The following is a 90,922-nucleotide window of genomic DNA, read 5'->3' as shown; positions in this document are numbered from 1 at the left end:
GTGGAGCGGATGATGCGCGACGCGAAGATCACCCAGATCTACGAGGGCACCAACCAGGTCCAGCGCATCGTGATGGCCCGCAACCTGCCGTAACGACGCTCTGGCACGCCCCGACGGTCGGACCGGTCAGCCGACCGGCCGTCGGGGCCGACGCATCGTCCCGATGCTAAGTTCCGGAGAATGAGCGAGAAGGAAGAGCAGGACCTGCCCATGAACGACGGGCCCTCGAAGCCGGCGATGCGCGAGGCGCTGGTGGCCGCGGCCTTCGAGCTCTTCCTGGAGCGCGGCTTCGAGCAGACGACGGTCGACGACATCGTCTCGCTCGCGGGCGTCGGCCGACGCTCCTTCTTCCGCTACTTCCCGGCCAAGGAGGACGTGGTCTTCCCCGACCACGAGCGCAGCCTCGCCGAGATGACGGAGTTCCTGGAGTCCGGCACCGGCGAGGAGGACCCGGTCAAGCACGCCTGCGACGCCGCCCGCCTGGTCCTGCGGATGTACGCCGAGCAGCCCTCCTTCTCCGTGCAGCGCTACCGCCTCACCCGCAAGGTGCCGGGTCTGCGGGCGTACGAGCTGTCGGTGGTCTGGCGCTACGAGCACACCCTCGCCGCCTATCTGCGCGGCCGCTTCGCCGACCGCCCGGACGGCCCGCTGCGCGCCGACGTGATCGCCGCCGCCGTGGTCGCCGCGCACAACCACGCCCTGCGCACCTGGCTGCGCTCGGGCGGTGAGAGCGACTGGGTGGTCGAGGTGGACGCGGCGATGTCCTTCGTCACCGCCACCTGGAGCGACCGCCCCGACTCCGTCCAGAACGGCGAGGGCCCGGCCGACGACGTGGTGGTCCTGGTCGCCAGCCGCCGCGCCCCGTTGTGGCGGATGGTTCAGGGCATCGAGAGCGCCCTCGGCGACGCCCACCGGGTCTGAACCACCGCACGGGTTCGCTCCTCGCCGACCGGCGGCCACGTCCGGGGGCAACTCACCCGCGGCGAGCCCGACTTCGGCATGGGTCGACCCGGGTCTCGGTGGCGGACCGGGGTGGTTCACCAACAGTTCCCATGCGATCGACCCCTGTACCGTCCCGTTCCGGCCGGCCTGAACGGGCCTCCGCGGTGCTGGACCTGGAAGGGCGGCGAACGGCCGGATCGAGGGCGGTTCGGACGAGGGACCTGCCGGTTTCCACTCTCATCACCGTGGCAGTGGCGCAGGAGGCGATGCCGACCCGTGCGGACCGCCCCGGCGGCAGGACAGCCCGCGTCCCGGCGGGTGAGTATGGGAGACGGGTGAGTATGGGAGAGGAGGCCGGACGGGCTCACCCGTCGGCCCGCATGAGGTGGTTGCGGTGTCCGCTCCGTCCCTCGGTGGAGAGGTGGTTCGGGTGGCACAGACGCCCCTGCTGGCAGTGCGCGGCATCTCCAAACGGTTCGGTGCCGTGCAGGCGCTGAGCGGTGTCACCCTCCGGATCGACGCGGGAGAGGTTGTCGCGCTGGTCGGGGACAACGGGGCCGGCAAGTCCACCCTGGTCGAGGTGATCGCCGGAGTCCTCGCACCCGACAGCGGGGTCATCGAATGGAACGGCCGGCCGGTCGCCCTCCGCAGGCCGATGGACGCGCAGAGCCTCGGCATCGCCACCGTCCACCAGGATCTGGCACTCTGCGACAACCTCGACACGGTCGGCAACATCTTCCTCGGCCAGGAGATCCGCCGGTTCGGCGTCCTCGACGAGGTCGAGATGGAGAAGCGTGCCCGCAGACTGCTGAACTCCCTGGCCATCAGGCTTCCCAGCCTGCGCATCCCCGTGGGCTCGCTCTCGGGCGGCCAGCGCCAGAGCATCGCCATCGCACGCGCGCTGATCGGCAGGCCCAAGGTGGTGATCCTCGACGAGCCCACCGCCGCCCTCGGCGTCGGGCAGACCGCCCTGGTGCTGGAACTGGTCGAGCGCCTGCGCAACCAGCACCTCGGCGTGCTGCTGGTCAGCCACGACCTGGAGAACGTCCGCACGACCGCCGACCGGATCGCGGTGCTGCGCCTCGGACGCAACAGCGGCCTCTTCGACACCAAGTACGCCACCCAGGAGCAGATCGTCTCGGCCATCACCGGGGACCACACCATGGCCGTGTCCCTGGCGCAGTCCCTGCTGCCGCACGGGCTGCCCGAGCAGAACGCCCTCGACGTCGCCTACCGCTACCTGCCGGCGAAGGAGGGCGTCGGCGGGGACTGGTTCGACGTCATCCAGCTGGCCGGCAGCCGCGTCGCCCTGGTCGTGGGCGACATCGTCGGCCACGGCCTGCACGCGGCGGCCACCATGGGGCGCCTGAGGACGGCAGTGCACAACTTCTCCATGCTGGACCTGCCCCCCGACGAGCTCCTCGCGCACCTCGACGAGTTGGTCAGCCGGATCGACCGGGACCAGGCGGCCACCGGCGACGGCGCCGAGATCACCGGCGCGACCTGCCTGTACGCCGTCTACGACCCGGTGTCGCGGAACTGCGAGCTGGCACGCGCCGGCCACCTCCCGCCCGCCCTCGTCCGGCCCGACGCCACCGTGGACTTCCTCGACCTGCCCGCAGGACCTCCGCTGGGGGTGGGAGGCCTGCCCTTCGAGACGGCACAGGTCAGGCTGCCCGAGGGCAGTCGGCTGGTGCTCTACACGGACGGGCTCGTCGAAGACCGCCGCCATGACATCGACCACGGACTCGAACTGCTGCGCGGCGCGCTGGAGGGCTCCCGTGACCTGACGCCGGAGGACACCTGTGACGCCGTGCTGGACGCGCTGCCGCCCGCGTACTCGACCGACGACATCGCCCTTCTCGTGGCCCGCACCCGGGCGCTGCCGCAGGACCGGCTGGCCGAGTGGGACGTACCCACGGACCCGGCCGCCGTCGCCGGTGTACGGGCCGCGGCCAGCCGCCAGCTGGCCGAGTGGGGGCTGGACGACCTGGTGTTCACCACGGAGCTGATCCTCAGTGAGCTGGTCACCAACGCCATCCGCTACGGCGGGGGACCCATCGGCGTTCGCCTGCTGCGGGACCGCAAGCTGATGTGCGAGGTCTCGGACACCAGTAGCACTTCCCCTCACCTGCGCTACGCGGCCACCACCGACGAGGGCGGACGAGGCCTGTTCCTCGTCGCCCAGCTCGCCGAGCGGTGGGGCACCCGGTACACACCCACCCACAAGATCATTTGGGCGGAGCAGCCGCTCCCGTGACGGACCCCCGCGCCCGCCATCATGCCGTCAACAAGGCGGCGAATTCAGGACGTTTCGGTGCCCGGGGCCCGCATCCTTCACATGCCCCGAAGAGTGAGCATGCCGTCCGGACCGAGATCGATTCGCACGCCGAATCCGCGGCTGACCCGGTCGAGGACATCCCGTAGCCACTGTGCGTCCTCGGCGGAGGCATGCTCAAGCCGTATCTGTCTGGCTTGTACGGGCGCCATGCGGGCACTGACCAGCCTTCCGGTGCCCGGCTCCACCGAGACGAAGTACAGCAGCCGCAGGTCGTCCCGGTAGTGCTCCTGGCCGGCGATGCCCTCGTAGTCGTCGATGAAGTCGCCGCAGCCGTAGAGAACGAGCTTCCCCCGGTAGACCTCGATGGGGCGGGGATGGTGCGAGGAGTGTCCGTACACGACATCGACACCGCCGTCGATCAGGGCGTGCGCGAAGCGGGTCTGATCCCGGGAGACCTGGTAGCCCCAGTTGGACCCCCAGTGGACGGAGGCGACGACGACGTCGTCCGGTCGCCTCACCTGCCGGACTCGATCGACGACGTCGGCCGCGTCGACGCCCGAAGCCTCGGACACGAAGTCGACGCCGGCTCGATCCTCAGCCGCGGCCCACCTCCACGGAATCCCGCTGGACGCCGTGCCGAACGCGAAGACCAGAACCCGCCGGCCGCCGTCCACCGTGACGATCGCGGGTTCTCGTGCCGCGCCCGCGTCCCGTCCCGCTCCCACCGCCGTCAGCTCCGCACTCGCCAAGGTGTCGAGCGTCTCCGCGAGTCCGAGGAGGCCGAAGTCCATCACGTGGTTGTTGGCCAGTACGCAGACGTCGGGCCGGGCGGCGGCCAGACAGGGAAGGTTGGCCGGGTGCATGCGGTAGTGCACGTCCTTCCCCGCCGCGAAGTCGTCGCTGCGAGTGATGCTCGTCTCCAGGTTCAGCACCCGTACCTCGGGTGCGGCCTGGTCGAGCAGTTGCAGGGCCTCCCCCCAGGGCCAAGTGAAGTCGACCGGACGAGGAATCGGACCGTTCACAGCCTCCGCGAACTCGACGTAGGCCCGCGCATCCGGGACGTACGGCTCCCGCAGCGTCGGATCGCCGGGGTGCGGCAGGATCTGGTCGACCCCGCGGCCGAGCATCACATCACCGCAGAGGAACAACCTGACCGGGTCAGTGCTCATGGTTCCACGCTAGGCGCCGCAGCGTGGATCTGGTCCGCGATGCCCTCGGCTTTCGGTCTGCCCCACGTAGGCCTGGCGGTCAGCGGCTCGTACCGTCCACGGACGCGGCCGTGCGAGTTCCTCGCCCCGCCCGGTCATACCGCGTCCTGGCGCCCTGGACCCGCACTGCGTGTACGACCACGCGCAACGAAAAATGCGGGTCAGGATTGCTCCTGACCCGCATTCCCTCGCCAACGTTGCTGGCGAAGAGTTGTGTCCGAGGGGGGACTTGAACCCCCACGCCCGATAAAGGGCACTAGCACCTCAAGCTAGCGCGTCTGCCATTCCGCCACCCGGACCGGGTGTCGCCCTCGCGGCTTTCGATCTCTCGTCCGTCGCGCTGACAGATGTAACTGTAGCAAAGATCGGCTTGGGCTCCCAAAACGGCTCCGGGCGGGGGAACGGCGCTGGTGGCGGGGCAAGGGGTGCTCTGTGGCGGCGGCGTGACCAGGGGGTTTCGGGGCGGTGCGGAGGGGTGGATCGGGATGGAGGGCTGGGAGAGGATGGGCGGACGTGCTCGTACGGCCCGGGTGCAGGTCCTGGGGGTGGCGCGCTGGTGCGTCGGTGCGGGCCCAAGACGAGGAGTGACCGTGAGCGAGCGGAGCGAGTCGGCGGCGCCGAAGGTGACGGCTGAGTCGGAGGTCGCCGAGATCTGTCGCGATCTGATCCGGATCGACACCAGCAACTACGGGGACGGGTCCGGGCCGGGCGAGCGCAGGGCGGCCGAGTACGTGGCCGAGCAGCTCGCCGAGTTCGGGATCGAGCCGCAGATCTTCGAGTCGGCCAAGGGGCGGGCCTCGACCGTGGTCCGGATCGAGGGCGAGGACCGGTCCCGCCCGGGCCTGCTGATCCACGGCCACACCGACGTGGTGCCGGCCAACGCCGCGGACTGGACGTACGACCCCTTCGGCGGCGAGATCGCGGACGGCTGCGTCTGGGGCCGCGGCGCGGTCGACATGAAGGACATGGACGCGATGACCCTCGCGGTCATCCGCGACCGGCTGCGCACCGGCCGCAAGCCCCCGCGCGACATCGTGCTCGCCTTCCTCGCCGACGAGGAGGCGGGCGGCACCTACGGCGCGCGCTTCCTGGTGGACAAGCACCCGGAGCTGTTCGAGGGCGTGACCGAGGGCATCGGCGAGGTCGGCGGCTTCTCCTTCACGGTCAACGACCAGGTGCGGCTCTACCTGGTGGAGACCGCCGAGAAGGGCATGCACTGGATGCGCCTGACGGTCGAGGGCCGGGCCGGGCACGGCTCGATGGAGAACGACGACAACGCCATCACCGAGCTGTGCGAGGCGGTCGCCCGGCTCGGACGGCACAAGTTCCCGCTGCGGATCACCAAGACCGTCCGCGCCTTCCTGGACGAGCTGTCCGACGCCCTCGGGGTCGAGCTGGACCCGGAGAACATGGACGAGACGCTGCGCGTCCTCGGCGGTATCGCCAAGATGATCGGCACCACGCTGCGCAACACCGCCCAGCCGACCATGCTCGGTGCCGGCTACAAGGTGAACGTGATCCCGGGTCAGGCCACCGCCCACGTGGACGGGCGCTTCCTGCCCGGCTACGAGGAGGAGTTCCTCGCCGAGCTGGACAGCGTGCTCGGCCCGCGCGTGAAGCGGGAGAGCCTGCACTCGGACCGGGCGATCGAGACGAGCTTCGACGGCTCGCTGGTCGACGCGATGCAGACCGCGCTGCGCGCGGAGGACCCGATCGCCCGCGCCGTGCCGTACTGCCTGTCGGGCGGTACGGACGCCAAGTCCTTCCAGGACCTGGGCATCCGCTGCTTCGGTTTCGCGCCGCTGCAGCTGCCGCCGGAGCTGGACTTCGCCGGGATGTTCCACGGCGTGGACGAGCGGGTGCCGGTGGACGGGCTGAAGTTCGGCGTCCGGGTGCTGGACCGCTTCATCGACGCCTGCTGATCAGGCGACTGGGTCGACCCGCTCCCGGAGTGCCGGGGGCGGGCCGACCGCATTGTCCGAGCGCATGATTGTGGGACGGGCTGAGGGAGATCAACAGAAACGATTCTCCTATGTAATTTCCGCGCCGCTTGTCTGTACGAAGCATCACCGTTGCGAGTGAATGGCAAATCTGTTCCGTACCCCGTTTGCCGCAGCGTCGTTCATTCCTGTGCAGCCCGCCGAACGGGTCGCGTTGTCCATACAGGAGGAATGATGAAGGTCAAGAAGATCGCCGCTGTCGCCGCCGCCACCGGCGGCCTGGTGCTCGCCGCCGCCGGTGTCGCGTCCGCTCACGGCGGTGCCGGTGCCGAGGGTATGGCCGCGGGCTCCCCGGGCATCGTCTCGGGCAACCAGGTCCAGATTCCGGTCCACGTCCCGGTGAACCTGTGCGGCAACACCGTCAGCGTGATCGGCGTGCTGAACCCGGCGTTCGGCAACCACTGCGCCAACTTCTGAGTCAACTCCGGGCCGCTGGGGCCCGTTGAGCCGATTCACCCCGGCCCTCGGGCGGCGGACGCGCCGCACCGGGGGCCTTCGCACGCCCGGCCGGACGGCGCGGCAAGGCGCTGCGGGCCGTACTCGCTCGATCGGGTGAAGCCGGTTCGTTTGGCTCAACCTCGCCGTCGGTCTCTCGTTAACTCCTGTGCAGTCGAATACCTTGCGTGATTTTTTGATATACGGAAATTCCGACTCTCACAAGGTTCACGTCAAGGTTGCCACGCCGTCTCGAAACGTCAGGGGAAAACATGAGGAATGTAGCCAAGAAGGGGATTCTCACTGCCGTGGCCACCGGCAGTGTGCTGGCCTCCGCCGCCGGCTACGCCTACGCGGGCGCGGAGGCACAGGGAGGTGCGGCGGGCTCGCCGGGCGTCGCCTCGGGGAACTCGGTGCAGGTGCCGATCGAGGTGCCGATCAACGTGTGCGGCAACACCGTCGACGTGATCGGCGCGTTGAACCCGTCGTACGGGAACCACTGCGCCAATGTCAGCGCTGGTCGCCCCGCGGCCCCGCAGCCCGGCGGCAGCAGCGGTAGCGGCAGCAGCAGTAGCAGCAGCGACAGCTCCAGCACCGGCGCCAGTAAGGGCTCCTCCGCCTCGGGCGCCTCCGCCAGCGGTGTCGCGACCAACTCGCCCGGTGTGATCTCCGGCAACAGCGTCCAGGCCCCGGTGCACGTCCCGGTCAACGCCTGCGGCAACTCGGTCAACGCGGCCGGCGTCGGCAACCCCGCCTTCGGCAACTCCTGCGGCAACGTGGCCCAGCCCGCCCCGAAGCCGACCGACGACTGCCCCGAGGACCACACCCCCTCCACCCCGCCGTCCACCGGCGACACCGGCCCTGGGCGCAACGGCGGCCCGGTGGCCAGCAGCACTCCGGCCGCCGCCCCGGTGAGCAACAACGCCAGCACCCAGGCCGTCCCGGCCGCGGTTCGGACCAGCACTCCGGCCGCCCCCGTAGCGCAGAGCACCGCCGCGGACAGCCAGCTGGCCTCCACCGGCGCCGGCGGCGTCGAGGTGCTCGGCGCCGCCGGGCTCGCGCTGCTGATCGGCGGCGGCGTGCTCTACCGCCGCGCTCGCGCCGGCGCCCGCTGAGCCCCCGACCGGCTCAGCGGTACCGGTAGTCGAAACGACGCGCCCGGGGCTGCCCGATGAACGGGCGGCACCGGGCGCGTGAAAGCTCGGCGCGGATGATCCGCGGCTGCGCAGGGCGGGAGGCCCCGCCCGTCACCAGTTCCGGACCTGCCGGATGATCCGCCGCTTCAGCCGGACCGTCCGGCTGCCGTCGGGGAACAACCTCAGCCGGTCGAGCTCCCAGTGCCCGTACTCGGCGTGCTCGGTGAGCAGTTGGCGCGCCGCGTTGCGCGTGGTGCCGCGTGGCATACGCAGCGACTGGTACTCGTACTCCGGCTGCCGGACCGGCTTCGGTGGGGTCAAAACGCTCCTCCTGGGGATCACCTGCACGCAAGCCTACGGCCTGCCACGGACACTCGGCCCGGGTATTTCCGGCCGACCTCCCGTGTGGAAGCGGAGGTTCGACGGCCCGCGACCCGGGTGTCGGCTGACAGTGCATCAGTTCTGCTGCTCCTGTGGAGTGGATACCCCGAACCCGGCGCGCGAAGCGGCACCCGGACGGCCCCGGCGGACCGGTCGCGCGCCCTCCGCGCCCGACTCGCGCCGGTCCTGCGGGGGGGCAGAACGGGACAGATCGGACATCAGGGGGGAAGTTGCGGTGAAATCGCGGGTGTAGGTGACAACCGCTGTGCGTAGCGACACCGCGGGGAGATAGCGTCTGCACCATGTCTGATGCCGCGCAGCCCACCATTGCCGAGGTACGCGCCGCCGCTGAGGCGGTCAAGGCCGCCATCGACCGTCATCTGGAAGCGGTGTCAAGCCCCAACGCAGCTGATGATCCCGCCGTGTCCGCCGCTTACGAGCAGCTCGCCACGGCGGCCATCGCCTACGACCAACTCCTGTACGAGGTCTACGACGAGGTCACCCCCTTCGAGATCCCCGGGGACGAGGGACCGGGTGGCTACCACGGCCCGGAACAGCCCGAGGCGATCAGCGTGCTGATCCGCCGCGACTACCACGTGGTCGACCCCAAGCGGCTGCGCGCCCAGGCCGAGCGGCTCGACGAGACGCTGACCCCGGGCGGAGCGGGCGGGGTGAACTCCGCGATCGGCGTGCTGTTCGGCGAGTACGAGCCCGACGAGATCGCCGCCCGCAGCGAGGAGTTCGGCCTGGAGGAGGCGGACTCGACGCTCTGGGTCGCGGCGGCCGAGCCGACCGAGCCGGGGGAGTGGCTGCCGGAGCCCTTCGAACACGCCGACCCGCAGCTGCTGATCTGCCGGTTCGACGTGAGCGAGGTCTACGACGACGAGGACCTCGACGACTGACGTGATCCGGTACGGACGAAGGGCGGGCCCGGAAGCACCGGACCCACCCTTCGTCCGTCGGTCGATCAGTACGCCGACGCCGCGTTCTCCGCGAGGATCGCCCGCAGCCGGGTGGTGCGCGGCTGCGCCGGGCGCTCGGCGACGGCCTGGACGAGCGCCGGGCCCGCCGCGTGCACGACCGAGAGGTGCCGCTCGCCGCGTCCGAAGGCGGTGTAGACCCACTGCCGGGTGAGCGCCGGTCCGGCGTCCTCCGGGAGCACCACCACGGCCCCGGGCCAACGGCGGCCGAGCGCCTGGTGGACCGTCAGCGCCCAGCCGTGCCGCAGCCGGCCGGCCTCCGCGGGCGGGACGGTCCGGCGCGAGCCGTCCGGGTACTCCAGGTGCAGACCGGTGGCGTCGCCGTCCAGCACCCGGGCCGGGCGGGTGATCCCGGGCGCGGGGGACTCCACCACCCGGTCGCCCGGGTCGAAGCCGCCGAAGCGGCCGGGGCCGGGGTTCAGCCGGGCCTTGGCGGCGGCGTTCAGCGCACGCGTACCGGCCGGCCCGCCGTGGCCGGGGGTGAGCAGCACCACCTGCTCGGCGGGGATGCCGAGGGCGCGCGGAATGGAGTCGGTGAGCAGTTGGACGGCGCGGTGGACGGCCTCGCCTCCGTCCTTGGCGGTCAGGATGACCACCTCCTTGTCCGGCGCCTCGACCGGCTGCAGCTCGCCGACGCCGACACCGGAGACCAGCTCGCCGATCGGGCCGAAGTCCGGGGTGCGGGAGGCCACCGCCGGACAGACCTTGGCGGCCAGCAGGTCGGCGAAGAACCGGCCGGGGCCGGCCGACCAGAGCTGGCCCGGGTCGCCGCTGAGCACCAGCCGGGTGCCGTCGGCGAGCGACTCCAGCAGGGTGGCGGCCAGTTCGACGTCCAGCAGCGGCGCATCCAGGACGACCAGGAGGTCCAGGGCGAGCGAGCCGTCGGGGGAGCGGCCGGGGCCGGCCGTACCGGACAGCAGCTCGGAGAGGGTGGCCACCGGGGCCTCCGCCCCGGCGAGCGCGGCGAAGGACTCCCGGCCCTGGTCGGTCCAGGTGGCGGCCCAGGCCCGCAGCCCGAGCCTCCGGGCGGCGGTGAGCAGCGCGGCGGGCTCGGCCCTGGCGGCCTCGCCGCCGGTGTGCAGCACCAGCGCGCTGTCGGCGACGGCCTGGACGAGGGCGGTCGCGGAGGAGGACGGCGCGGCCTCGGCCGCCGCCGCCCAGGCGGTGGGGCCGGGGGCTGCGGGCGCCGCCACGTCCTCGGCTTCGGTGGACTCCGCGGTGTCCGAGTCCGAGTCCGAGTCCGCGTCGACGGCGGCTTCCTCCCCGGCCTCCGCCTCCTCAGCCTCCGCCGCCGGCTCGACGTCCTCACCCGGTACGAAAGCGGCCATCAGCTGCAGCAGCCCCTCGGCGAGGCTGTCCTCCGCCATCGCCAGCCGCTCCAGCGTGAGCAGCGTCCGGGTCGGCGGCTCGTCGTCCTCGCCGCCCGCCGCCTGCGCCTCGGGCCCGCTCAACTCCTCCTGGAAGGGCAGCACCCGCCCGTCCGCGACGGCGGCCTGGATCGCGGCGGCCGGGTCCGGCATCCGGAGCCGGTCGAGCCCGGTCGTCACCTCGGCCAGCTCCAGCGCCGAGTGCCCGCGCAGCGCCGCCTGCTCCAGCAACCACGGCACCAGCGCCTGGGCGCGGCGCGGGTCGCCCGGCTCGGCCTCGGGACCGAGCAGCTCGCGGGCGAAGCGGTCCGCGTGCTCGGGGCGGACGCCGGGCAGGCCGAGCACCGCCCACGGGTCCTCGCGCAGCCGCGCGGCGGCCTCGTCACCGAACTCGGCCACGGCGGCGGCCGCCAGCTCGGCCGGGGCACCGCCCGCGGTCAGCACCGCGGCGGCCTCCTGGAGCGCGTCGCCGCGCGGCCCGTCGAGCTCCACGGCTGCCGGAGGGGTGGGAGCCGCCGGAGCGCCCGCGCCCGTAGGCGCGGACGCCTCCACCGGCTTCGAAGCCTCGGGAGCCCCCGAACCCCCGGAGGACCGCGGCCCCGCGGCCTGCGGCCCGATCCTGCGAATCCGCTCCGCCAGCTCGGCGATCTTCGCCGCCTTGTCGGCCGGCGAGGCCGAGGTCTCCTCCGGAGCGCCGTTCCCCGTGTCACTCATCGTCGTCCGCTCCAAAGGTCACTCCACTGCACGTTCTGCTCAACAACCCGGCCGGCGGTCACAGCTCGGTCCACCCCTGGTCCGGGTAGCGGTGCACCGGCGACGAGATGTCGTCCAGCGCGCCGCGGATCTCACCCGGAAGCGTAAGCGCCTCCACTGACAGCGCCGCCTGCAGCTGTGCCACCGTCCGCGCCCCGACCAGCGCACTCGCCACCCCGGGCCGGTCCCGGACCCAGGCCAGCGCGACCGCCAGCGGGCTGCTGGCCAGCCCGTCGGCGGCGGTGGCGACGGCGTCCACGATCCGCCGCGAGCGCTCCCCGAGGTACGGCTGGACGAACCCGGACAGGTGCGCCGAGGCGCCGCGCGAGTCCTGCGGGACGCCGTGCCGGTACTTGCCGGTGAGCACCCCGCGCCCGAGCGGCGAGCCGGCGAGGACGCCGACCCCGGCGTCCAGCGCGGCGGGCAGCGCCTCCCGCTCCATGCCGCGCTGCAGCAGCGAGTACTCCAGCTGCGCCCCGGCCAGCGGCACCCGCCCGTGGTGGGCGCGCTGCCAGGTGGCGGCCTTGGCGAGCTGCCAGCCGCTGAAGTCGCAGACCCCGACGTAGCGGGCGCGGCCGGAGCAGACGGCGATGTCGAGGGCGCTGAGGGTCTCCTCGACCGGGGTCATCGGGTCGAAGGAGTGCACCTGCCACAGGTCCACGTAGTCGGTGCCGAGCCGGCGCAGCGAGGCGTCCAGGGCGGCAAGGAGGTGGCCGCGGGATCCGTCGAAGCGGCGGGTGGACTCGGGGACGCTGCCCGCCTTGGTGGCGATGACGAGTTCGGAGCGTGGGACCAGACTGTCGGTGAGGCGGGAGATCAGGTACTCGGCCCCGCCGTCCGCGTACACGTCGGCGGTGTCGACGAGATTGCCGCCGGCGTCGACGAACTCCTTGAGCTGCTCGGCGGCCTCGTGCTCGTCGGTGTCGCGGCCCCAGGTCATGGTGCCGAGACCGAGGCGGGAGACCTGCAGGCCGGTACGGCCGAGGTGACGCTTTTCCATCGGACGGGCCCTCCACTGGCCGATTGCCCCGGTCGCCCCGGAAGCCCTGAAAACGCGCAGGTGGGGAGAGGACTTCCCACGTCGGCTGAGCGTAGCGGCCGGTGTGCGGGCACGGGTGTAGACCCGCAGAACGATCAGTGACTCGCCAACTCGCCTCCGGGCCCTCCTGACCCGGTGCCGACGGTCGGCGCTCCGTCGCTCCTCCGTCGCTCTCTCACTTCGCCCTTCCGGCGCCGGCAGGCCCTTCGACCCGGGCCGGGGTCGTGTGACCCAGGCCACCGCTACCGGCCAGTAGCATGACCCGCGCGTGCGCGGTTACGCCCGCCGGCAAGCCCGCCCGCCCGACTGGCCACCAAGCCCACCGACTGGAAGGTTCGGCACATGCGACTCGGCATCAACCTCGGCTACTGGGGACTCGGCATGGACGCCGACAACATCGAGGTGGCCCAGGAGGCGGACCGGCTCGGCTACTCGGTCTGCTGGGCCGCGGAGGCGTACGGCTCGGACGCCGCGACGGTGCTGAGCTTCGTCGCCGCGAAGACCGAGCGGATCGACGTCGGCTCGGCCATCTTCCAGATCCCGGCCCGCACTCCGGCGATGACCGCGATGACCGCCGCGACCCTGGACACCCTCTCAGGCGGCCGCTTCCGCCTCGGCCTGGGAGTCTCCGGCCCGCAGGTCTCCGAGGGCTGGTACGGCGTCAAGTTCGACAAGCCGCTCGCCCGCACCCGCGAGTACGTGGAGATCATCCGCAAGGCGATGTCCCGCGAGCGCCTGGTGCACGGGGGTGCGCACTGGACGCTGCCGCTGCCCGGCGGCCCGGGCAAGCCGATCAAGCTCACCGTGCACCCGGTGCGCGAGCACATCCCGCTGTACGTCGCCGCGATCGGCCCGAAGAACCTGGAGCAGACCGGCGAGATCGCCGACGGCTGGCTCGGCATCTTCTTCGCCCCCGAGCACGCCGCGCTCTCCCTGGACCCGCTGAAGGCCGGGCGCGCCAAGGCCGGCAAGTCCCTGGACGGTTTCGACCTCTGCCCGACCGTCACCATCGCGGTCGGCGAGGACATCAAGGCCGGCGTCGACTCCCAGCGCTCCTACGCCGCGCTCTACATCGGCGGCATGGGCAGCAAGGAGAAGAACTTCTACAACCAGCTCGCCCGACGGATGGGTTACGAGCGGGAGGCCGACGAGATCCAGGAGAAGTACCTGGCCAAGGACTACGCGGGCGCCGCGGCCGCCGTCCCGCACGACCTGATCGACGCCACCTCGCTGGTCGGCGACACCGCCCGGATCGCCGACCGGATGCAGGCCTACGCCGACGCGGGCGTCACCACGCTCACCCTGGCCCCGTCCGGCTTCACCCTGGACGAGCGGATCCAGGCGCTGCGCACCGGCGTCGAGGCGCTGGAGCGGGCCGGCCTCGCCTGAGCGACTCCCAGGGGTTCGGGCGGCACTACAGCCAGTCGTGCGTCAACCTCTCGGCCATGGGCGGTCGAGCTTGCGGGTAGCGCCCGACTGGCTGGTGGGTGGGCCCTCGTGTCCAGCCACCGCTACGCGGCGACAGTGGCGGATGACTGCCGCCCCGCATCCCGTGCAGCAGCGGCCCGTCGGGCGATGGCCGGTGTGCAGCCGCACCCCACGGCGGCGCCCGGAGGCCGTAGGCTAAGCCCCATGCCCACCCTGCTGCTCGTCCGTCACGGCCGCTCGACCGCGAACACCGCCGGAATCCTGGCCGGTTGGACCCCCGGCGTGGACCTGGACGAGACCGGGCGCGGGCAGGCCGCCGCGCTGGCCGGGCGTCTGGCCGGGATCCCGCTGGCGCAGGCGGTCAGCAGCCCGCTGGAGCGCTGTCGGCAGACCCTGGAGCCGCTGCTCGCGGCCCGGCCCGAGCTGGCCCCGCCGGCCGAGGACGAGCGGCTGGGGGAGTGCCACTACGGCGAGTGGACCGGCCGTCCGCTGGCCGAGTTGGCCAAGGAGCCGCTCTGGCGCACCGTGCAGGACCACGCGGCCGCCGCCGCCTTCCCCGGTGGTGAGTCACTGCGCGAGCTGAGCCACCGCACGGTGAGCGCGGTCCGCGAGTGGAACGCGAAGATCGCCGCCGAGCACGGTGAGGACGCGGTCTGGATCGCCTGCTCGCACGGGGACGTGATCAAGGCGGTGGTGGCCGACGCGCTCGGGCTGCACCTGGACCACTTCCAGCGGATCAGCGTCGAGCCCTGCTCCGTCACCGCGATCCGCTACACCCCGCAGCGGCCCTTCGTGCTGAGAATGGGCGACACCGGCGACCTCTCCTCGCTGGCCCCCAAGCCCCACGCCGCCCCGGCCACCCCGGCCGGTGACGCGGTGGTCGGCGGCACGGCCTGAGCGGCACCCGCCCGAACGCCTGAACAGCGCCCTCACCGGCGGCGGCACCACCCGAACCCACGGGTGCCACCCCGCCGCCGGCCTCCTGCTCGGGTCCCCGGCCGGCGCCCGGAGGTCGTAGGGTGACTGATGAGTGCCTCACAGCCCAACGAGCCCGCCCAGTCCGACAACCCAGCGATCCCCCACGGCGGATCCGCACCGACCGACACGATCCGGAGCGAGAGCGTGCCCCGTCAGGTCTTCTTCTACGACCAGCCCGAACGGTTCGTGGCCGGTACCGTCGGCCAGCCCGGCGCCCGGGCGTTCTACCTGCAGGCCAGCGCCCGGGGCCGGATCACCAGTGTGCTGCTGGAGAAGACCCAGGTCGCCGCACTCGCCGAGCGGATCGAGGAGGTCCTCGACGAGGCCCTGCGGCGCAGCGGCGGAGACGCCTCCATCCCGGCCACCGCACCCAAGGACCTGCTCGACACCGCCCCGCTGGACCTGCCGCTGGAGCAGGAGTTCCGGGTCGGCACCATGGCGCTGGCCTGGGACAGCGTGGACGGCTGCCTGGTGGTCGAGGCGCAGGAGCTGGTCGAGGAGGAGGAAGAGGAGGGCGAGGAGGCCGTCTTCCGGGACGACGAGAGCGGCCCGGACATGCTGCGGGTGCGGCTGTCCGGCGCGATGGCGCGGGTGTTCGCCAAGCGTGCGCTGGACCTGGTCGCGGCCGGCCGCAGGCCCTGTCCGTTCTGCAACCTGCCGCTGGACCCGGAGGGCCACCTGTGCCCGCGCGCGAACGGCTACCGGCGCTGAACACCGAGACCCCGCCGCAGGCCGACCCGGCGGCGGCCGCCGCCCTCGCCGCCGACGTGCCCACCGCCCTGGCCCTGCTGCGCCAGGGCGAACTGACCGTGCACGGCCGGCTCACCGAAGCCTCCAACGCCGCGCTGTACTGCACGGTCGAGCACGGCTCGCTGAGCGCGCAGGCGGTCTACAAGCCGGTGGTCGGCGAGCGCCCGCTCTGGGACTTCCCGGACGGCACGCTGGCTGGCCGCGAGGTCGCCGCCTACGAGCTGTCCACCGCGACCGGCTGGGCGCTGATCCCGCCCACCGTGCTGCGCGGGGGGCCGCACGGGCCCGGCATGGTGCAGCTGTGGGTCGAGCCGGACCCGCAGGCCGAGCCGCTGCTGGCGCTGCAGGACCCGGACGGCCCGGAGGACGGCTGGCTGCCGATCGTGCGGGCCGAGGTCGAGGACGGCCGGCCGGCGCTGCTGGTGCACCACGACGACCGGCAGCTGCGCCGGCTGTCCGTGCTGGACGCGGTGCTCAACAACGCCGACCGCAAGGGCGGCCACCTGATCCCCGCCGCCGACGGCCGGGTGTACGGCATCGACCACGGCGTCACGTTCAACACCGAGGGCAAGCTGCGCACCCTGCTCTGGGGCTGGGCCGGAGACCCACTGCCCGCCGAGGCGCTGGAGGTGCTGGTCCGGCTGGCCGCGCAGTTGGACGGCGAGCTGGCCGAGCGCCTCGCTCCGCACCTGACCACCGCCGAACTGGACGCCACCCGCGCCCGGGTGGCCGCGCTGCGCAGCTCCGGCACCCACCCGCTGCCCTCCCGGGACTGGCCCGCGATCCCCTGGCCGCCGGTGTAGGAGCCGCCCCCGCGGGTGTGGCAGCCCGCCCTACCCGCCGGTGGTCTGGACCTGTCGCCGGAAGAGGTCGCAGAGCCGGAGATTCTGGCCCGTACCGTACGGCGGCACGACCGTGGCTTCCTGCCTCAGTGGCCTGCACCGACGTTCCCGCCGGTTAGCCTTCCCGGCAAATGCCGGGAAGTAGTCAAAATCGGTCAAGCATGGCTCGGAAGCGCTCAAGCCACAACAGGAAGCGAATCCAGTCGATCTTTGTTACTGGTTAGGCTTTCAAATGTTCTCAAGGTTAAAGTCGATCCCATGCATGCCTGGCCCGCCTCCGAGGTTCCCGCCCTGCCTGGTCAGGGGCTTCCCCTTCGTATCTTCGACACCGCAGCGGGCAAGGTCCGGGAGGTCGTGCCGCAGGACGGCACCGCCCGGATCTACGTCTGCGGCATCACTCCCTACGACGCGACCCACATGGGCCACGCCGCCACCTACAACGCGTTCGACCTGGTGCAGCGCGTCTGGAAGGACGCCGGCCACGACGTCCTCTACATCCAGAACGTGACCGACGTGGACGACCCGCTGCTCCAGCGCGCGGTCGAGACCGGCCAGGACTGGGTGGCCCTGGCCGAGCGCGAGACGGCCCTGTTCCGCGAGGACATGACCGCCCTGCGGCTGCTCCCGCCAGCCCACTACATCGGCGCCGTCGAGTCGATCCCGTGGATCGTCCCGATCGTCCAGAAGCTGCTGGCCTCCGGCGCCGCCTACAAGGTGGACGAGGACATCTACTTCTCGGTCGACTCCGACCCGCACTTCGGCGAGGTCTCCGGCCTCACCCGGGAGGCCATGCGCCCGGTGTTCGCCGAGCGCGGCGGCGACCCGGAGCGCCCCGGCAAGCGCAACCCGCTGGACGCCCTGCTCTGGCTGGCCGCCCGCCCGGGCGAGCCCGCCTGGGACACCGAGCTCGGCCACGGCCGCCCCGGCTGGCACATCGAGTGCGTGGCGATCGCGCTGCAGTACCTGGGCATGACCTTCGACATCCAGGGCGGCGGGAGCGACCTGTCCTTCCCGCACCACGAGATGGGCGCCGCGCACGCCCAGGTCGCCACCGGCTCCCACCCGTACGCCAAGGCGTACGTGCACGCCGGCATGGTCGCCCTGGACGGCCAGAAGATGTCCAAGTCCCGCGGCAACCTGGTCTTCGTCTCCGCCCTGCGCCGCGAGGGCGTCGACCCGGCGGCCATCCGCCTGGCGCTGCTCTCGCACCACTACCGCGCGGACTGGGAGTGGACCAAGGGCACCCTGGACGAGGCCGTGGAGCGCCTCGCCCGCTGGCGGGCCGCGGTCTCCCGCCCGGACGGCCCGTCGGCCGAGCAGCTGCTCGCCGAGGTCCGCACGGCGCTCGCGAACGACCTGGACGCGCCCGCCGCGCTGGCCGCGGTGGACCGCTGGGCCGCGCAGCAGGAGGGCGAGGGCGGCACCGACACCGGCGCGCCCGGCCTGGTCACCCGCACCGTGGACGCCCTGCTCGGCGTCGCGCTCTGAGTACCGCGAAGGGGCGTCAGGACCAGGTGTCCTGACGCCCCTTCGGCGTGCCCGTGCTTCCCCTGACGCCCCTTCGGCGTGCCGGTGCTCCGGCGGCCCCGAGGAGGGCTACTCCTCCTCGGGCCCGTCCTGGCTCTCCCGGGTCGCGCCCGGCGCCTCCGGCTCGGGCGGCCGCTCGGCCGTCGCGTGCCCGGACACCGGCTTCTCGCCGGTCGGACCGACGTTCTCCCGGCGGCGCAGATAGCGCTCGAACTCGCGCGCGATGGCGTCCCCGGAGGCCTCCGGCAGCTCCGCGGTGTCCTGCGCCTCCTCCAGCTGCTGGACGTACTCGGCCACCTCGCTGTCCTCGGCGGCCAGCTGGTCCACGCCCAGCTGCCAGGCCCGGGCGTCCTCGCCGAGCTCGCCCGGCGGGATGCGCAGGTCCAGCAGGTCCTCCAGTTTGTTGATCAGCGCCAGGGTGGCCTTGGGGTTGGGCGGCTGCGCGACGTAGTGCGGCACCGCCGCCCAGAGCGTCACGGCGGGCACCCCGGCATGGGTGCAGGCCTCCTGGAGCACCCCGACGATCCCGGTCGGGCCCTCGTACCGGCTCTCCTCCAGGTCCAGCCGGCGGGCCAGCTCGGGGTCGGAGGTGACCCCACTGACCGGAACCGGGCGGCTGTGCGGGGTGTCGCCGAGCAGCGCGCCCAGGATCACCACCAGCTCGACGCCCAGCTCGTGCGCGAAGCCGAGCAGCTCGTTGCAGAACGAGCGCCAGCGCATGCTCGGCTCGATGCCGCGGACCAGCACCACGTCCCGGGTCACCGGCTCGGTCACCCGGATCACCGACAGCCGGGTGGTCGGCCAGGTGATCCGTCGGATGCCGCCGTCCAGCCAGATGGTGGGCCGGTTGACCTGGAAGTCGTAGTAGTCCTCCGCGTCCAGGGCGGCGAACACCTTGCCGCCCCAGGTGTCGTCCAGATGCGCCAGAGCCGCGGAGGCGGCGTCGCCCGCGTCGTTCCACCCCTCGAAGGCGCAGACCATCACCGGGTCGATCAACTCGGGAACATCTTCCAGCTCGATCACCCAGCGTCTCCCTCCGGTCGGCGGTCGGACCGGCACCGCTCCGGCTGGCCTGCCGGGGCGCCGACGGCCGGCTGCCGCCTGTCGAACCTCTCGTCTCCCATGGAACGCGTTGCTCCATGGTCCCTACCTGCCCAGCCTACGGGCTTTGATGCGCATGGCGGCCGGGCACCGGGACAGTCTGGGGGAGCGGACGGCCGCGATCCAGCGGATATCCGGGCGCCGCCGACTGACGCTGCGCCAGTCGGCCCGGTGTGGACGGACGGTGCCAGACCTGCGACGCAGCGCGACGGAGTGCCCGCCGGCCGCGGCGGCGCGATGATGAGAGGTAGGGGGCCGGGCGGAAGAGGGCGGACCGATGAACCGATGGCTGGGGATCGGCGCGGGCGCGGCGGCGCTGGCCGGGGCCGCGCTGATGGCGGCGGACCGGGCCGGGCGCCGGCTGCCGGTGGAGCACATCGCCGAGGGCGGTCTGGAGCTCGCCCAGGCGCCCGGCGCGGTCTGGGACGTGCTGACCGACATCGAACTCTTCGCGGCCTGGCGCCCCGGCCTCACCCACGTCGAGCGACTGCCCGCCGGGGCCGGCGGCCGCCCGCGCTGGCGCGAGTACGACCGGCACGGGCACACCACCTACGAGGTGGTGGCCAGTGAGGCCCCGCACCGCCTGGTGACCGGCATCGCCGACCCGGACCTGCCGTACGGCGGCACCTGGACGTACGTGCTGACCCCGGCCGGGCCCGGCTGCTCGCTGACCGTCACCGAGCGCGGCGAGGTCCGCAAGCCGCTGTGCCGGGCCGTCCGGCACTACCTGACCGGCGAGGACGCCACCGTCCACCGCTACCTGGGCGCCCTGGCCCACCGGATGGCCGCATAGGGCACGCCCTGGGGCGAGGGCCTGTCCGGCGGATCTTGCCGGGCCCGCGGTCTGATCGACAAATCCACTGGACAGGGCCTACGAGACGTCCACCCAGCCGCTCCGGTACGCCGCCCAGTGTTCGGGCGTCGAGGCGAAGTCCACGTACAGCGCGACGCCGAAGTCGGCCCGCTGCGGGTCCTGGCGGTCCAGGCCCAGCCGGACACCCCGGACCGCCGCCGGGACGGTCTCCGCGGCACCCCGGTGGCCCCACTTGTCGTCCCAGAAGAACGGCAGGCCCATCAGCAGGTCGACGTTCGAGGGGGTGGCCTTCAGTGCGAGTTCGGTCTGCAGCGCGACGTAGCCGCCGAACAGCGGCTCGGTCGGCATCGAGGTGTCGTAGGTCATCACCGCGATCTGGTCGACCCGGCGGGCGGTCTCCCGGAAGTAGGCCTGGTCCCACCACTTGCCGTGGTCGGTGAGCAGGATGCCGGCGGTGTGCAGGCCGGGGATCGGGTCGATCTGCGGGGCCGCCACCGAGAGCTTGGCGCCGCGCGCCGCCGTCACCGGGCGGACCTGGTCGAGCAGGGCCAGCCAGCCGGGCGTACCGGGGCGGATCGGCTCCATGTCGAAGTGCACGCCGTCGAAGCCCTCGTCCAGCACCTGGCCGGCCGAGGCGGTGATCCGGTCCCGGATGGGTGCGTCGTCCAGGTCCAGGGCGTCCTTCTCCGGCTTGACCTCGTCGCCCAGCCAGCCCTGTAGCCGGACGCCCGGCAGCACCTGGTGCGCGGTCCCGGTGAACCAGCGGGCCTTGGGGTGGACGGACGGCGGCAGTGAGCCGTCGTGCTCCAGCGGGCCGGTGTGGACGTAGAGGTCGCGCACTCCGGTTCCGGCCAGCTGCCGGGCCAGTGCCTCGACGTCCGCCTCGGTCTTGCGGCCGTCCACCCAGGCGTGGCCGAGCCAGACGGCGTCCCGGCCGCGGGTGCGGGCCTCGGCGGACGGTTCACCCGAGTAGTGCAGTCGGATCGAGACGAGGACCGTGCCCAGCGCGGCGACCGGTATCGCCACCACCAGCGCCAGCGCCAGCAGGGCCCGGCGCCACCGGGACCAGCGTCTCCACCGGTCGCGCAGTGCCCGCAGTGGGGCCGCCAGGGCCCGGCCGATGTGTCGTGCGGTGGTGCGGAACCTGGTCACGCGCTTGATCCCCCCTCGAGCCGAGCGCTCAGGATACGGAATGGGCCCGCAGGTGGGGCCGACGGCCGGATACGCTGGCCGGGTGCGGGCCCGACCAAGCGGGCTCGTAAAGCCGACAGCCGTCGCACCAGGGAGAAGCCCCATGGCCACTGCAGCCGAACCGTCCATCACTCAGCAGAGCCGCGCGAACGCGCTGCGTGAAGCGCTCGCCACCCGGGTGGTGGTCGCCGACGGTGCGATGGGCACCATGCTCCAGGCACAGGACCCCACGCTGGAGGACTTCCAGAACCTCGAAGGCTGCAACGAGGTCCTCAACATCACCCGGCCCGACATCGTCCGCTCCGTCCACGAGGCCTACTTCGGGGTGGGCGTGGACTGCGTCGAGACCAACACCTTCGGCGCCAACTTCGCCGCGCTGGGCGAGTACGAGATCTCCGACCGCATCTTCGAGCTGTCCGAGGCCGGTGCCCGGATCGCCCGCGAGGTGGCCGACGCCCACGCCGCCGACGGCCGCACCCGCTGGGTGCTCGGCTCGATCGGCCCCGGCACCAAGCTGCCGACCCTCGGCCACGCCCCGTACGAGACGCTGCGCGACGGCTTCCAGCAGAACGCGGCCGGCCTGATCGCCGGCGGCGCCGACGCGCTGCTGGTGGAGACCAGCCAGGACCTGCTGCAGACCAAGGCGGCGGTCCTCGGGTCCAAGCGCGCCCTGGCCGAGGCCGGACTGGACCTGCCGGTGCTGGTGCAGGTGACCGTGGAGACCACCGGCACCATGCTGCTGGGCTCCGAGATCGGCGCCGCGCTGACCGCGCTGGAGCCGCTCGGCGTCGACTACATCGGGCTGAACTGCGCCACCGGCCCGGCCGAGATGAGCGAGCACCTGCGCTACCTGGCCAAGAACGCCCGGATCGGCCTGTCCTGCATGCCGAACGCGGGTCTGCCGGTGCTCGGCAAGGACGGCGCCCACTACCCGCTCTCCCCGGCCGAGCTGGCCGAGGCGCACGACGTCTTCACCCGCGAGTACGGCCTCTCGCTGGTCGGCGGCTGCTGCGGCACCACCCCCGAGCACCTGCGCCAGGTGGTCGAGCGGGTCCAGGGCCGCCCGGTCGCCCCGCGCGATCCGCGGCCGGAGCCTTCGGCCGCCTCGCTCTACCAGGCGGTGCCGTTCCGGCAGGACACCTCGTACCTGGCGATCGGGGAGCGCACCAACGCCAACGGCTCGAAGAAGTTCCGCGAGTCGATGCTGGCCGGTGACTGGCAGGCCTGCGTGGAGATCGCCCGCGACCAGATCCGGGACGGCTCCCATCTGCTGGACCTGTGCGTGGACTACGTCGGCCGCGACGGCGTCGCCGACATGAAGGAGATCGCCGGCCGGCTGGCCACCGCCTCCACCCTGCCGATCGTGCTGGACTCCACCGAGCCGCCCGTGCTGCGGGCCGGCCTGGAGGCGCTCGGCGGCCGCGCGGTGCTCAACTCGGTGAACTACGAGGACGGCAACGCCCCCGACTCGCGCTTCGGCAGGATCGCCTCGCTGGCCCGGGAGCACGGCGCCGGCCTGATCGCGCTGACCATCGACGAGGAGGGCCAGGCCCGCACCGCCGACAAGAAGGTCGAGATCGCCGAGCGGCTGATCGCCGAACTCACCGCCGACTACGGCATCGACGAGGGCTCGATCCTGGTCGACTGCCTCACCTTCACCCTGGCCACCGGCCAGGAGGAGTCCCGCCGGGACGGCATCGAGACCATCGAGGCGATCCGCGAACTCAAGCGCCGCCACCCGAAGGTGCAGACCACCCTCGGCCTGTCCAACATCTCCTTCGGCCTCAACCCGGCCGCCCGCGTGGTGCTCAACTCGGTCTTCCTGCACGAGTGCGTGGAGGCAGGCCTGGACTCGGCGATCGTGCACGCCTCCAAGATCCTGCCGATCTCCCGGATCCCCGAGGACCAGCGCGAGGCCGCCCTCGACCTGGTCTACGACCGCCGCCGGGACGGCTACGACCCGCTGCAGCGACTGCTGGAGCTGTTCGAGGGCGTCTCCGCCGCCTCGGTCAAGGCCTCCAAGGCCGAGGAGCTGGCCGCGCTCCCGCTGGAGGAGCGGCTGCAGCGCCGGATCATCGACGGCGAGCGGGCCGGCCTGGAGGCCGACCTCGACGAGGCGCTGGCCGAGCGCCCCGCGCTGGAGATCATCAACGACACCCTGCTGGCCGGCATGAAGGTGGTCGGCGAGCTCTTCGGCTCCGGCCAGATGCAGCTGCCGTTCGTGCTCCAGTCCGCCGAGGTGATGAAGACCGCGGTGGCCCACCTGGAGCCGCACATGGAGAAGTCCGACAGCGAGGGCAAGGGCACCATCGTGCTGGCCACCGTCAAGGGCGACGTCCACGACATCGGCAAGAACCTGGTCGACATCATCCTGTCGAACAACGGCTACAACGTGATCAACCTGGGCATCAAGCAGCCGGTCTCGGCGATCCTGGACGCCGCGCAGGAGCACAACGCGGACGTGATCGGCATGTCCGGCCTGCTGGTGAAGTCCACCGTGATCATGAAGGAGAACCTGGAGGAGCTGAACCAGCGCAAGCTGGCCTCGTCCTACCCGGTGATCCTCGGCGGCGCCGCCCTCACCCGCGCCTACGTCGAGCAGGACCTGCACGAGGTCTACGAGGGCGAGGTCCGCTACGCCCGGGACGCCTTCGAGGGCCTGCGGCTGATGGACGCGCTGATCGCGGTCAAGCGCGGTGTGCCCGGCGCGACCCTGCCGGAGCTCAAGCAGCGCCGGCACGCCCGGGTCGAGGTGGAGGAGCCGGAGCCCGAGGTCAACCTCGGCCAGATCCGCTCCGACGTCACCGTCGACAACACCGTGCCCGCCCCGCCGTTCTGGGGCGACCGGATCGTCAAGGGCATCCCGTTCGCCGACTACGCCTCCTGGCTGGACGAGGACGCGCTGTTCAAGGGCCAGTGGGGGCTGAAGGCCTCGCGCAACGGCGACGGCCCGTCCTACGAGGAGCTGGTGGAGACCGAGGGCCGACCGCGGCTGCGGGCCTGGCTGGACCGGCTGCAGACCGAGGGCTGGCTGGAGGCGGCCGTGGTCTACGGCTACTACCCGGCCAACTCCAAGGGCGACGACCTGATCGTCTTCCACGAGGACGGCACCGAGCGGACCCGCTTCACCTTCCCCCGCCAGCGCCGCGGCCGCCGGCTCTGCCTGGCGGACTTCTTCCGCCCGGAGGAGTCCGGCGTGCGGGACGTGGTCGGCCTGCAGGTGGTCACCATGGGCAACCGGATCTCGGAGGCGGCCAACGAGCTGTTCGCCGGGAACTCCTACCGCGACTACCTGGAGCTGCACGGCCTGTCGGTGCAGCTGGCCGAGGCGCTGGCCGAGTTCTGGCACGCCCGGGTCCGCTACGAGCTGGGCTTCTCCGGCGAGGACCCGCAGGACGTCAAGGACATGTTCGCGCTCAAGTACCGTGGCGCCCGCTTCTCGCTCGGCTACGGCGCCTGCCCCGAACTGGAGGACCGCGCCAAGATCGCCGAGCTGCTGAAGCCCGAGCGGATCGGCGTGGTGCTCTCCGAGGAGTTCCAGCTGCACCCGGAGCAGTCCACCGACGCGATCGTCATCCACCACCCGGAGGCGAAGTACTTCAACGCGCGGTAATCCAGACGTCCCTCTCCGTTCGCTCTTTTCCGGCGAACCGGGCGTATCCTTGATGATCCTGAACGGGCCGGTCCGCTCACCAGCGGGCCGGCCTGTGCCATCCCCGAGGGACGCCAGGGACGCTCCGCGGGGTACCCGACGGAAGGACCCACCCATGACCGCCAGCTCCACCGCCGCCCTGGCGCTCGACCACGGGGACGACCGCGGCCTGCAGGCGGTGCTGCTGGACATGGACGGCACGCTGGTGGACACCGAGGACTTCTGGTGGCAGGCCGAGGTCACGCTCTTCGCCGAGCTGGGCCACCAGCTGGACGAGCGGGACCGCGCCCATGTGGTCGGCGGCCCGATGACCCGGGTGATGGACTACCTGGTCGCCCGGACCGCGGTGGACATCGCCCCGGCCGACCTGGGGGTGCTGGTCAACCAGCGCTTCGTCGACCTGCTGGCCGGCGGCGTGCCGCTGATGCCGGGCGCCGAACGGTTGCTCAACACCCTTGCCGCGCATGGCATCCCGGCCGCCCTGGTGTCCGCCTCGCACCGGCACGTGATCGACATCGTGCTGCGCTCGCTGGGCGCCGAGCGCTTCGCCTTCACCATCGGTGGGGACGAGGTGCCGCGCACCAAGCCGTTCCCGGACCCGTACCTGGAGGCGGCCCGCCGGCTGGGCGCGGAGCCGGCCCGCTGCGTGGTCATCGAGGACACCCCGACCGGGGTGCGGGCGGGCGAGGCGGCCGGCTGCCCGGTGATCGCGGTGCCCTCGGTGGCGCCGGTCGAGTCGGGCCCGGGGCGGCTGGTGCTGCCCTCGCTGGAGCAGGTGGACCTCGATCTGCTGCGCTCGCTGGTCGCCTCGAGGGTGTGAACGGGCTCGGGGGCGAGCCCAGTCGGATGTGATTGTCATCTCATTGCGGCCGACGACTACTCGCGGGTAAGGGTCTTGACGGGTACGCCGGCGGCGGTCGCCCGGGGAGAAAACGGGCATTGACTGACAACTCGTCGAGCGCGCCGTGGTGCCCCGAACCACCGTGTCCCAAACGTCATCTGCGCGGGTATCGGTCGTGCGTGTTCGATATGGCACGCTACTCGGGTTCGTGCCACCGAGAAGGACGCTCCCGTGAAGACTTCAGCTGAACGCCTGGTAGTACTCGGCTGTGCCGGTCTGGTCGCCGTGACGGTGGCCGGCTGCGGATCGGTCACCGACGCCGTCAAGGGGGACAGCGGCGGCAAGTCGATCACCATGGGCACCCGGGGCCTCACCAGTGTGCTGGACCCGGCCGGCGCCTACGACTCCGGCGCGTGGCTGCTGCTGCACAACACCTACCAGTCGCTGCTCGCCTTCCCCGCCGCCGCCAGCACCCCGGCCCCGGACGCCGCGCAGTCCTGCGAGTTCACCAACGGCGACGCCACCCAGTACCACTGCGTGCTCCGCCCCGGTCAGAAGTTCTCCAACGGCCATCCGCTCACCGCCGCCGATGTCGTGTACTCGATCGAGCGCACCAAGAAGATCAAGGACCCGAACGGTCCGTCCGGCCTGCTGGACACGATCAAGTCGGTTGAGGCCAAGGGCGACAACGAGGTGGTCTTCCAGCTGTCCACGGCCGACGCGACCCTGCCGGCCAAGCTGGCGACCCCGGCCGGCGCCATCGTGGACCACCAGGTCTACCCCGCCGACAAGCTGCTCGACAACGACAAGATCGTCGGTTCCGGCCCGTACAAGTTCGACTCGATCGAGACCATGACCCCCGAAGGCGGCGGCGCCAAGGTCCTCGCCAAGGTCGTCCTGACCCCCAACGACAAGTACACCGGTGACGCCAAGCTGCAGAACAGCAAGTTCACCGTGCGGTACTTCGACAAGCCCAGCGACCTGAAGGACGCGCTGGACAAGGGTGGCGTCGACCTCACCGACAACAGCCTGGACCCCAACACCGCGGCTCAGCTCCTCGCCGACCAGCAGGGCGGCAAGACCGACCTCAACGTCGTCGAGGGCGAGAGCTCCGACACCACCTCCATCGCCTTCAACACCAAGGACGCGACCACCGGCAACGTCGCCGTCCGTCAGGCCGCGGCCCAGCTGATCGACCGGAAGGCGCTCGCCCGCGACGTCTTCGCGCGTACCGTCCAGCCGCTGTACTCGATGGTCCCGACCGGCGTCACCGGCCACAACACCGCCTTCTACGACAAGTACGGCGACCAGGACGTCAGCAAGGCCAAGGCGTACCTCACCGCCGCCAAGGTTCCCCTTCCGGTCAAGTTCACCCTCACCTCGGGTCGCTCGCGCACCGGCAACGCCGAGATCGACACGCTGAAGAAGCAACTGGAGGCCGGCGGCCTCTTCCAGGTGACGGCCCAGGTGGAGTCCGACCCGGCCGCCTACCAGAAGGGCTTCAACGAGGGCAAGTACCAGGCGTACCTCATCGGCTGGTCCGCGGACTACCCGGACCCGGACAACTTCATCGGGCCGCTGGTCACCGACGGCAGCATCTTCCACACCGGCTGGGACGACCAGCGGATCAGCCAGAAGCTGCTTCCGGAGGGGCTCAAGCAGGCCGACCGCAGTGCCGCGGCCGCGACCTACAACCAGGTCCAGACCATCCTCGTCGACAACGTGCCGATGGTCCCGCTGTTCCAGAACAAGGCCTTCTACGTCGCGAAGTCGTACGTCACCGGCGTCGAGTCGACCGTCGACGCCACCGGCGTGTTCCGCTTCTGGGACATCGGGCGCACCAGCAAGTAGTGCGCCCCGCACGGCGGCCCGTTCGTTTCCCCCGCCTCGACGGGGGAAACGAACGGGCCGCCGTCGCGTTTCCGCTTCGGACTACAGCGTGCCCGGCCGCACGAGCCCGCTCTCGTAGGCGTACACCGCCGCCTGCACCCGGTCGCGCAGCTGAAGCTTGGTCAGCACATGGCCGACGTGGGTCTTCACCGTCGTCTCGCTGACGAACAGCTCCGCCGCGATCTCCGCGTTCGACAGCCCGCGCGCCACCAGCTTCAACACCTCCAACTCCCGCTCGGTCAGCGCGCTCAGCGCCTGCGGCGGCGCCTCGTCGCCCGACGGCAGCTTGGTGGCGTACATGTCCAGCAGCCGGCGGGTGATGCTCGGCGCCAGCATCGCGGCGCCGTCCGCGACCACCCGGATCGCCTGCACCAGCTCCTCCGCCGGGACGTCCTTCAGCAGGAAGCCGCTGGCGCCCGCGCGCAGCGCCTCCACCACGTACTCGTCCAGGTCGAAGGTGGTCAGCACCAGCACCTTGGCCGGGCCGTCCCGACCCGGACCGGCGATCCGGCGGGTCGCCTCGACGCCGTCCATCCGCGGCATCCGGATGTCCATCAGCACCACGTCGGGCTGCAGCGCCCGCACCTGGTCCAGCGCCTGCTGACCGTCGCCGGCCTCCCCGACCACCACCAGGTCGGACTCGGCCTCCAGGATCATCCGGAAACCGGTGCGCAGCAGCGGCTGGTCGTCGACCAGCAGCACTCGGATCGTCACTAGGACTCCTTGCTCATCGGATCCCCCGTGGGATCGTTCTCATCCGACGTACGTGCCAGCGGCAGCGGGTACGGCGGCGGGGTGCCGCCGAACTCCGGGCAGCTGGCCTGGTGGTCGCACCAGTCGCAGAGGCGGTTGCGGGTGGCCGGGAAGTCCCCGGTGGCCACCGCGTGGCTGATCCGCTCCCACAGCGCCTGCAGCTTGCGCTCCACCGCGAGCAGGTCGGCCTGGTCCGGGTCGTAGCTGACCACGTCCCCGCCCCCGCCGAGGTAGACCAGCTGGAGACGCTTGGGGATCACACCCTTCCAGCGCCACACCACCAGTGCGTAGAACTTCATCTGGAACATCGCCTTGCCCTCGAAGTCCCGCGAGGGCGCCCGGCCGGTCTTGTAGTCCACCAGCCGGACCTCACCGGTCGGGGCGACGTCCACCCGGTCGATGTAGCCGCGCAGCAGCAGCCCCGACTCCAGGGCCGTCTCCACGTAGAGCTCGCGCTCCACCGGGTGCAGCCGGGTCGGGTCCTCCAGCCGGAACCACTGGCCGACCAGCTTCTCGGCGTCCGCCAGCCAGCGGGTGAGCGCCGCGCCGTCCGGGTCCTCCGGGAACAGCGAGCCCAGCTCCGGGCGCTCGCCCAGCAGCCGCTCCCACTGCGGGCGCAGCAGGCCCAGCGCCCGCTCCGGCGTCCGCTCGGCCGCCGGGCTGTCGAACAGCCGCTCAAGCACCGCGTGCACCAGCGTGCCCCGGGTCGCCGCCGCGCTCGGCGGCTCCGGCAGCCGGTCGATCACCCGCAGCCGGTACAGCAGGGGACAGGTGAGGAAGTCCCCCGCGCGGGACGGGGACAGCCCGGTCGGGGGCGCCGCCGGGCGCGCCGGGGCTTCGGCGGCACTGCTGGTGTCGGTCTGCTGCATGCCCACGACCCTATTGCCCTTTGCTGTCATCCCGCTGCCACCGTGCTGCCACACCCGCCGACACGGTGTCCGCCGGGGTCGCTCCGGTGCCGGTCCAGTGGGTATGAAGGCTGACAGAGGGGCGCGCGGCGCCGGAGGGCCGAGATCACGTAGCGTGGGCGCACCGGGGGCACGACGGTGGGATTACCGAAGGGAACACGGTGAGCGACAGCAGGGGGCAGCAGACTTCCGACCAGCCACCGCAGGACGGCGGACGCCCGGGCGGGCAGCCGCCGGAGCGCGGCGGCGGTCTCCTGATGGGGCGCCCCTTCGGCGTGCCCGTCTACGTCACCCCCTCCTGGTTCGTCATCGCCGCTCTGATCACCTGGGTGTTCGGCGGCCAGCTCGGCGACGTCCTGCCCGAGCTCGGCAGCGGCGTCCGCTACCTGCTCGCCTTCTTCTTCGCGGTCGCGTTCTACGCCTCCGTGCTGGTGCACGAGCTGGCCCACACCCTGGTCGCGCTGCGCTACCGGCTCGGGGTGCGGCGGATCCAGCTGCAGTTCTTCGGTGGCGTCTCCGAGATCGAGAACGAGGCCGAGACGCCCTGGCGGGAGTTCTGGCTGGCGTTCGTCGGCCCGCTTCTCTCGCTGGTCCTCGGCGGGGTCTTCTACCTCGTGCTGCGCGCCGTCGAGCTGTCCACCGTGCCCGGGGTGCTGCTCACCGGCCTGATGGTCTCCAATCTGGTGGTCGCGGCCTTCAACCTGCTGCCCGGGCTGCCGCTGGACGGCGGCCGGATGCTACGCGCCGTGGTCTGGGCGGTCAGCGGCAGGCCGATGACCGGCACGGTGGCCGCCGCCTGGGTCGGCCGGGTGCTGGCGATCGTCGTGCTGGTCGGCCTGCCGCTGGTCAGCGCCTCCGGCGGGGCCGAGCGCACCACCACCGACACCCTGGTGGACGCGGTGCTGGCCGCCGTGCTGGCCGCGATCATCTGGAACGGCGCCACCGGCAGCCTGCGCAACGCCCGGCTCAAGGAGGTGCTGCCCGAGCTGCGGCTGCGCGACTTCGCCCGCCGGGCCGTCGAGGTCAGCGCCGACACCCCGCTCGGTGAGGCGATGCGCCGCGCCCGGGAGGCCCAGGCCGGCGCGGTGGTCGTGGTGGACGGCCGGGGCGAGCCGATCGCCATCGTCCGCGAGTCCGCGGTACGGGCCGTACCCGAGCACCGCCGCCCGTGGGTGGCCGTCGGCCCGCTCGCCCGTGACCTCGAACCCGGACTGCGGCTGGACGCCGACCTGCGCGGCGAGGCGCTGCTTCGGGCCGTCCAGGCCACCCCGGCGGGGGAGTACCTGGTGGTCGAGGCGGACGGCCGGGTGTACGGCGTTGCCGCGCTCACGGACATCGAGCAGCGCCTGACCGCGGCCGTCACCGGCCGCTGACTCGTACCCTGCTCGGGGCCCGGTGAGGCGGGACGGTCCGCTTCCCTTAGGATTGGGCGCATGTCCGAACCGACCGGTGCCGCCCGCCGACGCGGGCCCTTCCAGGTCGGGGACCAGGTCCAGCTGACCGACCCCAAGGGTCGCCACTACACGTTCACGCTCCAGGCCGGGAACCAGTTCCACACCCACAAGGGTGCGTTCCCCCACGACGAGCTGATCGGCGCCTCCGAGGGCACGGTCGTGCGCACCACGGGGAACGTCCCGTACCTCGCGCTGCGCCCCCTGCTCCCCGACTACGTCCTGTCCATGCCGCGCGGCGCCGCCGTGATCTACCCCAAGGACGCGGGGCAGATCCTGGCGATGGCCGACATCTTCGCCGGCGCCCGCGTCGTCGAGGCCGGCGTCGGCTCCGGCGCGCTCAGCATGTACCTGCTGCGCGCCGTCGGCGAGCAGGGCATGCTGGCCTCCTACGAGCGCCGCCAGGACTTCGCGGACATCGCCCAGGGCAATGTCGAGCGCTACTTCGGCGGCCCGCACCCGGCGTGGAAGCTGACCGTCGGCGACCTCCAGGACAACCTGGTCGAGACCGACGTCGACCGCATCATCCTGGACATGCTGGCCCCCTGGGAGTGCCTGGACGTCGCCTCCAAGGCGCTCGTCCCCGGCGGCCTCATCTGCTGCTACGTGGCCACCACCACGCAGATGTCGCGGACCGTCGAGGCGCTGCGCGAGCACGGCACCTTCACCGAGCCGCAGGCCTGGGAGACCATGGTCCGCACCTGGCACCTGGAGGGCCTGGCCGTCCGCCCGGACCACCGGATGATCGGCCACACCGGATTCCTGCTCACCGCCCGCCGCCTCGCGGACGGCGTCGAGCCGCCGCTGCGCCGCCGCCGCCCGGCCAAGGGCGCGTACGGCGAGGACTACGACAACGGGGCGCCCGAGCCGAGCCTGCAGGAGCGCGCCGCGGCCCGCAAGGCCGCCCGTGACGCCGAGTCCGAGCAGCCCGACCTGGGCTGAGTCCGTACCTGAGAGAAGGGGCGGTGCGAGCGTCCGGCTCGCGCCGCCCCTTCCTTGTCCGGCCGGCGCGCCCTTCGACTCCCCGGCCGACAGTCCGTGGGCACCGTGTGGGACGATGCTCGCTCACGCAGACCAGCTCCTGGAGCTCTGGAGGGGACGCCTGGTGGAGACCGCGGTCGGGACGACGGCGACGGCTGGACAGCAGACACCGCGGGGCCGCACCCGGCCCGGTCGCGCGCGCACCGCCCCCTGGCACTGGGCCCTCGCCCTGGCAAGCTGCGGCGCGGTGGTGGCCGCAGCCCTCGCCGCCTCCCCGGCGACCGGCGCCCCGGTGCCCGCCCGCGGCGGTACGCCCAAGGCCCTCGCCGCGAGTGCCGTCCCCGACCCGGCCAAGGCCCAACTGCCGCTGGACTGCGGCCCGTTCCCGGTCAAGACGGTGCTCAGCGTGCCTGCGGAGCTCGGTGACGGCCGGCCGGGCACGGTCGTCGCCGCGCACTGCGCCACCGAGACCGGCACCCCGCCGGACTCCGTCTACCTGCTCGGCTTCGGTGCCGGCGAGCGCCCGGTGGTGGTCGCCACCCTGCTGACCGAGCGCGAGAACCTCACCCTGAGCCGGCTCGCGGTGCGCTCCGACGGCGCCATCACCGGCCACGCGCAGGGGTATTCGAGCGATGACGTGCCGCGCTTCCGGCCAGACATCTCACTCGCCCTCACCTGGACGCGCAAGGGCGGCGGCTGGGAACGCTCCCAGACCGCCGCCCCGGTCAGCCAGATCTGACGCCCGGCCTGTACAGGGCCCTACGACCTCACTCCGCGTCCGGGCCGTACACCTCGACCCGGTCGGCGACCCGGCGCACGTGGATGCAGTCGCCGGGGCACTCCTTCGCCGAGTCCACCACGTCCTGAAGGAGCGTCAGCGGCACCGGGGCGGTCTCCCCGGGCTGCTGGCGCAACTCCTCGTCCGGGCCCTTCACGTACGCCAGTCCGTCGATGTCCAGCTCGAAGACCTCGGGCGCGTACTGGGCGCAGATGCCGTCGCCGGTGCACAGATCCTGGTCGATCCACACCTCCAGCTCCTCGGTCGCCGCCGTCTGCTCGGTCACCGACATGGTCCCCTGCCGTTTCTGTCCCGGGTCGCCCCTATTCCTGGAGCAATCCCGCCATTCGTACAACGATCGGACCCCGCACTGCGGTCGCGATCGGATATCACTTCGCTCGACGATACATCTGGCCCGCTTTGAGAGGTGCGCGCTGGGTATCCCCTTAGCAGAGGGGAAGCACGCTGGGGCGAAGATCGGACACGCCCGTTCCATCTTTCTTGATCTAGGGGTTTACGGACCCCTGGTCCCAGGTAGGGTCTGGAAGCGTCCAGCTCCCCGGAGGAGGTGAGGACCGTGGCAGCCCACGATGACGACTACAACCGCAGCACCGGCAGGCCCGCTCGTGGTTCCGACGAGGCCGCTCAGGTCTCGTACCTTGAGCAGGAAATCGCCGTCCTGCGCCGCAAGCTCGCCGACTCGCCGCGCAATTCGAGAATCCTCGAAGAGCGGATCGTCGAGCTCCAGACCAACCTGGCCGGCGTGACCGCCCAGAACGAACGGCTCGCCTCCACCCTGCGCGAGGCCCGCGACCAGATCGTGGCCCTCAAAGAGGAAGTGGACCGGCTGGCACAGCCCCCGGCCGGCTTCGGCACCTTCCTCGAGGCGAACGAGGACGACACCGCCGACATCTTCACCGGCGGGCGCAAGCTCCGCGTCAACGTCAGCCCCAACGTCGCCCTGGACGAGCTGCGGCGCGGCCAGGAAGTGATGCTCAACGAGGCCCTCAACATCGTGGACGCGATGGCCTTCGAGCGCATCGGCGAGATCGTCACCCTCAAGGAGATCCTGGAGGACGGCGAGCGGGCCCTGGTCCTCGGCCACACCGACGAGGAGCGCGTGGTGCGCCTCGCGGAACCGCTGCGCGGGGCCACCGTTCGGGCGGGGGACGCCCTGCTGCTGGAGCCGCGATCCGGCTACGTGTACGAGGTCGTGCCGAAGGCCGAGGTCGAGGAGCTGGTCCTCGAGGAGGTCCCGGACATCGACTACTGCCAGATCGGCGGCCTGAGCAACCAGATCGAGCTGATCCGTGACGCGGTCGAGCTGCCCTACCTGCACGCCGACCTCTTCAAGGAGTACGAGCTGCGCCCGCCCAAGGGCGTGCTGCTCTACGGCCCGCCCGGCTGCGGCAAGACGCTGATCGCCAAGGCGGTCGCCAACTCGCTGGCCAAGAAGGTCGCCGAGGTGACCGGCCGCCCCCAGGGGAAGAGCTACTTCCTCAACATCAAGGGCCCCGAGCTGCTCAACAAGTACGTGGGCGAGACCGAGCGGCAGATCCGCCTGGTCTTCCAGCGGGCCCGGGAGAAGGCGGGCGAGGGCACGCCCGTCATCGTCTTCTTCGACGAGATGGAGTCGCTGTTCCGCACCCGCGGTTCGGGTGTCAGCTCGGACGTGGAGAACACCATCGTCCCGCAGCTGCTCGCCGAGATCGACGGCGTGGAGGGGCTCGAGAACGTCATCGTCATCGGCGCCTCGAACCGCGAGGACATGATCGACCCGGCGATCCTGCGGCCCGGCCGCCTGGACGTCAAGATCAAGATCGAGCGCCCGGACGCCGAGGCCGCGAAGGACATCTTCTCCAAGTACCTCAAGGACTCGCTGCCGTTCCACCCGGACGACCTCAAGGAGCACGACGGCTCCGTCGAGGCCACGGTGGCGGCGATGATCCAGTCGGTCGTGGAGCGGATGTACTCCGAGACCGAGGACAACCGCTTCCTGGAGGTCACCTACGCGAACGGTGACAAGGAGGTCCTCTACTTCAAGGACTTCAACTCCGGCGCGATGATCCAGAACATCGTCGACCGCGCGAAGAAGATGGCCATCAAGGACTTCCTCGACCACGGTCAGCGGGGTCTGCGCGTCTCCCACCTGCTCGCCGCCTGCGTGGACGAGTTTAAGGAGAACGAGGACCTGCCCAACACCACCAACCCGGACGACTGGGCCCGCATCTCCGGCAAGAAGGGCGAGCGGATCGTCTTCATCCGCACGCTGGTCACCGGCAAGCAGGGCGCCGAGTCCGGCCGCTCCATCGACACTGTCGCCAACACGGGGCAGTACCTGTAAACACGCGGTTACCCGGGCCGACAGCGGTCCCCGGAGCTGTACGCACACCGTCCGGCTGTGGCGCCTCGCGGCCCCGCAGCCGGACGGCGCGTCTCGGGGCCCGCCGGTCGGCGCCGGGTTCTAGGCTCGACCCACCGTCCGCGGGCAGATCGCCGGCGTCGGTGTTGTTCAGCGGTACGTCAGCGTGTTCCGTCCGTCGGGGGCGGTGCACCGGGCAAGGAGGGCCGCATGACCGTACGGCGCGTGATGGGCATCGAGACCGAGTACGGGATCTCCGTGCCCGGGCACCCCAACGCCAACGCCATGCTCACCTCGTCCCAGATCGTCAACGCGTACGCGGCGGCGATGCACCGGGCACGGCGGGCCCGCTGGGACTTCGAGGAGGAGAACCCGCTGCGCGACGCGCGGGGCTTCGACCTCGCGCGCGAGGTGGCGGACGCCAGCCAGCTGACCGACGAGGACATCGGCCTCGCCAACGTGATCCTCACCAACGGGGCCCGTTTCTACGTGGACCACGCGCACCCCGAGTACAGCTCGCCCGAGGTGACCAACCCACGCGACGGCGTGCTGTGGGACAAGGCCGGCGAGCGGATCATGGCCGCCGCCGCGCAGCGCGCGCTGGAACTGCCCAACGGCCAGAACATCCACCTGTACAAGAACAACACCGACAACAAGGGCGCCTCCTACGGCACCCACGAGAACTACCTGATGAAGCGGGCGACGCCGTTCGCCGACATCGTCCGTCACCTCACCCCGTTCTTCGTCTCCCGCCAGGTGGTCACCGGCGCCGGCCGGGTCGGCATCGGCCAGGACGGCTCGGCGAACGGCTTCCAGATCAGTCAGCGGGCGGACTACTTCGAGGTCGAGGTCGGCCTGGAGACCACCCTCAAGCGGCCGATCATCAACACCCGGGACGAACCGCACGCCGACGCCGAGAAGTACCGCAGGCTGCACGTGATCATCGGGGACGCCAACCTCTCCGAGATCTCCACCTACCTCAAGCTGGGCACCACCTCGCTGGTCCTGTCGATGATCGAGGACTCCTTCATCGCCTCCGACCTCGCCGTCGACCAGCCGGTGCGCACCCTGCACCGGGTCTCCCACGACCCGACCCTCAAACACCTGATCACCCTGCGCAACGGGCGCAAGCTCACCGCCGTCCAGCTCCAGCTGGAGTACTTCGAGCTGGCCCGCAAGTACGTCGAGGACCGCTTCGGCACCGACGCCGACGAGCAGACCGTGGACGTGCTGACGCGCTGGGAGGACGTCCTCGGGCGGCTGGAGCGCGACCCGATGTCGCTGTCCAGGCAGCTGGACTGGATCGCCAAGCGGGAGATCCTGGAGGGCTACCGCAGCCGGGACACCCTGGAATGGGACAACCCGCGGCTGCACCTGGTCGACCTCCAGTACAGCGACGTACGGCCCGAGAAGGGCCTCTACAACCGCCTGGTGGCCCGCGGCCGGTTCGATCGGCTGGTCTCCGAGGAGGAGGTCGAGCGGGCCGTCTCCAAGCCCCCGGAGGACACCAGGGCGTATTTCCGCGGCCGTTGCCTGGAACAGTACGCGGACCACGTCGCGGCGGCCTCCTGGGACTCGGTCATCTTCGACCTGCCGGGCCGGGACTCGCTGCAGCGGGTGCCCACGCTGGAGCCGCTGCGCGGCACCCGCAACCACGTCAAGGAGCTGCTGGACCGCTGCCGCACGGCGGAGGACCTGCTCCGGGTCCTGTCCGGCGGGTAACTTTTTGATCACCACGGGTGAACGTCCGCCGAATGGGAATCATCCGGGGTGGCAGCGGGTGTTGGACAGGAAGCGCCACCGGCAAACCGGGAGCGGTAGTCGCGCGTTGTGTATAGGGTCGGTGCCAACCGGCAACGACCGACCGACCAAACCGTGCCAGACGATTCGAGCGGGGTGAGGGAAATGGCGAGCAAGGACACCGGCGGCGGCCAGCAGCGGGCAAACCGTTCCTCCGAGGAGGTCGAGGAGCAGGTCGCGGAAACCGAGAATTCCGACGACCTCAAGGAGCGCCAGGAAAAGCTGAGCGACGACGTCGACGCGGTGCTGGACGAAATCGACGAGGTTCTCGAGTCGAATGCCGAGGATTTCGTCCGGGGATTCGTTCAGAAGGGTGGGCAGTAGTCCGCCCCCGGTATTCGGGAATTCACGGTCGCGACCGTCCGTGGCGGTCGGGCGGTATCGGCCGCCCGGCCGCCCGGCATCGGCCCCTCCACGCGTGGACAGTGATCGTCGGCGGGTAGGGTGCGGGCATCGCGCGCTTCAAGCTACCTGGAAGGAATCGTGTGGAAGCCAACACTCGTGGCACCGGGCGTCTACCGGCTGCCTTCCTGACCCCGGGGTCGTCATCGTTCCTCGACTTCCTCGCCGAGCACCGGCCGGAGCTGATCCCCGGCCGCAACGGGCTCCCCGAGGGCGCCGTGGTCGAGGCCCCGCACGGGACCACGATCGTGGCCGCGGTCTTCGACGGCGGCGTGGTGATCGCCGGTGACCGCCGGGCGACCATGGGCAACGTCATCGCCCAGCGCGACATAGAGAAGGTGTTCCCGGCCGACGAGTACAGCGCGGTCGGCATCGCCGGCACCGCCGGTCTCGCGGTCGAGATGGTCCGGCTGTTCCAGCTGGAGCTGGAGCACTACGAGAAGATCGAGGGCACCACGCTCTCCCTGGAAGGCAAGGCCAACCGGCTCACCAGCATGATCCGGGGCAACCTGGGCATGGCGATGCAGGGCCTCGCGGTCGTGCCGATGTTCGCCGGCTACGACCTGGACCTCGGCCGCGGCCGGATCTTCAACTACGACGTCACCGGCGGGCGCTCCGAGGAGCGCGGCTTCGCCGCCACCGGCTCGGGCTCGGTCTTCGCCCGCGGCTCGATGAAGAAGCTCTACCGCGACGACCTGACGGCCGACCAGGCCGCCACCCTGGTCGTCCAGGCGCTCTACGACGCGGCGGACGACGACTCCGCCACCGGCGGTCCGGACCTGGCGCGGAAGATCTTCCCGATCGTCTCGCTGATCACCGAGGACGGCTTCCGCCGGCTCACCGAGGCGGAGGTCAGCGAAATCGCCGTCGCCGTCACCGGCGAGCGCCTGGCCCGCCCCAACGGTCCGCAGGCCCCGCTGATCTAGCCACCACCTCACAGGAAAGGGACGACCGCCGGTGTCGACACCGTTCTACGTCTCGCCCCAGCAGGCCATGGCGGACCGCGCGGAGTACGCCCGCAAGGGCATCGCGCGCGGCCGCAGCGTGGTCGTGCTCACCTACGCCGACGGCATCGTCTTCGTCGCGGAGAACACCTCCAGGGCCCTCCACAAGGTCTCCGAGATCTACGACAAGATCGCCTTCGCGGCGGTCGGCCGCTACAACGAGTTCGAGAACCTGCGCATCGGCGGCGTCCGCTACGCCGACCTGCGCGGCTACTCCTACGACCGGGCCGACGTCACCGCCCGCGGGCTGGCCAACGTGTACGCCCAGACCCTGGGCACCATCTTCTCCTCGGTCGGCGAGAAGCCGTACGAGGTCGAGCTGATCGTGGCCGAGGTCGGCCGCACCAGCGACAACGACCAGATCTACCGGCTCACGCCGGACGGCTCGGTCGTGGACGAGAAGAACTACGTGGTGGTCGGCGGCAACGCCGACTCGATCGGCAACTACCTGGGCCAGCGCCACCGCACCGGCCTGAGCCTCACCGAAGCGGTGAAGGTGGCCGTGGACTCGCTCGCCCGCGACCCCAATGGTGGCAGCCCACGCACCCTCACCCCGGAACAGCTGGAGGTCGCGGTCCTCGACCGCCAGCGGTTCCAGCAGCGCAAGTTCAAGCGGATCCTGGGCAACCAGCTCGTCCGGCTGCTCGACGGGGACCAGTCCGCCGAGGCGGACGACGAGGAGAACCCGGCGGACACCACGCCGTCGGACGAGTAGTACGGCGGAGTCCCGTACGGCGGCGGCCGCCCGCCGTCGTACGGGACTCCGATGCCCCTGCGGTGGCCTACGAGACCTCGCGGAGGTTGAGAGACCTCCGGACCAGAATGGAGTGCTCGTGACTCCTTCCCAACGGCTAGAGCCGTGGAGCTTCAAGCCGGCCTGACGGCTGGCTCCGGACAAGCCCTGCCCGCTGCCTGACGGCAGGTGATCAGGCTACTACGCTGTGTCGCTCCGCGATGCCAGTTTCAGGATTCGATTCGACCACTGGCTGAGGTCGGTGGTTTCCCTCGAAAGAAGGTGCTCATGGACCGCCGGATTTTCGGGCTGGAGAACGAGTACGGCGTGACCTGCACGTTCCGCGGGCAGCGACGGCTGTCGCCGGACGAGGTGGCGCGGTACCTGTTCCGCCGGGTCGTCTCCTGGGGCCGCAGCAGCAACGTCTTCCTGCGCAACGGCGCCCGGCTCTACCTCGACGTCGGCTCCCACCCCGAGTACGCCACCCCCGAGTGTGACGACGTCGTCGAACTGGTGACGCACGACAAGGCGGGCGAGCGCATCCTTGAAGGACTCCTGGTGGACGCCGAGCGACGGCTGCACGAGGAGGGCATCGCGGGGGACGTCTACCTCTTCAAGAACAACACCGACTCGGCCGGCAACTCCTACGGCTGCCACGAGAACTACCTGGTGGCCCGGCACGGCGAGTTCTCCCGGCTGGCCGACGTGCTGATCCCGTTCCTGGTCACCCGCCAGCTGATCTGCGGCGCGGGCAAGGTGCTGCAGACCCCGCGCGGCGCGGTGTACTGCGTCAGCCAGCGGGCCGAGCACATCTGGGAGGGCGTCAGCTCGGCGACCACCCGCTCCCGTCCGATCATCAACACCCGGGACGAGCCGCACGCGGACGCCGAGCGCTACCGCCGGCTGCACGTGATCGTCGGCGACTCCAACATGTCCGAGACCACCACGCTGCTCAAGGTCGGCTCCACCGACCTGGTGCTGCGGCTGATCGAGGCCGGCGTGGTGATGCGCGACCTCACCCTGGAGAACCCGATCCGGGCGATCCGCGAGGTCAGTCACGACCTCACCGGCACCCACCAGGTGCGCCTGGCCAACGGCCGCGAGGCCAGCGCGCTGGACATCCAGGAGGAGTACTACTCCAAGGCCCTGGAGTTCGCCGACCGCAAGGGCATCAACACCGGCACCGTCGCCCGGGTGCTCGACCTGTGGGGCCGCACCCTGGAGGCCGTGCGCACCGAGCGGCTGGACGGGGTGGCCACCGAGATCGACTGGATCATGAAGTACAAACTCATCGAGCGCTACCGCGAGAAGCACCAGATGAGCATGTCCAACCCGCGGGTGGCCCAGATCGACCTGGCGTACCACGACATCCACCGCCGCCGCGGCCTGTTCTACCTGCTCCAGGGCAAGGGCCAGGCGCAGCGGGTGACCAACGACCTCAAGACCTTCGAGGCCAAGTCCATCCCGCCGCAGACCACCCGGGCCCGGCTGCGCGGGGACTTCATCCGCCGGGCGCAGGAACAGCGCCGGGACTTCACGGTGGACTGGGTGCACCTGAAGCTGAACGACCAGGCGCAGCGCACGGTGCTGTGCAAGGACCCGTTCCGTTCGGTGGACGAGCGGGTGGAGAAGCTGATCGCGGGGATGTAGTGCCCCTGCCCCAGTTCGATCGAAGCTGTGTGATCAAGGTGTCGGCCGGCCCCGGTGGTGTCTACCGGGGCCGGACGCATGCCGGGCATACGCTGTCCGTCGAGTCAGGAGAGCCGACTTCGACCGACAGTTAGGACCACCGTGCGCCGCACCGCCGGTTTGCTTCTCACCCTGCCGTTGCTGCTCGCGGTCGCCTGCAGCAGCTCGACCAAGGCGCCCGGCCCGGCGACGCCGTCCACCGCGACCGCCGCTCCGACGGTGCCCGCGCCGGTCTCCGAGGCCTCGCCGATGCCCACTCTTTCGGGTGGCGGTTTCGGCAGCAAGGCCACCATCACCATCCCCGAGGGGCAGCGGCCCAGCGGCCAGTTCGTGGTGAACACCGTGGTCGAGGGCGACCGGTCGACGGTCAACAAGGGTGACTGGGTGACCGTCAACTACTCGGCGAAGGACTGGACCACCGGCAAGGACCTGCCCAGCTCGTACGACCCGAGCGGCAAGCCGCAGCTCTACCAGGCCGGCAGCGGGCAGCTGGTGCCGGCGCTGGACCAGAGCGTGATCGGCAAGAAGGTGGGAACCCGGCTGCTGGTGGTGGCCCCGCCGGCGGCGGCCTTCGCGGACAAGGGCTCCGGCCAGCTGGGTGTGGGCCCGGGGGACACCGTGGTGTTCCTGCTGGACATCATGGACAGCCTGCCGCCGGACTCCACCCTGAGCGGGAACATGACCGAGCCCGCCGCGACGCTGCCGCAGGTCAAGGACAACGGCAAGGCGCCGGTGACGATCACCGTCCCGGCCGGGCAGGCCGCGCCCACCGACCTGCAGCAGGCGGTGCTGATCAAGGGCGAGGGCAAGCAGGTCAAGAGCGGGCAGACCCTGGTGGTGCAGTACACCGGGGTGCTGTGGAGCAACGGGCAGCAGTTCGACTCCTCCTGGACGCACGGCGGCGCGCAGGCGGTGCAGATCGGCACCGGCAGCGTGATCGAGGGCTGGGACAAGGGCCTGGTCGGGCAGACCGTGGGCAGCCGGGTCCAGCTGGTGGTGCCGCCGGCGCTCGGCTACAAGGACCAGGCGCAGGGTGCGGTGCCGGCGAACTCCACGTTGGTCTTCGTGATCGACATCCTGGAAGCGGTCTAGCGGGCGGTCCCGGGCCTGTCCGGAGGCTCCTGTCGTCAGGCCGCAGCGTCGCGGACCCGGCAAGGATCCTCCGGGCAGGCCCTCGAAGTCACCCGGAGGATTCCGTACGCTTGGGCGGACGCTCGTACAACGACGCGTCCGCCCTCATCCTGAGCTGTCATACTGCCCTCGCACTGTGGCAGGCGCCGCCCGGCGCCGAGGTCCGGGGCGGGCGGTACGGCGGCAGAGGCCGGCGCTCACCACGCCGGGCGCATACCTGGAAGACCTCGTGGCGAGATGGATGGGGAGTCATGACTGAGAAGACGCCGAGCCCGGGCGGGGCCGGCACCGCGGCGAACGACAGCTCTGCGGGTGACCCGGCCGCCTCCCGTTCCGGCGGCCCGGCTGCCGGGGACCGCGAGTCGATCGTCGTTCCCCCGGCGATCCTGGCGCAGCAGGCCGGCTGGGCGCAGCCCGGCGAGAAGTCGCGCGCCGCGGGTGGCACCAAGACGGACGACGCCCCGCAGATCTTCGCCAGCAATGTGCGCAAGTCCGACAGCTCGGAAGCCGGGTACGACGAGAACCCGCCGAGCGTGGGCAAGCTGGGCGTGATCCTCGGCACGGTGCTGGCCGTGCTGCTGGTCGGCAGCGGCATCACGCTCTACATGGTGAACAAGGACGACTCCAAGGACAGTGCCTCGGCCGCCAAGCCGGACGCGGCCAAGACCGCGCCGCCCACGCCGAGCGCCGAGCCGGTGCCGCCGATCAAGGACACCGCCAAGGTGCTGCCGACGATCACCGGTGACTTCGGCAAGAAGGCCGACATCCAGGTGCCGGGCGACAAGTCCGACGGCTCGTTCGTGGTGAAGGTGCTGTCCGAGGGCAGCGGCCCCAAGGTGGACAAGAACTCCTGGACTTCGGTGGACTACACCGCCAAGGACTGGAACACCGGCAAGGACATCCCGAGCTCGTACGACAACAACGGCAAGCCGCAGATCTTCCAGGCCGGCACCGACGCGCTGATCCCGGCGCTGGACCAAGCCGTGATCGGGAAGAAGGCCGGGAGCCGGGTGCTGGTGGTGGCCCCGCCGGCCGCCGCCTTCGGCTCCCAGGGCAAGCCGGACATGTCGATCGGCGCCAAGGACGACCTGATCTTCGTGATCGACATCCGCAACACCAACGCGCCCGACGCGGTGGTGAGCGGCACCGTGACCCCGCCGCCGGCGGACTTCCCGCAGGTCAAGGACAACGGCAAGAAGCCGGCCGAGATCACCCCGGTGGCCGGCGCCAAGGACCCGACCGAGCTGAAGTCCCATGTCCTGATCAAGGGCACCGGGCCGGCGGTGGAGAAGGGTGAGAAGGTCGTCGTCCAGTACACCGGCGCACTGTTCAAGGACGGCAAGATCTTCGACTCCTCGCTCAGCAAGGGCCAGGCGTTCTCCTTCCCGGTCGGCGGCGGCCAGGTCATCCAGGGCTGGGACCAGGGCCTGGTGGGCCAGACCGTCGGTAGCCGGGTCGAGCTGGTGATCCCGGCCTCGCTGGGCTACGGGGACAAGGGCCAGGGCGACATCCCGCCCGGCGCGACCCTGGTCTTCGTGGTGGACATCCTGGACGCCGGTCAGGGCTGATCCACTTTCGGGTGACAATGGTCGACGTGTGACCTTCGGGTCCGGCCGCGTGGCCGGGGCCCAACGGGCGGCGGGCGCCCGTACCGTGGTCCGGGAACGGACCGGGTGCGGGCGCCCGCCGCTTGGTCGTGTAAGCAACGCGAACGTGAGAAGAGGGATTGTGAGCGTCAACCTGAACGAGAAGCCTGAGATCGACTTCCCGATCGGCGATGCCCCGACGGAGCTGCAGAAGCGTGACATCGTCGTGGGCGACGGCGAGGAGGCCAAGCCGGGTCAGATGGTCAGCGTCCGCTACGTCGGCGTGACCTTCGAGACCGGCGAGGAGTTCGACGCGAGCTGGAACCGGAGCCCCAACGAGTTCCGCTTCCCGCTGGGCGGCGGCCGCGTCATCAAGGGCTGGGACCAGGGAGTCGTCGGCATGAAGGTCGGCGGCCGCCGCGAGCTGACCATCCCCTCGCACCTGGCGTACGGCAACCAGTCGCCGACCCCGGCCATCCCGCCGGGCTCGACCCTGATCTTCGTGGTCGACCTGCTGGCCGTCTGAGTCGGCCGTGCCCGTGGGCCGGACCCCTCCGGGGGCCCGGCCCACGGGCATGTTCGGGCCCGAACGGCAGGTCGCGGCGATCAGGCGTGGGGCGCGGCTTTTGCAGTGCGTACCGCTACCGGTACGGTCGGTCCCGCCGGGTGAGGATCGCCCGGTTGGCGCACCCCGCGCGCGGCGCGGCACACCGGAAGGGTCAGCGATGGCGATCGCCAAGGCAGAGCGGCTGATGAATCTCGCCCTGTGCCTGATGAACACCAGACGTCCGCTCTCCAAGAAGGAGCTGCGGGAATCCATCGAGGCGTACCGCGAGGCCTGGCAGAACAGCAGTGAGGACGCCTTCAACCGGATGTTCGAGCGGGACAAGGACGACCTGCGCGAGCTCGGCCTGGTGATCGACGTCGACGAGAGCGCCCTGGACGGCGAGCTCGGCTACCTCGCCCGTGCCGACCGCAACCGGCTGCCCGAGATCGCGCTGGACGCCGAGGAGGCCGCCGCGCTGACCCTGGCCGCCCGGGTCTGGCAGCAGGCCAAGATGTCCGGCGCGGCCAGCGGAGCGCTGCAGAAGCTGCGCGCGGCCGGGGTGCCGTTCAGCGAGGCCGAGGGCCGTACCGCCCTGGAGCCGCGCATCCCGGCCCGGGAGGCCGCGTTCGAGCCGCTGCTCACCGCCGCCCGGGACCGCCGCCCGGTGACCTTCGAGTACCGCAAGGCCGGGGCCGCCGTCGTCGAGCAGCGCAGCGTCGAGCCGTGGGCGCTGGAGTGCTGGCGCGGGCACTGGTACCTGGCCGGCTACGACCGCGACCGGGGCGACGCCCGGGTGTTCCGGCTCAGCCGGATCACGGGCAAGGTGAAGGCGAGGAACGGGGCTTTCCTCGGAACGGTGCCCGAGCACGTCGACGTGCGGGCCACCGTGGCCAAGTTCGCCGGGGAGGGCGCCACCGCCACCGCGACCGTCCGGGTCCGCCGGGGCGCCGGCTTCCCGCTGCGCACCAAGGCGCTGAGCAGCTCCCGGGTCGACGAGGGCTGGGACGAGCTGGAGATCCCGTACGGCAACGGGCTGGGCGCCGACCTCGCCGAGTTCGGGCCGGACGTGCTGGTACTCGGGCCGGAGGAGCTGCGGGCGGATGTGATCGACCGGCTGCGGGCGGTCGCGGGGCTGGACTCGGAGGATGTGCGGGCATGAGCAATGCGATCGACCAGACGCGACGGATGCTGTCGCTGGTCACCTACCTGCGCGAGCGGCCGGGGGCCGAGGTCGCCGAGGTGGCCCGGGCCTTCGGGATCAGCGAGCGCGAGCTGATCGGGGACCTCAACGTGCTGCCGATGTGCGGCACCAGCTTCCGCGGCGGTGACCTGCTCGACATCGACACCGACGGCGAGCGGATCTGGTGGCACAACGTCGACGACGTGGCCCAGCCGCTGCGGCTGGCCGCGGACGAGGCCACCGCGCTGCTGGTGGCCGCCCGCGCGGTGGCGGGGCTGCCGGGCCTGCGGGCCGGCGACCGGGAGGCGCTCACCCGGGCCGTCGCCAAGATCGAGAACGCCGCCGGGGAGAGCGCCGAGGGCAGCGCCCGGGTCGGCGTGACCTTCGAGGCCGAGAGCCACGTCTTCGCCGACATCGACCGCGCGCTCAGCGAGGGCCGCCGGCTCTGGCTGCGGTACTACTCGCACGGGCGCGGCGGGATGACCGAGCGCGAGGTCGACCCGATCCGGCTGCTCACCGAGGGCCACACCTACCTCGAAGCCTGGTGCCGCACCTCCGAGGACCACCGCATGTTCCGGCTGGACCGGGTCGCCGAGATCCGCGTCCTGGACGTCCCGGCCGACCCGCCCCGGCGCGAGCCGCGCGACCTGAGCGGCGGGCTGGTCAACCCGGCGGCCGACGACCCCGAGGTCGTGGTGGAGGTCTCCTCCGGCGGGCGCTGGGTGGCCGAGTACTACACCCACGACCGGGCCGAGGAACTGCCCGACGGCGGGCTGCGGATCACGCTGCGCAGCGCCGACCCCTCCCAGCTGCGCCCGCTGGCGCTGCGGCTGGGCCGGGACGGCCGGATCGTCTTGCCGTCCGAGCTGGCCGAGCAGGCGCGCTCGGCCGCGCGGGAGGCGCTGGCCGCCTACGGGGAGGGGCGGGTCTGAGCGGTGGAGCCCGGGACCAGATTCAAGGTGTACTGCTCGGAGTGCCGGGAGAAGGTGGAGCTCCCCGCCGAGGAGTTCCGGCTGACCCTCGGTCGGACCACGGCGCAGGCGCACTACAGCTTCGGCTGCCCGCTCTGCGGGGCGGCGGTGCGCAAGCCGGCCGGGGAGAAGATCGTCGAGGCGCTCACCGGGGCGGGGGTCCGCACCATGCGGCTCGTCCCGGCGGAGGGGTGACGCTCACCTGGCGATAGGGTGGGGCGCATGTCCTGGATGCTCGTCGCCGCCGTCCTGCTCGCCACCGCGGGCCTGCTGGTCCTCGGGGTCCTCGCGATCCGGCTCTGGACGGACGTTCGGGCGCTGGCCAAGGGCGTGGACGCGGCCTCGCGGGCGCTGGCCGAGGCGGCGGGGGAGCTCGCCTCGGCGGTGCCGAGCCGCTAGCCGCCCGGGCCGGACCGGGTAGCACGGCTGGGCCGTCGGCAGTACGGGGGCTGCTGTACGGAGGTAGGGGCGGGTTACGCTCTCAGGAGGCTCCTGAACTGCGAACCGGGGGCCGCTGTCCTGTTCGGACGGCCGTCGTCGGGGCGTCATCCGCAGCGGTTACCATCCGCGGCGGGCGGCCTGTCGGGCCGCGGAGGCTGAAGGTGGTCGACACATGCGCTTGTCGGTGACCGCGATCGTGGTGATCGTGGTGTTCGCCATCGTGCTGTTCGGATCCAAGCGGCTGCCCGATCTGGCGCGTTCGCTGGGGCAGTCGCTGCGGATCCTGAAGAGCGAGACCAGGGCGATGCGCTCGGACAGCGCCTCGGACGGGAGCGCACCGGCGGCCGCGCCGCGGGTCGACGGTCCGGCTCAGTCGTCGGCCAAGACCATCCAGGCGGCTCCGGGCGCGTCGGCCACGGCCCGCCCGGTCGCCGGGCCGAGCGCCGGGCCGTCCGCGCCCGACGGCGACCGCCCGCACTGAGCGCGGCGCACGTGACGTGCCCGACGCACGTGGTGCAGGCGATGCACGCGACCATGGAGGCCCGTCGACCGGCGGGCCTCGACGCACGAGTTGAGGACCGGGGTTGAGCAAGCTCTCCAAGGCGCCGCAGAAGGCGCCCAAGGATCCTGAGGGGCGGATGGCCCTCGCCGACCACCTGCGGGAACTGCGCAACCGCGTGGTCAAGTCGGTCCTGGCGATCGTGCTGTTCGCGGTCATCGCGGCGATCTACCACAAGCAGATCGAGCACTTCCTGCTCCAGCCGCTGCCGCAGTGCGACAAGCAGGACGCGGGCAACTACCACGGGCGCTGCGCCCAGGTGTCCAACATCGGCCTCACCGCCGGTTTCAACTGGATGCTGAAGGTCGCGCTGACCGCGGGCGTGGTGGCGGCCGTCCCGGTCTGGCTGTACCAGGTGTGGGCCTTCGTGGCGCCCGGTCTGCACAAGCACGAGAAGAAGTACGCGATCGTCTTCATGGCCTGCGGCGCCCCGCTGTTCCTGGCGGGTGTGGCCTGCGCGATCATGGTGATGCCGACCATGGTCGAGATGCTGATCTCGTTCACCCCGAACGAGACCATGCCGATCCTGCCGCCCGAGGACTACTTCGACGTCGCCACCCGGATGGTGCTGGTCTTCGGCCTGGCCTTCGAGTTCCCGCTGCTGCTGGTGATGCTCAACATGGTCGGCATCGTGACCGGCAAGCGGCTGCTCAGCTGGTGGCGCGGGATGGTCATGGCCATCACCGTGTTCGCCGCGTTCGCGACCCCGGGCGCCGACCCGGTCAGCATGCTGCTGCTGTCGGCGCCGATCTGGGCGCTGTACTTCCTGGCGGTGGCCATCGCGCTGCTCAACGACCGGCGCAAGCGGCGCAACAACCCGGACGCCGACCTGGACGACGAGGAGGCCTCGCACCTGGACCTCACGGTGCAGGAGGTCGACGGCGCGGAGTCGGTGAGCGCCTCGGCGGCGCCGACGGCCAGTGCCGCGCCGGTGCCGGCCTCGCACCGGGAGCAGATGGACGACATCACCTGAGCTGACAGGTCTTCGTGAGGCCCCGGCCGCCGCTTCCCGCGGAGGGCCGGGGCCTTTCGCCGTCCTGTCGCGCGGAGCGGTCTTGGCACTGTTGATGGCATGTGACATATTACTGGCGTGCTGAAGACCCAGAGACCTCCCCTGGACGTCGTCGTGGTCGGCGCCGGAGTCGTCGGCGCCGCCTGCGCCTACTACGCCGCCCGCGCCGGGCTCGCCGTCGCCGTCGTCGACCGCGGGCCGGTCGCCGGAGGCACCACCGGGGCGGGCGAGGGCAACGTGCTGATCTCCGACAAGGAGCCCGGGCCCGAGCTCGACCTCGCCCTGCTCAGCGCCCGGCTCTGGCGGGACCTCGCCGAGGAGCTCGGCCCGGCCGTGGAGTACGAGCCCAAGGGCGGGGTGGTGGTCGCCGCGACGACGGCCGGGCAGGAGGCGCTGCGGGCCTTCGCCACCGGGCAGACGGCGGCCGGGGTGGCCGCCGAGGAGGTCCCCGGCGAGCGGCTGCGCGAGCTGGAGCCGCACCTCGCCCCCGGGCTGGCCGGCGGCTTCCACTACCCGCAGGACGCCCAGGTCCAGCCCGCCCTGGCCGCCGCCCACCTGCTGCGCGAGGCCCGCCGGATGGGCGCTGAGCTGATCACCGGGGAGAGCGTGACGGCGGTGGACCGGGGCCCGGACGGCGCGGTGCGCGGCGTACGGACCGACCGGCGCCGGCTGGCCGCGCCCGCCGTGGTCAATGCGGCCGGCACCTGGGGCGGCGAGCTGGCCGCCCTGGCCGGGGTGCAGCTGCCGGTGATGCCCCGGCGCGGCTTCGTCCTGGTCACCGAGCCGCTGCCGCGGATCGTCCGGCACAAGGTCTACGCCGCCGACTACGTGGCCGACGTCGCCAGCGGCTCGGCCGGGCTGCAGACCTCCGCCGTGGTCGAGGGCACCCCCGGCGGGCCGGTGCTGATCGGGGCCAGCCGGGAGCGGGTGGGCTTCGACCGCACCCTCTCCCAGGAGGTGCTGTGCCGACTGGCCGGCCAGGCCGCGGAGCTGTTCCCGGTGCTCGCGGACGTCGTCGTGATGCGCGTCTACCGGGGCTTCCGTCCGTACCTGCCGGACCACCTGCCCGCCGTCGGGGCGGACCCCCGGGTGCCCGGGCTCTACCACGCCTGCGGGCACGAGGGGGCCGGGATCGGGCTGGCGCCGGCCACCGGGCTGCTGATCAGCGAGCAGCTGACCGGGAAGCAGCCGGAGCTGGACCTCGCGCCGTTCCGTGCGGACCGGTTCCCGGCCGCGTGAGACTCCTTGGAGAAGCTGTGAACCGTCGTCGCCGCACCCCCGCCGGGCTGGTCGAGGCCGAGCCCGGGCCCGCCCACCACATCGAGTTCGACGGGCGGCCGGTCCGCGCCCTGTCCGGGCAGTCGATCGCCGCCGCGCTCTGGGCCGACGGTGTGCTCGCCTGGCGCACCACCCGGGTCGGCGGGCGGCCGCGCGGGGTGTTCTGCGGGATCGGCGCCTGCTTCGACTGCCTGGCCACCGTGAACGGCCGGGCCAACCAGCGCACCTGCCTGTTGCCCGCCGAGCCGGGCACCGTCGTCACCACCCAGGAGGGCCACGGCCGTGCCGACCTCGCAGTCTGACACCCGCTACGACCTCGCGGTGGTCGGGGCCGGGCCAGCCGGGCTGGCCGCCGCCGTCACCGCCGCCGACCTCGGACTGCGCTGCGTCCTGCTGGACGGCGGGCAGACCACCGGCGGGCAGTACTACCGGCACCCGGCGCCCGGCCTGGGCGCGGCCCGGCCGGACCGGCTGCACCACGGGTGGTCGGTCTACACCGGGCTGGCCGCGCGGCTCGCCGCCGCCGAGCGGGCCGAGTTCCGGGGCGGCCACCAGGTCTGGGCGCTGGAGCGGATCGCAGACGGCTTCGCGGTGCACGTCACCCGCGGGCCCGAGGCCTGTGACCGGGACACCGTCCGGGCCCGGTCGGTGCTGCTCGCCACCGGGGCGTACGAGCGGCAGCTGCCCTTCCCCGGCTGGACCCTGCCCGGGGTGGTCACCGCGGGCGGCGCGCAGGCGATGCTCAAGGCCGGGCTGGTACTGCCCGGGAGGCGGATCGTGGTGGCCGGCAGCGGACCGCTGCTGCTCGCGGCGGCCTCCTCGCTGGTCAGCGCCGGGGCGGAGGTCCCCGCGGTGGTCGAGGCGAGTGACTACCTCGGGTACGCCCGGCGCCCCGGCGTGCTGGCGGCCGTCCCCGCCAAGCTGGTCGAGGGCGCCGGGCACGGCAGCGCGCTGCTGCGGCACCGGGTCCGGCTGCGGCGGCGGAGCGCCGTCGTGGAGGTGCACGGGACGGACCGGGTCACCGGCGTCACGGTGGCCCGGCTGGACGTCGACTGGCGGCCGCGGCCCGGCACCGAGCGGCGGATCGACTGTGACGCGCTCGCCGTCGGGCACGGGCTGCTGCCGCAGATCGACCTCGCCACTGAGCTGGGCGCGGACACCGAGACCGGGCCGGACGGGGCGGTCGCGCTGCGGGTGGACGCCGGGCTGGCCACCTCGGTGCCGGGCCTGTGGTCGGCGGGGGAGACCAATGGCGTCGGCGGCGCGGACCTCGCGCTGGCCGAGGGGGAGTTGGCCGCGCACGCGATCGCCGGGGTGCCGCCGGAGCCCGCGCTGCTGCGCCGCCAGGCGCGGCTGCGGGCCTTCGCCGAGCTGATGGCGGGCGCCCACCGGCCGGGGGTCGGCTGGACCGGGTGGCTGCGGCCGGACACCGATGTGTGCCGGTGCGAGGAGGTCCCGGTCGCGCGGGTGCGGGAGGCGGTGGAGGAACTGGGCGCGGGCGATCCGCGGACCGTCAAGCTGCTCACCCGGGCGGGGATGGGCTGGTGCCAGGGGCGGATGTGCGGTCCGGCGGTGGCCTGTCTGTCGGGTGCCGCGGGATCGGGCGCTGTGGGATCGGGTGCTGCGGGTCCGGACCGGCGGCCGCTGGCCTGCCCGGTGCCGCTGTCGCAGCTGGCGGCGGGGGGCTCGGGTCCGGCGCCATCCTCGGCCTCAGCGTCGGATTCGGCCTCGGGTGACGACTGGCCCGTCAGTCCGTAGGTCCGTCGAACGTGCGGGGCGGGGACCCTTGTCTCCGACCTGTTTTCGTTTATAAAATGTCACACCTCACCAAGGAGCTCAACGTGTCCATCACCCAGCACGACACCACCCGTCCCTGGCGCGGCATCATGGTCGCCACCGCGATCCCGCTGCGCCCGGACCTCTCCGTCGACTACGACGCCTACGCCGAGCACGTCCGCTGGCTGATCGAGTCCGGCTGCGACGGCGTCGTCCCCAACGGCTCGCTGGGTGAGTACCAGACGCTCACCGCCGAGGAGCGCGCCCGGGTCGTCGAGGTGGCGATCGAGGCGGCCGGCGACGGCTCCCGGGTCATGCCCGGAGTCGCCGCTTACGGCAGCGCCGAGTCCCGCCGCTGGGCCGAGCAGGCCGCCGAGGCCGGGGCGGGCTCCGTCCTGCTGCTGCCGCCGAACGCCTACCGGGCCGACCACGACTCGGTGCGCGCACACTACGCGGAGGTCGCCAAGGCCGGCCTGCCGATCGTCGCGTACAACAACCCGATCGACACCAAGGTCGACCTGGTGCCGGCACTGCTCGCCCAACTGCACGGCGAGGGCTCGATCGTGGCGGTCAAGGAGTTCAGCGGGGACGTCCGCCGGGCGTACGAACTCGCCGAGCTGGCCCCCGGGTTGGACCTGCTGATCGGGGCCGACGACGTGCTGCTGGAGCTGGCGCTGGCCGGTGCGGTCGGCTGGATCGCCGGGTACCCGAACGCGCTGCCGGAGGCCTCGGTGGCGCTCTACGACGCGGCCGTCAAGCGCGACGTGGAGACCGCGCTGCCGCTGTACAAGTCGCTGCACCCGCTGCTGCGTTGGGACTCCAAGACCGAGTTCGTCCAGGCCATCAAGCTGTCCATGGACATCGCCGGGCGCCCCGGCGGGCCGGTCCGGGCGCCGCGGCAGCCGCTGGTGCCGGAGGTCGAGGCGGCCGTGCGCGCGGCCACCGAGAAGGCTCTGGCCGAGGGGCTCGCGTAGTCCACCGACCTCCGGCCGGCTGCGGCGGCAGCCGGCCTCCATCGACCGACACCCCCATGGGAGTTGTGAGCCATGCGCAGCCGTCACGTGTTCCACGCCGTCGACTCGCACACCGAGGGCATGCCGACCCGGGTGATCACCGGCGGCTTCGGCGTCATCCCCGGCGCCACGATGGCCGAACGCCGGGTGCACTTCCAGCAGCACCTGGACCACTTCCGCACCCTGCTGATGTACGAGCCGCGCGGCCACGCGGCGATGAGCGGCGCCGTCCTGCAGCCGCCGACCCGGCCGGACGCCGACTTCGGGGTGCTCTACATCGAGGTCTCCGGGCTGCTGCCGATGTGCGGGCACGGCACCATCGGGGTGGCCACCGTGCTGGTCGAGACCGGAATGGTGCCGGTGGTCGAGCCGGTCACCACGGTGCGGCTGGACACGCCCGCCGGGCTGGTGATCGCCGAGGTGCGGGTCGAGGACGGCGCCGCCAAGGCGGTGACCATCCGCAACGTGGCCTCGTACTCCGTCGCGCTGGACCGCAAGATCGAGGTGCCCGGCTACGGCACGGTCGGCTACGACCTCGCGTACGGCGGCAACTTCTACGCCATCCTGCCGCTCGCCGAGTTCGGGCTGCCGTTCGAGCGCGAGCACAAGCAGGACATCCTGGACGCCGGCCTCGCGCTGATGGCCGCGATCAACGCGGGCCCCGACCGGCCGGTGCACCCGGAGGACCCTTCCATCCACAGCTGCCACCACGTCCAGCTGCTCGCCCCCGGCTCCACCGCCGAGCACTCCCGGCACGCGATGGCCATCCACCCCGGTTGGTTCGACCGCTCACCCTGCGGCACCGGCACCTCGGCGCGGATGGCGCAGCTGCACGCGCGCGGCGAACTGCCGCTGGGGCGGGACTTCCGCAACGACTCCTTCATCGGGACGACCTTCACCGGGCGGCTGGTCGAGGAGACCGAGGTGGCCGGGCGACCCGCGGTGGTGCCCACCGTCACCGGGCGGGCCTGGATCACCGGCACCGCCCAGTACTTCCTCGACCCGGACGACCCGTTCCCGGCGGGCTTCCTGCTCTGATCCGTTCAACTCATTTGGAAGGGCTGCTGGTTGTGACCATCACCTCGTACAACCCCGCCGATCCGGGCGACCTGGTGGTCGCCGTCGAGGACCCCGGCGCCGAGGCCGTGCGGTCCGCCGTCGGACGCTCCCGGGCCGCGCAGAGCGGCTGGCTCGGGGCCGGGGCGGGCGCCCGGTCGGCGGCGCTGGGACGGATCGCCGAGGCGGTCGAGGCGCACGCGGAGGAACTGGCCGCGCTGATCGTGCGCGAGGTCGGCAAGCCGCTCGCCGAGGCACGAGGCGAGGTCGCCCGGACCGCGGCGATCTGGCGGTACTACGCACAGGCGCCGTACGCACCGTCCGGGGCGGTGCACGAGACCGCCGCGGGGCCCGGGCTGCTGCTCACCCGGCGGCGCCCGTACGGGGTGGCCGGGCTGATCGCGCCGTGGAACTTCCCGCTGGCGATCCCGAGCTGGAAGGCCGCGCCGGCGCTGGCGGTCGGGAACACGGTGGTGCTCAAGCCCGCGCCGGAGGCGACGGCTTGCGCGCTGCGGCTGGCGGAGCTGGCCGAGCTGCCCGCCGAGGTGTTCACGGTGCTGCCGGGCGGGGCCGAGGAGGGCGCGGCGCTGGTCGACGCGGCGGACGTGGTGTCCTTCACCGGCTCGACCGGGGTCGGGCGGGCCGTGGTGCGGGCGGCCACCGGGCGCGGGGTGCCGGTGCAGGCCGAACTCGGCGGACTGAACGCCGCGTTGGTACTACCGGACGCGGATGTGGAGCTGGCCGCGGCCCACATCGCGGCCGCCGTGGCCGGGTACGCCGGGCAGAAGTGCACCGCCACCAGCCGGGTGATCGCGGTCGGCGCGGTCTACGAGCCGCTGCGCGAGGCGCTGGTCAAGGCGCTGGCGGCGGTGGACGACGCGGTGTGCGGGCCGGTGATCAACGCCGCCGCGCGGGAGCGGTTGACGGGGGCGGTCTCCTCGGCGGTCGAGGCCGGGGCGACCGTGCTGACCGGCGGGCGGGTGCCCGAGCGGGCCGGCTGGTACGTCGAGCCGACCCTGCTCACCGACGTACCGGGCGAACACCCTTTGGCGCGCGAGGAGTTCTTCGGACCGGTCGCGGTGCTGCACGCGGTGGCCGACCTGGACGAGGCGATCGCACTCGCCAACGACACCCCGCACAGCCTCGCCACCTCGGTGCACACCCGCAGCCTGGACGTGGCGCTGGCCGCCGCAGACCGGCTGGACGCGGGCATGATCAGGGTCAACGCCCCCTCCAGCGGCGTCGACTTCCACCTGCCCTTCGGGGGGACCAAGGGCGCGAGCCACGGCGACCGCGAACAGGGCCAGGCGGCAATGGATTTCTACACCGTGAGCCGGACGGTCAGCGTGCTGCCGGGCGGGGGCGCCTGATGGACGTCCGTACCGTCGACTACCACGCGGCCGGCGAGCCGTTCCGGATCGTGCTGGACGGCGCGCCGCTGGTCCCCGGCGACAGCGTCGCCGAGCGCCGGGCCATCGCGCTCGGCGCGGGCGGCAGCGCCACCGCGCCCCGGCCGAGCGCGCTGGACGCCGTTCGGCAGCTGCTCGTCCGGGAGCCGCGCGGGCACGCCGGGATGTACGGCGGGTTCCTGGTGCCGCCGGACGACGACGAGGCGCACCTGGGCGTGCTGTTCTGGCACAAGGACGGCTACTCGACGGCCTGCGGGCACGGCACCATCGCGCTCGGCGCCTGGGCGGTGGACTCCGGGCTGGTTCCGGCCCCGGTGGACGGCGTGGCGCGGGTGCGGATCGACGTGCCGTCGGGGCGGGTCACCGCGCTGGTGCACCGCACCGGCGGGCGCACCACCGGGGTCACCTTCCGCAATGTGCCCAGCCGGGTCAGCGCGTTGAAGCTGCCGGTGACCACCTCGCGCGGGGTGGTGGAGGTCGCGGTGGCGCACTCCGGGGCGTGCTACGCCTCGGTGCCGGCGGCGGCGCTCGGGCTCGCGGTGGAGCCCGGGCTGCTGCCCGAACTCACCGCCACGGGGTGGGAGATCAGGGCGCTGCTGGCCGGCTCGGAGGCGGTCGCCCATCCGACGGACGCGCGGCTGTCGGGGGTGTACGGGGTGGTGCTGTACGACGAACAGCCCTCTGAAGGCGGCGTGTTGAGCCAGCGGAACGTCGTCGTGTTCGCGGACGGGCAGATCGACCGCTCGCCCTGCGGCTCCGGCACCTCCGCCCGGCTCGCCGTGCTCGCCGCCGAGGGGCGGCTCGCGTCGGGGGAGGAGCTGCGGCACGAGTCGATCACCGGCACGGTGTTCACCGGGCGGGTGCTCGCCGGCGGCGACCCGCTGGGGGAGGGCGTGGTCACCGAGGTGACCGGGACGGCGTACCGCACCGGGGAGCACCGCTTCGTCCTGGAGCCCGGGGACTCGCTGGGCACGGGGTTCCTGCTGTGACCGGCTCCGTACTGCCCGGCGCGGCGACTGAGCCGCTCCAGTGCACCGTGCCGGGCACCGGCGGGGTCGGGCCCGCCGGGGCGGTGGGGGCGATCGAGCGGGTGCTGCTGGACGGGTTCGACCCGGAGGCGGCGCCCGCCCGGTCGGCCGTGGCGGTGCCGGCGGGGGAGCTGCTGCTGATGCCGGCCGCTGCCGGCCCGTACGCGGGCGTCAAGATCGCTGGGGTGGCGCCGGGCAACCCGGCGCTCGGACTGCCCCGGATCACCGGCAGCTATCTGCTGCTGGACGGGGCCACCTTGCAGCCGCTGGCAGTGCTGGACGGTGCGGCCCTCACGGCCCTGCGCACGCCCGCCGTGACGGCGGCGGCGCTGGCGCGGCTCGCGGCGCCGGAGGCCGAGCACCTGGTGGTGTTCGGCTCCGGCCCGCAGGCCTACGGGCACCTGGGCGCGCTGCTGGCCGTCCGGCCGCTGCGCCGGCTCACCGTGGTGGCGCGCGATCCCGGTCGGGCCGGGGCGCTGGCGGCGTACGGGCGGGGGCTCGGGCTTTCCGCCGGCGTGGGTGGGCCGGAGGCGGTCGGGCGGGCGGATCTGGTGGTCTGCTGCACCACCGCGCGGACGCCCCTGTTCGACGGTGCGCTGGTGCCCGCGCACGCGGCCGTCGCGGCGGTCGGCTCGCACGAGCCGGACGCGCGGGAGGTGGACGAGGTGCTGATCGGGCGGGCCGAGCTGTACGTGGAGGCGCGGACGGTCGCAGCCAGGGAGGCCGGGGATCTGGTGATGGCGGGCGTGGCCGGGCGGCAGGTCTGGAACCTGGCCGAGCTGGTGCGCGGGGACGCGCTGGTGCCGGGCGGGCGGCCGCGGTTCTTCAAGAGCGTCGGGATGGCGTGGGAGGACCTGGCGGTGGCGGCGGAGGTGTACCGGGACTTCCGGGGAGCCTGAGGTTCACCGAGGAAGCCGGAGCCGGCCCGGCGGGAAGGGATCGCCCGCTGGGCCGGCTTCTTCCTGTGTCGCGAGCGGGGTAGATCGTGTGCCGTCAGCCGTTGTCACGGCCGACGGCCGCTGCCACCATGAGCCTCGGCGGGGTTGACGGGGTGTTCGGATCCCGGACTGTTGCATGCTCAACGTAACGTGACATTGTACACTGGTGTTCTGCACCCACCCGGAGGAACACCATGGCCGAGCTCAAATCCCGCACCCTGATCTCCGTGCAGGAGCGGCTTCGCGACCAGGTCGCCCACGCACTCCGGGCGGCCCTGATCTCCGGCGAGCTGCGCCCCGGCGTCGTCTACTCCGCGCCCGCGCTCGCCGCCGACTTCGGCGTCTCGGCCACCCCGGTCCGCGAGGCGATGCTCGACCTCGCCCGGGAGGGGCTGGTCGAGGCCGTCCGCAACAAGGGCTTCCGGGTCACCGAACTCACCGAACGCGACCTCGACGACTACACCGAGATCCGCGCCCTGATCGAGGTCCCGACGGTGGGCCGGGTGACGCGCACGGCGAGCAAGGACCAGCTGGAGCGGCTGCGCCCCCAGGCGGAGGAGATCGTCGCGGCCGCGCGCAAGCACGACCTGATCGGCTACCTGGAGGCGGACCGGCAGTTCCACCTCGACCTGCTGGGGCTCGCGGGCAACGCCCGGCTGGTGGACGTGGTCGGCGACCTGCGCAAGCGCTCGCGGCTGTACGGGCTGACGCGGCTCGACGAGAAGGGCGAGCTGGTGTCCTCGGCGGAGGAGCACCTGGAGCTGCTGGACCTGATGATCTCCGGCGACGCGGACGCGGCCGAGGCGTGCATGACGCGGCACCTCAGCCATGTGCGGTCCCTCTGGGCGGGCCAGGGCGAGGCGGCGGAAGCGGAGCGGCCGGCGCTGCGGCTGCGGGTTCGGTAGGGCTAAACCACTCGTTCGGGTGAAGGCGGAAGATCGGGCGTCGGACGGTGCTCGCGTTCTACGATGATTCCCTCGACATCGGCAGCCAGGAGGAAATCCATGTCCGCCGCAGCAGTGGAAGAGCCCATGGAGCAGCCGGCGCTGCTGGAGGCCGCAGAGCTGATCTCCAACCAGCTCCCCGGCTACCGGGTCGAGATCATCGGGAGCGAGATCACCGTGACGCCGCCGCCCAATATGAAGCACAGCCGATCGCTGACCGAGCTCATGCGCCTGATCTTCGCTGCCGGTCTCGATGACGATGATGCCGAAGTCTTCCAGAACGTAGGCATCTGGCTGCCGGGCGGCCCGTCCGACTTTGCGGTCCCCGATCTGGCGATTCTTGACGCGCACAGCGATGATCGGTTGATCGAGTACAACTGCTATGACCCAGCGGTCTTTCGCCTTGTGCTGGAGGTAACCTCCTCCAATTTCGGCGACGATCTGAAGAAGAAGCCCGCCGCATGTGCATCGGCCGGGGTGCCGGTTTACGTGATCGTGGACCGGGCGAACCAGCGAGTCATGGTGCTCAGCGACCCGCAGGACGGCGAATACCGGGTGCACGCCGTCCACCATCCTGGCCAGTCGTTCACGCTGCCGGAGTCGATCGGTGTGTCGATGACGCTTTCGGTGGACGACGTACTCACCGCGAAGAAGTAGTGCTCACCGACCCGGAGGACGGTGAGCACCGGGAGCGGGTCGTCCACCGCGTGTCAGCGGTGGACGACCTGTTGTCCTAGATCGCCGGCGTAGGCAGCGTCAGGCGGCCGTCGTGGACCTCGGCGATCTGGTCGACGGCCGTCAGGTGGGTGCGGTCGTGGGTGACCAGGACCGTGGCGGTGGCCCGGCGGTGGGTGAGGTCGGTGATCAAGTCCAGGACGGCGGCGCCGCGTTCGTGGTCGAGGGCGCTGGTGGGTTCGTCGACCAGCAGGACCGTGGGGTCGTTCATCAGAGCGCGGGCGATGTTGACTCGTTGGCGCTGACCGCCGGAGAGCTGGTGGGGGCGGCGGGCGGCCTGGTCACGGAGGCCGACGGCGTCCAGCAGTTCCAGGGCACGGGGGAGGGCGGTGCGCGGGGAGCGGCCGTCGAGGTGGGCCATGACCTGGAGTTGCTCCACCGCGGTGAGCGAGGGCAGCAGGTTGGCCTGCTGGAAGACGATGCCGATCTTGGCGCGGCGCAGGGAGGCCAGGTCGGCGCGGTCGAGGCCCGCCGTGTCGGTGCCGTCGACGACCACCCGGCCGGAGTCCGGGGTGATCAGGGTGGCCGCGACCGCCAGCAAGCTGGACTTGCCGGAGCCCGACGGGCCGACCACGGCCGTGATCGAGCCCTTGGGGACGGTCAGCGACACGTCGTCCAGGGCGGTCAGCCGGCCGTCGCCGTCCGGGTAGGTGAGAGTGATGCGGTCGAGGGTCAGGCTCATCGGGCGCTCCCCAGGGCGGTCAGCGGGTCGACGGAGGTGATCCGGCGGATGGACAGGGCCGCGCCGATCGCGCCGAGGGCGATCATGACGACGGCGGGCAGCAGCAGGGTCGGCGCGTCCAGGACGAAGGGCACGGCGGAGCCGATCAGCGCGCCGGCGCCGAGGGCGATCGCGGTGCCGGCGAGGGTGCCGAGCAGCAGCAGCAGGACGGCCTGGCCGAGGGCGTCGCGCAGCAGGTAGCGGGTGGAGGCGCCGAGGGCCTTGAGGACGGCGATGTCGCCGCTGCGCTGGATCGTCCAGACGGTGAAGAAGGCGCCGATCACCAGCGCGGAGATGGCGAACAGGAAGCCGCGCATCAGCTGGAGCGAGCCGTTCTCGGAGGTGTAGGAGCCGATCGCGGCCAGCGCGTCGTCGCGGGTGCGGGTCACGGTGCCGTGACGGGAGTCGGCGGCGGCGAGGTCGGCGCCCTTGGCGGTGTGGAGGGCGATGACGGTCGCGTGGCCGGTGCCGCCGGGGGCGAACTGCTGCCAGTCGGTGAAGCTGGTCCAGATCACCGGGGTGTGGCTGTACGCGGCGTCGCCCTCGATGGCGGACACGGCGAGGTGGTGCCCTGCGAGGGTGAAGTCGGCGCCGGGGGCGAGGTTCCCCAGCTTCTCGGCGGCGGTCTTGGACAGCACCGCCTGGCCGGCGGTGATCCGGCTGCCCTGCGGGGCCAGGTCGGAACCGTCCGGGACGCCGAAGGCGGAGAGGGCGGCGGTGCGCTGGCCGGCGGCGGCCTTGGTGGTGGTGATGCCGAGCGGTTGGGCGGAGGTGACGCCGGGCTCGCGGGCCCAGGCCTGCCACTGCTCGGGGGTGACCTGGGAGTCGGTGAAGGAGATCTCCTGCCCGTCGGCCGGCTTGCCGAAGACCAGGTGGTCGGCGGGTAGTGCGGTGATCGCGGAGATGTTCTGCCGGCCGAGCCCCGCGGTCAGCCCGGACAGCAGGCCGACCAGCACGGTGATCAGCACGATGACGGTTCCCATCAGGGCGAACCGCCCCTTGGCGAACCTGAGATCCCTCCAGGCGACGAACACGGTGGGCCTTTCCAACGAATGACGGGTGCTTCCTCCACTACGGTCTGGGAGAAGGGGGCCCGCGGGCATCGCGCCGGGGATTGGTTCCTGGGCATCAAAGGGCAGAAGCGGAGTTCAACCTTTTGATTGATGCCGGGCCTCGGGCGTGGAACTTAGGCTGGAGGGATGGCGACCGAACGATCCAGAACCACCCCCGTCGCCCGCGTCCTCCAGGTCTGCCTGCACCTGCTCGTGGCGGGTCTGCTGGCGCTCGCCGTCGCGCGCGCCGCCTTCGTCGGACGGGGCGACGGGGATCCGGCCGCCGTCGCCGCCGCGGCCTCCGCGATGGCCGCGGTGTACGCCGTCGGGCCCTGGCTGGCAGCCGTCCGTACCTCCCGGCGGGCCGCCGCGCTCTGGCTGGCGCTGCTCGGCGTGACCTGGGCGGGCCTGCTGGTCGCCACCCAGGACGGGGTGTGGCTGGCGTTCCCGCTGTACTTCCTGGAGCTGCACCTGCTCGGGCGGCGCGGCGGGCCGGTGGCCGTCGGGCTGACCGCCGCCGCGGCGATCGCCGCGTGGTCCTGGCACCAGCACAGCTTCAGCCTCGCCGCCTCGATCGGACCCGCGCTCGGCGCGGCCGTCGCCACCGCCACCGTGCTCGGCTACCAGGCGCTGTACCGGGAGAGCGAGGAACGGCGCCGGCTGATCGACGAGCTGACCGCCGCCCGCGCCGACCTCGCCGCCGCCCACCACACCGCCGGGGTGATGGCCGAGCGCGAGCGGCTCGCCCGGGAGATCCACGACACCCTCGCGCAGAGCCTCAGCTCCATCCAGCTGCTGCTGCGGGCGGCCCAGCGGGCGCTGCCGGAGCGCACCGAGGCCGCCGCCGGGTACGTCGAGCAGGCGCGGCAGGCGGCCCAGGACAACCTGGACGAGGCCCGACGGTTCGTCCGCGCGCTCACCCCGCCCGCGCTGGACGGCGATTCGCTGCCGGTCGCACTGGAGCGGCTGTGCGCGACCACCACGGCGCACAGCGGCCTGCCCGTCCACCTGCACGTCTCGGGAGCCCCGGTCCGGCTGCCGGCCGCGCAGGAGGTGGCGCTGCTGCGGATCGCGCAGTCGGCGCTCGGCAACACCGTGCGGCACGCGAAGGCCGGGCGGGCCGAGGTGACACTGAGCTACATGGAGGGAGAGGTGGCGTTGGACGTGTTCGACGACGGGGCCGGGTTCGATCCGGCGGCGGTCGCCGGCCGCACCGGCGGGGACGGCGGCTTCGGGCTGCCCTCGATGCGGGCCCGGGCGCGGGCGCTCGGCGGCAGCTTCACGGTGGAGTCCGCGCCCGGGGAGGGCACCGCGCTGGCGGTGCAGCTGCCGGTCCCCCCGGAGGCCGGGTCGTGATCCGGCTGCTGATCGCCGACGACCACCCGGTGGTGCGGGCCGGGCTGCGGGCGGTGCTGGAGAGCGAGCCGGACTTCGCCATCGTGGCGGAGGCGGCCACCGCCGAGCGGGCCGTCGAGCTGGCGGCCGAGTCGGGGGTGGACGTGGTGCTGATGGACCTGCAGTTCGGGCCCGGCTCGGCGATGAACGGGGCGCAGGCGACGGCGGCGATCACCGCCCGGGCGGGCGCGCCGCGGGTGCTGGTGGTCACCACCTACGACAGCGACGCGGACACCCTGCCGGCACTGGAGGCCGGCGCGACCGGGTACCTGCTGAAGGACGCGCCGCCGGAGGAGCTGGCCCAGGCGGTACGGGCGGCCGCGGCGGGGCGCAGCGCGCTGGCGCCGAGCGTGGCGGACCGGCTGCTGGAGCGCATGCGGACGCCCGCGGCGGCGCTGAGCGCGCGGGAGACCGAGGTGCTGGGGCTGGTCGCGGACGGGCTGACCAACCAGCGGATCAGTCAACACCTGCACCTGAGCCAGGCCACCGTGAAGTCGCACCTGGTGCACATCTACACCAAGTTGGGGGTCGACTCGCGCACGGCGGCGGTGCGGGAGGCGCGGGGGCGGGGGCTGATCCGCTGAGCTTAGGGTGGGAGTGTTCCGTGCCCGTAGCAGTGTGAGGAGCGCCCCGATGACCGTCCGTCTCGACCAGCTCGCCGTACCGGTGATCGGCGCCCCGATGGCGGGCGGGGCCTCGACGCCCGGGCTGGTGGCCGCGGTGAACCGGGCCGGTGGGCTGGGGTTCCTGGCCGCGGGCTACAAGTCCGCTGCGGCGATGGCCGAACAGATCGACGTCGTACGGAAGTTGACCGACCTGCCGTACGGGGTGAACCTCTTCGTCCCGGCCCCGCCCGGGGATCCGGCGTCGGTCGCCGCCTACCGGGAGCGGCTGCGGCCGGAAGCCGAGCGGTGGGGGGCGGCGCTGCCGGAGCGGATCGGGCCGGACCGGGACGACTGGGAGGCCAAGCTCGCCGCGCTGCTCGCGGACCCGGTGCCGGTGGTCTCGTACACCTTCGGGCTGCCGACGGCGCGGGAGGCGGCGGCGCTGCGGACGGCGGGCACGCTGCAGATCGGCACCGTCACCACGCCGGAGGAGGCGCGGGCGGCGGAGGCGGTCGGGATGGACGCCCTGTGCGTGCAGGGCCCGGAGGCCGGCGGGCACCGCGGCACCCACCGGGTCGCGGACCGGCCGGGGGAGGTGCCGCTGCTGCAACTGCTGCCCGCCGTACGGGCAGTGACCTCCCTGCCGTTGATCGCCGCCGGCGGGCTGGGTGACGGCCGGGCGGTCGCGGGGGCGCTGCGGGCCGGGGCGGCCGCGGTGCAGCTGGGGACGGCCCTGCTGCGCTCCGACGAGTCCGGCGCCTCGGCCGCACACCGGGCCGCGCTCACCGAACTGCCGGAGACCGTCGTCACCCGCGCCTTCACCGGCCGCCCGGCCCGCGGCCTGCGCAACGCCTTCATCGACCGCCACGGCCCGTACGCCCCGCCCGCCTACCCCGAGGTCCACCACCTCACCGCCCCGCTTCGGGCCGCCGCCGCCCGTCGCGCCGACACCTCGGCCATGCACCTCTGGGCGGGCACGGCCCACCGGCTGGCCCGGTCGGGCCCGGCGGAGGCGGTCGTCGCGGAGCTGTGGCGGGCCGCGCGGGGGAGCTGAGCGCGGCTCAGCCCAGCAGGTCCGCCATCCAGGACTCGACGGCCTGCGCCGTCCTCGGCAGGGCGCCGGACATCAGGTGGGCGCCGTCCGCCGTGATGACCAGGTCGTCCTCGATGCGGATGCCGAGGCCGCGGAGTTCGAGGGGGAGGGTTTCGTCGTCGGGTTGGAGGTAGAGGCCGGGTTCGACGGTGAGGACCATGCCCTCTTCCAGGGTGGCGTCGAGGTAGCGGTCGGCGCGCGCCTGGGCGCAGTCGTGGTAGTCGAGGCCGAGCATGTGGCCGCTGCCGCAGAGGGTGTAGCGGCGGTGGAGGCCGTTGTCCTCGGCGAGGGACTGGTCGGCGGGGACGCGCAGGACCCCCCAGTCGGCGAGGCCTTCGGCGATGACGCGCATGGCGGCCTGGTGGAAGTCGCGGAAGCGGGCGCCGGGGCGCAGGGCGGCGATGCCGGCGCTCTGGGCGGCGAGGACGAGGTCGTAGGCCTGGCGTTGGACCGGGGTGAAGGTGCCGCTGAGAGGGAGGGTGCGGGTGATGTCGGCGGCGTAGAGGGTGTCGGTCTCGACGCCGGCGTCCAGCAGGAGCAGGGAGTTCGGGTCGAGGGCACCATCGTTTCGGATCCAGTGCAGGACGCAGGCGTGGGCGCCGGAGGCGGCGATGGTGGTGTAGCTGGTGCCGTTGCCCTCGGCGCGGGCGCGCAGGTCGAAGACGCCCTCGATCCAGCGTTCGCCGCGATGGTGGCGCAGCGCGGTGGGCAGGGCGCGGACGACGTCCTCGAAGCCGGTGACGGTGTGGTTGACGGCGAGTTGCAGTTGTTCGACCTCCCACGTGTCCTTGATCAGTCGCAACTCGGCGAGGACGGCGGCGAGTTCGCCGTCGCGGTGGTCGGTGCGGGGGCGTCCGGTGGCCGCGTCGACGAGGGCGTCGGCGCCGGCCAGCACCCGGGTGGGCGGCTGCGGTCCGGTGAGCAACTTGCCGAGGTCGTCGAGGTGTTCGGTGCGCAGCCCGGTGAGTCGGGCGGCCTCGTCGAGGTCGGGGCGGCGGCCGACCCAGAACTCGCCGTAGCGGCGGTCGCGGTAGAACTCGCCGCCGCTGCGCGGGGAGCGCGGGCGCAGGTAGAGGACCGGTTCGTGGCCCTCGGGCCCCGCGGGTTCGAGGACGAGGACGTGGTCGGCCTGGTCCTCACCGGTGAGCCCGGTGAGCCAGACGTACGCGCTGTGCGGTCGGAAGCGGTGGTCGAGGTCGTTGCAGCGGACCTTGAGGCGTCCGGCCGGGACGATCAGCCGTTCGCCGGGGAACGCCGCGGAGAGCCGGTCGCGGCGGCCGGGGAAGCGGTCGCAGCCGGGGACGCGCTGGTCGGCGGGGAGCGGGGTGGCGGTCCAGCGTGTGGCCATGAAGGCGTCCAGGGCGGGGGAGACCGGGAGGTCGTGGCTCCCGGTGTTGAGGCCGGTCTGCGGGTGGGTCACCGGTGAACTCCTAGGCGGGGCTGGGGAGCTGGGGGCGCACGGACACAGCTGGGTAACGGACGGCGTCCCCCCTTGTGCAGTGCAATTTCACATTACTATGTTACGGGTCACACAGCGGCGCGGCCAGAGCAGGCCCCCCACAGCGGAGTTGCACATGACCAGGCGCACCCATGCCCTCCTCGCGGCGGCCCTCGCGGCGACCCTCACCCTCGGCCTCGGGGCCTGCAAGAACGACAAGAGCGACAGCGGCGGCGACGCGGCCCCGTCCAGCACCGAGGGACCGGGCGCGGAGAGCGGCTCGATCATCGGCGGGACCCCGGCCAAGGGCGGCACTCTCACCGTCCTGACCAACCAGGACTTCGCCCACCTCGACCCGGCCCGCAACTGGACCGTTCCGCACATGGATTTCGGCACCCGGCTGCTCTATCGCACCCTGACCACCTTCAAGGCCGAACCGGGGGCCGCAGGCAGCGAGATCGTCCCGGACCTCGCCACCGACCTGGGCAAGTCCTCCGAGGGCGGCAAGGCGTGGACCTTCACCCTGAAGGACGGCCTCAAGTACGAGGACGGCAGCCCGATCAAGTCCGCCGACATCAAGTACAACGTCGAGCGCTCCTTCTCGCCGGACCTCACCGGCGGCCCCGACTACGCGATCCAGTACCTGGCGGGGGGCGAGAACTACAAGGGCCCGCTCACCGGAGAGCACCTGGCGAGCATCGAGACCCCGGACGACAGGACGATCGTCTTCCACCTGAAGCGCCCGGTCGCCGAGTTCTCCGACACCGTCACCCTGCCGACCTTCTCCCCGGTACCGCAGACCCAGGAGAAGGGCACCCAGTACGACTCCCGGCCGTTCTCCTCCGGCCCGTACAAGATCGAGACCTACGACCGCGGCAAGCAGCTGGTGCTGGTCCGCAACACCAACTGGGACCAGGCCACCGACACCGTCCGCAAGGCCTACCCGGACAAGATCGTGGTCACCCAGGGCATCAAGGGCGGCCAGGCCGACGACCGGATCATCGCGAGCCAGGGCGCCGACGCCAACGCCATCAACATGCCCTGGATGCAGCACGAGTCGGTCGCCAAGGTGCTGCCCAAGGCGGACGTCAAGTCCCGTATGGCGGCCGAGCGGACCGGCTGTACGGACATGCTGTACATGAACACCGCCAAGGCGCCGTTCGACGACCCGAAGGTGCGCGAGGCGATGATGTGGGCGGTGGACCGCGAGGCCCAGGTGACCGCGTTCGGCGGTCCGGCGATGGCCGACGTGGCGACCTCCTACCTGCCGCCGTCGCTGACCGGTGGCGCCAAGGCGGACCCGCTGAAGATCCCGGCGGCCGGCGACCCGGAGAAGGCCAGGGCGCTGCTCAAGGAGGCGGGCAAGACCGACCTCAAGGTCGCGCTCACCGTCTCGCTCGGCGACAAGACCCGCGCCGAGGCGATCCAGCAGTCACTGGCCAAGGTCGGCGTCCAGGTCACCGTCAACACCGTGGACCCGTCCGCCTTCACCGACACCCTCGGCGACACCAAGAACGCTCCCGAACTGACCATCAACGGCTGGTGCCCGGACTACCCGTCCGCCGCGACCTTCTTCCCGTTCCTGTTCGACGGCCGCACCATCAAGGAGAAGGGTAACCAGGGCAACTACAGCCAGTTCCGGGACCAGGCCACGATGGACCGGATGGACCAGATCGCGGCCATGACGGACGTGGGTGAGGCCAACAAGGCCTGGCAGCAGCTGGACGAGGACCTCATGAAGAAGGCCCCGGCCGTCCCGCTGATGTGGCAGCGCCGCCCGCTGCTGACGGGCACCAACGTGGCCGGCGCGTTCGGCAACTCCGGCTACGCCGGCATGATCGACCTCGCCGTGGTCGGCCTCAAGGACCCCGCCAAGGGCAAGGGCTGAGGGGCCGGCAGCGATGAGTACGACCACTGAGCCCGTCGCCGCGGCCGATGCCGCGGCGGCGGGCCCCGCGAAGAAGGCCGGGCGAGGACCGTGGCGGCTGGTCTGGGACCAGCTGTGGGCCAGGGGCTCGGCCCGGTTCGGCCTGATCACCGTCGGCGTGCTGGTCCTGGCGGCCGCCCTGGCCGGTCCGCTGAGCTCGCTCGGCGGTTGGTCCTCCGAGGAGTTCGACAAGCGCGCCGTGGACCCGTACCTGGGCGGCATGCCCCGGGGCGACTTCGGCGGCATCAGTACCCGGCACTGGCTGGGCGTCGAGCCGACCACCGGACGCGACCTGTTCGCCCGGGTGCTGCACGGTGGCCAGGTCTCGCTGCTGATCGCGTTCACCGCGACCGCGGTGGTCGTGATCACGGGCACCCTGGCCGGCATCGCCGCGGGCTACTTCGGCGGCCGCACCGACACCGTGCTGTCCCGGCTGATGGACCTCACCATGTCCTTCCCCTCGCTGATCTTCATGATCGCGATGATGTCGGTGGCCAAGGACGTCAACCGGATCCTGCTGATCACCCTGGTCATCGGTCTGTTCACCTGGCCCGGCATCGCCCGCGTGGTCCGCGGCCAGACGCTGTCGCTCAAGCACCGCGAGTACGTCGAGGCCGCGAAGGTCGGCGGCGCCCGCTCCTGGCGCATCCTCACCCGGGAGATCCTGCCGAACGTCTCCGGCCCGGTCATCGCCTACACCACGCTGCTGATCCCCGGCATGATCGCCACCGAGGCCGCGCTCAGCTACCTCGGCGTGGGTGTCCGCCCGCCGACCGCGTCCTGGGGGCAGATGATCGCCGAGAGCATCGTCCACTACGAGACGGACCCGACGTACTTCCTCATCCCGACGGTCTTCCTCTTCCTCGCCGTGCTCGCCTTCACCCTGCTCGGGGACGCGCTCCGCGACATCCTGGACCCCCGGGGAGGCCGGTCGTGATCCTCTACCTCGGCCGCCGGCTGCTCGGCGTGGCGGGCATCCTGCTCGCCATCTGCGCCATCACCTTCACCATCTTCTACCTGCTGCCGAACGACCCGGCCGCGGCGGCCTGCGGCAAGACCTGCAGCCCCGAGCGGCTCGCCGACGTCAAGGCGGCGATGGGGCTGGACAAGCCGGTCTGGGACCAGTTCCTCGCCTACCTCGGCGGCATCTTCGCCGGCCGCGACTACGGCAGCGGCCCGAGCGCCGTGCACTGCGGCTTCCCCTGCCTCGGCTACTCCTACGAGTACGGGCTGCCGGTCTGGAACCTGCTCACCGACCGGCTGCCGGTCTCCATCTCGCTGGCCCTCGGCGCGGCCGTGCTCTGGCTGCTCCTCGGCCTCGGAGCGGGTGTCACCTCGGCGCTGCGCAAGGGCCGGCCCGTCGACAGGGCGCTGATGGTGCTCTCGGTCGGCACCGCCTCGCTGCCGGTCTACTTCACCTCGATCATGCTGATCTGGGGCGTCGTCAGGACGGCCGGACTGCTGCCCTACCCGGCGTACCACGCGTTCACCGAGAACCCGATCGAGTGGGCCTCCAACCTGCTGCTGCCCTGGATCGCACTGGCCCTGCTGTACGCGGCCATGTACGCCCGGCAGAGCCGCAACTCGATGATCGAGGCGATGGCCGAGCCGTACATCCGCACCGCCCGGGCGAAGGGGCTGCCGCCGCGCACGGTGACCGTCAAGCACGGGCTGCGCTCCGCGATGACGCCGATCCTCACCATCTTCGGGATGGACCTCGGCGGGCTGCTGGCCGGGGCCGTCATCACCGAGTCGATCTTCGGCCTGCCCGGCGTCGGCCGGCTGTTCTACGACGGCCTGGCCCGCTCCGACCAGCCCGTCATCCTCGGCGTCACCCTGCTCGCGGCATTCTTCATCGTCGGCGCGAACCTGCTGGTCGACCTGCTCTACGCGTACGTCGACCCGAGAGTGAGGTACTGATGTCCCCGCTACTGTTGGAGGTCGAGGACCTCAGGGTCTCCTTCGACACCCCGCGCGGCACCGTCCGGGCCGTCGACGGCATCTCCTTCACCGTCGAGGCCGGGCGCACCCTGGGCCTGGTCGGCGAGTCCGGCAGCGGCAAGTCCGTCACCTCGCTCGCCGTCATGGGCCTGCACCGCGGCGCGGCCGTCACCGGCTCGATCCGGCTCGGCGGGCAGGAGCTGAACGGGCTGGGGGAGCGGGAGTTGGGCACCGTCCGGGGCCGGCGGATCGCGATGATCTTCCAGGACCCGCTGTCCAGCCTGCACCCCTTCTACACCGTCGGCGAACAGATCGCCGAGCACTACCGGGTGCACTTCAAGGCGGGCCGAAAGGCCGGTCGGGCCAGGGCGGTCGAGATGCTGGCCGAGGTCGGCATCCCGGAACCGGCCCGTCGGGTCGACGAGTACCCGCACCAGTTCTCCGGCGGCATGCGCCAGCGCGTCGTGATCGCGATGGCGCTCGCCTGCGAACCCGAGCTGCTGATCGCCGACGAGCCCACCACGGCGCTCGACGTCACCGTCCAGGCGCAGATCCTCGACCTGATCGCCCGGATCCAGCAGGAGCGCGGCCTCGGCGTCGTGATGATCACCCACGACCTCGGCGTGGTCGCCCGGGTCGCCCACGAGGTACTGGTCATGTACGGCGGCCGGGCGGCCGAACAGGCCCCGGTGGAGCGGCTGTTCGCACAGCCGGCGCACCCGTACACCCGCGGCCTGCTGGACTCGCTGCCGCGCCTGGACGACACCGACGACGCCCCGCTGCGGGCCATCCCCGGCAGCCCGCCGTCGCTGATCGCCCCCGCCCCCGGCTGCTCCTTCGCCCCGCGCTGCGCCCGCACCACCGCCGCGTCCGCCGAGGAGCACGCCCGCTGCGTGGCCGAACGCCCGACGCTCGGCCCGCTCGCCCCCGGCCACCAGGCCGCCTGCCATCTGCCGCTGGTGCCGGAGGGAGTGCTGTGACCAGCCAACCACTGTTGTCCGTACGTGACTTGGTGAAGACCTTCCCCGGGCGGCGCGGTCGCACCGACCGGGCCAGCGCGCCGATCCGGGCCGTGGACGGGGTCAGCTTCGACCTCGGCGCGGGTGAGACGCTCGGCCTGGTCGGTGAGTCCGGGTGCGGCAAGTCCACCACCGGGCGGATGATCGTCCGGTTGCTCGACCCGACCTCAGGCACCGTCACCCTCGACGGCGTCGGGATCGGCGGGCTCTCACAGGCCCAACTACGGCCGTACCGGCGGCACTTGCAGATGGTCTTCCAGGACCCGTACTCCTCGCTCAACCCCCGGCAGACGGTGGCCCGGATCATCTCCGAGCCGCTGCTGGTCCAGGGCGCGGGCGCCGCCGAGGCGCGCAAGCGGGCCGCCGAGCTGATGGAGCTGGTCGGGCTGATCCCCGAGCACCTGGACCGCTACCCGCACGAGTTCTCCGGCGGCCAGGCGCAGCGCATCGGCATCGCCCGCTCGCTGGCGACCTCGCCCAAGCTGGTGATCGCCGACGAGCCGGTGTCCGCGCTGGACGTCTCCATCCAGGCCCAAGTGGTCAATCTGATGGAGCAGCTGCAGCGCGAACTGGGCCTGGCGTACGTGTTCATCGCGCACGACCTCTCGGTGGTCAAGCGGGTCTGTGACCGGGTCGCGGTGATGTACCTGGGCCGGATCGTCGAGATCGGCGACAAGGCCGAGGTGTACGGCAACCCGGCGCACCCGTACACCAGGGCACTGCTGTCCGCCGTGCCGCTGCCGGACCCGGCGGCGGAGCGGGCCCGGGAGCGGATCGTGCTGCTCGGCGACCCGCCGAGCCCGGCCAACCCGCCGGCGGGGTGCGGCTTCCACCCGCGCTGTCCGAAGGCGCAGGAGGTGTGCCGGACGGAGCGGCCGCTGCTGCAGCTCGTCGGCACCGGCGGTGCGAGCGCTGGCCACCGCGAGGCGGCCTGCCACTTCCCGGAGGCCTGAGGGCCGCCACAGACCCCCGGTCGGGCGTGGCGGGGAACCTCACGAGGGCCGCGTCCGACCGGGCTCCACCGTTTCGGCGTCCGCCTGGCGGCCGTGCGCCCGTCCGGTGCCCGCTCGGCGCCCGCCTGGACGAGTGTGTCCGATGTGATCAGTGATCGAATGCGATCAGTGAGCGGGTAATCGGTGCGCCGGTCCTGTTGTTGTGCCAGATGCCGGCGGCCAGCGCGAGGACGCGCTGGGCGACCCGGATCGCGAGGCCCTCGAGGGTCCGTCCGCCGTGTTGTTCAAGGTCGAGCTGCCCCTTGAGGGTGTCGTTGACCGACTCGATCAGCTGGCGGACCTTCTTGAGCATCGGCTCCCCGTACCGCTTCTTCTTGCGCTTGAGCGAGGGCCGCAGCAGCTCGATGCCGAGCTCGGCGAGGTCCTTCTCGAACGGTTTCGAGGCGAAGCCCTTGTCCGAGATGAGCAGGATGCCCTCGCGTCGGGCGACCAGCTCCGCGTCGACCTCGAGCATCGCGGCCAGGACCTCGCGCTCGCCGATCTTCGGGTTGGCCAGTGCCCACATGATCGGCATGCCGGTCGGCGTGCACACCAGGTACAGGCGCAGGCCCCAGAAGAACCGGGAGTGGGAGGCGCAGTAGCCGTAGCCGGCCCAGCCCGCCAGGTTCGAGCGCTGGACGGTGGGACGCGACATGCCGCACGGCACCGGGGTGGAGTCGGTGATCCACACGGTGTCCGTCCAGAAGTCGCTGTCCATAGCCAGCTCTCGGATCATGCGCTTGACCAGTGGCAATGCCGAGCGCAGGCGCTTGTTGTATCCAGACTGCTGAGGCAGGTACGGGAACAGGCGGGCCAGGCGCTTGCGGGCGAAGCGCAGCCACCGCGCCTCCGAGTGGTAGCCGAGCAGTGCCTGGGCCACAGCCAGGCAGACGAGTTCGGAGTCGCTGAGGCGGGGCGGTCGTCCCATCCACCGCGTTCCTCCGATCTCGTCGTCGATCTTCACGTAGAGTGCCGTCAAGACGCCCCCGTCGGACGGGGGCGGCCATGGCAAGGACAGAGCAGATCAGCTCACGACGCGACTCCGGTAGAAGTCGAACCGCTCAGTGCCCTCCTCGACGATCTCCGCGATGTCGAGCGCGTGATGCGCCGACACACTCCGCGGCTCGGCTGCCAGCAGCTCCCGGTAGACGGTCCACAGACCCTCCCGAACCGTCTCGAAGCACTGCTCGTACAGACTCGTCTCCTCGGCGGCGACGCAGCTGAGCACGCCCCAGAGCACGTCCCTCGCCTGGTCGACCGGAATTCCGTCAGCAAGCATCGCCATGAAGACCGAACAGACGGCCGGGGCAGGCGGCATGAGGTTGGACTGAATGAAGACGTGATTGTCGAGACTATGGATCGCTGCGGCGGACCGGGTCTCGGTGATCGAGCGAAGAACCGGCACGAGATGCTCGGCCGACTTTCCGCAGCCACATTCCATGGCTGACCAGTCGTGCCGGTCGATCTCGGCAACTGCCAGATTCACACGTGGACCTTCCGTCGAGGGACTTCACTGCACAGGATTTCGGCCACAGACTACGGCTCCTCGTCGGACCAAGGCCCGCTGGGGTCATGTGCCTCCCCGGGCCGAACCGGCTGGGCGGATAGTCTGCCTGACAGTTCACGCAGACGCACTTGCCGACAGGAAGGAACTTCTGCTCTCCGAGCGATTCCGTGCTGTAGGCGATGCCGAACATGACCTTCCTCGAGTCTCTGCCGAGCATCTCCACCACATTTCCTTCCGCGCAGAAACTGTGACAGACATCGGTGATACCTGGGCCGGACGAAGCCACTGCAAGCTGACCCGCCTTCTCGTGGACGCCTGCCGCAAATGCCCGCTTGGCATTTTTCCGGTCCCGGTTGGCGATCGATGCGTCGGCCGCGAGCCGGTTTCCCCGCTCCAGTTGGCCGTCGACAGGCCAGCCCTCCGATGCCGCTTCGGAGTCTCGGTAGGCCGGCCTCTTGCCGGCGGGCCCTCGGTGCGTCGGCCCGGTGGGTTCGGCCCTCGGGGCCCTCGCGCAGGCAACTCACCCCGACCAGGTCGTAACTGCCGACCTCGGTGACCAGCGGCCACAGTTCGCCACGGACCAGCATCTCGGTGAGGTCCGAGAGTCATTCGTTACCGATGATTCCGACTCGCATGCGCGTATCCCTCGTCGAACTTGGGACTTACTCGTCTAGATGATCGATTCCAAGGGGTTTAGAGGCCTCTAAGCCTTGATTGGTGCGGCCGACCTGGCGGCCTGCTCGATCTTCGCGAAGTAGGCTGCACGGGCTTGCTCGTCGATCTGCTTCTCGTGTTCGGGGCGCATGCCGGTCCGGCCGTCGAGGCTCTCGCGGAGGATGTCGGCGTGCCCGGCGTGGCGGTTGGACTCGCCGAGGACATGGACCATGATGGCGAACAGGTTCGTGTCGGGATAAGGCTCCGGCCACCACGGCACGTGGCCGGGGGCGTCGAGGGGGAGCTCGTTGATCGTCGCGTCCGAGTGTTCCCACGTGCGCTGGTAGAACCCGATGATCTGATCGCGGGTCTCGTCCTCGGCCGCCCACAGATCGCTGCCGTTGGAGTCCTGCCACCGGGGCAGCGGTTCCGGGGAAGGGCGGTCGAAGACCTCGCCGAAGTACCTGGCCTCGACGGTGGCCACGTGTTTGACCAGGCCGAGGAGGTTGGTCCCGGTCGCTGTCAAAGGTCGACGGGCGTCGTATTCGGACAAGCCGTCGAGTTTCCAGAGCAGCGCCTTGCGGTCCCGCCGCAGTCTCCCGTGCAGGTTGTCTTTCGCGAATTCATCGATCATGCGACATGAGGCTGCCATGGACTGCTCGTGGTCTCAAGATCCCGTACGACTGGCAGAGCCGAGGCCTGGCCCTGGCCGCCGCCCTGACCTGCTACAAGAAGCTTGCGAAACTTGCCACGTGAGACAACCTCTTAGTGGTCGTAGGCGGTCAGGGCGCGCATGACGTGCTGGCCGGTGCGGTCGTTGTGCCAGATCGCGGCGGTGAGCGCGAGGACGCGTTGCAGGACCCGGACGGCCACTCCGCCGGGGGTGCGGCCGCGGTGTCGTTCGAGGTCGAGTTGGCCCTTGAAGGTCTCGTTGATCGATTCGATGACCTGCCGCAGCGGCTTGAACAGAGTTCTTGTCGCCGATCAGCGTCTGCCCCGGGCGTTCGGCGGTGAGCTGCGGCTCAACCGCGAGCAGGTCAAGCAGGGTCTCGCGCTCGTCGGCCTTGGCCCCGGTCAGCGCGAACGCCACGGGCAGGCCACCCAGGGTGCAGACCAGGTGCAGCCGCAGGCCCCAGAAGTACCGTGCGTGGCTGGCGCAGTAGCCGTACTGGGCCCATCCGGCCAGCTCGGAGCGTTTGACGGTCTCGCGGGAGCGTCCGCATTCGACCGGAGTGGAGTCCACCACCCACACGTCGTCGGTCCACAGCGTGCTGTCGCGGGCGAGCACGCGGGCGAGCATGCGGGTGACGCGGCGGATGAGGTCGGCGGCCTTGCGCAGCCGCCTGTTGTAGCCGGGCTGCTTGGGCAGGTAGGGGAACAGGTGCCGGAGGTGGGCGCGTGCGTGCCGCAGCCAGCGGGCCTCGGAGGTGAAGCCGAGTATTGCCTGCATCATCGCCAAGGTGACCAGCTCCGCGTCGCTGAGCTGCGGCGCGATGCCCACGACCGGCCGCCGCGGAGCGAGTTGCGGCGAATCCTTCAGTAGGTCGTCGGTCTTCACATAGAGTGCGGTCGCGAGGGAGTCCAACTCTGTTTTCACACACCGATGCTGGACTCCCTCGCCGCCTCCGCGCAGGGACCTGCGGGCAATTGCCCGTTCACGGCCGCTTCCGCGATCGACGGTAGGTCCTGGCCTGCAAGTGCCCCCAACACCACCGCTGGCGCAAGGCGCACCGTTAGGGGCGCGGGGCAGGCCCGGCGTTGCGGGCTAGCCGTGCCGACAGCACGCGGGGGCCGGATTTCGCCGTAGGCCCCCGACGGTTAGGCTCAGGATTCATGATCTTGCTGAGCGATCCCCAGGTGATCAGTATCCCGGTGCACGACTGCGGCGAGCGCTCAGCATCCGAGAGGCTTCCCGATGGCGTCAGGTTCCTCGTCATAGAAGGGCATCGCAGCATCACCGAGCAGGCGCGGCGGTTTGCCCTCTACGAGGACCGCCTGCGCCGCTCCGGCATCACCGACCCTGCCGACCTGCGGCGCCAGGCCAGCGCCTTCGTCTCCCCGGTCGAGGTGGCGCCACACTGTGCCGGCGCGGCCCTCGACCTGACGCTCATTGATGCCGATGGCGTCGAGCTGGACATGGACGGTGCCGTGAACGGCCACCGCACCGGAGACGAGAAGTACTGTCCGCTGGACGCCTCAGGACTATCAGACCGAGCACGCCGCAACCGCGACCTCCTGGCCCGAGCCATGGGCGGCGCCGGCTTCATCAACTACCCCACCGAGTGGTGGCACTGGTCCTACGGCGACCGGTACTGGGCACTGATCACCAAGGCCGACAGCGCCATCTACGGACCAGCCTGACCACCTCGAACCAGCGGGATCTCAGTACACAGTCACCGATATCCCTTGGAATCGAGCATCTAGTGCTCGTCGCCCGGCAGGAGCAGGCGGGGGCCGGGGCCCTCGGTGGCGAGTTCGTCGCCCGGGTTGAGGACCCGGCAGCGGCGCAGCGACACGCAGCCGCAGCCGATGCAGCCGGTCAGCTCGTCCTCCAGCCGCTCCAGCTCGGTCCGGCGGGCGCGCAGCTGCTCGGCCCAGCGCCGGGAGATCCGCTCCCAGTCGTGCTTGCCGGGCATCCGGTCCTCGGGCAGGCCGGTGAAGACCTCGGCGACCTCGGCGAGCGGGATGCCGAGCCGCTTGGCGACCAGGATGAGCGAGATCCGGCGCAGCACGTGCCGCCGGTAGCGGCGCTGGTTACCGGCCGAGCGCTCGGAGGAGATCAGCCCCTGGTCCTCGTAGAAGCGCACCGCCGAGGTGGCGATACCGGCCCGCCGGGCCACCTCGCCCACGCTCAGCAGGTCCACGGGAGCGGTACTCATGCGCCCACCTCGCTGCGCTCGGCAGGGGCGTTCGCCCATACGCGCCTTCTGGTGATTCGTTCGCTTCGCTCACTCATGCGCCCACCTCGCAGTTCTCTCTCGCGGCCTTGACTTCAAGTTCTGTTGAAGTCCTAGCCTACCTGACGTGACCGGGATTTCCGCCGTATAGAGCGCCACATCCCTTGCTGGCCAGGTCAGTTACGCTACGGAGTCACCGTCCGAAGGTGTCTCCGTAGGGTGGCGCGAACTGTTCGCCCGTCGGTTCGCCGCCGCCGCGTCGATCCTGGCCGGGGGAGATGGGGGCACAGGCGCATGCCTCCGCCGAGCGTGGCGAGGTGGGTGCGCGCGGCCCCGGATCCCTTTCGTCGGGGGGATCCGGGGCCTTCTCCATGTCTCATGCCGTCAGCGGGTGGTGTACTCCACGGCGACGCTGATCACCACGAGCACGGCGTACACCACTGCGAGGGTCGTCCGCCCGGTCGCGTGCAGGGCGAGCGCGGCGGTGAGCAGGACCAGCAGCTTGAGCACGATCTCCACGCCGAGCGGCTGGCGGAACTTCGGCCCGCCCGCGGCCAGGAACAGGCCCCAGACGATGCCCGCCAGCGCCGGGGCGCCGAGCCCCAGCAGCAGCCGGGTGGCCAGGTTGGAGCCGGTCTTGAACCCCCAGTAGCAGAGCGCCGCCAGCATGGCGAGCTCCAGCCCGAAGGCGAGTCCTGCGTTGGTGGCCGCCAGCGGGGTCCACTGCCGCCGGCCGACCGGGCCCGGTCTCTCGAATCTCATCCGCGCTCTCCCCGTCTCGCTGAGCCGCCCGGGCCGGGCGGCGGTCGTGCGGAGTGTCCCAGTCGGACCGGTCCGGACTCAATGGATCATCCCAAAAACCTACGCAGGAAGGCGAGTTCGGCCATGGCGAGCTGCTCGTTCGTCCCGCCCGGCGTCATGTGGGTGACGCCCGGCAGCGGCAGCACGCTGTGCGGGCGTCCGGCGCGGGTGAGCGCCTGGGAGAGCGGCAGGGTGTGCACGGAGTGGGCGTTGTCGTCGGCCAGCCCGTGGATCAGCGGGAGCGGCCCGGTCAGCCCGGGGGTGTCGGTGAGCGGGCAGTCGTCGGCGTAGCCCTCGGGGTTGTCCTGCGGCAGACCGAGGTAGCGCTCGGTGTACGCGGTGTCGTACAGCCGGAAGTCGGTGGGCGGGCGACGTAGGCGACCCGCCGGCCGTCGGCGTCCGGGCGGGGGTCGAACGCGGGCCCGGTGGTGAACGGACCGGTACGGGCGCTGAGGGAGAGGAAGGCGTCGGTGATGGTCACGGCCGGATGGTGGTCGTGCGATGCTTGCCCCGACCAGTAGCCTGTCATGTGAAATGTCACACATCACGACTGGGGAGGACCACCGAATGATTGACGACCTGAGCACCGTCGATCCCCCGGCCCCGCTGCCCGCCGCCGAGGGCCTGTTCAGCGTGTCGCCGGGCGCCGCGCACCTGAACCACGGCTCGTACGGCGCCGTGCCCGTCCCGGTGCAGCGGGTGCAGGAACGGCTGCGTGCCGAGCACGAGTTGGACCCGGACGGCTTCTTCGCCGACCTGCCGGACCGGATCGCCGGGGCCCGGGTGCGGATCGCCGCCGAGCTGACCACCGACCCGGAGCGGCTGGCGCTGGTCGCCAACGTCACCGAGGCGGTCGCGATCGCCCTGGACAGCACCCCCCTCGCCCCCGGCGACCGGATCCTGGTCACCGACCACGGCTACGGCGCGGTCAACCAGGCCGCGGCCCGCAAGGCCGCCGAGTCCGGAGCCGAGCTGGTGGTGGCCGAAGTCCCGCTGGACACCCCGGACGAGGAGGCCGTCCGGGAGGCGGTGCTCGCCGCCGTGGACGACCGCACCACCGTGGCGGTCCTGGACCGGATCACCTCGCTCACCGCCCGTGCGGTGGCCTCCCCGGAGCTCGTCGCCGAGCTGCGCGGGCGCGGGGTGACCACCGTGGTGGACGGTGCCCACGCGCCCGGCATGCTGCCCGCCCCGGTCGACCCGAACGCCGACTTCTGGTTCGGCAACCTGCACAAGTGGGCCTTCGCCCCGCGCGCCACCGGCGTGCTGGCCGTCCGCCCCGAGTGGACCGCCCGGGTGCGCCCGCTCGCACTGTCCTGGGAGCACCACCGGGGCTTCCCGGCCAACGTCGAGTGGCGCGGCACCTGCGACTACACGCCCTGGCTGGCCGCCCCGACCGGCTTCGTGCTGTTGGGCGAACTCGGCCGCCGGGCGGTGGCCGCGCACAACACCGCCCTCGCCGCGTACGGCCAGCGGGTGCTGGTCGAACGGGCGGGCCTGCGGCCGCTGCCCGCGACGCCCGGGGTGTGGATGCGCACCGTACGACTGCCGGAGGGCCGGTTCGACACCGAGGCGGAGGCCCGGGCGCTGCTGGCCGAGCTGTGGCGCCGGCACGGCATCCGGGTCGCCGTCCGGCCGGGGCCCGACGGCGGAGTGCTGCGGGTCAGTGCCCAGCTGTACAACCGCGCGGCGGAGTACGAGCGGCTCGCGGACGCCCTGGTGGAGCTGTTCAAGGAGTAGCCGGTCGCGCCGCGGCGTGGCCGCCCGCCTCGGGGAACGGCTGGTCGCCGGCCGCCCGCAGCTCGGCCAGCAGCATGCTCCGGTCGGCGAGCAGCCCGGTGAGGATCCGCCGGGCTGCCCGCAGCAGGTCGGCGACGTCGCCGCCGGCCAACGCGTAGACCACCGTGCTGCCTTCGCGGGTGGCGGTGACGATGCCCGACCGGCGCAGCACCGCGAGCTGCTGCGACAGGCTGGAGGGTTCGACCTCCAGCTCGGCGAGCAGGCCGCGGACGGGCGTCGGTCCGTCCTGGAGCAACTCCAGCACCCGAATCCGGACGGGATGGCCGAGCATCCGGAAGAACTCGGCCTTGGCCTGGTAGAGCGCCACCGTCATTAGGCCCCCCTTCCCTGGTGTCGGTGGGCTCAGATCTCCAGCGCGAGTTCGATCCGCTTGAGCTGGTGGCGGGCCATCGCCAGGTTGCCGCGGTTGCGGTTGAGCGCGAGGAAGAGGAACAGGCCCCGGCCGCTGGGCGTCGTGATCGGCCGGACCATGTGGTACTGGTGGGTCAGCGTGATCAGGATGTCCTCGATCTCGTTGTCGTGCAGGTTGAGCATCTCCATCGCCCGCATCTTGGCGCGGACCACGTCGGTGTTCCCGGCGGCGGCGACGTTGAGGTCCAGCTCCCCGCCGTCGCCGAGGCTGCCGAGGGCCATGCCGCTGCCGTAGTCGACCAGGGCGACGCCGATCGCGCCGTCGATGCCCATGGCCTCCTTGAGGGACGTCTCCAGGTTCGCCATCTTCGCTGTCCTCCGGTGAGTTGGTGGCTGTGGCACACGAAGGTAGGGAGCAACGGCCGTACTCCACCGGGAATGACCGGAGACGTTCGAATCTAGCCGCACTTCGATCACTTGAAGACATTTGCAACTATGGATCTGAGAGAGAAGTGACCCCCGGGGTGATCTCGTCGCACGAAAAACGGTGCTATCGATGTCAGTCCTCCCGGGTAACCTCTCGCTGAGATGCGAGATCACACCAACCACACCCGGACGGCGATGAACACCCCCGATCCAGAGCCCCAGGACGACCAGGAGCTCAGCCCCGCCGAGGCGTACGCGGCCAGCCGTCGCCGGGCCAAGGAGCAGGCCACCGCCCTGTACGGCTTCCAGCGCCTGTACGACTTCCCGCTGGACGACTTCCAGCTGGAGGCCTGCGAGACGCTGGAGGCCGGATCGGGCGTCCTGGTCGCCGCCCCCACCGGCTCCGGGAAGACCATCGTCGGCGAGTTCGCCGTGCACCTGGCCCTCCAGGCGGGCCGCAAGTGCTTCTACACCACGCCGATCAAGGCGCTCTCCAACCAGAAGTACGGCGACCTGGTCAAGCGCTACGGCGCCGCCAAGGTCGGCCTGCTCACCGGCGACAACACCGTCAACGGCGACGCCCCCGTGGTGGTCATGACCACCGAGGTGCTGCGCAACATGCTCTACGCGGGCTCCAGCACCCTCGACGGCCTCGGCTACGTCGTGATGGACGAGGTGCACTACCTCGCCGACCGCTTCCGCGGCGCCGTCTGGGAGGAGGTCATCATCCACCTCCCCGAGTCGGTCACCCTCGTCTCGCTCTCCGCGACCGTCTCCAACGCCGAGGAGTTCGGCGACTGGCTGGACACCGTCCGCGGCGGCACCAAGGTGATCGTCTCCGAGACCCGCCCGGTGCCACTGTGGCAGCACGTAATGGCCGGCAACCGGATGTACGACCTGTTCGCCGACCCCGACCGGGACGGCCGCCCCAAGAACAACCTGAAGAACCCCGGCAAGGCCGTCAACCCCGAGCTGGTCCGACTCGCCCGCTCCGAGTTGGACCGCAACCCGCGCGACCGCTTCGGCCGCGGCCGGGGCCGCTCCATGCCCAACGGCCGCCCCGGCCGGGTCTGGACCCCGGGCCGGGTCGACGTCATCGACCGGCTCGACGCCGAGGGCCTGCTGCCCGCGATCACCTTCATCTTCAGCCGGGCCGGCTGCGAGGCCGCCGTCCAGCAGTGCCTCAGCTCCGGCCTGCGGCTCAACAAGGACTCCGAGCGCGCCCAGGTCCGGGCCGTCGTCGAGGAGCGCTGCGCCGACATCCCCGACGAGGACCTGCACGTCCTCGGCTACTTCGAGTGGCTGGACGGGCTGGAGCGCGGCATAGCCGCCCACCACGCCGGGATGCTGCCCCGGTTCAAGGAGGTCGTCGAGGAGCTTTTCGTGATGGGCCTGGTCAAGGCCGTCTTCGCGACCGAGACCCTGGCGCTCGGCATCAACATGCCCGCCCGCTCGGTGGTCATGGAGAAGCTGGTCAAGTGGAACGGCGAGACCCACGCCGACATCACCCCCGGCGAGTACACCCAGCTCACCGGCCGGGCCGGGCGGCGCGGCATCGACATCGAGGGCCATGCCGTGGTGCTCTGGCAGCGCGGCCTCGACCCGGAGGCGCTGGCCGGCCTGGCCGGCACCCGTACCTACCCGCTCAAGTCCTCGTTCCGGCCGTCGTACAACATGGCCGTCAACCTGGTCTCCCAGTTCGGTCGGCACCGCTCGCGCGAACTGCTGGAGACCTCCTTCGCCCAGTTCCAGGCCGACCGCTCGGTGGTCGGCATCGCCCGCCAGGTGCAGCGCAACGAGGAGGGCCTGGAGGGCTACCGCGAGTCGATGACCTGCCACCTCGGCGACTTCGACGAGTACATGGAGCTGCGCCGCCGGCTCAAGGACCGCGAGAACGAGCTCGCCCGCGAGGGCAGCAGCCAGCGCCGCGCGGCCGCCGTCGAGTCCATCGAGCAGCTCAAGCCCGGCGACGTCATCCACGTCCCCACCGGCAAGTTCGCAGGCCTCGCCCTGGTCCTCGACCCGGGCCTGCCGCCGGTCAACCGCTCCGGCCGGGGCGGCCCGCGCCACCCCGACTTCCAGGACGGCCCACGCCCGGTGGTGCTCACCGCCGAGCGGCAGGTCAAGCGGCTCGCGATGATCGACTTCCCGCACCCGGTCGTCGCGATCGAGCGCCTCCGGATCCCCAAGTCCTTCAACCCGCGCAGCCCGCAGTCCCGGCGCGACCTCGCCTCGGCGCTGCGCACCAAGGCCGGCCACCTGGAGCCCGAGCGGTTCCGGCGCGGCCGTGCGGCCGCCGCCGACGACCCGGAGATCACCCGGCTGCGCGCCGAACTGCGCCAGCACCCCTGCCACGGCTGCTCCGACCGCGAGGACCACGCCCGCTGGGCCGAGCGCTACCACCGGCTGCACCGTGACACCGAGCTGCTGGAACGCCGGATGCGCTCGCGCACCCACACCATCGCCCGCACCTTCGACCGGGTCTGCGGGCTGCTCACCGACCTCGGCTACCTGAGCGGCGACACCGTCACCGACGACGGCAAGCGGCTCGGCCGGCTCTACGGCGAACTCGACCTGCTCGCCTCCGAGTGCATCCGCGAGGGCGTCTGGAGCGGCCTGGCCGCCGCCGAGCTCGCAGCCTGCGCCTCGGCGTTGGTGTACGAGTCGCGCCAGGCCGACGACGCCGGCGCCCCCCGGGTGCCGGAGGGCGCCGCCAAGGACGCGCTCGGCAAGATGGTCCGGATCTGGGGTCACCTGGACGCCCTGGAGGAGCAGCACCGGATCAACACCGCCGAGGGCGTCGGCCAGCGCGAGCCCGACCTCGGCTTCGCCTGGGCCGCCTACCGCTGGGCGCTCGGCCACAGTCTGGACCAGGTGCTGCGCGACGCCGACATGCCGGCCGGCGACTTCGTCCGCTGGACCAAGCAACTGATCGACGTCCTCGGCCAGATCCAGGACGCGGCCGGCGAGGACGCCGAGCTGCGCAAGGCCGCCCGCAAGGCCGTCGACGGCCTGCGGCGCGGCATCATCGCCTACTCGTCCGTGGGTTAGCACGAGCAGGAGGGGCCCGCACGAGATCGCTCGTGCGGGCCCCTTGTCCGCTCAGCGGGTGGCCAGGGCCTCCAGGATGCGGTCCAGGGAGGTGCCGAGGCCCCAGCGGGCGGAGAGGTGTTCGAGGGTCATCGGGTCCAGCGGCTCGCGGGGGAGGGCCGGGTCGAAGTCGGGCAGCGGGGCGTCCTGAGCTACCCGGACGACGGTGGGGGCGACGTCCAGGTAGGCGGCGCCCTCGACGATGTTGCGGCGGCGGGCGGGGGTGAGCCTGGATCCCATGTCGAGGGCGGCGGCGCGGATGGCCGCGAGGTCGCCGTACTCGTTGACCAGCTGGGCGGCGGTCTTCTCGCCGATGCCTTTGACCCCGGGCAGGCCGTCGGACGGGTCGCCGCGCAGCGCCGCCATGTCGGCGTACTGTGCGCCGCGGACGCCGTACTTCTCCAGCAGCAGGGCGTCGTCGGTGACCTGCAGGTTGCCCATGCCCTTGACGGGGTAGAGCACGGTGATCTGCCGGGCGTCGTCCACGAGTTGGAACAGGTCGCGGTCGCCGGTGACGATCTGCACCGGGCCCTTGGCGCGGGCGGTGAGGGTGCCGATCACGTCGTCCGCCTCGTAGCCGGGCGAGCCGACCCGGGCGATGCCCAGCGCGTCGAGCACCTGCTCGATCACCGGGACCTGCGGGGCCAGCGTGTCCGGCACGTCCTCCTCGCCGTCCTCGGCGGCCTCGGCGACCCGGTGGGTCTTGTACGAGGGGACGAGGTCCACCCGCCACTGGGGGCGCCAGTCGGCGTCCATGCAGGCGACGAGTTCGTCGGGGCGGTGGTCCTGGACCAGCCGGGCGATGAAGTCCAGCAGGCCGCGGACGGCGTTGACCGGCTCACCCTGCGGCGAGCGCAGGGTGTCCGGTACGCCGAAGTAGGCCCGGAAGTACAGGCTGGCGGAATCGAGCAGCATCAGTCGCGGTGCGGTCACGCCTCAGAATCATGCCGTACGGGGTGGCGGACAGCTGGTTCTCAGTGCTCGTGGGGGCCGGCGCGGTGCACCGGGCCGTGGGCGTCGGCGCAGTGTTCGGCGGCCGAATCGCCCGGGGCGGTGATCTGCAGCAGCGCGCCCGCCTCGTCCTCGCCGACGTGGTCGACCTGGAGCGTGCTGTGGGTGATGCCGTACTCCTCGGCCAGCCGGCGCTGCAGTGAGCGCCGGACGGCGTGGCAGTCGCCGCCGGGGGTGACCAGGATGTGGGCGGACAGGGCCGGCTGGTTGGAGGTGATCTCCCAGATGTGCAGGTCGTGGATCTCCTCGACCAGCGGCTCGGTGACCAGCCGGTCGGCCACCGTGTCCGGGTCGATCCCGGCCGGGGCGGCCTCCAGGAAGATCCGCCCGGAGTCGCGGACCAGCCCGGTGCCCGCCTTGAGCATCAGCGCGACCACGATCAGCGAGGCGATCGCGTCGGCCCGGGCGAAGCCGGTGGTCAGCATGACCGCGCCGGCGACGGCGGTGGCGATGAAGGCGTAGAGGTCGGTCAGCACGTGCTGGAAGGCGCCCTCGACGTTCAGCGAGCTGCGGTTGGCCTTCGACATGCACCAGGCGGCGGCCAGGTTGACCACGATCCCGATCAGCGCGGTGACCAGCACCAGCGAGCCGGTGACTTCGGGCGGTTCGATCAGCCGGGTGATCGCCTCGTAGGACAGCCAGGCCGAGAGCACCAGCAGGGTCACGCCGTTGGCCTGTGCGGAGAGGATCTCGGCGCGCTTGAGCCCGTAGGTGTAGCCGCCGCGGGCCGGGCGGGCGGCGAGCCGCATCGCGACCAGGGCCAGCACGATCGAGGCGGCGTCGGTGAGCATGTGCGCCGCGTCGGAGATCAGGGCCAGCGACTGGGCGGCGAAGCCGACCGCGACCTCGCCGACCATGAAGACGACGATCAGAGCGAGGGCGCTGACCAGCCAGCGGTGGTCGGCGTCGGCGGCGACACCGTGCGAGTGGCCGCCGTGGCCCCCGTGTCCGTGGCCGTGCGAGTGCTGGTGGTCATGCACATGATCATCGTGGGAATGCTCGTGCCGGGCCATCGAAGTCCTCTCCGGGCGCACGCGTGGTCGGTGACGGGGTGCGATCGCCCCGCACTCGAAGTGAACCGCAGAATCGACAAAGATCCAAAGGCTGTACTGGTGACCGTTGTCGTTGCCGGTCGGATGTTCCGCATCGGCACCCTCGGCGACCGGATTGCCGGCGACATAGGCCCAGGTCGGGGCCGCGGTCCGGGGGTCACCTGAACGGGTGAGGCGCGCTTGCGCGGCCACGCGCCGGTCCGCGACGACCACGGCCGGTGAAGATCGCTACCGCGGAATCGCTCCGCTGGCTCTCCGAACTCGAAGCGACCGCCGGAGAACTGATGAATCGCCATCCATCCCGCGAGTGGTTCCCGCACCAGTGCGTCCCCTGGACCCTCGGCCGGGACTTCGACGGCCCGCTCGGCCGCGCCGCCCGCCCGCCCTGGCCCCCACCCCCTGCCGCTGTCTCCTGGCTGTCGCTTCGGTGCCGTCGAAGCGGCGACGTCGCTGATCGAGAAGGCCGGGCCCGCGCTCCCCGCGCAGGCCCGGCCCTGATTCGGTCTATTCGTGGGGGAGCAATTCGCAAGGCCCTCAAGGAACTCACCGACGCCGGCTTCTACCGCGTCGAGACGATCCGCATGTCCGACGGCACCGTTCGCACTGAGAACGACGTCTACGACACCCCGTGGCTGAGAGCACCGGTTGCCACCCGTCCGGCGTCCGGTGAACCGGCCGCCGGACGCGCAGACCTCCCTGTAGTAAAGAAACCGGACCAGGAAACCTCCCTCCGTCGTGGCGCCGGGATCGTGGCGGTGTCGGTGTAGTTCATTGGTGGGACCGTCTCAGTCGGGTTCTCCGGGCACCTCTCCGGAGAACCACCAGAATCCCGAGGCCGCTGCTTTGAGATAAGGCCAGCGCGTGTACCCACGGTGGGTAAACTTGCGGTCAGTTATCTCAAGTGACACTGAGCGATGATCCTTCTGCTGCTGGGGGGCCGGTCGTGAGTGAGTCAATGGCGTCACCCGGGCTTCCGCGTCGACTGTTCGCGGACCCCGAGATGAGGGCTGCCTGCGCGGATCGTGACTTCGCGCGGATCTCCAACTTGCCAAGCGCAGAGGGGGGTTCCACCCTTCACGCATCGCCCGAGCGTGTGAGCTGACGCCCAGCAGGGTGGGAGAGGTGATGAAGGGACGGCCGAAGATCACCAACATGGCCGTCATCGAGCGCATCGCGGATGGCTTACGGATCCCCGGCCACATGCTCGGTCTGGCAGACCGTAGCTGGGAACGGCCACCCGGCTCTTACGAAGGGGCACCCGTGGCGGTTGACCCTGTGCGTACTTCGCGGTCGGTCAGGGATGCGCCAACAGGGGGCGACTTGGATGACGTCCGGCGATCGCGGCCGGATCCAGGGTCAGGCCAAATGTCCTTCGCTCCCTTCAGGTGTCCATCGAGGACTCGCGCCGGCTGCGTTCACCCCAGCGCCACCGCGTCCAGCGCCACCGCATCCAACGAAGCCGCGGTGGCGGCCCGCACCAGGCCCCGCATCACCCGCAGATCGTCCCCCTGCTCCGGATGCCACTGCACCCCCACCGTGAACCCCGGCCCCTCCACCGCCTCCACCGTCCCGTCCGGCGCGAGCGCGCTCACCCGCAGGCCCGCGCCCAGCCGGTCCACCGCCTGGTGGTGGAAGGTCGGCACCTCCAACTCGCTCTCCGGCAGCAGCCCGCCCAGCAGCGTCCCCGGCACCGGCCGCACCAGGTGCGAGCTGTAGACCCCCGGCGACCCGCCGTGCACGTCCACCGCGACCACGTCCGGCAGGTGCTGCACCAGCGTCCCGCCGCAGACGACGTTCAGCACCTGCATGCCCCGGCAGATTCCCAGCACCGGCATCCCCGCCGCCAGCGCGCCCCGCAGCAGTGCGACCTCCCAGGCGTCCCGCTCCGGCGAGTCCACCTCCGTCAACGGGTGCGCCGGCTCGCCGTAGTACGCCGGGTCGATGTCCGGCCCGCCGGCGATCACCAGGGCGTCCAGCCGGGCGAGCACCTCGGGGCCGCGTTCGGGGGCGTCGGGCGGCAGCAGGACGGCGATCCCGCCGGAGTTCTGGACGTACGCGGTGTACCGCTCGGGTACCAGGGCGACCCGGCGGCCCCGCCAGTCGCTCCAACTAGCGTCCACCAGGTAGGTGCTGACACCGATCAAAGGCCTGCGATCCATGGCGCGCATTCTCCTCCCGTAGCGCCTGATCCCTCGTCAATCACGCACATCGGCGCGCCACACCCGCCCGCCCTCTTCCGCCCCGCGAGCCGCAGGCCGTACGGTTCGCTGTGACTGCCTGAACTCGAAGAGTGATCGATGGGGAGGGTTCCGCCATGCCCGAGAACGCCGCCGCGGGCTCACCGCCCCGGCCGCCGCTGACCCTGGACGAGCTGCGCGCCCTGGTGGACGCCGGCGAGGTGCACACCGTCGCGCTGTCGTTCACCGACATGCAGGGCCGGCTGCAGGGCAAGCGCTTCGCCGCCCGGTTCTTCCTCGACGAGGTCGCCGAGAAGGGCGCCGAGGCCTGCGACTACCTGCTGGCCGTGGACGTGGACCTGAACACCGTGGCCGGGTACGCCTTCTCCTCCTGGGCCACCGGCTACGGCGACTTCGCGATGCGCCCCGACCTCGGCACCCTGCGGCTGACCCCGTGGCAGCCCGGCACCGCCCAGGTCACCGCCGACCTGGCCCGGCACGGCGGCCACCCGGTGGACGCCGCCCCGCGCCAGCTGCTGCGCCGCCAGATCGCCCGGCTCGCCGAGTACGGCCTGGCCGCCGACATCGGCACCGAACTGGAGTTCCTGGTGTTCCGCGACACCTACGAACAGGCCTGGCTCGGCGGCTACCGCGGCCTGACCCCGGCGAACCTCTACAACGTGGACTACTCGATGCTGGGCACCGCCCGGGTCGAGCCGCTGCTGTCCCGGATCCGCAACGAGATGGCCGGCGCCGGGCTGACCGTCGAGTCCGCCAAGGGCGAGTGCAACCTCGGCCAGCACGAGATCGCCTTCCGCTACGCCGACGCCCTCACCACCTGCGACCAGCACAGCGTCTACAAGACCGGAGCCAAGGAGATCGCCGCCCAACAGGGCTGCGCGCTCACCTTCATGGCCAAGTACGACGAGCGCGAGGGCAACAGCTGCCACATCCACCTGTCCCTGCGCGACGCGGTGGGCGCCCCCGCCTTCGCCGACCGGGACGGCCGGATGACCGACACCATGCGGCACTTCCTGGCCGGACAGCTGCTCGCCCTGCGCGAGTTCAGCCTGCTGTACGCGCCGAACATCAACTCCTACAAGCGCTACCGCCCCGGCTCCTTCGCCCCGACCGCCGTCGCCTGGGGCCGGGACAACCGCACCTGCGCCTACCGGGTGGTCGGTCACGGCCCGGGGCTGCGGATGGAGAACCGGGTGCCCGGCGGTGACGTGAACCCGTACCTCGCGGTGTCCGGCATGATCGCGGCCGGCCTGCACGGCCTGCAGCGCAAGCTCGACCTGCCCGCGCCCTGCCTGGGCAACGCCTACGCGGTGGAGGAGTACGCCCGGGTGCCCGGATCGCTGCGCGAGGCCGCCGGGTTGTGGGCGGAGAGCGAACTGGCCCGGACGGCCTTCGGCGACGACGTGGTCGAGCACTACCTGAACATGGCCCGGGTCGAGCAGGCCGCCTACGACGGGGCCGTCACCGACTGGGAACGCTACCGATCCTTCGAACGGATGTGAGCCGTGACCGATCCGACCAGCAGCACCGTCCGCAACCCCGCCACCGGCGAGGTGCTCGCCACCGTCCCGGACACCACCGCCGAGCAGCTGGACACGGCAGTCCAACGGGCGGTGAAGGCCCAGGCGGGCTGGGTGGCGCTGGCACCCGGTGAACGTGCCCGGCTGCTGCGCCGGTTCGCCGACCAGGTCGAGGTGCACATCCCGGAACTGGCCGCCCTGGAGGTCGGTGAGGCCGGGCACACCGTGGGCAACGCCCGCTGGGAGGCCGGCAACGTCCGCGATCTGCTGGAGTACGCCGCCGGGGGAGTGGAGCGCCTGACCGGGCATCAGATCCCCGTTCCCGGCGGCCTGGACGTCACCTTCCACGAACCGGTCGGCGTGGTCGGGGTGATCGCCCCCTGGAACTTCCCGATGCCGATCGCCGCCTGGGGCTTCGCCCCCGCCCTCGCGGCCGGCAACGCCGTGCTGCTCAAGCCCGCCGAGGCGACCCCGCTGACGGCGCTGCGCCTGGCCGAACTCGCCCTGGCGGCGGGCCTGCCCGAGGGCCTGTTCCAGATCGTCCCGGGCGCCGGCGGCACCACCGGGCGGGCCCTGGTCGACCATCCGGCCGTCCGCAAGATCGTCTTCACCGGCTCCACCGTGGTCGGCAAGGAGGTCGCCGCCCGCTGCGCAGCCCGCGCCAAGAGGGTCACCCTGGAACTCGGCGGCAAGAGCCCCAACATCGTCTTCGCCGACGCCGACCTGGCCCGCGCCGCCGACCCGATGTCCTTCGCCGACAACAGCGGCCAGGACTGCTGCGCCCGCAGCCGCATCCTGGTCCAGCGCGAGGTGTACGAGGACTTCCTCGCCCTGCTGCTGCCCGCCGTCGAGGCGCTGCGCACCGGCGACCCGAACGACCCGGAGACCCGGCTCGGCCCGCTGATCTCGGCCGCGCAGGTCCGCCGGGTCGCCTCCTACGTCACCCCCGAACTGCCGGTCCTGGCCCGCGGATCCGTGCCGGACGGCCCCGGCTACTGGTACCCGCCGACCGTGCTCGCCCCCGCCGGCCCCGAGGTCCCGGCGGTCACCGAGGAGATCTTCGGCCCGGTCGCCGCCGTGCTGCCGTTCACCGACGAGGCCGACGCGCTGCGCCTGGCCAACGCCACCCGCTACGGCCTGTCCGGCTCGATCTGGACCAGGGACATCGGCCGGGCGCTGCGCCTGGCCCGGGGCGTGCAGGCGGGCAACCTGTCGGTCAACTCGCACTCTTCGGTGCGCTATTGGACGCCCTTCGGGGGATTCGGCGAGTCCGGGGTGGGCCGCGAGCTGGGACCGGACGCGCTGCGCCACTTCACCGAGACCAAGAACGTCTTCATCCACAGCGAGGAGTAGGAGCCCGATGACCGAGAAGCACGGGAAGGACGAGATGGTCTGCCGCCGTCTGGTCGGCCGTACCGCCGTGGTCACCGGCGCGGGCAGCGGGATCGGCCTGGCAGCCGCCCGCCGGCTCGCCTCCGAGGGCGCCAAGGTGGTCTGCGCGGACCTGGACGAGGAGACCGGGCGGGCGGCCGCCAAGGAGGTCGGCGGGCTGTTCGTGCACACCGACGTCACCGACCCGTACATGGTCGAGGCGCTGTTCGACGAGGCGTACGAGACCTACGGCAGCGTGGACGTCGCGTTCAACAACGCTGGTATCTCGCCGCCGGAGGACGACTCCATCCTGACCACCGGCCTGGACGCCTGGCGCAGGGTCCAGGAGGTCAACCTGACCTCGGTCTACCTGTGCTGCAAGGCAGCGCTGCCGTACATGCGCCGGCACGGGCGGGGCTCGATCATCAACACCGCCAGCTTCGTGGCCCGGATGGGCGCGGCCACCTCGCAGATCTCCTACACCGCCTCCAAGGGCGGGGTACTGGCGATGTCCCGAGAGTTGGGCGTGCAGTTCGCCCGGGAGGGGATCCGGGTGAACGCGCTCTCGCCCGGGCCGGTGGACACCCCGCTGCTGCGCGAGCTGTTCGCCGAGGACCCGGAGCGGGCGGCCCGCCGGCTGGTGCACATCCCGCTCGGCCGCTTCGCCCGTGCCGAGGAGATCGCCGCCGCGGTGGCCTTCCTGGCCAGCGACGACTCCTCGTTCATCACCGCGAGCGAGTTCCTGGTGGACGGCGGCATCGCCGGGGCGTACGTCACCCCGCTGTAGGCCCGTGGGACCCTCGGTGCGCCGGGCCGCGGCCGCGTTGTGGGCTTCTCACCGTAATCTCATCGAAAACCGCGGGAATTCGCGGCTGCGCTGATTTCGCGTTTATCCGGCTCCCTTTAGATTCTCTGTTGTGAGTGAGCAGATTCCCGCCGGGTGGTACCCGGACCCGAAGGACACCACCAGCGACCCGAGGCCGCAGCGCTGGTGGGACGGCAGGGGCTGGACGGCAGACACCCGCCCCGCGCCCTCGAACGCCCCGCAGCCGGAGGCCCCGGCCGCAGCGGCTCCGGGGCCGGGAACGGCGGAGCAGCCCACGGTGCTGGAGGGCGAGGTCCTGGAGAGCGGCCCGACGGTCCGCTACCCGGAGCCGCCGCCCTTCGGCGCGGCCTACGGCTCCTTCGGCGAGCCCGCCAAGCCGCCGCGCAAGGCCTGGCGCAAGCCCTCCAGGCTCGTGGTGGCGACCGCCGTCGCCGCCCTGCTCGGCCTGGGCGCCGGCTCGGGGATCACCTACCTCGCGATGGACGGCCACGACAAGGACCGCACCCAGCCCAGCGCCCGTCAGCTGCCGGTGCCCAACGACGACGGCGGGCCGCTCGGCGGCCTCCCGGGCCTCGGCGGCGGCAAGGGCAGCGGCGGGAAGTCCAGGCCCGGCGCCGGGAAGGCGATCGACCTGGTGAACAAGCTCACCATGCCGGTGCCCTCCGGTTGGCAGGCCGGCCACACCAAGGGCGGCTTCGCCGAGATCACCGTCGGCTCGTACACCTGCGGCACCGGCGAGTGCAGCCTCGGCGGGGTGACCACCGGTCGGATCGACGGCGGCGGCACCGACGCCCAGGCGGCGGCCAAGGCGGACATCGAGAAGGCCGCCAAGGAGTCCTACGGCGACATCACCGGTCACCAGGAGCTCAAGTCCGAGGCCGTGAAGGTCAACGGGCAGGACGGCTACCTGGTCCGCTGGAAGGTGGACGCGACCAAGGGCAACAACGGCTACGTGGAGACGGTGGTCTTCCCGTCCACCGACGGCAAGGCGCTGGTCTCGGTGCACTTCGGCTTCGACATCGCGGACAAGGCGCCGGACGTCGCGGTGATGGACACCATCGTCAAGGGCATCGCCGACTACAAGGGCAAGATCCCGAGCATCCCCGGCCTCCCGGGGATGCCGGGCGGCGGCAGCGGCCCAGACGGTTCGGGTTCCCCCGACGGCTCAGGGACCTCGACCACCTGAGCCCCCGCTCCTCACACCGCGGCGGCCCACCCGGGAGGAATCCCTCCG

General features: G+C 71.8%; 82 protein-coding genes, 1 tRNA gene and 3 pseudogenes. 61 read left to right on the top strand and 25 right to left on the bottom strand.

Annotation, left to right across the window (positions count from 1 at the left end; all coding sequences use genetic code 11):
• From ACWC9T_RS16305 to ACWC9T_RS16290, 4 genes and pseudogenes are all read left to right on the top strand, one after another.
• A partial coding sequence (locus ACWC9T_RS16305) for an acyl-CoA dehydrogenase family protein (protein ID WP_132919430.1) occupies window positions 1–93 on the top strand: 93 nt, incomplete at its 5' end.
• A gap of 144 nt (window positions 94–237) precedes the next feature.
• Window positions 238–921 (top strand): TetR family transcriptional regulator, encoded by a 684-nt coding sequence (locus ACWC9T_RS16300; RefSeq protein ID WP_449821713.1) that lies wholly within the window; start codon window positions 238–240, stop codon window positions 919–921.
• 406 nt (window positions 922–1,327) lie between these two features.
• Window positions 1,328–1,876, top strand: a pseudogene (locus ACWC9T_RS16295) (ATP-binding cassette domain-containing protein); the annotation flags it as partial.
• 213 nt (window positions 1,877–2,089) lie between these two features.
• Window positions 2,090–3,202 (top strand): annotated as a pseudogene (locus tag ACWC9T_RS16290) (ATP-binding SpoIIE family protein phosphatase); the annotation flags it as partial.
• Between the two features lie 77 nt (window positions 3,203–3,279).
• Here the strand turns inward: ACWC9T_RS16290 and ACWC9T_RS16285 are convergent.
• The gene (locus ACWC9T_RS16285; RefSeq protein ID WP_449821704.1) at window positions 3,280–4,392 is read right to left on the bottom strand and encodes a CapA family protein; all 1,113 of its coding nucleotides are present in this window, start codon (window positions 4,390–4,392) and stop codon (window positions 3,280–3,282) included.
• A gap of 253 nt (window positions 4,393–4,645) precedes the next feature.
• A tRNA-Leu gene (locus ACWC9T_RS16280) sits at window positions 4,646–4,730 on the bottom strand.
• A 291-nt stretch (window positions 4,731–5,021) separates the two neighbouring features.
• On the opposite strand from ACWC9T_RS16280, the gene ACWC9T_RS16275 reads away from it, so the two are divergent.
• From ACWC9T_RS16275 to ACWC9T_RS16265, 3 genes are all read left to right on the top strand, one after another.
• Window positions 5,022–6,353 carry a M20/M25/M40 family metallo-hydrolase gene (locus ACWC9T_RS16275; RefSeq protein ID WP_449821703.1) on the top strand — a complete coding sequence of 444 codons (1,332 nt, stop codon included), beginning with the start codon at window positions 5,022–5,024 and terminating at the stop codon, window positions 6,351–6,353.
• A 252-nt stretch (window positions 6,354–6,605) separates the two neighbouring features.
• On the top strand, window positions 6,606–6,848 hold the full coding sequence (locus ACWC9T_RS16270) for a chaplin (protein WP_449821702.1): 243 nt from the start codon (window positions 6,606–6,608) through the stop codon (window positions 6,846–6,848).
• A 326-nt stretch (window positions 6,849–7,174) separates the two neighbouring features.
• On the top strand, window positions 7,175–7,981 hold the full coding sequence (locus ACWC9T_RS16265) for a chaplin family protein (protein ID WP_449821701.1): 807 nt from the start codon (window positions 7,175–7,177) through the stop codon (window positions 7,979–7,981).
• Between the two features lie 132 nt (window positions 7,982–8,113).
• Here the strand turns inward: ACWC9T_RS16265 and ACWC9T_RS16260 are convergent, their stop codons facing one another.
• Window positions 8,114–8,323, bottom strand: a complete 210-nt coding sequence (locus ACWC9T_RS16260) for a DUF5703 family protein (protein ID WP_355669960.1) — start codon at window positions 8,321–8,323, stop codon at window positions 8,114–8,116.
• A 362-nt stretch (window positions 8,324–8,685) separates the two neighbouring features.
• Here ACWC9T_RS16260 and ACWC9T_RS16255 point away from each other — a divergent pair, with 362 nt between their 5' ends.
• Complete coding sequence (locus ACWC9T_RS16255; protein ID WP_449821700.1) at window positions 8,686–9,285, top strand: hypothetical protein; 600 nt, start codon at window positions 8,686–8,688, stop codon at window positions 9,283–9,285.
• 65 nt (window positions 9,286–9,350) lie between these two features.
• Here the strand turns inward: ACWC9T_RS16255 and ACWC9T_RS16250 are convergent, their stop codons facing one another.
• Window positions 9,351–11,444 carry a helix-hairpin-helix domain-containing protein gene (locus ACWC9T_RS16250; protein WP_449821699.1) on the bottom strand — a complete coding sequence of 698 codons (2,094 nt, stop codon included), beginning with the start codon at window positions 11,442–11,444 and terminating at the stop codon, window positions 9,351–9,353.
• A 58-nt stretch (window positions 11,445–11,502) separates the two neighbouring features.
• Window positions 11,503–12,483 carry an aldo/keto reductase gene (locus ACWC9T_RS16245; protein WP_449821698.1) on the bottom strand — a complete coding sequence of 327 codons (981 nt, stop codon included), beginning with the start codon at window positions 12,481–12,483 and terminating at the stop codon, window positions 11,503–11,505.
• A gap of 381 nt (window positions 12,484–12,864) precedes the next feature.
• Between ACWC9T_RS16245 and ACWC9T_RS16240 the strand changes: the two genes are divergently transcribed.
• The 5 genes from ACWC9T_RS16240 (at window position 12,865) to mshC (ending at window position 18,008) form a co-directional block, all read left to right on the top strand.
• The gene (locus ACWC9T_RS16240) at window positions 12,865–13,911 is read left to right on the top strand and encodes an LLM class F420-dependent oxidoreductase (protein ID WP_449821697.1); all 1,047 of its coding nucleotides are present in this window, start codon (window positions 12,865–12,867) and stop codon (window positions 13,909–13,911) included.
• A 243-nt stretch (window positions 13,912–14,154) separates the two neighbouring features.
• Window positions 14,155–14,847 carry a histidine phosphatase family protein gene (locus ACWC9T_RS16235; protein WP_449821696.1) on the top strand — a complete coding sequence of 231 codons (693 nt, stop codon included), beginning with the start codon at window positions 14,155–14,157 and terminating at the stop codon, window positions 14,845–14,847.
• A 225-nt stretch (window positions 14,848–15,072) separates the two neighbouring features.
• Window positions 15,073–15,639 carry a DUF3090 family protein gene (locus ACWC9T_RS16230; protein ID WP_449821712.1) on the top strand — a complete coding sequence of 189 codons (567 nt, stop codon included), beginning with the start codon at window positions 15,073–15,075 and terminating at the stop codon, window positions 15,637–15,639.
• A gap of 56 nt (window positions 15,640–15,695) precedes the next feature.
• Window positions 15,696–16,481, top strand: a complete 786-nt coding sequence (locus ACWC9T_RS16225) for an SCO1664 family protein (RefSeq protein WP_449821711.1) — start codon at window positions 15,696–15,698, stop codon at window positions 16,479–16,481.
• Window positions 16,482–16,778: 297 nt separating this feature from the next.
• Window positions 16,779–18,008: a cysteine--1-D-myo-inosityl 2-amino-2-deoxy-alpha-D-glucopyranoside ligase gene (gene mshC / locus ACWC9T_RS16220; RefSeq protein WP_449821695.1), complete on the top strand. Its 1,230-nt coding sequence runs from the start codon at window positions 16,779–16,781 to the stop codon at window positions 18,006–18,008.
• 108 nt (window positions 18,009–18,116) lie between these two features.
• On the opposite strand, the gene ACWC9T_RS16215 is transcribed toward mshC, so the two are convergent.
• Window positions 18,117–19,070 (bottom strand): PAC2 family protein, encoded by a 954-nt coding sequence (locus tag ACWC9T_RS16215; protein ID WP_449821694.1) that lies wholly within the window; start codon window positions 19,068–19,070, stop codon window positions 18,117–18,119.
• A 355-nt stretch (window positions 19,071–19,425) separates the two neighbouring features.
• Here ACWC9T_RS16215 and ACWC9T_RS16210 point away from each other — a divergent pair, with 355 nt between their 5' ends.
• On the top strand, window positions 19,426–19,941 hold the full coding sequence (locus ACWC9T_RS16210; RefSeq protein WP_449821693.1) for an SRPBCC family protein: 516 nt from the start codon (window positions 19,426–19,428) through the stop codon (window positions 19,939–19,941).
• A 78-nt stretch (window positions 19,942–20,019) separates the two neighbouring features.
• Here the strand turns inward: ACWC9T_RS16210 and ACWC9T_RS16205 are convergent, their stop codons facing one another.
• Complete coding sequence (locus tag ACWC9T_RS16205; RefSeq protein ID WP_449821692.1) at window positions 20,020–21,114, bottom strand: hypothetical protein; 1,095 nt, start codon at window positions 21,112–21,114, stop codon at window positions 20,020–20,022.
• Between the two features lie 142 nt (window positions 21,115–21,256).
• On the opposite strand from ACWC9T_RS16205, the gene metH reads away from it, so the two are divergent.
• From metH to ACWC9T_RS16190, 3 genes are all read left to right on the top strand, one after another.
• Window positions 21,257–24,766: a methionine synthase gene (gene metH / locus ACWC9T_RS16200; RefSeq protein ID WP_449821691.1), complete on the top strand. Its 3,510-nt coding sequence runs from the start codon at window positions 21,257–21,259 to the stop codon at window positions 24,764–24,766.
• A 154-nt stretch (window positions 24,767–24,920) separates the two neighbouring features.
• On the top strand, window positions 24,921–25,625 hold the full coding sequence (locus tag ACWC9T_RS16195; RefSeq protein ID WP_449821690.1) for an HAD family hydrolase: 705 nt from the start codon (window positions 24,921–24,923) through the stop codon (window positions 25,623–25,625).
• Between the two features lie 252 nt (window positions 25,626–25,877).
• A complete protein-coding gene (locus tag ACWC9T_RS16190; protein ID WP_449821689.1) occupies window positions 25,878–27,497 on the top strand; it encodes an ABC transporter substrate-binding protein in 1,620 nt (539 codons plus the stop codon).
• Window positions 27,498–27,578: 81 nt separating this feature from the next.
• Here the strand turns inward: ACWC9T_RS16190 and ACWC9T_RS16185 are convergent, their stop codons facing one another.
• Window positions 27,579–28,250, bottom strand: a complete 672-nt coding sequence (locus ACWC9T_RS16185; protein WP_350523854.1) for a response regulator transcription factor — start codon at window positions 28,248–28,250, stop codon at window positions 27,579–27,581.
• Window positions 28,250–29,158 (bottom strand): RecB family exonuclease, encoded by a 909-nt coding sequence (locus tag ACWC9T_RS16180; protein ID WP_449821688.1) that lies wholly within the window; start codon window positions 29,156–29,158, stop codon window positions 28,250–28,252. The genes ACWC9T_RS16185 and ACWC9T_RS16180 overlap by 1 nt, the downstream gene beginning before the upstream one ends.
• Window positions 29,159–29,358: 200 nt before the next feature.
• On the opposite strand from ACWC9T_RS16180, the gene ACWC9T_RS16175 reads away from it, so the two are divergent.
• The 3 genes from ACWC9T_RS16175 to ACWC9T_RS16165 all read left to right on the top strand — a co-directional run bounded on the left by ACWC9T_RS16175 (window position 29,359) and on the right by ACWC9T_RS16165 (window position 32,368).
• Window positions 29,359–30,570 carry a site-2 protease family protein gene (locus tag ACWC9T_RS16175; protein WP_449821687.1) on the top strand — a complete coding sequence of 404 codons (1,212 nt, stop codon included), beginning with the start codon at window positions 29,359–29,361 and terminating at the stop codon, window positions 30,568–30,570.
• 60 nt (window positions 30,571–30,630) lie between these two features.
• On the top strand, window positions 30,631–31,590 hold the full coding sequence (locus ACWC9T_RS16170; protein ID WP_355669945.1) for a tRNA (adenine-N1)-methyltransferase: 960 nt from the start codon (window positions 30,631–30,633) through the stop codon (window positions 31,588–31,590).
• Window positions 31,591–31,705: 115 nt separating this feature from the next.
• Window positions 31,706–32,368 carry a hypothetical protein gene (locus ACWC9T_RS16165; protein WP_449821686.1) on the top strand — a complete coding sequence of 221 codons (663 nt, stop codon included), beginning with the start codon at window positions 31,706–31,708 and terminating at the stop codon, window positions 32,366–32,368.
• Between the two features lie 28 nt (window positions 32,369–32,396).
• On the opposite strand, the gene ACWC9T_RS16160 is transcribed toward ACWC9T_RS16165, so the two are convergent.
• Window positions 32,397–32,699, bottom strand: coding sequence for a ferredoxin (locus tag ACWC9T_RS16160; protein ID WP_449821685.1), 303 nt, complete (start codon window positions 32,697–32,699; stop codon window positions 32,397–32,399).
• A gap of 285 nt (window positions 32,700–32,984) precedes the next feature.
• Between ACWC9T_RS16160 and arc the strand changes: the two genes are divergently transcribed.
• From arc to ACWC9T_RS16035, 25 genes are all read left to right on the top strand, one after another.
• A complete protein-coding gene (gene arc, locus ACWC9T_RS16155; protein WP_449821684.1) occupies window positions 32,985–34,751 on the top strand; it encodes a proteasome ATPase in 1,767 nt (588 codons plus the stop codon).
• A 228-nt stretch (window positions 34,752–34,979) separates the two neighbouring features.
• The gene (gene dop / locus ACWC9T_RS16150) at window positions 34,980–36,491 is read left to right on the top strand and encodes a depupylase/deamidase Dop (RefSeq protein WP_449821683.1); all 1,512 of its coding nucleotides are present in this window, start codon (window positions 34,980–34,982) and stop codon (window positions 36,489–36,491) included.
• Window positions 36,492–36,674: 183 nt separating this feature from the next.
• Complete coding sequence (locus ACWC9T_RS16145) at window positions 36,675–36,893, top strand: ubiquitin-like protein Pup (RefSeq protein WP_396537944.1); 219 nt, start codon at window positions 36,675–36,677, stop codon at window positions 36,891–36,893.
• A gap of 161 nt (window positions 36,894–37,054) precedes the next feature.
• Entirely contained in the window at window positions 37,055–37,897 is an 843-nt protein-coding gene (gene prcB / locus ACWC9T_RS16140; protein WP_449821682.1) for a proteasome subunit beta, read from the top strand.
• 31 nt (window positions 37,898–37,928) lie between these two features.
• Window positions 37,929–38,690 carry a proteasome subunit alpha gene (prcA, locus tag ACWC9T_RS16135; RefSeq protein ID WP_449821681.1) on the top strand — a complete coding sequence of 254 codons (762 nt, stop codon included), beginning with the start codon at window positions 37,929–37,931 and terminating at the stop codon, window positions 38,688–38,690.
• Between the two features lie 306 nt (window positions 38,691–38,996).
• Window positions 38,997–40,358 carry a Pup--protein ligase gene (gene pafA / locus ACWC9T_RS16130; protein ID WP_396249410.1) on the top strand — a complete coding sequence of 454 codons (1,362 nt, stop codon included), beginning with the start codon at window positions 38,997–38,999 and terminating at the stop codon, window positions 40,356–40,358.
• A gap of 141 nt (window positions 40,359–40,499) precedes the next feature.
• The gene (locus tag ACWC9T_RS16125) at window positions 40,500–41,489 is read left to right on the top strand and encodes an FKBP-type peptidyl-prolyl cis-trans isomerase (RefSeq protein WP_449821680.1); all 990 of its coding nucleotides are present in this window, start codon (window positions 40,500–40,502) and stop codon (window positions 41,487–41,489) included.
• A 290-nt stretch (window positions 41,490–41,779) separates the two neighbouring features.
• Window positions 41,780–43,096 carry an FKBP-type peptidyl-prolyl cis-trans isomerase gene (locus tag ACWC9T_RS16120; protein ID WP_449821679.1) on the top strand — a complete coding sequence of 439 codons (1,317 nt, stop codon included), beginning with the start codon at window positions 41,780–41,782 and terminating at the stop codon, window positions 43,094–43,096.
• A 160-nt stretch (window positions 43,097–43,256) separates the two neighbouring features.
• Entirely contained in the window at window positions 43,257–43,640 is a 384-nt protein-coding gene (locus ACWC9T_RS16115; RefSeq protein WP_396249413.1) for an FKBP-type peptidyl-prolyl cis-trans isomerase, read from the top strand.
• A gap of 199 nt (window positions 43,641–43,839) precedes the next feature.
• Entirely contained in the window at window positions 43,840–44,820 is a 981-nt protein-coding gene (locus tag ACWC9T_RS16110; protein WP_449821678.1) for a helix-turn-helix transcriptional regulator, read from the top strand.
• Entirely contained in the window at window positions 44,817–45,773 is a 957-nt protein-coding gene (locus tag ACWC9T_RS16105) for a helix-turn-helix transcriptional regulator (protein ID WP_449821677.1), read from the top strand. The genes ACWC9T_RS16110 and ACWC9T_RS16105 overlap by 4 nt, the downstream gene beginning before the upstream one ends.
• A 27-nt stretch (window positions 45,774–45,800) precedes the next feature.
• Window positions 45,801–46,007, top strand: coding sequence for a hypothetical protein (locus tag ACWC9T_RS16100; RefSeq protein ID WP_449821676.1), 207 nt, complete (start codon window positions 45,801–45,803; stop codon window positions 46,005–46,007).
• A 27-nt stretch (window positions 46,008–46,034) separates the two neighbouring features.
• A complete protein-coding gene (locus ACWC9T_RS16095; protein WP_449821675.1) occupies window positions 46,035–46,211 on the top strand; it encodes a hypothetical protein in 177 nt (58 codons plus the stop codon).
• A 214-nt stretch (window positions 46,212–46,425) separates the two neighbouring features.
• Window positions 46,426–46,734: a Sec-independent protein translocase subunit TatA gene (gene tatA / locus ACWC9T_RS16090; RefSeq protein ID WP_449821674.1), complete on the top strand. Its 309-nt coding sequence runs from the start codon at window positions 46,426–46,428 to the stop codon at window positions 46,732–46,734.
• Between the two features lie 157 nt (window positions 46,735–46,891).
• Complete coding sequence (tatC, locus tag ACWC9T_RS16085) at window positions 46,892–47,785, top strand: twin-arginine translocase subunit TatC (protein ID WP_449821710.1); 894 nt, start codon at window positions 46,892–46,894, stop codon at window positions 47,783–47,785.
• A 117-nt stretch (window positions 47,786–47,902) separates the two neighbouring features.
• The gene (locus ACWC9T_RS16080; RefSeq protein WP_449821673.1) at window positions 47,903–49,063 is read left to right on the top strand and encodes an NAD(P)/FAD-dependent oxidoreductase; all 1,161 of its coding nucleotides are present in this window, start codon (window positions 47,903–47,905) and stop codon (window positions 49,061–49,063) included.
• 17 nt (window positions 49,064–49,080) lie between these two features.
• Window positions 49,081–49,404 (top strand): (2Fe-2S)-binding protein, encoded by a 324-nt coding sequence (locus ACWC9T_RS16075; protein WP_449821672.1) that lies wholly within the window; start codon window positions 49,081–49,083, stop codon window positions 49,402–49,404.
• Complete coding sequence (locus ACWC9T_RS16070) at window positions 49,385–50,860, top strand: FAD/NAD(P)-dependent oxidoreductase (protein WP_449821671.1); 1,476 nt, start codon at window positions 49,385–49,387, stop codon at window positions 50,858–50,860. The genes ACWC9T_RS16075 and ACWC9T_RS16070 overlap by 20 nt, the downstream gene beginning before the upstream one ends.
• Window positions 50,861–50,988: 128 nt before the next feature.
• Window positions 50,989–51,852, top strand: a complete 864-nt coding sequence (locus tag ACWC9T_RS16065; protein WP_449821709.1) for a dihydrodipicolinate synthase family protein — start codon at window positions 50,989–50,991, stop codon at window positions 51,850–51,852.
• Window positions 51,853–51,924: 72 nt separating this feature from the next.
• Complete coding sequence (locus ACWC9T_RS16060; RefSeq protein WP_449821670.1) at window positions 51,925–52,929, top strand: proline racemase family protein; 1,005 nt, start codon at window positions 51,925–51,927, stop codon at window positions 52,927–52,929.
• Between the two features lie 26 nt (window positions 52,930–52,955).
• A complete protein-coding gene (locus ACWC9T_RS16055) occupies window positions 52,956–54,317 on the top strand; it encodes an aldehyde dehydrogenase family protein (protein WP_449821708.1) in 1,362 nt (453 codons plus the stop codon).
• Window positions 54,317–55,345, top strand: coding sequence for a proline racemase family protein (locus tag ACWC9T_RS16050; RefSeq protein WP_449821669.1), 1,029 nt, complete (start codon window positions 54,317–54,319; stop codon window positions 55,343–55,345). Before ACWC9T_RS16055 ends, ACWC9T_RS16050 begins: the two co-directional genes overlap by 1 nt.
• Window positions 55,342–56,283, top strand: coding sequence for an ornithine cyclodeaminase family protein (locus ACWC9T_RS16045; RefSeq protein WP_449821668.1), 942 nt, complete (start codon window positions 55,342–55,344; stop codon window positions 56,281–56,283). The genes ACWC9T_RS16050 and ACWC9T_RS16045 overlap by 4 nt, the downstream gene beginning before the upstream one ends.
• A gap of 233 nt (window positions 56,284–56,516) precedes the next feature.
• The gene (locus ACWC9T_RS16040) at window positions 56,517–57,227 is read left to right on the top strand and encodes a GntR family transcriptional regulator (RefSeq protein WP_449821667.1); all 711 of its coding nucleotides are present in this window, start codon (window positions 56,517–56,519) and stop codon (window positions 57,225–57,227) included.
• Between the two features lie 99 nt (window positions 57,228–57,326).
• The gene (locus ACWC9T_RS16035; protein ID WP_449821666.1) at window positions 57,327–57,923 is read left to right on the top strand and encodes a Uma2 family endonuclease; all 597 of its coding nucleotides are present in this window, start codon (window positions 57,327–57,329) and stop codon (window positions 57,921–57,923) included.
• A 76-nt stretch (window positions 57,924–57,999) separates the two neighbouring features.
• Here ACWC9T_RS16035 and ACWC9T_RS16030 read toward each other — a convergent pair whose 3' ends face one another.
• Window positions 58,000–58,683 carry an ABC transporter ATP-binding protein gene (locus ACWC9T_RS16030; protein ID WP_449821665.1) on the bottom strand — a complete coding sequence of 228 codons (684 nt, stop codon included), beginning with the start codon at window positions 58,681–58,683 and terminating at the stop codon, window positions 58,000–58,002.
• Window positions 58,680–59,756 (bottom strand): ABC transporter permease, encoded by a 1,077-nt coding sequence (locus tag ACWC9T_RS16025; RefSeq protein ID WP_449821664.1) that lies wholly within the window; start codon window positions 59,754–59,756, stop codon window positions 58,680–58,682. Before ACWC9T_RS16025 ends, ACWC9T_RS16030 begins: the two co-directional genes overlap by 4 nt.
• Window positions 59,757–59,921: 165 nt before the next feature.
• Here ACWC9T_RS16025 and ACWC9T_RS16020 point away from each other — a divergent pair, with 165 nt between their 5' ends.
• Genes ACWC9T_RS16020 through ACWC9T_RS16010 form a run of 3 tightly spaced genes read left to right on the top strand, consistent with a single transcriptional unit; the run spans window position 59,922 to window position 62,828 of the window.
• Window positions 59,922–61,130: a sensor histidine kinase gene (locus tag ACWC9T_RS16020; protein ID WP_449821663.1), complete on the top strand. Its 1,209-nt coding sequence runs from the start codon at window positions 59,922–59,924 to the stop codon at window positions 61,128–61,130.
• A complete protein-coding gene (locus tag ACWC9T_RS16015) occupies window positions 61,127–61,753 on the top strand; it encodes a response regulator (RefSeq protein WP_449821662.1) in 627 nt (208 codons plus the stop codon). Before ACWC9T_RS16020 ends, ACWC9T_RS16015 begins: the two co-directional genes overlap by 4 nt.
• 49 nt (window positions 61,754–61,802) lie before the next feature.
• The gene (locus ACWC9T_RS16010; RefSeq protein WP_449821661.1) at window positions 61,803–62,828 is read left to right on the top strand and encodes a nitronate monooxygenase; all 1,026 of its coding nucleotides are present in this window, start codon (window positions 61,803–61,805) and stop codon (window positions 62,826–62,828) included.
• Window positions 62,829–62,835: 7 nt separating this feature from the next.
• On the opposite strand, the gene ACWC9T_RS16005 is transcribed toward ACWC9T_RS16010, so the two are convergent.
• A complete protein-coding gene (locus tag ACWC9T_RS16005; RefSeq protein WP_449821660.1) occupies window positions 62,836–64,287 on the bottom strand; it encodes an aminopeptidase P family protein in 1,452 nt (483 codons plus the stop codon).
• Between the two features lie 154 nt (window positions 64,288–64,441).
• On the opposite strand from ACWC9T_RS16005, the gene ACWC9T_RS16000 reads away from it, so the two are divergent.
• Genes ACWC9T_RS16000 through ACWC9T_RS15980 form a run of 5 tightly spaced genes read left to right on the top strand, consistent with a single transcriptional unit; the run spans window position 64,442 to window position 70,145 of the window.
• Window positions 64,442–66,193, top strand: a complete 1,752-nt coding sequence (locus ACWC9T_RS16000; RefSeq protein ID WP_449821659.1) for an ABC transporter substrate-binding protein — start codon at window positions 64,442–64,444, stop codon at window positions 66,191–66,193.
• 13 nt (window positions 66,194–66,206) lie between these two features.
• Window positions 66,207–67,169: an ABC transporter permease gene (locus ACWC9T_RS15995; RefSeq protein WP_449821658.1), complete on the top strand. Its 963-nt coding sequence runs from the start codon at window positions 66,207–66,209 to the stop codon at window positions 67,167–67,169.
• The gene (locus ACWC9T_RS15990) at window positions 67,166–68,152 is read left to right on the top strand and encodes an ABC transporter permease (RefSeq protein ID WP_449821657.1); all 987 of its coding nucleotides are present in this window, start codon (window positions 67,166–67,168) and stop codon (window positions 68,150–68,152) included. Before ACWC9T_RS15995 ends, ACWC9T_RS15990 begins: the two co-directional genes overlap by 4 nt.
• Window positions 68,152–69,153 (top strand): ABC transporter ATP-binding protein, encoded by a 1,002-nt coding sequence (locus ACWC9T_RS15985; RefSeq protein ID WP_449821656.1) that lies wholly within the window; start codon window positions 68,152–68,154, stop codon window positions 69,151–69,153. Before ACWC9T_RS15990 ends, ACWC9T_RS15985 begins: the two co-directional genes overlap by 1 nt.
• Complete coding sequence (locus ACWC9T_RS15980; protein WP_449821707.1) at window positions 69,117–70,145, top strand: ABC transporter ATP-binding protein; 1,029 nt, start codon at window positions 69,117–69,119, stop codon at window positions 70,143–70,145. The genes ACWC9T_RS15985 and ACWC9T_RS15980 overlap by 37 nt, the downstream gene beginning before the upstream one ends.
• Before the next feature lie 148 nt (window positions 70,146–70,293).
• Here ACWC9T_RS15980 and ACWC9T_RS15975 read toward each other — a convergent pair whose 3' ends face one another.
• The 4 genes and pseudogenes from ACWC9T_RS15975 to ACWC9T_RS15960 all read right to left on the bottom strand — a co-directional run bounded on the left by ACWC9T_RS15975 (window position 70,294) and on the right by ACWC9T_RS15960 (window position 73,942).
• Window positions 70,294–71,196, bottom strand: a complete 903-nt coding sequence (locus ACWC9T_RS15975) for an IS982 family transposase (protein ID WP_449821655.1) — start codon at window positions 71,194–71,196, stop codon at window positions 70,294–70,296.
• A gap of 12 nt (window positions 71,197–71,208) precedes the next feature.
• On the bottom strand, window positions 71,209–71,670 hold the full coding sequence (locus ACWC9T_RS15970; RefSeq protein ID WP_449821654.1) for a hypothetical protein: 462 nt from the start codon (window positions 71,668–71,670) through the stop codon (window positions 71,209–71,211).
• 724 nt (window positions 71,671–72,394) lie between these two features.
• Window positions 72,395–72,979 (bottom strand): DinB family protein, encoded by a 585-nt coding sequence (locus tag ACWC9T_RS15965; protein ID WP_449821653.1) that lies wholly within the window; start codon window positions 72,977–72,979, stop codon window positions 72,395–72,397.
• 131 nt (window positions 72,980–73,110) lie between these two features.
• Window positions 73,111–73,942 (bottom strand): annotated as a pseudogene (locus ACWC9T_RS15960) (transposase).
• 236 nt (window positions 73,943–74,178) lie between these two features.
• Between ACWC9T_RS15960 and ACWC9T_RS15955 the strand changes: the two are divergent.
• Complete coding sequence (locus ACWC9T_RS15955; protein WP_449821652.1) at window positions 74,179–74,706, top strand: M15 family metallopeptidase; 528 nt, start codon at window positions 74,179–74,181, stop codon at window positions 74,704–74,706.
• 59 nt (window positions 74,707–74,765) lie between these two features.
• On the opposite strand, the gene soxR is transcribed toward ACWC9T_RS15955, so the two are convergent.
• The 3 genes from soxR to ACWC9T_RS15940 all read right to left on the bottom strand — a co-directional run bounded on the left by soxR (window position 74,766) and on the right by ACWC9T_RS15940 (window position 76,588).
• Window positions 74,766–75,224 (bottom strand): redox-sensitive transcriptional activator SoxR, encoded by a 459-nt coding sequence (soxR, locus tag ACWC9T_RS15950; RefSeq protein WP_449821651.1) that lies wholly within the window; start codon window positions 75,222–75,224, stop codon window positions 74,766–74,768.
• Window positions 75,225–75,626: 402 nt separating this feature from the next.
• Window positions 75,627–76,004 (bottom strand): YrdB family protein, encoded by a 378-nt coding sequence (locus tag ACWC9T_RS15945; RefSeq protein WP_449821650.1) that lies wholly within the window; start codon window positions 76,002–76,004, stop codon window positions 75,627–75,629.
• A gap of 86 nt (window positions 76,005–76,090) precedes the next feature.
• The gene (locus tag ACWC9T_RS15940; RefSeq protein ID WP_449821649.1) at window positions 76,091–76,588 is read right to left on the bottom strand and encodes an alpha/beta hydrolase family protein; all 498 of its coding nucleotides are present in this window, start codon (window positions 76,586–76,588) and stop codon (window positions 76,091–76,093) included.
• Between the two features lie 22 nt (window positions 76,589–76,610).
• On the opposite strand from ACWC9T_RS15940, the gene ACWC9T_RS15935 reads away from it, so the two are divergent.
• Entirely contained in the window at window positions 76,611–77,783 is a 1,173-nt protein-coding gene (locus ACWC9T_RS15935; RefSeq protein ID WP_449821648.1) for an aminotransferase class V-fold PLP-dependent enzyme, read from the top strand.
• Here the strand turns inward: ACWC9T_RS15935 and ACWC9T_RS15930 are convergent.
• The gene (locus ACWC9T_RS15930; protein ID WP_449821647.1) at window positions 77,773–78,156 is read right to left on the bottom strand and encodes an ArsR/SmtB family transcription factor; all 384 of its coding nucleotides are present in this window, start codon (window positions 78,154–78,156) and stop codon (window positions 77,773–77,775) included. The two genes, ACWC9T_RS15935 and ACWC9T_RS15930, sit on opposite strands and share 11 nt — an antisense overlap.
• A 29-nt stretch (window positions 78,157–78,185) precedes the next feature.
• Window positions 78,186–78,560: a hypothetical protein gene (locus ACWC9T_RS15925; RefSeq protein ID WP_396249443.1), complete on the bottom strand. Its 375-nt coding sequence runs from the start codon at window positions 78,558–78,560 to the stop codon at window positions 78,186–78,188.
• 255 nt (window positions 78,561–78,815) lie between these two features.
• Between ACWC9T_RS15925 and ACWC9T_RS15920 the strand changes: the two genes are divergently transcribed.
• The gene (locus ACWC9T_RS15920; RefSeq protein WP_449821706.1) at window positions 78,816–81,671 is read left to right on the top strand and encodes a DEAD/DEAH box helicase; all 2,856 of its coding nucleotides are present in this window, start codon (window positions 78,816–78,818) and stop codon (window positions 81,669–81,671) included.
• A gap of 51 nt (window positions 81,672–81,722) precedes the next feature.
• Here ACWC9T_RS15920 and ACWC9T_RS15915 read toward each other — a convergent pair whose 3' ends face one another.
• A complete protein-coding gene (locus ACWC9T_RS15915; RefSeq protein WP_449821705.1) occupies window positions 81,723–82,625 on the bottom strand; it encodes a 5'-3' exonuclease in 903 nt (300 codons plus the stop codon).
• 59 nt (window positions 82,626–82,684) lie between these two features.
• Window positions 82,685–83,734, bottom strand: a complete 1,050-nt coding sequence (locus ACWC9T_RS15910) for a cation diffusion facilitator family transporter (protein WP_449821646.1) — start codon at window positions 83,732–83,734, stop codon at window positions 82,685–82,687.
• 257 nt (window positions 83,735–83,991) lie between these two features.
• Here ACWC9T_RS15910 and ACWC9T_RS15905 point away from each other — a divergent pair, with 257 nt between their 5' ends.
• Window positions 83,992–84,540 carry a hypothetical protein gene (locus ACWC9T_RS15905; RefSeq protein ID WP_449821645.1) on the top strand — a complete coding sequence of 183 codons (549 nt, stop codon included), beginning with the start codon at window positions 83,992–83,994 and terminating at the stop codon, window positions 84,538–84,540.
• Between the two features lie 648 nt (window positions 84,541–85,188).
• Here ACWC9T_RS15905 and ACWC9T_RS15900 read toward each other — a convergent pair.
• On the bottom strand, window positions 85,189–85,932 hold the full coding sequence (locus tag ACWC9T_RS15900) for a gamma-glutamyl-gamma-aminobutyrate hydrolase family protein (protein WP_449821644.1): 744 nt from the start codon (window positions 85,930–85,932) through the stop codon (window positions 85,189–85,191).
• Between the two features lie 155 nt (window positions 85,933–86,087).
• Between ACWC9T_RS15900 and ACWC9T_RS15895 the strand changes: the two genes are divergently transcribed.
• The 4 genes from ACWC9T_RS15895 to ACWC9T_RS15880 all read left to right on the top strand — a co-directional run bounded on the left by ACWC9T_RS15895 (window position 86,088) and on the right by ACWC9T_RS15880 (window position 90,874).
• Entirely contained in the window at window positions 86,088–87,473 is a 1,386-nt protein-coding gene (locus ACWC9T_RS15895; protein ID WP_449821643.1) for a glutamine synthetase family protein, read from the top strand.
• Between the two features lie 3 nt (window positions 87,474–87,476).
• Window positions 87,477–88,844, top strand: a complete 1,368-nt coding sequence (locus tag ACWC9T_RS15890) for an aldehyde dehydrogenase family protein (RefSeq protein WP_449821642.1) — start codon at window positions 87,477–87,479, stop codon at window positions 88,842–88,844.
• 7 nt (window positions 88,845–88,851) lie between these two features.
• Window positions 88,852–89,649, top strand: a complete 798-nt coding sequence (locus ACWC9T_RS15885; protein WP_449821641.1) for a 3-oxoacyl-ACP reductase — start codon at window positions 88,852–88,854, stop codon at window positions 89,647–89,649.
• 130 nt (window positions 89,650–89,779) lie between these two features.
• Window positions 89,780–90,874 carry a DUF2510 domain-containing protein gene (locus ACWC9T_RS15880; RefSeq protein WP_449821640.1) on the top strand — a complete coding sequence of 365 codons (1,095 nt, stop codon included), beginning with the start codon at window positions 89,780–89,782 and terminating at the stop codon, window positions 90,872–90,874.
• Window positions 90,875–90,922: the final 48 nt, after the last annotated feature.

This window comes from Kitasatospora sp. NPDC001159 (assembly GCF_053598235.1).
This window is presented reverse-complemented; position numbering and strand designations above follow the sequence as displayed.

What these genes read in the sequence shown, in the direction of transcription:
- ACWC9T_RS16020 (WP_449821663.1), top strand. Translation starts at nt 59,922, where the DNA reads ATGGCGACCGAACGATCCAGAACCACCCCCGTCGCCCGCGTCCTCCAG.
- ACWC9T_RS16170 (WP_355669945.1), top strand. Translation starts at nt 30,631, where the DNA reads ATGTCCGAACCGACCGGTGCCGCCCGCCGACGCGGGCCCTTCCAGGTC.
- ACWC9T_RS16285 (WP_449821704.1), bottom strand. Translation starts at nt 4,392, where the DNA reads ATGAGCACTGACCCGGTCAGGTTGTTCCTCTGCGGTGATGTGATGCTC.
- dop (WP_449821683.1), top strand. Translation starts at nt 34,980, where the DNA reads ATGACCGTACGGCGCGTGATGGGCATCGAGACCGAGTACGGGATCTCC.
- ACWC9T_RS16040 (WP_449821667.1), top strand. Translation starts at nt 56,517, where the DNA reads ATGGCCGAGCTCAAATCCCGCACCCTGATCTCCGTGCAGGAGCGGCTT.
- ACWC9T_RS16255 (WP_449821700.1), top strand. Translation starts at nt 8,686, where the DNA reads ATGTCTGATGCCGCGCAGCCCACCATTGCCGAGGTACGCGCCGCCGCT.
- ACWC9T_RS15885 (WP_449821641.1), top strand. Translation starts at nt 88,852, where the DNA reads ATGACCGAGAAGCACGGGAAGGACGAGATGGTCTGCCGCCGTCTGGTC.
- ACWC9T_RS16210 (WP_449821693.1), top strand. Translation starts at nt 19,426, where the DNA reads ATGAACCGATGGCTGGGGATCGGCGCGGGCGCGGCGGCGCTGGCCGGG.
- tatA (WP_449821674.1), top strand. Translation starts at nt 46,426, where the DNA reads ATGCGCTTGTCGGTGACCGCGATCGTGGTGATCGTGGTGTTCGCCATC.
- soxR (WP_449821651.1), bottom strand. Translation starts at nt 75,224, where the DNA reads ATGAGTACCGCTCCCGTGGACCTGCTGAGCGTGGGCGAGGTGGCCCGG.
- ACWC9T_RS15925 (WP_396249443.1), bottom strand. Translation starts at nt 78,560, where the DNA reads ATGGCGAACCTGGAGACGTCCCTCAAGGAGGCCATGGGCATCGACGGC.
- ACWC9T_RS15955 (WP_449821652.1), top strand. Translation starts at nt 74,179, where the DNA reads ATGATCTTGCTGAGCGATCCCCAGGTGATCAGTATCCCGGTGCACGAC.
- ACWC9T_RS15935 (WP_449821648.1), top strand. Translation starts at nt 76,611, where the DNA reads ATGATTGACGACCTGAGCACCGTCGATCCCCCGGCCCCGCTGCCCGCC.
- ACWC9T_RS16035 (WP_449821666.1), top strand. Translation starts at nt 57,327, where the DNA reads ATGTCCGCCGCAGCAGTGGAAGAGCCCATGGAGCAGCCGGCGCTGCTG.
- ACWC9T_RS16245 (WP_449821698.1), bottom strand. Translation starts at nt 12,483, where the DNA reads ATGGAAAAGCGTCACCTCGGCCGTACCGGCCTGCAGGTCTCCCGCCTC.
- mshC (WP_449821695.1), top strand. Translation starts at nt 16,779, where the DNA reads ATGCATGCCTGGCCCGCCTCCGAGGTTCCCGCCCTGCCTGGTCAGGGG.
- ACWC9T_RS16095 (WP_449821675.1), top strand. Translation starts at nt 46,035, where the DNA reads ATGTCCTGGATGCTCGTCGCCGCCGTCCTGCTCGCCACCGCGGGCCTG.
- ACWC9T_RS15900 (WP_449821644.1), bottom strand. Translation starts at nt 85,932, where the DNA reads ATGGATCGCAGGCCTTTGATCGGTGTCAGCACCTACCTGGTGGACGCT.
- metH (WP_449821691.1), top strand. Translation starts at nt 21,257, where the DNA reads ATGGCCACTGCAGCCGAACCGTCCATCACTCAGCAGAGCCGCGCGAAC.
- ACWC9T_RS15920 (WP_449821706.1), top strand. Translation starts at nt 78,816, where the DNA reads ATGAACACCCCCGATCCAGAGCCCCAGGACGACCAGGAGCTCAGCCCC.
- ACWC9T_RS16030 (WP_449821665.1), bottom strand. Translation starts at nt 58,683, where the DNA reads ATGAGCCTGACCCTCGACCGCATCACTCTCACCTACCCGGACGGCGAC.
- ACWC9T_RS16180 (WP_449821688.1), bottom strand. Translation starts at nt 29,158, where the DNA reads ATGCAGCAGACCGACACCAGCAGTGCCGCCGAAGCCCCGGCGCGCCCG.
- ACWC9T_RS16235 (WP_449821696.1), top strand. Translation starts at nt 14,155, where the DNA reads ATGCCCACCCTGCTGCTCGTCCGTCACGGCCGCTCGACCGCGAACACC.
- ACWC9T_RS16300 (WP_449821713.1), top strand. Translation starts at nt 238, where the DNA reads ATGCGCGAGGCGCTGGTGGCCGCGGCCTTCGAGCTCTTCCTGGAGCGC.
- ACWC9T_RS15910 (WP_449821646.1), bottom strand. Translation starts at nt 83,734, where the DNA reads ATGGCCCGGCACGAGCATTCCCACGATGATCATGTGCATGACCACCAG.
- ACWC9T_RS15965 (WP_449821653.1), bottom strand. Translation starts at nt 72,979, where the DNA reads ATGATCGATGAATTCGCGAAAGACAACCTGCACGGGAGACTGCGGCGG.
- ACWC9T_RS16105 (WP_449821677.1), top strand. Translation starts at nt 44,817, where the DNA reads ATGAGCAATGCGATCGACCAGACGCGACGGATGCTGTCGCTGGTCACC.
- ACWC9T_RS16010 (WP_449821661.1), top strand. Translation starts at nt 61,803, where the DNA reads ATGACCGTCCGTCTCGACCAGCTCGCCGTACCGGTGATCGGCGCCCCG.
- ACWC9T_RS16110 (WP_449821678.1), top strand. Translation starts at nt 43,840, where the DNA reads ATGGCGATCGCCAAGGCAGAGCGGCTGATGAATCTCGCCCTGTGCCTG.
- ACWC9T_RS16165 (WP_449821686.1), top strand. Translation starts at nt 31,706, where the DNA reads ATGCTCGCTCACGCAGACCAGCTCCTGGAGCTCTGGAGGGGACGCCTG.
- ACWC9T_RS15995 (WP_449821658.1), top strand. Translation starts at nt 66,207, where the DNA reads ATGAGTACGACCACTGAGCCCGTCGCCGCGGCCGATGCCGCGGCGGCG.
- ACWC9T_RS15915 (WP_449821705.1), bottom strand. Translation starts at nt 82,625, where the DNA reads ATGCTGCTCGATTCCGCCAGCCTGTACTTCCGGGCCTACTTCGGCGTA.
- ACWC9T_RS15945 (WP_449821650.1), bottom strand. Translation starts at nt 76,004, where the DNA reads ATGAGATTCGAGAGACCGGGCCCGGTCGGCCGGCGGCAGTGGACCCCG.
- ACWC9T_RS16145 (WP_396537944.1), top strand. Translation starts at nt 36,675, where the DNA reads ATGGCGAGCAAGGACACCGGCGGCGGCCAGCAGCGGGCAAACCGTTCC.
- ACWC9T_RS16160 (WP_449821685.1), bottom strand. Translation starts at nt 32,699, where the DNA reads ATGTCGGTGACCGAGCAGACGGCGGCGACCGAGGAGCTGGAGGTGTGG.
- ACWC9T_RS16270 (WP_449821702.1), top strand. Translation starts at nt 6,606, where the DNA reads ATGAAGGTCAAGAAGATCGCCGCTGTCGCCGCCGCCACCGGCGGCCTG.
- ACWC9T_RS16120 (WP_449821679.1), top strand. Translation starts at nt 41,780, where the DNA reads ATGACTGAGAAGACGCCGAGCCCGGGCGGGGCCGGCACCGCGGCGAAC.
- tatC (WP_449821710.1), top strand. Translation starts at nt 46,892, where the DNA reads ATGGCCCTCGCCGACCACCTGCGGGAACTGCGCAACCGCGTGGTCAAG.
- ACWC9T_RS16250 (WP_449821699.1), bottom strand. Translation starts at nt 11,444, where the DNA reads ATGAGTGACACGGGGAACGGCGCTCCGGAGGAGACCTCGGCCTCGCCG.
- ACWC9T_RS16000 (WP_449821659.1), top strand. Translation starts at nt 64,442, where the DNA reads ATGACCAGGCGCACCCATGCCCTCCTCGCGGCGGCCCTCGCGGCGACC.
- ACWC9T_RS16065 (WP_449821709.1), top strand. Translation starts at nt 50,989, where the DNA reads ATGGTCGCCACCGCGATCCCGCTGCGCCCGGACCTCTCCGTCGACTAC.
- ACWC9T_RS16050 (WP_449821669.1), top strand. Translation starts at nt 54,317, where the DNA reads ATGGACGTCCGTACCGTCGACTACCACGCGGCCGGCGAGCCGTTCCGG.
- ACWC9T_RS16060 (WP_449821670.1), top strand. Translation starts at nt 51,925, where the DNA reads ATGCGCAGCCGTCACGTGTTCCACGCCGTCGACTCGCACACCGAGGGC.
- ACWC9T_RS16195 (WP_449821690.1), top strand. Translation starts at nt 24,921, where the DNA reads ATGACCGCCAGCTCCACCGCCGCCCTGGCGCTCGACCACGGGGACGAC.
- ACWC9T_RS15895 (WP_449821643.1), top strand. Translation starts at nt 86,088, where the DNA reads ATGCCCGAGAACGCCGCCGCGGGCTCACCGCCCCGGCCGCCGCTGACC.
- ACWC9T_RS15985 (WP_449821656.1), top strand. Translation starts at nt 68,152, where the DNA reads ATGTCCCCGCTACTGTTGGAGGTCGAGGACCTCAGGGTCTCCTTCGAC.
- ACWC9T_RS15930 (WP_449821647.1), bottom strand. Translation starts at nt 78,156, where the DNA reads ATGACGGTGGCGCTCTACCAGGCCAAGGCCGAGTTCTTCCGGATGCTC.
- ACWC9T_RS16240 (WP_449821697.1), top strand. Translation starts at nt 12,865, where the DNA reads ATGCGACTCGGCATCAACCTCGGCTACTGGGGACTCGGCATGGACGCC.
- pafA (WP_396249410.1), top strand. Translation starts at nt 38,997, where the DNA reads ATGGACCGCCGGATTTTCGGGCTGGAGAACGAGTACGGCGTGACCTGC.
- ACWC9T_RS15940 (WP_449821649.1), bottom strand. Translation starts at nt 76,588, where the DNA reads ATGTGTGACATTTCACATGACAGGCTACTGGTCGGGGCAAGCATCGCA.